Below are 114,359 nucleotides of genomic sequence, written 5' to 3' on the forward strand. Positions count from 1 at the left end.
ATCTTCAGGCGCGGCTTGCGGGCCTCTGCCGGACGGGGATCGCGGTGGGCGAGTTTTTCGCGCAGCATGGTCCTGCCACGGTGGATGCGGGACCTGACGGTTCCCAGCTTGACGCCGAGCGCCTCTGCAACCTCGTCGTAGGAGAGGCCTTCGAGGTCGCACAGCACGACGGCGGCGCGGAAATCAGGCGGCAGTTCTTCCAAGGCGCGCTGGACGTCCAGATCAAGGTTGTTGTGTTCGAAGCTCTGCTCCGGACCGGGTTCACGGCCGGGCAGGCGGGACTCTGCGTCCTCAGCGAGGGCATCGAAACGGATCCTGCTCTTGCGCCGGGCCTGGTCCAGGAACAGGTTGGTGGTGATGCGGTGCAACCAGCCGTCCAATGTTCCCGGTTTGAAGTTCTCCAGCGAACGGAACACCCGGACAAAGACCTCCTGGGTGAGGTCCTCGGCGTCGAACTTGTTGCCCGTCAAGCGATAGGCGAGGCGGTATACCTTGGCGGAGTGGTTGGAAACCACTTCCTCCCAGCTGGGCATGACCCAGTCGGCAACGCCGTCAATACTTTCCGATGTCTGGACTGGCGCAGCATGCAATGCCGGCATCGTCCACTCCCCTCAAACTGTGGTTCACCGAGTCCCTCGGCGCCGGCCACCTCATGGATGATCGGACCATTATCATCCCAAGGTTGTCTGGGAATTTCCTGACTGGCGCGGGTTTTTCCCGCAGGGCTGAACACACCGCTGGACACAGCCGCGGGACGGCTGCCCAACAGCGGGTTTCCGTGTGCTTACACAGTAGTCTTGGTACAAACACCCCTACCCGCGGAAAGCGAAACCCTACATGAGTGCCGACAAGTCAAGCAGCTGGTCCTATGCAGAAGATCTGCCTGCTGAGGATGACGTCTTGTTGCGCGCCAGGGAGCGGTCTTTCGAGCTGGGAGTCACCCCCATCAGCCCCGGTGTGGGCGCGGTGCTCACGGTTCTTGCTGCCGCATCGAAGGCACAGACAGTGGTTGAAGTCGGTTCGGGAGCCGGAGTGTCCGGGGTTTGCCTGCTCCGCGGTTTGAGCCCCCATGCCGTCCTGACCACCATCGACGTTGACGTCGAGCACCTCAAGGCGGCCAGGGAAGCATTTCTGGAATCCGGCAGCCCGGCCAACCGCACCCGCACCATTTCAGGCCGCGCGGCCGACGTCTTGCCGCGCTTGACGGATTCGGCCTATGACCTGGTCTTCATCGACGCCGACAAGCCCAACTTCCCCAAGTACGTGGAACAGGCCATCCGCCTGCTCAAGTCCGGCGGCACGCTGGTGATCAACGATGCCCTGGACAAAGACCGGGTAGCCAACCCGGCAGCACGCGACTCCACCACCGTGGTGCTGCGCCAGATCGGCAAGGCAATCCGCGACGACGATCGGCTCGCTTCGGCGATGCTGCCCACCGGCGATGGACTGCTGGTGGCCGTCAAGAGGTAGGGCGCCGGCCTTCTTAAACCAAAAAGCAGGGCCCCGGCTCAGCGGGCCCTGCTTGGTAGATCTATCCGGTCACGCCTACGAGGCATTCCTTGAGGTTCTCCGCCTCAGCGGCGTTGAGCTCGACCACAAGCCGTCCCCCGCCTTCGAGCGGCACACGCATGATCAGGCTGCGTCCCTCTTTGGTAACTTCCATCGGGCCGTCGCCAGTACGTGGTTTCATCGCCGCCATTAGGAAAATCCCCTCCATTTGTCCCAAGTCACGCCCAACCCGGCCGGGCTGGATCCGCATCGCAATTGCGGCCGGCGGCAACGCTTGGGAGGCCGCCTTGGCCGGGCACTTTTAGGTGCTTTGTCCTTGCTCTTAGACCATTATCCCGTACTTAACCGTCCGTAGCGAATCAGCGCGCCATTTGTCCGGTCTTTGTACATATTGCTGTTCACCGGCAAAGCTGCACGTCAGGGCGGATAGTCGCCTCCCCCGGGCAGTTGGGCCCATGCCCACAGCCATACCACCCAGACAATCTGGAGCAGGATGAACATGGCCACCACGGTTCCCCGGTAGGCCTTGGATTTGGACAGCAGGGCCGCCCCGAGCGCCAGCGGGAACAGCGGGAGGAGCATACGGAAGGTGCTGGTTTGCGGGTGCAGGAAAACCAACAGATAACCCATGTAGCAGGCACACCACAGCCGCAGCTCAGTTCCGATGGCCCGTACCGGCCTGGACACCATCACCAGCACAAAGAGTCCGGCGAAGACGAACGGAGCCAGTACTCCCAGCACCGGCCCGAACAACATCCTGCCGGTATCAAACCAAGGTTTGAAGGGCACAAGGTCATGGCCACGCCACGCCGTTTCAGTGCGGGTGTAAGCCGCCGGATCACCTGTGACGGCCCATGCGATGGTGGGCCATGCCAGAGCCGCAAGACCCGTGGCGAACACGAGGACGGCCAGGGACACCAGGCTGCGCGTCGACGTCGGGTCTGTCGCTTTGCCGGCATTTCCTGCAGTGCCATCCGCCGGCAGCGCCGTTGGTGACTGCCGGAAGCGTTGCCACAACCGCCCCAGGAAAAGCAGCCCCAGCATGGCGGCAAAAGGCACCCCGGTGGGCCTGGACAGGCACATCAGGAGCACCACGGGAATGGCCGCAAAGTAGCGGCGCCTGACCACGAGCAACAGTGACGACGCCAGGAGCAGCAGGTTCAGCGACTCGGCATACGGGACCTGCAGGATGGCAGACACCGGAAATGTGGAAACGAAAATGACGCCCCACATGGCGGTACGACGGCCGGCGAACTCCCGGAAGAGCAAGTAAATGACCAAGGCTGCGCCGAGGCCCGCCAGCATCGCGATGGCCGTCAGCGCGGGCAAAGTCCCCATCCCGGTGATGGCGGACAAGCCCCGGCCCAGGAAGGGAAACAGTGCGTAGAACGCCCAGGCGTTTTCCTTGACTACGCCGTTGGCATCCACTGGAAGATCTGCTGGATAGCCTTTGTCCGCCGCCTCCTGGTACCAGCGCCCGTCCCAGATGGTGATGAAGTTCCAATAGTCCGGTGCCGGCGGAAACCACGGGCTGGTCCCCTGGTGAAGGGCTGCGGCCATGAAAATACACGCGCTGACAAGCCTGGCCCCCACGAAGACCAAGGAAACCTGGAGCCACCATGGCCACGCCGACATCCGTGCGGCCACAGCTGCGGCAGAGCGCGAAATCCGTTCCGTGGGCCCCTGCCCGGCCTTGCTCCGGGTCTCTGGGCTCACGGCTTGATCCGGCCGGGTTCGCCGTCCTCAAGCCGCGGCTGCGCCTGTGCGCTGAGTCGTTCGATCTCGTGGTCTTTGGCCTGCAACTGGTCCCGCAGGTCATCGAGGACCTGGTCAACCTGGTCCATGCGGTATCCCCTCAGCCCCAGGGCGAAACGCAGGGAATCGACGTCGGACGGCTTGGCCTTGGACGGCAGCACCACCGGAGGCAGGTTCGGTACGGGGTCGTCAAGGCCAGCACCCATCGAGCGTCCCCGGACAATCCCGGCTCCGAGGTACAGCACAGCGCCAATGAGGACAATCGCGAGGAACACCAGGAAAAAGCTCACAGGACCATCGTGCCAGAAACGGCCGGCTATTCCGGGCGCTGGTTTCCGTTGGGGGTAGGAGGCAGCGGCGCCCCGTGCAAAACGCGGTGCACGGCGTCCGCCGGGTCATCCACCAGTTGGATCAGGTCAAGGTCCTTTTCAGAGACCATGCCCTCCGCCACCAGGGTTTCCCGGATCCACTCGATCATGGGCCCCCAGAACCTGACCCCCAGGAGCACGATGGGGAACGAGGTCACCTTGCGGGTCTGCACCAGCACCATGGCTTCGAAAAGTTCATCCAGGGTGCCGAGGCCGCCAGGCAGGACCACGAAGCCCTGCGCGTACTTGACGAACATGGTTTTACGGGCGAAGAAATACCGGAAGTTGATGCCCAGGTCCACCCACTGGTTGAGTCCTTGCTCGAACGGCAGTTCGATGCCAAGGCCTACGGAGACTCCGTTGCCTTCCACGGCACCTTTGTTGGCCGCTTCCATGGAACCCGGACCTCCACCGGTGATCACGGCGACGCCGGCTTCGGCGAGCTTTCGTCCGACGTCCACGGCCATGTCGTAGTACTCGGTTCCTGGCTTGGTCCGCGCGGAACCGAACACGCTGACGGCCGGGCCGAGGTCAGCAAGGGCTCCGAAGCCCTCCACGAATTCGCTCTGAATCCTCAGGACACGCCAGGGATCGGTGTGGATGAACTGCCCAGCGCCACTTGTATCCAGCAAATGCTGGTCTGACATCCCCGTATCCGCTTGTTTGCGGCGAAGCTCCAAGGAGCCCTTGTGCTTGGCCGGTGCGATGTCCGAGGGCAGGGGCACTTGGCTGGCCCTGACCTGGCCGTTGGCATCCGGGTGGGGAACTGGGTGCTGGCTGATGCTCATTGCCCAAGGCTAGCGCTTACAGCTGCCTGCTCCGTTGCTGCGACCCGGTTCTTGCATTGCAGTCTGGTATATCGCTGTGGGGCAGGTTTCTGTTCAGTCACGATCTTGAGGAAGTTGCCGTGACCGTGGTCATATTTGCTTCTTTGTTCGCTAGATTCGTCGTATGACTACTCAAGCGTCCGGCGATGCCCTCGTCTCCCTGAATGGCGTCAACAAGCATTACGGTCAACTGCACGTCCTTAAGGACATCAACCTTCAGGTCAAGAAGGGTGAAGTGGTAGTGGTAATCGGACCCTCCGGATCCGGTAAGTCCACACTGTGCCGTGCCATCAACCGTTTGGAAACCATCGACGACGGTGACATCGCCATCGACGGGAAGAAGCTTCCCGAAGAAGGCAAGGACCTCGCGCACCTGCGTGCCGACGTCGGCATGGTTTTTCAGTCGTTCAACCTGTTCGCCCACAAGACGATTCTTGAGAACGTCACGCTGGGCCCGATCAAGGTTAAGAAGGTGGCCAAGGGCACGGCTGATAAGGAGGCCATGGCCCTCCTTGAGCGCGTTGGCGTCGGGCACCAGGCCCCGAAGCTTCCCGCCCAGCTTTCCGGCGGCCAGCAGCAGCGTGTGGCAATTGCCCGTGCTCTTGCCATGAAGCCGAAGGTCATGTTGTTCGATGAGCCAACGTCCGCGTTGGACCCCGAAATGATCAACGAAGTCCTCGACGTCATGATCCAGTTGGCCAAAGAAGGCATGACCATGATCGTGGTCACCCACGAGATGGGCTTTGCCCGCAAGGCTGCAGATCGTGTGGTGTTCATGGCTGACGGCCAGATTGTGGAAGACGCAACCCCCGAGGAATTCTTCACCAACCCGAAGAGCACCCGCGCCAAGGACTTCCTGTCCAAGCTTTTGACCCACTAGCTCTTTACCGCCCGCACCCAGGCCGCAAAGACCGCACCCAGGCCGTACGACGGCCAATCTATGAAAGGAATGTCATGAAGGCTTTCATTACCCGGAGGAAATCACTCCTGGTGGCCGCTTCCGCAGCCCTCGCCCTGTCGCTGAGCGCATGTGGCGGCGGCACCACCACCACTCCCCCGGTTGCTTCGGCGAGCTTCGAGGCCGGCACCACGATGGAGAAGCTGAACAAGGCCCAGAAGATCACCATCGGCACCAAGTTTGACCAGCCGCTGTTCGGCCAGAAGGGCCTGGACGGCAAGCCTGTCGGTTTCGACGTCGAAATGGGCAAGGCAATTGCTGCCAAGCTGGGCATTCCCGCTGACAAGATCGAATGGGTAGAGACTGTCTCCCAGAACCGCGAATCGTTCATCGAGCAGGGCCGCGTTGACTTGGTCATCGCCACCTACACCATCAACGATGCCCGTAAGGAAAAGGTTGCCTTCGCCGGCCCGTACTACGAAGCCGGCCAGGCACTCCTGGTGAACAAGGACGACACCTCCATCACCAAGCCTGAGGATGTCAGCGGTAAGAAGGTCTGCTCCGTGACGGGTTCCACCCCGGCCAAGACCATCGCCGAGAAGTACGGCGCAGAGGTTGTCCCGGCTGCCACCTACACCGCTTGCCTGGAGCCTCTTCGCAACAAGCAGGTAGTTGCAGTGACCACGGACAACGTGATCCTCGCCGGCTACGTGGACAAGGAACCGGACGCTTTCAAGCTCGCTTCGGATGAAACCTTCACCAAGGAGCCCTACGGCATCGGCCTGAAGAAGGACGACACCGTCTTCCGCAACTGGATCAACGACCAGCTCGAGGCATTCCAGAAGGACGGCGACTACAAGAAGGCTTGGGAAGCCACTGCAGGCAAGGTCATCAAGACCACTCCTGAACTTCCGGCGATCAACCGCTACTAGTCGGGATCCGTTGGCTGCCGCCGTCCAAACCGGGCGGCGGCAGTTGACCGACTCCAGGACCCTGTTCCCTGATTAGCTGCAGCCAAAGGAAGCCATGGACGCCGTCATAGCAAGCCTCCCCGAATATTGGGACGGATTTCTCCGAACCCTTTATCTCTCCGTAATTTCAGGAATCATTGCCCTCATTGTCGGCACACTCCTGGCGGCCATGAGGGTTTCCCCCGTGGCTGCACTCCGCGGTTTCAGCATGTTCTATGTTGAGGTCGCACGTAATACCCCGTTGACCATCATTTTCTTCTTCGCAGCCATCGTTCTCCCCCGGCTGGGCGTCAAGTTCGAGCAATTCGAGGTTGCCGCCATCATCGCGCTGAGCAGTTACACGGCCGCCTTCATCGCCGAAGCCGTCCGTTCCGGTGTCAACAGCGTGCCGGTCGGCCAAGCAGAAGCTGCCCGCAGTATCGGCATGACCTTTACCCAGGTCCTGGGCTTCATTGTCCTTCCCCAGGCCGTCCGTACGGTCATACCCCCGTTGATCAACATCCTGATCGCCTTGGTCAAGAACTCTTCGGTGGCCGGTGCGTTCTTCGTCCTCGAGCTTTTCGGCTACGGCCGCCAGCTCTCCAACGACTACGGTGACCAAGTCCTCTGGATCCTGCTCGGGGTGGCCTTCTTCTACCTCCTGATCACGGTGCCCCTTGGCCTTCTGGCGCACTTTGTCGAACGAAAGGTGGCGATTGCCCGATGACCTCGGTCCTGTACGACGTCCCCGGGCCCAAAGCCCGCCTTTACTCGCTCCTGGGATCCGCAGCCGGAATCCTGATCATCCTCGGTGTCCTTGCTATTGCCGTCACCACGCTGGCCCAGCAAGGCATTTTCGACGCCGACCGTTGGGTGATCTTCTATGGCCCCTTGGCTCCGGATGTCTGGAGCCTGATCGGCCAAGGCATCCTCTCCACGCTGGCCGCAGCTGCAGTCGCTGCAGTTATTGCCTTCCCCTTGGGCATTGCGCTCTGCCTGTTGAGGATCTCCCTGATCGCCTGGATCCGCATACCCACCCAGGTGGTTCTCGAGTTCCTCCGCGGCATGCCCGTGGTCCTCATGATGTTGTTCGTCCTGCTGGTCTTCGCAACCGGTCAGTTCCAGGCAGTGGTGGTGGGCTTGACGCTCTACAACGCCGCCATCTTTGCCGAAATCCTCCGTGCAGGCATCCAGTCGCTGCCCAAGGGTCAACGCGAAGCCGGACTGGCCATTGGCTTGCGAAGCTTCCAGTCGCGGATGTCCATCGAGTTCCCGCAGGCTGTCCGCCGGATGCTGCCCTCGCTGGTCGCCCAGCTGGTGGTCCTGCTCAAGGACACGTCGCTTGGCTACATCGTGGGCTATGAGGAACTCCTGCGGAAGATCCAGATCATGGCCGACTTCCTGGGTCCGGACTTCCTGTTCCCGGCTTTCTTCGTCGGTGCCGCGATCTATATCCTGATCAACCTGACCGTGTCACGGATTGCGATCATGATTGAGCGCCGCGGTTCCAAGAAGGCCGCCGGTGGCGTGGCTCCGCCCAGTCTCCGGACCGGGCTCGTGGTGGGCGGTAACGATCCCATCGCCAAGGACTCCATCGAAGGCCCCAACAAGGCTTAGTCCCGCATCAACATAAAGAAGGTCCGCAGCCATCAGGTTGCGGACCTTCTTTTATGCTGCGGGGAAGCTCCCGGACTACGGCGTCAGCCACGTCCTCAGTGCCCGCAGGCACTCACGGATGGCATCGGCGTCGACGTGTTCGTTGTCCTTGTGCGCCAGCAAGGGGTCGCCGGGTCCAAAGTTCACCGCCGGAATTCCCAGCTCGCTGAAACGCGCGACGTCGGTCCAGCCGTATTTGGGCTTGGGCTCGGCACCGACTGCGGCAACGAAGGACGCGGCAGCGGGGTGGTTCAGTCCGGGTCGCGCGCCGGCAGCGGCGTCGGTGCGGACGACGTCGAATCCTTCCAGCAGGTCCCGGACATGGGCCTCGGCCTGGTCCGGTGTTTTGTCCGGAGCGAAGCGGTAGTTAATCTCCACCACGCAGCGGTCCGGGATGACGTTGCCCGCAGTTCCACCGTTGATCTTTACTGCGTTCAGGCTCTCGCGGTAGTCGAGGCCGTCCACGTTGATGGTCTGCGGTTCATAGGCTGCGAGCCTCGCCAGGATGGGGGCAGCGGCATGGATCGCATTGATGCCCATCCAGGCCCGGGCTGAGTGTGCCGTTTCGCCGATGGTAATGGCCTCAAAACGGCTTGTCCCGTTGCAGCCGCCCTCCACTGTGCCGTGAGTGGGCTCAAGCAGGATGGCGAAATCGCCTCTCAGCAAGTCACCGTGGTTCCGGACCAACCTGCCGAGGCCGCTCTTGACCGCTTCCACTTCCTCATGGTCGTAGAAGACGAAGGTGACGTCCTTGTCCGGCTGCCGACCGTCGTCGAACAGTGTTGCCGCAAGCGCCAGCTGCACGGCGACGCCGCCCTTCATGTCCGTGGTTCCACGCCCGTACAGCACGCCTTCGCCCGGAACTCCCGATTCCCACGTGGCTGGAACGGTGCCCAGCGAACCCTCCACGGTGGGCAGGGGCACGGTGTCCAGGTGTCCGGCCAGGATGACCCGCTCGGGTCGGCCAAGCTCGGTCCGGGCAATAATGGCATCGCCGTCGCGGACCACCGTGTAGGCGGGTATGGCCCGCAGGGCGGACTCGACGGCGTCGGCGAGCTCGGTCTCATTGCCGGAGACGCTGTTGAAGTCGATAATCGCGGCGGTCAGCAGGGCAACGTCCTGGCGCAGGTCAAGGAGGGCGGGGGCTGGATTCAGGGTCACCCGTCCAGCTTAATCCCCAGCTACCACCCTCAATGCGACCTCCATGGCATGAGACGGGTTTTAGCCGACCTCCGGGTGCTGGATACACTTGCCCCATGACTGAAACTGCTTCCTCTGCTGTGCCCACAGACGCGCCCGCCAACCTCCGATCAGCCTACGGATTCGGCCTCGCCACTATTGCTACCTCGGCCTCCGGGGAAGCAACCGTGCTGGATGTCTGGTACCCGGCTCCCGCCTTGGGCGTTGCGGCCGAGACCCTGCGCGACGTTGAGAACGCCGATCCTACGCTCACTGCACTGGCCAACGACGGCAAGGACGCCGACCGCGGTACGGAACAAAAAGTGGTTTTCGCCCAGATCGACCTCGACGCCGCCCCGGCAGACACCGCCGACGCATACCTGCGCCTGCACCTCCTCTCGCACCGCCTGGTCAAGCCGAACAGCATCAACCTGGACGGCGTCTTTGGCAAGCTTCCCAACGTGGTGTGGACCAACTTCGGTCCGGCAGCCGTGGACGGCTTCGAACTGACCCGCGCCCGCCTCCGCAAGCGCGGCAACGTCGTGGTTTACGGCGTGGACAAGTTCCCGCGGATGGTTGACTACGTTGTTCCCGCCGGCGTGCGCATTGCCGACGCCGACCGCGTCCGCTTGGGTGCCCACCTGGCCGAAGGCACCACCGTGATGCACGAAGGCTTCGTGAACTTCAACGCCGGCACCCTGGGCACTTCCATGGTGGAAGGCCGCATCTCTGCCGGCGTCGTGGCCGGCGACGGCACTGACGTGGGCGGCGGAGCGTCCATCATGGGAACGCTCTCCGGTGGCGGCAAGGAAAAGATCGCCCTGGGCGAGCGTGTCCTGCTCGGCGCCAACTCCGGTGTGGGCATCAGCATCGGTGATGACTCCGTAGTGGAGGCCGGCCTGTACGTCACCGCCGGTACCCGCGTCCGCGTTCCCGGCCCCAAGGACGAGAACGGCGAGGACACCAGCAAGATCATCAAGGCCGTGGAGCTCTCCGGAGTCCCCAATCTGCTGTTCCGCCGCAACTCCACCACCGGCGGCGTGGAAGTCCTTCCGCGCAAGGGACAGACGGTAGAGCTCAACGAGGCCCTTCACGCCAACTAGCAGGAGGACATCCGTGCGCCGGTTCCGCCGCGCCATCGTTGCGGTGCTGGCTTTGGCCCTCGTAGCAGGTGCCATCTACGCGATCGTTGCGGTGCTGCAGCGCTCCGAGACCCTGGTCACGGAGCGCTGCGTCGCCGTCGTCGGCTCTGAAAGCCACGAGCTCGCCACGGACCAAGCAGCGAACGCTTCCCTCATCACCGCCATTTCCGTCCAGCGCGGACTGCCTCCCCGGGCCGCGAGCATTGCCCTTGCCACCGCCATGCAGGAATCCCGGATGCGGAACATCAACTACGGTGACGACGCCGGTCCCGACTCCCGCGGGCTTTTCCAACAGCGGCCGTCGCAAGGCTGGGGCACCGAAGCCCAAGTCATGGACCCCGTCTACGCCGCCAATGCGTTCTTTGACGGTTTGGTCAAAGTCCCCGGTTACGAGTCCATGGAGATCACCCAGGCCGCCCAAGCGGTCCAAAGATCAGCTTTCCCCCGCGCCTACGCCCAGCACGAAGGCATGGGCAGGGCCTTCGCTTCTGCTCTCACAGGACACTCCGAGGCGGCGCTGGACTGCGAACTGCGCATGCCTGAAGCGGCGGGTGACCCTGCCGCCGTCGTCGATGAACTCACGACGGCGTTCGGCACCCAGGCGGCCACCGTCCAGGGCCGCTCGGTGCAGCTGGACATCACGGGCACGCAGGCATGGGCCGTTGCCCACTGGGCAGTGGCGAACGCCAAGACGCTGTCCATCACCCAGGTGGATGTTGGCGGCCGCGCCTGGAACCGGGAGAAACGTGACGGATGGCAATCGTCGACGGCACCTGCAGAGACCGTCACCATCACCGTCTCAGCCCCCACCACCTGAGATTTTCTGTCAGGCGAGGATCTCCACCACCGGCTGGACGTAGCTCCGGAAAACGTCGGGCTCGGCCAACAGCCTGTGGCTCATGATCATCGTGCTGGGCTCCAGATACCAGGCACGTGGTTCGTTCAAGGGCAGCTCAATGATGGTCAATTCGAAGTCGCGGGAACTGCGCCCGACTTCCAGCAGCCTGTCCTCCACCATCTCGTTGAGGACCTGGGTCACACCGTTGGCTTCACGGGCCGCTTCGAGGTCGGCGTACTCGTCGATCCTGTCCGTGGCCCATCCCAGGGCCGAGCCGAAGTGGGCCTGTAGAACACGTTGGAGTGCCGGTGAGTTGCCGAAGGCCTTGAAACTGGGTGGCGCCAGTTCCGAGGCGGGCTTGGGGTAAGCCTTGACCAGGCTTTCCCACCAGGCTTCCCACTCAGTCTTCAGGGCGTGGATACCCCCGACGTCGGAGGTCAGGTGGCTGTGGTCGGCATGCCGGACTTTGGGGGCTGCGTGGGACAGGCTGGGTCTGCCGGCACCATCCAGTCCGGCGACGTCCCGCAAGTACAGGGCGATGAGCATCGGCCCGGACGTGTCCATGGTGATGCGCCACCCCGGGCCGCCTGATTCGTGCATCCGAATTCCTCCCTTGGCAGGTTCCCGACATCTCCCAGTCTATTCCCGTTGGGTCAGGACGGTAGGGGCGCGGCAGCATTTGCCTTATGGCGGCACTGGTTGCCGGAGAAGAACCCCTAGTGGGCAGCGGACATCCCGGACAAGGAGCGCAGATGGGCGGTGAGGACGTCGCTGCACATCTCAGCCGTCATCCACTCGGGCTGCAACAGCGCGTGCATGCACAAGCCGTCCATGGTCGCCAGAAGCCGCTCCGCCTCCGTGACGAGGGTTTGTTGCGCTTCCGCTCCGCCGGGGCTCAGGTGCATGATCAAACGCCCGACGACGGCCGCTACAGTGCGGTGGCTGCGCTCGGCTTCGGCTGCAAGGACGGGTTTGATACGGGCGGCATGCCTGAACGCGGTCCACACGCACGCATCCACAGCGAGTTCCTCGTCCAAGGGCAGGAACTGGCCCAGGAGGTTCAAGACTGCAGCATGCTGTTCCGTGCTGCCCGGCACCTCTTCTTCAACAGCTGCCATTGCTGATTCAAGTCGTCCCGCAATCCGGTCAATCACAGCGCCAAAGGAAAACACCAGGAGGTCGTCGCTGCTGGCAAAGTAGTGCCGGACAGAGCCCACTGCCAGTCCGGCCTCATCCGCTACTTCTCGGAGGGATGCCCTTTCCAAGCCATCGCTGGCAATGATCCGGAATACGGCTTGGACAACTTCCTGGCGCCGGGCTTCGGCATCAACAATTTTGGGCACCAGTAGTTTTTAGCACGAACGTGCTTCAACACCGCTCAACACAGAGCGGCGTGGCTCCAATTTCCGCTAGCGTAGAGACCATGAAAATTCTTGTCACGGGTGGCACCGGCTATATCGGTTCCCACACCGTTTTGTCCCTTCAGGAAGCCGGCCACGACGTCGTCGTGCTAGATAACCTCGTGAACTCCAGCGAGGAATCCCTCCGCCGGGTCTCGGAGCTCACCGGCAAGACCGCCGCGTTCCACAAGGTTGACCTGGTGGATGAGCCCGCAGTTGAAGCCGTGTTCGACCAGCACCAGATCGACGCCGTGATCCACTTCGCTGGCTTGAAGGCCGTAGGAGAGTCCGTCCAGGAGCCCCTCGCCTACTACTACAACAACATCGTTGGCACCCTGAACTTGCTCCGCGCCATGGACAAGCACAACGTGCGCTCCATCGTCTTCAGCTCTTCAGCCACGGTGTACGGCGAGCACAACCCCATCCCGTACATCGAGAAGATGGAAATCGGCGCCAACAACCCCTACGGCCGCACCAAGGAACAGATCGAGGACATCCTCTCGGATCTGGGCAACGCGGACGACCGCTGGCATATCGCACTGCTGCGCTATTTCAACCCGGTGGGCGCGCACCCGTCCGGCCGCATAGGTGAGGACCCCCAGGGCATCCCCAACAACCTGGTACCGTTCATCGCCCAGGTAGCCGTAGGCCGCCGTGAGAAGCTCATGGTCTTCGGCGGGGACTACGACACCCCTGACGGCACCGCACAGCGCGACTACATCCACGTGGTGGACCTGGCCGACGGCCACGTAGCAGCCCTGAACTACATTGCCGGGCGCGCAGGCGTCCGACGCTGGAACCTCGGCTCCGGCCGTGGCTCCTCGGTTCTGGAGGTGCTGCGCTCCTTCGAGAAGGCCGTCGGCCAGCCGATTCCCTACGAGATCACCGGCCGCCGCGCCGGCGACCTCCCCGCTTTCTGGGCCGACGCTTCGTCCGCCCTGGCCGACCTCGGCTGGTCCACCACCAAGACTGTGGACCAAATGTGTGAAGACCACTGGCGCTGGCAGAAGAACAACCCCTACGGGTACAACGCCGCGCAGCCGGCCGCAGCCGGCGCTTAGGCGACCAGGCGCTGAGGCGACCAACGCCTCAGTAATTAACGACGGCGGCCGCCCACCTCGCGCGAGGTGGGCGTTGGCCGGGTAGTTGCGCTCCGGCTCCCCTGTGTAGAGCTGCCGCGGGCGGCCGATCTTGGTCTGGGGGTCGTTGATCATTTCGCGCCACTGGGCAATCCAGCCCGGGAGGCGTCCGATGGCGAACAGTACGGTGAACATCTTCTCCGGGAAGCCCATGGCCTTGTAGATGAGGCCGGTGTAGAAGTCGACGTTCGGGTACAGCTTGCGCTGGATGAAGTAGTCATCAGCCAGGGCCTTCTCTTCGAGGCGCATGGCGATGTCCAGCAGTTCGTCGTTGCCGCCGAGCTTGCCGAGAACTTCGTGGGCCGTTGCCTTGATGATCTTGGCGCGGGGATCGTAGTTCTTGTAGACACGGTGTCCGAAGCCCATGAGGCGGACGCCGTCTTCCTTGTTCTTGACCTTCTCCATGTAGTCCTCAGGCTTGATGCCGTCGGCCTGGATCTGGCGGAGCATCTTCAGCACGGCCTCGTTGGCGCCACCGTGGGCAGGGCCGAAGAGGGCGTTGATGCCTGCGGACACCGAAGCGAAGAGGTTCGCGTTGGACGAACCCACCAAGCGCACAGTGGACGTGGAACAGTTTTGCTCGTGATCCGCGTGCAGGATGAGGAGGAGGTCAAGGGCCTTGACCACTACCGGGTCCATTTCGTACTGCTCGGCGGGAAGGCCGAAGCTGAGTCGAAGGAAGTTCTCCACCAGGTTCATGGAGTTGTCCGGGTAGAGCATCGGCTGGCCGATGGACTTCTTGTGGGCGTAAGCGGCAATGACAGGCAGCTTGGCCATGAGGCGGATGGTGGAAACTTCCACGTGCTCCGCGTTGAACGGATCCAGCGAGTCCTGGTAGAACGTGGACAGCGCCGAAACAGCCGAGGAGAGCACCGGCATGGGGTGGGCGTCACGCGGGAACCCGCCGAAGAAGCCCTTGAGCTCTTCGTGCAGGAGCGTGTGGCGCCGGATCTTCTGATCAAACTCTTCCAACTCCGTGGGGGTGGGAAGGTTGCCGTAGATCAGCAGGTAGGAAACTTCGAGGAAGCTCGAGTGCTGCGCGAGCTGCTCAATCGGGTAACCGCGGTAGCGCAGGATGCCTGCGTCGCCGTCGATGTAGGTAATGGCCGAGGTGGTGGCCGCTGTGTTCATGAAGCCGGGGTCATAGGCAACGGCGCCCGTCTGCTTCAGCAGCTTGGAAACGTCGTAGCCTTCGTTTCCTTCTACAACCTGGATGCGCGGCAGTTCGAGTTCGCCGCCGGCATGGCGCAGTGTTGCGCTGGTGGTCTCAGTCATGGAGTCCCCTTCATGAGGCCTTTGGGCCTCTATCGAACGCTTGTCCAACCAACTTCTGGTGCCGCCGCCTTCGGCCCTACTGTTGCAGGGCTCCAACGGCCGAAGTGCTTTCTAAGAGAAGGCCACCATTGATAGTCAGTTAAAAAGCTACCGCCAGTAACCCTCCGGAACTAATCCGTGCCGTCGGGTTACTGGCGGAATGACGCTGTTAGTGGTGCAAGTCACAGCATTGTTATGAGGCTGTGGCAAGCCGCTCTACTGCAGCGTCGATGCGTTCGTCGCTGCCGGTGAGGGCAACGCGGATGAAACCATTGCCGGCGTCGCCATAGAACACCCCGGGGCCCACCACAATGCCAAGGTCGGCGAACCGTGCCACCGTGTCCCAGGTGGCTTCGCCTGCCGTGGACCAGAGGTAGAGCCCGGCCTTGGATTGGTGGATCTGCAGTCCGAACTTCTCCAGCGCAGGAACCATCCTCTCGCGCCGGTCGCGGTAGAGGTCCTTCTGGGACAGCACGTGGCCGGCATCGCCCAAAGCAACGCGCATCGCTTCCTGCACGGGGTAGGGCACGATCATGCCCGCATGCTTCCGGCTGTTGACCAGGTTGGCCATGATGGCCGGGTCCCCGGCGACGAATGCTGCACGGTAGCCGGCCAGGTTGGACTGTTTGCTCAACGAGTACACGCACAGCAGGCCGTCGGTGGAACCGCCGGTAACGCGGGGATCCAGGATGCTGGGTACAGCTTCTCCCCCGCGCTGGGCATCCCATTCGCCCCAGCCCAGTTCGGCATAGCATTCGTCAGAGGCCACCACGGCGCCGAGCTCGCGGGCCTGGCCCACGATCCTGCGGAGCGACTCCACATCGCGAACGCTGCCTGTGGGATTACCCGGGGAGTTGATCCAGATCAACCGGACTTTGGCGCGGGTGGCCGGATCAAGTTCATCCAGGTCGTCGGCAGCGATGGCTGTGGCACCCGCCAACGAGGCGCCGATGTCGTACGTCGGGTAGGCGACAGTAGGCCGCACAACCACGTCTCCGGCGCTCAGGCCGAGCAGGAACGGCAGCCAGGCTACGAGTTCTTTGGAGCCCACGGTCGGCATGACGTCCTGCGGGTCCAGGCCGGGCACGCCGCGGCGGCTTGCGAACCAGTCCACCACGGCCTGGCGCAAGGCCACGGTGCCATGAACCGTGGGATAGCCGTGGGCGTCCGCAGCAGCCGCAAGGGCGTCACGGATCAGTCCGGGAGTGGGATCCACAGGTGTCCCGATGGAAAGATTTACTGCGCCACCGGGGTGCTTAGATGCCGTGGCGACATAGGGCGCCATGGCCTCCCAGGGGTAGTCGGGCAGGTTCAGGCCGAAAGCCGGCGCCGCGGAAATCAAAGAAACTACCGCCCTTAGTGGTCTTGGTTCTGCGGGGGCAGTGCGGAGATGAACGGGTGATCCTTACCCGTGTTGCCAATCTTGGCTGCTCCGCCCGGGGAACCGAGGTCGTCGAAGAACTCGACGTTGGCCTTGTAGTAGTCGGCCCATTCTTCCGGGGTGTCATCCTCGTAATAAATGGCCTCAACCGGGCAGACGGGTTCGCAGGCACCACAGTCGACACATTCATCGGGGTGGATATAGAGGGAACGCTCACCTTCGTAAATGCAGTCGACAGGGCACTCTTCAATACATGCCTTGTCCTTGACATCCACACACGGCTGCGCGATTACGTACGTCACGTCCCAGACCTCTCCACGGTTTGTCCCGGCGATGGCCGGGGTAATACGGCCGGCATCATGCCGGGCACTCAACTTCCGAGCCTATTATCCAACAGTCCAATGACGCCAACCTAGCCCGCGTCTTAGTATGAAACGGTGACTCCCCCGCATTTGCCGCCCAGACAATTCCTACTCACCGCAGAGCCAGGCATCCGCGTGGTGGTCCGCTACAGGATCGACGCCGGCCTGACGGATGCCCTTGGCTACTTGCTGGACACCAGCGAAAACAGTTGCACGGTACGGACCCGTACCTCCGACGTCGAAATTCCCTTGGCGATGGTCATCGCGGCGAAAGAGGTTCCACCGCCACCGCCGCGGCGGCAGTCCGTCCGGCATGCAGGCGGCTCGCTGCCACCAGCATGACCAAGGTCACCACTGCGATGCCGAAGACCCACACGTTACCGGCAGCGTCGCCCAGCACCAACTGCTTGGCGGCTCCGGCTGACGAGAAGACGCCGACGGCGGTATAGGTCACCACTCCGGCTACCGCCGTTGGGAAGACCGAGCGCGACCACGCTGCAAGCCACAGCTGCACGGACGCCAGCAGCAACAGTGCCGCTGCCACGCCCCACGGAACCTCGACGCCGGCCACCGGCCCTGCTTGGCGATGCAGGGCCGTACCTGCTGCAGCAACGAAAAGAGCCGCCAGTACGGCCGCAGCAATGCCACGAACCGTACCGGCGGCTCCTCTCTTCATTCAGCTGTTCCTGACTGTTTCAGCCAGCGCAGGCTAGGACTTGGCGCGGGCGCGGTTGGCCTTGGCGCGCTCGTTGGAGTCCAGGATGAGCTTGCGGATACGGATATCTTCCGGCGTCACCTCAACGCACTCGTCTTCACGAGCGAATTCAAGGGACTCTTCGAGGGTGAGATCGCGCGGCGGCGTCAGGTTCTCGAAGGAGTCGGAGGAAGCTGCACGCATGTTGGTGAGCTTCTTTTCCTTGGTGATGTTGACGTCCATATCGTCTGCACGGGAGTTCTCGCCCACGATCATGCCTTCGTAAACCTCGGAGGTGGGCTTCACGAAGAAGGAACCGCGCTCCTGGAGGTTGATCATGGCAAACGGGGTCACAACACCGGCGCGGTCGGCGATCATCGAACCGTTGGTGCGGTATTCGATGGGGCCGGCCCAGGGCTCGTAGCCTTCGGAGATGGAGGCAGCGATACCGGCACCGCGGGTGTCCGTGAGGAACTTGGTGCGGAAGCCGATCAGGCCACGGGCGGGAACGATGAATTCCATGCGGCACCAGCCGGTGCCGTGGTTGGCCATGTTGGTCATGCGGCCCTTGCGGGCAGCCATGAGCTGGGTGACGGAGCCAAGGTACTCTTCCGGCACGTCGATGGTCATGTGTTCCATCGGCTCGTGGATCTTGCCGTCGACGGTCTTGGTGACAACCTGCGGCTTGCCCACGGTCAGCTCGAAGCCTTCGCGTCGCATCTGCTCAACCAGGATGGCCAGCGCGAGCTCGCCACGGCCCTGGACTTCCCAAGCGTCGGGACGCTCGGTGGGGAGGACCTTGATGGAGACGTTACCGATCAATTCCTTGTCCAGGCGGTCCTTCACCTGGCGGGCCGTGACCTTGGCGCCCTTGACCTTGCCGGCCAGCGGCGAGGTGTTGATACCGATCGTCATGGAGATCGCGGGATCATCCACGGTGATCAGCGGCAGCGGCTGCGGGTTTTCGGCGTCGGTGAGGGTTTCACCAATGGTGATTTCCTCGATGCCGGCCACAGCGACGATTTCGCCCGGGCCTGCGGATTCGGCAGGAACACGGGTCAGCGCCTTGGTGGCGAGGAGTTCAGTGATCTTGACGTTCTTGAGCTCACCATTGGCGCGGGCCCAGGCAACAGTCTGGCCCTTGCGGAGGGTTCCGTTGTAGATGCGGAGCAGGGCGAGGCGGCCAAGGAACGGCGAAGCGTCCAGGTTGGTCACGTGTGCCTGCAGCACGCCGTCCGGGTTGTAGGTAGGAGCCGGGATGTGCTCAATGATGGTCTTGAAGAGGGGCTCGAGGTCCTCGTTCTCCGGAGCCGAGCCGTTGGCCGGCTGGTCCAGGGACGCGCGGCCAACCTTGGCGGCGGCGTAGACGACGGGAACTTCGAGGACCTTGTCCAGGTCCAGGTCCGGAACTTCGTCGGCGAGGTCCGAGGCGAGGCCCAGGAGCAGGTCCATGGACTCGTGGACAACTTCGTCGATGCGGGCGTCGGGACGGTCGGTCTTGTTGACCAGGAGGATGACCGGCAAGTGCGCAGCAAGGGCCTTGCGGAGCACGAAGCGGGTCTGGGGCAGCGGGCCCTCGGAGGAGTCGACCAGCAGGACCACACCGTCAACCATGGACAGACCGCGCTCTACCTCGCCACCGAAGTCGGCGTGGCCAGGGGTGTCGATGACGTTGATAGTGATGGTCTCGCCGTTGGACGACGGGCCGTTGTAGGCAACCGTGGTGTTCTTCGCGAGGATGGTGATGCCCTTTTCGCGCTCCAGGTCACCGGAGTCCATGACACGGTCCTCAACCTCACCATGGGAAGCGAAGGAGTTGGTCTGCTTGAGCATGGCGTCGACCAGGGTGGTCTTACCGTGGTCAACGTGTGCGACGATCGCGACGTTGCGCAGATCGCTCCGCGACGCAGTGTTGGTGGTGGTTTCAGACATGCGTTAATGACTCGTTTCAGTGGTGAAGTCAGCTGTTTGTATCCGCGCGCATACCTGATCGACTTGATCGGAACACACAGCGAAAAGACCCCGGGACACAGGGCACCTGCATCCAGTCTAAACGCAGTTGCATTTCCCAGCCTAAAAAGCAAGCCATTCGACCTCCGAATGTGGCGCTGCTCACATGACGTCGCGCTTTAACAACCGCTACTCCAGATGCTGGATTTTCTTGGCGTCGTGCCCCATGATTGCTGCAGAACCAGTGCAACACGGAGAACAATCGATGCGACAATCTTCGGCCGCGTTCCGCCTGCTCGCTCCATTGATCGCCGTCGGCGTTCTGGCAGTAGGCTGCGGACCCAGCCCAGCTACCCCCGTTTCCACCGCCACGCGCTCCGCCGCGCCCGGGCCGGCACAGACGGCCGCCGCGCCGCCACTGAGGACTGCCCCGGCTCCCAGCGCCCTGGACCTGCCGGTTGGCTCCCTCTTCAAGAACCCGGCAAACAACCGTAATGAACTGGTACTGGCCGACGTACGCCACACGGCCGTTCTCATCGGTGATTCCCAGGCCATGCCCAAAGACTCCTGGCCCCAGCAGGGCATCGCTGCCCTGGGCTACAAGTTGCACGTGGTGGGCATGGGTGGCACCGGCTTCGTTGCGGCCAATGGCAAGACAGGCAATTACATCGACGCCTTGCAGCGTGGAGACTGGATTCTCCCGTACGGAGATCCGCCCCTGATCGTGGTGCAGGGCGGCGGCAACGATGCCTCGCAAAAGGCAACGGATGCGCAGATTGCCAGTAATGCCGAGCGTCTGCTCGCGGCCCTGAAGAAGCGCTACCCCGGGGCTGCCTTGGCCATGATCGGAACCTTGGCACGCGGCGCTGACAACGGAGGCGGCCGCCGGACCGAAGTCGACGCCCTGCTGGGACGCATTGCTGCGAAGCACGGAATTCCCTTCGTCAGCACTGGCGACTGGCTCACCCGCTTCAACGCTGTGGGCGATCTCCAGGACGGCGTGCACCTTAAGCCGTCCGGGCACGTCAAGCTTGGTGCCGTCCTGGCCCGCGAACTCGCAGCACTGGGCCTCACCGCCCGCCCGGACAGCAGCGCCCCGGCGAAGTAGCCGCCGCCGTCGTCCTATCGGTCGTTGTGGGGCCCGCCCTGCGTGCTTCGTGGGCGGTATGGCACGCAGAGCAGGGCCCCGCAACAGGTAGTTTAAACGGCGAGAGCCGGTGGTTTCCTTTCGGGAACCACCGGCTCTTCTGCTATCCAGCGATCAAACGTTCGACGCCGGTCAGGCCACCGCGGGCGGCAGCAGGAGCGATCCACCCGGGATGGCGTCCAGGAGCGCCTGGGTGTATGCCTCACGGGGGTTGTCGAAGACGTCGTCAGTGCTGCCCGTTTCCACAAGCTGGCCCTTTTCCATGACGCAGACGTGGTCCGCAATCTGGCGGACCACGGCGAGGTCGTGGGTGATGAACAGGTAGGTCAGGCCAAGGTTGTCCTGGAGGTCTGCCAACAGGTTCAGCACCTGAGCCTGGACGAGGACGTCCAAGGCTGAGACTGCTTCATCGCAAATGATGACTTCGGGATCCAACGCCAGCGCACGGGCAATGGCGATACGCTGCCGCTGCCCGCCCGAGAGCTCATTGGGATACCTCTGCATCATGGACTGGGGCAAAGCCACCTGGTCCAACAACTCGCGGACCTTCTTCTCGCGGCTGGCCGCATTCCCGATCTTGTGAACACGCAGCGGCTCTTCGATGGTCCTGAAGATGTTGTACATCGGGTCCAAAGAACCGTACGGATCCTGGAAGATGGGCTGCACGCGGCGACGGAACTTGAAGAGCTCCTTGCCCTTCAACCCCGCGGTATCCACGCCGTCGAAGATGATCTGGCCCTCAGTGGGCTTCTCGAGCTGGAGAACCATCTTGGCAACAGTGGACTTGCCCGAGCCGGACTCGCCCACGATCGCCGTCGTGGTCCCGCGTTTAACGCTGAAGCTGACATCGTCAACAGCAGCGAAATCGGACGTCTGCCCCAGTCCCTGACGCAATTTGTAGATCTTGCGCAGGTTCTTGATCTGGAGGACCTCGTCCTGGACCCGGCTTTCTGCGGCAGCCACGGGCGCCAAAAGATCGCCGGCCTCCACACCCTGTTCCTTGGCCACCTGGATACGGCGCGATGCCAGGGAAGGCGCCGACTCAACCAGGCGACGGGTGTAGGGGTGCTGAGGGTTGCGGAGGAGTTCCAGTGAGGGACCGGCCTCCACCACGTTGCCCTGGTACATAACGATCACTTTGTCGGCGCGTTCGGCGGCAAGGCCGAGGTCGTGCGTGATCAGCAACACCGAGGTGCCGAGTTCAGTGGTCATGGTGTCCAAGTGGTCCAGGATCCTGCGCTGAACCGTGACATCCAAGGCCGACGTCGGTTCATCGGCAATGAGGAGCTTGGGCTGGCAGCTCAGGCCGATGGCGATCAGCGCGCGCTGGCGCATGCCGCCGGAGAACTCATGCGGGTACTGTTTGGCACGCCGTGCAGCGTCAGGGAGTCCGGCTTCCGCGAGGACGCGGGCAACGTCCTCCGGACCGTCCGGACGACCGTTGGCCTTCAGGGTTTCCCGCACCTGGTAACCGATCTTCCAGACCGGGTTCAGGTTGGACATGGGGTCCTGGGGAACCATGCCGATGTGGCTGCCGCGGAGCTCGATCATGCGCTTTTCCGACGCATGGGCGATGTCTTCGCCGTCAAGCAGGATCTGGCCAGCTGAGACGCGGCCGTTGTTGGGCAAGAGGCCGATGGCGGCCAGCGCCGTCGTCGACTTTCCAGAGCCCGACTCCCCCACAATGGCGACCGTTTCGCCCGGCATGATGGTCAAATGGGCGTTCTTGACCGCCTTGACCTCGCCGGAACCGGTCTTGAAGGTGATGGCCAAGTCCTTGATCTCCAGGATGGGCCGTACTGGTGCCGTGGCTTCATCAATTCTGATGTTCGCAGAAGTCATGGTCGCCTCCTTAGCGCTGACGGCTCTTGGGATCAAGAGCATCGCGGACGGCGTCGCCAAGCATGATGAAGCTCAGGACGGTGATGGACAGGGCGGCTGCCGGGTAGAGCAGGATCCCGGGGTTGGTGCGGATGGATGCGTTGGCCGCGGAAATGTCGTTACCCCACGACATCACGCTGCCGGGCAGCCCGACACCCAGGAAGGACAACGTGGCTTCCAGGACGATGAAAACGCCCAGTTCCAGCGTGGCAAGGACAATCACGGGTGCCAAGGCGTTCGGCAGCGCATGTTTGACCAGGGCACCGAACTTGGAAACACCCAATGACCGGGCCGCCGTGACGAAGTCCGCGTTACGCACTTCTATGACGGCACCTCTGGTAATACGTGCCATTTGGGGCCAGGCAAGCAGGGATATGGTCAGGACCACTGTCCAGACGCTCCTGTTCTCACGGAACAACGGCAGCTGCGTAATGACCAGGGCGCCCAGGATGATCGGCAACGCGAAGAAGATATCGCCAAGACGTGCAAGGACGGAGTCCAGCCAGCCACCGTAGTAACCGGCCAGCGCACCGAGGGTGACGCCGATAATGACAACGGCAAGCACGGACAGGACACCAACGGACAGGGACGCTTGCGTACCGTGGATCACGCGGGAATAGACGTCGCAACCCTGCAGGGTGAAGCCCAGAGGGTGGCCGGCAGTGGGTGCGCCCTCGGAGTTGGCCAACTGGCAGTCATTGTTGGGTTCGACGCTGGTGAACAGCCCCGGGAACACGGCAACGATCACAAGGAGCAGGATCAACAGCGAGGAGACGATGAACATGGGGCGCCGACGAAGCTTGCGCCAGGCATCAGCCCAAAGACTTAGGGGCGCCTGATCTGTCTTGACAGCGTCAGTGGCCAGAAGCGGTGTCTCCTCGACGGGAGCCACAAAGTGTTCATTATTACTGGTCATAGCGGATCCTCGGGTCAAGCCAGGCGTACAGGAGGTCAACCAAGAGGTTGGTGATAACAAAAACCAGGACCAGGACACTCACAATGGCAACGATGGTGGGACCCTCGCTGCGCTGGATGGCCTGGAAGAGTTTGTTACCCACTCCGGGGACGTTGAAGATACCTTCGGTAACGATGGCGCCGCCCATGAGCCCGCCAAGGTTGGCGCCCAGGTAGGTCACCACCGGGATCAATGAGTTCCTGAGGATGTGGGCCATCACGACGCGGGGGCGGGAAAGTCCCTTGGCCGTCGCAGTACGTACGTAGTCAGCGTTCATGTTCTCGCTGACCGAGGCCCGGGTCAGGCGGAGGACATAGGCGAAGGACACCAGGCCCAGGACGACGGCGGGAAGGATCAGGTTGCCCCAGTCGGCGTTGGCACCCACCGTAGGTTTGGCCCAGCCCAGCTGGACACCGAACACCAACTGGAAGACGAAGCCCAAAACGAAGGTGGGAACTGCGATCACCAGGAGCGAAACGACCAGAACAGTGGAGTCGAAGAGCTTGCCCTTCTTCAGGCCAGCGAAGACACCGAAGGCGATGCCGAACACGGCCTGGATGATGAGGGCCTCAATGGCGAGCATTGCCGTGACAGGGAAGGCCCTTGCCAGGGAGTCCGCAATGGGCTGCTGGGTGAAGTCAACGCCGAGGTTGAAAGTAAACAAGTTCTTGATGAAGAGCCCGTATTGAACCCAGAACGGCTGGTCCAGGTTGTACTGGGCCCGCAGGGCGTCGATGACGCTCTGCGGCGGCTGGCGATCCCCGAAGAGGGCAGCAATCGGGTCGCCGGGTAGTGCGAAGACCATGTAGTAGACGAGGAGCGTGGTCCCCAGGAATACCGGGATGACCTGGAGGAGTCTACGGAAAATGAAGCGAACCACGGGTCACCCCTCTCCGGTGGTGGGGCATTGGTGTGTCATGTGTGCCTTCCTGCCAAGCAAGCAAGGGGGGCCCGGCACGTTGGCCGGACCCCCTTTGCCCTAAGGCAAGTTCAGATCCTGGAGACTACTTGGCCTCGATGTCGAAGTAGCGGACGCCGCCGTTCCAGCCGGTTTCAGCTGACACAACGTTGTTGCTCCATACGATCGGGGTCGCCCGGTACCACAGGGGCAAGCCCGGGAGTTCCTTGAACAGGATCTCCTGTGCCTCGTTGAACTTCTTGTTGGCGTCTTCCGGAGTCTTGGCTGCAAGGCCTTCCTTGAGGAGCTTGTCGAACTCGGCGTTCGAGTACTTCTCGTAGTTGGACGAGGCGTTGGTTGCCCATACCGGTCCGAGGAAGTTGTAGAGCGACGGGTAGTCACCCTGCCAGCCGGCGCGGGTCAAGCCCGGGAGGGACTGCGACTTGCGCAGGTCCAGAACTTCAGCGAACTTTGCGAACGGCTGGATTTCAGCCTCGATGCCGAGGTTGTTCTTGAAACCGTTTGCTACGGCGTCGATCCATTCCTTGTTGCCACCGTCAGTGTTGGAGGCGATCAGAAGCGGCTTGGAACCGTCGTACGGCTTGATCTTCTCGGCGTCGGCCCAGAGATCCTTGGCCTTCTGGGCGTCGAACTTCAGGACGTCGCTGCCGGGGATGGCGTCGTTGTAGCCGTCGAGCACGGGAGCCGTGAACTCGGTGGCCGGGGTACGCGTGCCGTTGAAGATGACCTTGGTGATCTCTTCGCGGTTGATGGCGTGGGACAGTGCCTGGCGACGAAGGATACCGGCTTCACCCTGGAAGTTCGGGTTGTAGCCCGGGATGTTCAGGGTGGCGTTGTTGGCGTTCGGGCGCGTGGAGTTACGGTCCGGGAAGTCCGTGGTGTAGGTCTTCAACGCGTTCGACGGAACAACGTCCGTGATGTCGAGGTTGTCGGCCTGGAGATCCGTGTATGCGGGGCCCGGATCGGTGTAGAACTTGAAGGTCACGCCGCCGTTCTTGGCAGCACGCGGGCCGGTGTAGTCGGCGTTCTTGACCAGGGAGATGGACTGGTCGTGTACCCAGGCACCTTCCTTCTCGAACTTGTACGGGCCGTTGCCGATCGGGTTCTCGCCGAACTTCTTCGGGTCCTTCAGAGCCTCGGTAGGCAGCGGGTAGAAGGCGGAGTAACCGAGGCGCAGCGACCAGTCAGCCTCGGGCTGGCCGAGCTTGACCGTGATGGTCTGGTCGTCAGTCGCGGCCAGGCCGGACATGGTCTGCGCCGTCGGTGCCGGAGTGGAGGTCTTCTTGCCGTCGGCGCCGGTGGTCTCGGTGACTGCACTGACGTCGGCGTAGCCCTCGATGGACTCGAAGAAGAAGCCGTTGTTCTGGAGGTTGGTGCTCAGCGCGGCGAAGTTCCAGGAATCAACGAACGTCTTGGCCGTGATGGCCTCACCGTTGGTGAACTTGGCGCCGGACTTGACCTTGATGGTCCAGTTCTGCGAGTCGGTTGTCTCAATCGACTCCGCCAGAGCGTTGACGGGCTTGCCGTCCGAGTCGTAGGCGCGAAGGCCTTCGAACAGCAGCTCGACGACGCGGCCACCGTACACCTCGTTGGTGTTGGCCGGAAGCAGCGGGTTCTGCGGTTCGTTGCTGTATGCGGAAATGACCTTGTTCGGGTCAGCTGCGGCAGAGCTGTTTGTGCTGGTGCCGCCACCGCCGCCGCAACCGGTCACTGCGAGGGCGATGATCGCCGCTACGCCTAGAGCTTTGGAAGTGCGCGAGAAACGCATTCCGCCTCCTATGAGTCGTGGAGTTGAGCAGGAGAAATTCGTGATTTCCCCCAGGCACAGGCACAGTTTCCTACTGTGACGTTGCCTACATGTGTGTGTAAGCCTACCCACATTGTGTCCGGATGTTGGGACATGGTGGCCAAACTGTAACCGTTCCGCAACCTACACATGCCTAAATTGGCGGGAATTTCAAGTCAAACCCTACTCGGTGGTAGCATTCGCTGTCTGACAGCAGGACAGGACGATTTTTGGGCAAAAAAGGACCCCGGTTCTGTCGAACCAGGGCCCTTCCGAAATTCTGCAGCGTGCGCAGCGACCTACACGTTGAAGCGGAACTCCACCACGTCGCCGTCGGCCATCACGTACTCTTTGCCTTCGATCCGGACCTTGCCGCGGGACTTTGCCTCCGCCATGGAACCGGCGTCGATCAGGTCATCGAAGGAGACAACCTCGGCCTTGATAAAGCCACGCTGGAAGTCGGAGTGGATCACGCCGGCTGCCTGGGGCGCGGTGTCACCCTGGCGAATGGTCCAGGCCCGGGTTTCCTTGGGACCGGCCGTCAGGTAGGTCTGCAGGCCAAGAGTGTGGAAGCCGACCCGGGCCAACTGGTCCAGGCCGGATTCGCTCTGGCCATTCATTTCCAACATCTCGCGGGCTTCTTCCTCGTCCAGTTCCACGAGGTCTGATTCCAGCTTGGCGTCAAGGAAAATTGCATCAGCAGGGGCAACCAGGGCACGAAGCTCATCCTGCTTGGCCGGATCGCCAAGGATGCCTTCATCCGCGTTGAAGACGTAGATGAAGGGCTTGGCGGTAAGAAGGCCCAGCTCCTTGAGGTGCCCCATCTCCAGCTTGTCGCTCTTGATCGAGGAGAAGATGGTGTCGCCGCGTTCCAGCACAGCCTGGGCCGCCTTGATGGCTGCGAGCTCGGCAGCTTCGCGCTTCTTGATCTTGACTTCTTTTTCGATGCGCGGAATGGCGTTCTCGATGGTCTGGAGATCTGCCAGAATCAGCTCGGTGTTGATGGTCTCCATGTCGGAGCCCGGATCAACTTTGCCGTCGACGTGGATGACGTCGGGATCATCAAATACGCGGACAACCTGCGCGATGGCCTCTGCCTCGCGGATGTTCGCAAGGAACTTGTTGCCCAAACCTTCGCCCTCGGATGCACCCTTCACGATGCCGGCGATGTCCACGAAGGACACCGGAGCGGGCAGCAGCTTCTGGGAACCGAAGATTTCCGCCAGCTTCGCCAGCCGGGGATCCGGAAGGTTCACGACTCCGACGTTGGGTTCGATCGTTGCGAACGGATAGTTCGCTGCGAGCACCTGGTTGCGGGTCAGTGCGTTGAAAAGAGTTGATTTGCCGACGTTGGGCAGTCCGACGATGCCAATAGTAAGAGCCACGAGCATTGATTCTACCCGTTGGAACGTTGTCCCTGCGTGTTGCTGCCCACGAAGTGCGCCCACCGCGGTGGCCTCACTAAAACTGTCGTACCCCTGTGACAGGGTTGCCTCATGGATGGATTTGGATTGGTTTTGGCCCTGCTCATGCTGTTGATCGGCGCCGCCGTGGGCCTGGCGGCGGGCTATGTTGTCTTTCGGCGCCGGGGCGCGGGCTTGGAAGAAGACTTCGACGCCGTATCGGCGCGCCTCTCGGAGGTGACGGCGCAGCTGGCAGCAGCCGACGCCGAGCGGCGACTTTTGTTCACACAGAACCGCGAGTTGACCGCGTCCAGGAACTCGGACGGCAGTGTTCTTCGTGCCCTCGCTCCGGTCGCTGAGAAGCTGACGGCCGTTCAGCAGCAAGTGTCGCTGTTGGAACGGGACCGGGTGGAGCAATACGGCCAACTTGCCCAGCAGCTGCAGGATGCCCGGTTGTCCGACGAGCAGCTCCTGAGATCAACGCACGCCTTGGCGTCGGCCCTGCGCTCCAACAGTGCGCGTGGCCAGTGGGGCGAGGTGCAGCTCCGCAGGGTGGTGGAGGCCTCCGGGATGCTGAGGCACGTGGACTTCCATGAGCAGGTGCATTCGGGCCGGACCGAGACCACGCTTCGCCCGGACCTCGTAGTCCAATTGCCGGGTGGCAAGCAACTGGTGGTGGATGCCAAGGTCCCGCTCGCCTCCTACCTCGCCGCGCAGGAACAACTGCACGGAGACGGCGCTTTTGGGGAGTCCGTAGCACCCGCCAACAACCATGATTCCAAGACGTTGCTGGCCCAACACGCGAAAGCGTTGAAGGCCCACATCGATGCTTTGGCGGGCAAAAAGTACTGGGACATTCCCGGAAACTCCCCCGAGCTGGTGATCTGTTTCCTTCCTGCTGAGTCCATCCTGGCGTCAGCCCTCGAGGCAGATCCCGCGCTGTTGGAATATGCCCTGTCCCGGAACGTGGTGTTGGCGTCTCCCGGAACCTTGCTGGCGGTCCTCAAATCGGTGGCCTTCACGTGGCGCCAGGATGTCCTCACGGACAGCGCCCATGAACTGTTCGAGCTCGCCAAGCAGCTCTACGAGCGTATGGGCACACTCGGGGAGAATGTTGGCAAGCTGGGTAGCTCCCTGAAGACGTCCGTGGACCGGTACAACGCGATGGTGGGCACTCTGGAAGCCCGGGTCCTGCCGACCGCACGCAAGCTCAACACCATGGACGATGCCGGCCTTGCCGCGCCGATGTCCGTTGAGGCAGTCCCCCGTGCTTTGGCAGCCCCTGAGCTTCTGGTTGAAGAGTCCGAAGAGTCTGCGGCATAACGAACAGGCCCGCAGCATCGCCTTCCCTATGGGGAGGCGATGGCTGCGGGCCAGTTTTTTGAGTTCCTGTTGTGGAGCGAAGCGCGTTAGGACGTGGTCCGGTTTCCGCGGCCGCCGAGCGCACGCGTGACGTCGCCGGCTTTCTTCAATGTGGCCCGCAACTCCTTGGGAAGTGAGAAGAGTAGGTCTTCCTCTGCCGTCACGATTTCCTGCACTTCGCCGTAGCCATAATCAGCCAGCAGCCGCAGGACGTCCTTGACGAGTACCTCCGGTACAGAGGCACCCGAGGTCACACCGACCGTTGCGACGCCCTCGAACCAGGATTCGTCCACTTCGTTGGCGAAGTCCACGCGGTATGAGCTCTTGGCGCCGTACTCCAGGGCAACCTCAACCAGGCGCACGGAGTTCGACGAATTGGCTGAGCCCACCACGATGACGAGGTCAGCCTGGGGAGCAATCTTCTTGATGGCCACTTGGCGGTTGGTGGTGGCGTAGCAAATGTCGTCGCTGGGCGGATCTTGGAGGGTCGGGAACCGGTCCTTGAGGAGACGGACCGTCTCCATGGTTTCGTCCACGCTTAGTGTCGTTTGGGAGAGCCAGATCGTCTTCTCGGGGTCGCGCACGGTGACCTTGTCTACCTCGTGCGGGCCGTTGATGATCTGGATGTGATCCGGTGCTTCACCGGCGGTTCCTTCGACTTCCTCGTGGCCTTCGTGGCCGATCAGGAGGATGTCGTAGTCATCCTTGGCGAAGCGCACAGCTTCCTTGTGAACTTTGGTGACCAGCGGGCAGGTGGCGTCGATGGTACGGAGGCCGCGGTCTTCAGCGGACTGGACCACAGCCGGAGATACACCGTGGGCGGAGAAAATAACCAAGGCACCCTCAGGGACCTCGTCTGTTTCCTCGACGAAGATGGCTCCTTGTTCCTCCAGGGAGCTAACCACATGGACGTTGTGGACGATCTGTTTACGGACGTAGACCGGAGGCCCATAGTGCTCAAGGGCTTTTTCTACCGCAATGACGGCCCTGTCCACTCCGGCGCAATAGCCGCGCGGCGCCGCCAGCAGAACCTTCTTGGGACCCGTGACGGGTGCCGCTGCCTGTACCTCTTCCGGAGATCGCCGTCTGCGGGGCACCGTGGGCATAGGAATGGAAACTGCTGTGCTGGTCATGCCTCCATGCTACCGGCCCTGCCTTTAGCTTCGGGCCGAACGTGACCCTCGTCGCCCTGAGACCACTGCCGCTATGACGCCCACCACCAGGACCGCCCCGGACACCACGGCTGCGATCCAGACCCACTGGCCAAAACCGTTGCGGGCCGTGGTGAGGAACTCGTCCTTGAACAGTTCTGCCACGCCGTTGGCGCTGGCAAGACTTCCGACCATTCCACCAGCGAGGTCTGCCCCCGCCGTCCAGAGGGCTGCGAGAGCCAACCCCCCAAGGCCGAGGAAAACCACAGCCAATGACCGGCGTCGTGCGGCCGCCAGTGCCAGCAGTGCAGACACGAGCGCACCGGCAGCGGCGATCCACCACAACGGCGCAAAGGCTGCCACGCGTTCCACCAGTTGCCGGTGGGACGGCTCTCCCAGGGAGACAAGGCTCTCCGAGGGGACATCGAGCCTGATCCGCGTAGCCTCGGCAAAATGATCGCGGATCAGCCGCACAAGGGGCCCAATATCCAGGACCAGTGCTGTGGACGCCGCGGATTCTTCAGCCTGCGTGACCGTCCCGAAGTTCAGCCTGTGGCTGTTCCGTACGGTTTCCTCCCAGGCTTGCGGGTAGTCACTCCAGGACTGCATTCCCGTGGCCGCGTTCCGGAGCGCGTCGGCCGCCAGGGATTGGATGGGGCCCGGCAGATCCACGGAGGACTCAAAGGTGCCCACTGCGGCCGCAGCCAAGCGGCTCTGGAATTCGGGATCGCTTCCCAATGACCCCGCGATCCGGACGAAGCCCTCTTCCTTGACGATGTTCTGGTCCACCCAGGCCGCGGGGACAGCGACGCCTGCCAGCAGGACGGCGAGGATCACTCCCAGTGCTGAAACGAAAGTACGCAAGGTCATCCTCAGGGTCGTCGGCTGTGCCACCATCCTAGGTCTGTCCACATGATAGGAAAAATGTCCGGGCCGGCTGGGAAGCTATGGATAGAGTTGGAAGCGGCCGGCAACCAAAGCCGCATCCCGGAGCGAGGACACATCATGCAGCAACAGACACGGAGACCGGAACAGGTACGGACCGCCCATGTCCGCTGAAGCGACGCCGGAATCAACTTTGCCCGGGACAGCGGCCGAAACAAGCCCGGATAACCCCTGGCCGCTGCAACTTTTGTCCCGCAAGCTCAAAGCCCACATCGAGCGGGCGCCCGCGGCGTGGATTGAGGGGCAGGTCATTGAGATGAACCGCAGGGGTGGCAATGCATTCCTGACCCTGCGTGATGTTGACGCGGAAATTTCCCTGCCCGCATCGGTGTGGTCCACAGTGCTTGACCGCCAGAAGATCCCGCTCGAACGCGGATCCCGCGTGGTTGCCTTGGTCAAACCGGATTTCTGGGTCAAAACAGGGCGGCTGAACATGTCCGTCAAGGACATCCGGCCTGTGGGCTTGGGCGACTTGCTGGCCAGGATCGAGAGGCTTCGGCAGGCGTTGGCGGCCGAAGGCCTGTTCGCTGACTCCCGGAAACGCAAGTTGCCTCTGCTCCCCCACCGCATCGGCCTCATCACCGGCCGGGACTCGGATGCTAAAAAGGACGTCCTGCGCAATGCGGCGCTGCGCTGGCCGGCGGTTGAGTTCGACGTCCGCGAAGTTGCTGTCCAAGGCAACACCGCCGTCTCGCAGATCATCGCAGCGTTAAAGAAGCTCGACGCCGATCCTCAAGTAGACGTCATTGTCATGGCACGCGGCGGTGGCGCGTTAGAAGACCTCCTCCCGTTCAGCAACGAGGACCTCATCCGGGCAGTTTCTGCCGCCACCACTCCGGTTGTCAGTGCGATCGGGCACGAAGCCGACCGACCCATCCTTGACGACGTGGCGGACCTTCGCGCGTCAACGCCCACCGATGCCGCCAAACGGATAGTTCCGGACGTTGCCGAGGAACTGGCCATGGTCCGCCAGGCCAGAGACCAGCTCCGCCGAAGCATCGGAAGGACGGTGGACCGGGAGACGGACCGCCTCCATGCGTTGAGGTCACGGCCGGTCCTGGCAGCGCCGGCTTCCATGGTGGACGCCCGGGCGGATGACATCCACCGCCTGCAACGGCGCTCCCATTCGGCAGTCAACACGGCCGTGGTCCGGGCCTTGGACCAGGTCCATCACTTACGCGCACAGGTCAGGGCCCTGTCTCCACAAAAGACACTGGACCGTGGCTATGCCGTAGTCCAGATTGTTGGCGAGGACCAGGCCGGGCACACAGTGGTGAGCAGTCCCGAGGAAGCCCCCGACGGAACCGCACTGGCCATTCGGGTAGCCGAAGGTCGCTTCAGGGCAATGTCCACAGGCCAAGGACACATCGTGGCCCGTTGATGAATCGGTCACCATCGTCATTACCGAACACAAAGGACATCATGACCGAGAACAACTCATCCGCATCTTCACCGGAATCCCTGGACTCCTTGAGTTACGAGGAAGCCCGCGAGCAACTCATGGGCGTCGTTAGCCGCTTGGAGGCTGGGGGTGCCAGCCTGGAAGAATCCCTGGCCCTCTGGGAACGGGGCGAAGCCCTGGCGAAACGCTGCGAGGACTGGCTGGAGGGCGCCCGCAAACGCCTGGCCACAGCCCGGGATGCAAGCAACGACGCCGGTGCTGCCACCCAGTAACGCCAAAGCAGCACCGCAGACGGAGCAGCGCCGCATGGGTTCCTAGGAAGCCACCACCAGAGCGCGCTCCGCGGCGACGTCGAATTCGGCCTTGGGCCAGTCCAACTGGAGGCGTTCAAGTGCATCCAACAGAAGCTGCTGCACGGCGATGCGCGCGTACCACTTCTTGTTGGCCGGAACGACGTGCCATGGCGCAATGTCCGTTGATGTCTTCTCGAACGCAACACCGTAAGCGTCCATGTAGTCGTCCCAGAACGCACGTTCGGCAAGGTCCCCGCTGCTGTACTTCCAGTGCTTGCGGGGATCGTCCAAGCGGGCGATCAGCCGTTCCTTCTGCTCGTCCTTGCTGATATTGAGCATGACTTTGACGATGGTGGTGCCTTGGTCTGCGAGGCTGGCTTCAAAGTCGTTGATGGCCTCGTAACGGCGTTCCAGCTCCGAAGCGTCCGCCCAACCATGCACGCGATGGATCAGGACGTCCTCGTAGTGTGAGCGGTCAAAAACCCCCACCATGCCGGCACCGGGAGCTTCTTTCTCGATCCGCCAGAGGAAGTCGTGCGACTTTTCCTCATCCGTGGGGGCCTTGAAGGCATGCAGTTGAACACCCTGGGGGTCCATGGCGCCCACCACATGGCTGACAATGCCGCCCTTGCCGGCAGTATCCATTGCCTGCAGGATCAACAGGAGCCTCTTGGGACTGCCAAACCGGCCTTGGGCGAAGAGCTTCTCCTGCAGTTCTGCCAGCCGTGCGTCCTGGGCTTCCAGCAACGCCTTGCCGTCAGCTTTCGCGCCGGAATACCCGGGGGTGGAGTCCGGGTCCACGCTGGCCAGCGTGAACCCGGATCCGACCCTCAATACCTCAGCAGGACTCTTGGCGAATTCAACTGCAACAGCCATCGGGTGTGCCTTTCCGCAGGGCCGTGCCCTCGTGGAACGGCCATGGACCTCAGGCTAGTTGCCCGGGTACCTCGACAGGAAGTCCGCCATGCGGCCAATGGCCTCTTCAATGTCTTTGACGTTGGGCAGGGTGACCATGCGGAAGTGATCCGGGCGCACCCAGTTGAAGGCCCGGCCATGGGAAACCAGGATTTTCTGTTCCTTCAACAAATCGAGGACAAACTTTTCGTCGTCCCGGATGTGATAAACCTCAGGGTCCAGCTTGGGGAACAGATACAGCGCTCCCCTGGCCTGTTGGGTGCTGACTCCGGGAATGGCATTCAAGAGGTCGTAGGCTTTGTTGCGCTGCTCCAAAAGCCTGCCGCCGGGCAGAATGAGATCGTTGATGCTTTGGTAGCCACCGAGTGCCGTTTGGATGGCATGCTGCGCGGGAACGTTGGCGCACAAACGCATGTTGGCCAGGAGGTTGATGCCCTCAAGGTAGTCGGCGGCGTCCTTCTTGGGCCCCGAGATAGCCATCCAACCAGCCCGGTAACCACAGACGCGGTAAGCCTTGGACAGGCCGCTGAACGTCAGGCACAGGACGTCGTCACCGGTGAGCCCGGCGAGGTTGATGTGGACAGCGTCCTCGTAAAGGATTTTCTCGTAAATTTCATCGGCAAAGAGCACCAGTCCGTGTTTCTCGGCGAGAGCGACAATCTTCTTGAGCGTCTCTTCCGGGTACACCGCGCCGGTGGGATTGTTGGGGTTGATCACCACAATGCCCTTGGTCCGGGGCGTGATCTTCGCTTCCATGTCCTCAAGGTCAGGCTGCCAGCCGGAGTCCTCATCACAGAGGTAATGCACGGGACGGCCACCTGCCAGAGCAACTGAAGCAGTCCACAACGGGTAGTCGGGCGTGGGAATCAGGACCTCGTCGCCGTCTTCAAGAAGGGCCATGAGTGACATGGTGATGAGTTCGCTGACACCGTTGCCAAGGTAGATGTCATCGACGTGGATGTTCTGGATGCCGCGGGTCTGGTAGTACTGCGATACAGCGGTCCTGGCCGAGAAGATCCCGCGCGAATCGCTGTAACCCTGGGCGTTGGGAAGGTGGCGGATCATGTCCACCAAAATGGCGTCGGGCGCTTCAAAACCGAAGGGAGCCGGGTTTCCGATGTTCAGTTTGAGGATCCTGTGACCCTCTGCCTCCATCTGCTGGGCGGCCTGAAGAATCGGTCCACGGATGTCGTAAAGGACATTATGAAGCTTGGTGGACTGCTTGAATTTCGCCATCCCTCAAATATGCCACACAGGTCATGGACTTCAGCTGAGACTTAACTCACAGAAACGACGACGGCGGTGACGGTCCCGCGCGGGTCCGTCACCGCCGTCGTACGCGGCTTTGATCAGGCGTTACTTGACGATGCCCTTGTCCTTCAGCCAGGCGGCTGCTGCGTCCTTGGGCGCCTGCTTCTGGTCGCCGCTGACCGCGCGGTTCAGGTTGATGAGGTCATCCGTGGTCAGGATCTTGGAGACGTTGTTAAGCGCTTCCTTGGCCTTGTCCGTCATCTTGGCCTCCTTGACCAGCGGGAGCACCTGCTGGGCCTTGAAGTTGTTCTTCGGGTCTTCCAGGACCACGAGGTCGTTATCTGCGATGGACGGCGTGGTGGTGTAGATGTCGGCTACCTGCACCTTGTCCTCCAGCAGGGCCTGGAGGGTCAGGTTGCCGCCGCCGTCGCTGAAGGGCTGGAGGCCCTTGAGCTCGCAGTTGTAGTTGGCTTTCAGGCCCGGGAAGCCGTAGGCACGCGTCTCGAACGTGGCCGGAGCTGCCATGGTGAAGTCCTTGCAGACCTTGGCCAGGTCCTCGATGGATTTGAGCTGGTACTTTTCCGCCGTGGCTTTGGTGACCACCATTGCGTCCTTGGACTCGGCCTTTGCCGGTTCCAGGACTGCGAGGCCATCCGGAAGCTTGCCCGGGAGCGCTTTGAAGACGTCCTCCGCTGAAACTTCCTTGGCCTCGGTGTCCACGTAGGACAGGAGGTTGCCGGAGTAGTCCGGGACGAGGTCGATGGAGCCGTCCTGGACTGCCTTGAAGTAGATTTCACGCGAACCGATGTTCGGCTTGGAGGTTGCGGTCAGACCCGCGGCGTTGAGGGCGCCAACGTAGATCTCGGCAATGACCTGGCTCTCGGGGAAGTCGGCCGAACCAACCACCAGCGAGCCGCCGGCAGAGGATCCGCTGGGTGCCGAGGTGGATGGCGTGGCCAAGGGGCTTCCGCCACACGCGCTCAACGCGAGGGCCACACCCAGTCCGGCTGCGAGGCCGCCGAGACCACGGCGTGTAAGGGTCATGGGGACGGGGTTCTTCATGGTGTACCTCCTTGAACGGCAGCCCCGGCGGGAGCTGTGGCTGTGAGATCGTCGGACGCCTTCTGGCGGCCGCTTGAGTCGAGGGTCAGGCCTGGTGAGATAACGAGCCGCTGTACCCCGGCCAGGATCAGGTCGACGGCGATGGCGAGCCCGGCAATGAGCAGGGAACCACCCAGCATCCGGGGGAAGTCCTGCAGGACGAGGCCGTCAAACAGGTAGCGTCCCAGCCCGCCCAGAGGCAGGTAAGCCACCACCGACACGGTGGCGATGACCTGCAGGACCGCGGTGCGGATGCCACCAAACATCACCTGCAATCCGTTGGGCACTTCCACCCGGAAGAGGATCTGAAGTTCGGTCATGCCCATGGCACGGGCAGCATCTACCACGGTGGAATCAACGCTGGAGATCCCGGCGTACGTGCCGGCCAGCAATGGCGGAACCGTAAGAATGACCAGAGCCCAGACGGGCGGCATCAAACCGCTGCCCGCGAGCAAAGCGAACAGGACCAGCAAACCGAGCGTGGGGAGGGCACGCAATGCGCCGGCCACGGCGACTGCAACCACCCGGCCACGGCCGGTGTGCCCGATGTAAAGACCAATGGGGACGGCGATGGCCGCAGCGATCAGGAGAACGAGTCCACTGTATTGGAGGTGTTCCAGCAAGCGGGTGGGGATTCCACCGCTTCCGGTCCAGTTTTTGGGGCTCGTCAGCCAGGCGATGGTCTCTGCAAAGATATTCATGCGGAGGCCCCCGGATCAGGCCGAAGAGCAGCGTGTGGAGCGGCTGGCCCGGACTTGGGTTCGGTGAGGAGCGCAGTTCCGTCCTGCCGCGAGGTCTTGCCGCCTGCAGCACGCGTCCATGGAGTCAGAAGCCGCTCAAGAACCACCAGGACAGCATCCATCAGCAAAGCCAGAATCAGAATGGCGATGATGCCCACCACCACAACAGTGATGAACGTACGCTGCAGGCCGTCAGTAAACAGGACTCCGAGGTTTCCCACCCCAAGAAGAGCGGCGACGCTGACCAAAGAGATGTTGCTGACCGACACCACGCGCAGGCCTGCGAACAACACCGGCAAGGACAAGGGCAGGTCAACCTGGAAGAAACGGGCCAGGGGCTTGAACCCCATGGCAACCGCCGCATTGCGGAGGTCGTCGTCCACGGAATCGAACGCATCAATGGCTGCGCGGACCAGCAGCGCCACCGCATAGATGGTCAACGCCACCACGACGTTCAGCGGATCCAGGATCCTGGTGCCCAGGATGGTGGGGAGAATAATGAAAAGTGCCAGCGACGGAATGGTGTACAGCAACGAGGTAGCGGTGGTCACTATCGACCTGAGCGTGCTGTTGCGCCTGGCCAACTGGGCCAGCGGGATGGAAATCAGCAGGCCCAGGATCATGGGAATGATGGCGAGCACCATATGCTGGCCCGCCAATCCCAGGACCATGCCACTGTTGTTGAGGAACCACTCCATCAGGTGGCGTCCTCCCTGTGGTGGCGGACTTCTTCGATGAGTGCCAGGACTTCCGGCGCCTTCAAGACTCCGGCCACGCGGCCGTCGTCGTCTACTGCCACGCCAAGACCCGACGGCGACGACAACGCCGCGTCCAGGGCGCGGCGCAGGGTGTCTCCCTTACGGAACAGCGACCCGCCCGGGATCAAACCTGCACCATCGCGCGGCGAGGACCATCCCAACGGGCGGGAGTCGGCGTCGACCACCAAGGCCCACTCCCCCGATGCCCGGCCCGCGTGATGACCGTCGGAAGGACTGACCATGGTGACTGGGTGCACGGTCACGGCGTCCGCTGCGTTGAAGGCCAGGTGCCTGAACCCGCGGTCGCGTCCTACGAAGGAGGCCACGAAGTCGTTGGCCGGTGCCCTCAGGATTTCTTCCGGCGCGGCATACTGGGCAAGTTTGCCTCCAACGGCGAAGACCGCAACTTTGTCGCCAAGAACCGTTGCTTCGTCGATGTCGTGAGTGACGAAAACAATGGTCTTGGCCAGTTCCCGCTGGAGGCGCAGGAGTTCTTGCTGCAGTTCGTCACGGACCACCGGATCCACCGCGCTGAAGGGTTCGTCCATCAGCAGGACGGGCGGATCAGCAGCGAGCGCCCGGGCCACCCCGACGCGCTGCTGCTGACCACCTGAGAGTTGCGACGGGTACCGCTTGCCGAGGACCGAAGCCAATCCCACGACGTCCAGGAGTTCCACCGCGCGTTTCCGCGCATCCGCCTTGGAAACACCATTGAGGCGCGGAACGGTGGCGATGTTGTCCAGGACGGAGCGGTGCGGCAGGAGGCCCGATGACTGCATGACATAACCCATGGATCGGCGGAGCTCGGGCGCAGGAACTTGCGAAACGTCCTTGCCCGCCACCGTGATGGTCCCGCTGGTGGGTTCCACCATCCGGTTGATCATGCGCAGGGATGTGGTCTTGCCGCAGCCCGAAGGCCCAACGAACACCGTGATGGAGCCTTTGTCGATGGACATGCTGAGGGCGTCCACCGCCGGCTGCCCACCCTGGTATTGCTTGGTCACACTCTGGAACTCAATCATGGCTTCGGCCATACCCGGGCTTACCTATCTGTGGTCGAGAACATCGGTAGAGCCACACGATCATATGCACTCTTATTACTTGGCTGCAAAGCAATCTTCACCCAGACTAGCCAGCACCGCGGGCGATGTCAGCGCCGCCACGTTTTCCGTAATGAATCGGCAATGTTCAGCGCTTCCGTCGTTTGCTGCCTTTCCCGGCCCGCTCCTCGGCTTGGTCGTGTCTGTACCGTTCAGCCGCGCGTTGGCCCCTTTCGGCCGACACCACCTTCTGGTGCCACTCACGCTGGTAGGCGCGGCGGGCTGCGGCATCATGTTTCCTGGCCAGGGCAGCCAGCTCACGTTGCAATTTCAGGTAGCTCGCCCACCGCCGGGGATCGAGTGTTTCTTCTGCGAGCGCCTCCTGGACCGCACATCCCGGCTCGGCCTGGTGTGCGCAGTCGGCGAAGCGGCATCGGGTGAAAAGTTCTTCCAGATCGCCGAACATTTCCTCCATGCCGTCATCGGCGTCAAACAGGCCGAACCCGCGGACTCCCGGGGTGTCCATCAGTACAGCGCCGCCGGCCAGGGGCACCAGTTCCCGCGACGTAGTGGTGTGCTTGCCCTTGCCGTCACCGGCCCGGACCTCGCCCGTCTGCTGCACCTGACGTCCCGCGAGCGCGTTGATGAGCGTTGATTTCCCCGCACCGGAGGGTCCCAAGAGGACAAGTGTGGAGCCGGACGGGATGTGCTGCATGAGTTCGTCGAGTCCGTCTCCGTGTTCCGCTGAGGTGGTAACCACCTCCACGCCCGATGCCTGAAGGATGACCTCCCCCACTACGTCGTCGGCCAGGTCGGCCAGATCCGCTTTGGTGATGACCACCAGCGGCGTGGCACCGGAGTCCCAGGCGGCAACCAAGGTCCGCTCAAGACGGTTGTGGGTCAGCGGCCGGTCCACGGGCACCACCACGGCGACGATATCGATGTTGCTGCCCAGGATCTGCTCCTCGGAGGAGGCCTCAAAGGCGCGCTTGCGGCTGAGCGCGGAACGACGAGGCAAAACCTCGACGACGGCGGGCTCGCCCGCGTTGTTGTGCCCAAGCCATACCCAGTCTCCGGTAGCCGGCACCATCCCGTGTGAAGAATGGGAGGGGTAGGGCAGATGGAGCAGCCCGTCGGCCGAAGCCACCAGTACACGGTTCCGGTCAAGGCGGACCACCCTGCCCGGGCGGGCAGTTTCCTGGGCGTGGGGCAAGGAGTTGGCGTGGAAGAGTTCAGCAGTTGCCTCGGTGAAGCCGTACTCCACGGGGCCACGGAGTTGCAGGGTGGAACTATTGGAAGGGTTGCTTGAAGAAGCGAAGGAATTCAAGGGAAGCCTCTGGTGAGGCCCGGCCGCCTAGCTCTGGCAGGCTGATGCCGGGACAGGAATGATGGGCTGATGACGGCGCGCCGCAACTGAGAGCGGGGCGCGCAAGGTCGCTGCAATCATCAAATCCACCTCCTCGGCATCAAGGCCGGCAACTGTAAAGCCGGCAACGTTGTTTAGAGTAACCAAGGAGCGGAGCTTTGGCTAGCCCTTGGCGGTCCGTTCTTAGCTGGGTTTCCCGTCTGCCGGGCGCTCCCGGTGCAGGCGCAGCGCTGTATCAACCACTGACACCCGGTTGAGTTTCGAGCCGGTTTCCTCGAAAACTTCCCGCCTGCAGCCGTCCACGGGGTGTTCGGCAAGGTCCAGGCCTCCCCCTGGCAGCGTCCACCCTTCCTTGCCGTCCTGCTTCCAGTAGGCCAGCAGGATCTTCCCGTCCCGGACAATGACGGCGTATGCGGCTGGGCGGGTATCGAACTGCAGGGTCATGGAGCCAGCATAATTCCTTGGACCAGCTCCCTTACGGAAGTTCGGCCGCCGCGATGGGCCCCGCTTCGACAGGTCCCAGATCGGGCGACTCGCGAAGTTCGACGACGGTCCCCGGCTTCCCGAGTTCCAGCACCTTGATGCTGTTCTTGCCGGACTTAAGCAACGGAGCGGGCACGTAGAGGGTCACTTGCGGCCCCTTCTCCCAGTACCTGCCCAGCAGGAAGCCGTTGAGCCAGACGAAGCCCTTCCCGGAATCCGGCAGCGCGATGTAGGTGTCGGCCGGCTCGCCAATCTCGAAGTCAGCTCCGGCCAGGCCTTCGAGTTGTTCCTGCTTCCAGTCGGTCAGCGCCACTGGCGTCTGCGTCCAGTGGAACGTATAGCGCTGGTTGATGAGGACGCCGCCCAGAATGCCCTTGCCCTGGCCCGTCAGCGGCCCGTAGTTGATGCGTCCCAGGTTCTCCACCAGAATTTCAATCCTGACGGAAACTCCTGTGCCGGTAACAACCAGTCCTTCCGCAGCCGTGACATCATCCAGTACACCGGCGAAGTCGCCCTCCACCCATACATAGGCGCGGTCGTGAAGGCCGGTGATCTTCAGCCGGCTTTCGGTGGGCAGCCCTGGTTGTCCCGGCAGGATGGCTTCCGCGCTGTACAGGACCAAGCCGGCGTCGAGGCCCAGTTGTTCAAAAGTGAGTGGCTTGACGCTGCTGACGGCCACTCCTGAATTTCGAACAAGCCCCGGCAATTCGGGGCCGCCGGACAGCGGCAGTGATTGGGCCGGTAACACGGGAGCGTCAGCCAGCAACTCCACGGGGACTTCGGGCAGATCTTCAATGCCCTGGGCACGGAAGAACTCTTTGCGGAAGGCGTGGAACTTGGACGTCAGTGCGCCGTTCTCCGCGATGGGTGCGTCGGAGTCGTAACTGGTGACCGTGGGCTGGAGCATGGTGCCATCGTGGTTGCTGCCGGAAGTGAGGCCGAAGTTGGTCCCGCCGTGAGCCATGTAGGCGCAGAGTGAACCGCCAAGGTCAAGCATCTTGCGTGCTTCCATGGCGGCATCATCGGCGTCACGGCGGTGGTGGAGTTCACCCCAGTGGTCGAACCAGCCGCCCCAAAACTCAACGTTGAAGAACGGCTCTCCGGGCCGTCGTCGTTGCCAGGTGGCTATGGCTTCGTCGCCCCGGCTTCCCAGCGTTGCGGTGGCCCATGTCCCTTCGATCGACCCGCCGTCGAGGAAGTAGTCGTTGCCGCCGTCGGCCGTGAAAAGCAGTTCAGTGATGCCACGCTCCTCCAGGACCCGCCGGTTCCACCGGATGTACTCGTGATCGTCGCCGTAGCTGCCGTATTCATTCTCGATCTGCACGGCCACCACCGGCCCGCCGGCCGAGGCCTGGCGCGATGCGATGATCGGCAGGAGGTGGTCAAACCAATCCTCGATCGCCGCAGTGAACACCGGATCCATGCATCGCAGGCCAATGCCGGGAATTCCGGTCAGCCACGCGGGAAAGCCGCCGTTGTCCCATTCGGCACAGATATAGGGCCCCGGCCGGACAATGACATCGAGGCCTTCTTCCGCTGCGAGGTCAATGAACCGTCCCAAGTCCCGCCAGCCGCTGAAGTCCGGTTCTTGATCCCGCTGAGGCTGGTGGAAGTTCCAGGCGACATAAGTGTCAACAGTATTGGCCCCCATTGCCTTGAGACGACGCAGGCGGTCCTGCCACAGGTCCGGGTGGACCCGGAAGTAGTGGATGGCTCCGGCGAGTATACGATACGGTTCACCCGAACGGTAAAGGACGGCGTCGTGGTAGCTCAAGAGGGCGTTGTTCACACGGAACAGATTAGCTCAATTTCCAACATTTATGCACAGGTGGTGAACACATGACCAATCTTGATACTTCCCCGGCGCAAGAGGTCTGCCCGGCAGCCCACGAAGGTCAAGGGCCTTGCGTTCAGCTATGGCCCGAACGTGAGGTGCCCTTGGGTGGCGTCCGCGCCATGAACGTCTTCCGGACGCTGCCCCAACGCGGGCTGCCCACCGTGGGCGCCTGGTGCTTCCTGGATAGTTTCGGCCCCGACAGGGTGGCCATGAGCGTCCTCCCCCACCCGCACAGTGGGCTGCAAACGGTCACGTGGCCCCTCGAAGGCGCCGTCCGGCACCGCGACAGCGTTGGCAGCGATGTGGTGGTCCGGCCCGGTGAGTTGAACATCATGACAGCGGGCCACGGAATCTCGCACTCCGAGTTCTCCGTCCTGCCCGCCACCACGGCGACCGGCTCGAGCCCGCTGGTGGAGGAAATCCCCATCTCCCGCGGTTTGCAGCTTTGGGTTGCGCTGCCCGAAGAGCATCGCCACCGCGCGCCGTCGTTCGAACAGGTCCGGGACCTGCCGGTTGCTGTTGGCCACGGCTTTACCGCCACCGTCATGGTGGGCGAATTTGCCGGTCAACGCTCCCCCGCCACCATGTTCAGCCCGATTGTCGGAGTTGACATCACGGGCACGGGGTCCCTGGATCTCCCCTTGCGACCGGACTTCGAGCACGCCGTGTTGGTCCTGGACGGTCACGTGGTGATTGACGGTCAGGACATTGAGGCCGGACCACTGGCCTATCTCGGTGCCGGCCGGACCAGCCTGGCTGTAGAAGCAGAGCCGGACACCCGTTTCATGCTCCTGGGCGGCGAGCCGTTCGGCGAAGACCTGCTCATGTGGTGGAACTTCGTGGGGCGGACCCACGAAGAAGTAGAACAGGCCCGCGAGGAATGGGAGGCGGAGGGATTACTCGACGACGCTGCTGCCGCCGCCTCACGCTTCGGCTTCGTCCAAGGCCACGGGCCCGACGCAGGGCCGGAAGCAGGCCGCATACCCGCTCCCCCGCTCCCTGGAGTCAAGCTGCGCCCGAGAACCCGGGGCTAAGGTTTTGTATAGCTGATGCCCTCGTACCCGCTCTTTAGGGGCATCAGCTGTACAAACTCCCACTATCGGCGCTGCTCGGCCACCAACCGCGGCACGCCGAACACAGGGTCCTGCTGAAGTATGCGGACGTCCACAATCCCGTCCTCAGCCAGCTTGGCCTTGAACGCTTCCTGCAGCAACGGGACGTTCATGCCAAGACCGCTTCCGAGAATTACCGGACCATCCATTCCCAGCTGGCGAACGGCTTGCCGGGCCAGGTCAGCGAGGTCCTTGCCAGCCTGTTCCACCATGGCTTTGCTGATGTCGTCTCCGGCGTCGGCGGCTTCAACAACCAGCCTCGCCTGCTGTGCCCAATAGCGGCGGCCTGTGTCCGGCGAGTGGAACATGGCAATCAGCTTGCCGGGTTCATCAACTCCGCACGAGTCCAGCAGGGCACGGCTGAGCGCATCCGGCTCCAGACCTTGGTTCATTCGCCTCAGACTGTGTCGAACGGCTTCACGCCCCAGCCAATAGCCACTTCCTTCGTCGCCCAGGAGGTAGCCCCATCCACCCGCCCGGGCCTCTTCCCCGGCGTCGTTCTTTCCCCACGCAGCTGAGCCGGTACCGGCAATGACCGCAACGCCCGCACTCGCGCCGCCGGCTGCCAACAACAGGCGGGAATCATGAACCACGGTGATGCGGGCCCCGGGCGCATGAGGAGCGATCAGGTCGGCGAGCGCCTGCGCATCTTCTGCAGTATCGATCCCGCCGGCTCCTGCGTAGACTTCGTCAATTTCGCCGCCGCCGATTTTGCCGAACAGTTCGGCGAGGTTGGCTGCTGCCTGTTCCCTGCTGACGTTCTGCACGTTGGAACTTCCGGCGCTTTCATCACGGACGGGCGCGCCATTCTGGAACCGCACGCCACGGGTCTTGGTGCCGCCGATATCGAGCCCAATGACCGTTCCACTCAAGGCCTCAGAAGGGGCAGGGGAATGCTGGGCAGAGTCAAGGTTGTTCACCGTGAAAGACTAGCTTGGAGCGTCCGGAGGAGAAACTGTCCATGCCACATCCCCTGTTCAACACACCGTTTATTGCTGCTCCCATGGCGGGCGGAACGTCAACGCCGGCGTTGGTTCGGGCCGTTCATGAGGGTGGTGGCCTGGGTTTCCTCGCTGCCGGCTACAAGAGCCCTGAGTCCATGAGCGCCGAGATCGCAGCGGCCAGGTCCCTCGGCATTCCATTCGGCATGAACGTTTTTGTACCCGACCCACGCCAGCTCCCTCCCGGTCCGGAGGCAGTGGCACGGCTTGAGGCCTACCGGACAGAGTTGGAGCCTGAGGCCGCCCGGTACGGCGTGACCCTGCCTCCCTTGCGCCTTGATGACGACGACGCCTGGCAGGAAAAGATCGACGCCCTCCTCGCGGACCCGGTAGAGTTCGTCAGCTTCGCTTTCGGCCTTCCGGGCAAACAGGTGGTGACCGCGCTGCAGAAGGCTGGAACGACCGTTATTTCCAGCGTGACCAGCGTCGCTGAGGCCTTGGCTGCCGCTGAAGAGGGTCCGGACGCCCTCGCCGTCCAGCACACTTCTGCAGGTGGGCACACGGCGGCCTTCCTGCCGGGCTCCCCGGCAGCAGCGGAAACCCCGAGAGCCGGAACCCCGGCCCGGACGACGGCGGAACTGGTCGCCCAGGTGCGTGCCGCCGTCGGACTTCCTCTGATCGCGGCAGGGGCCGTCATGGACAGCCGGGGACTACGTGAGGTGCTGGCGTCCGGGGCCTCAGCGGCCCAAATCGGGACCGCCCTGGTTCGGACCAACGAAAGCGGCGCCCGGCAGGCGCACAAGGATGCTTTTGGTGACCCTGCGTTCACGCAAACCGCAATGACGCGGGCCTTTACCGGGCGTTCGGCACGCTCGTTGGTCAACGACTTCGTCCGTGACCATCAGGATGCGCCCGAGGGCTACCCTGCCATCCACCACCTCACGGCACCGGTCAGGGCGGCCTCGTCCGCGGCCGGCGATCCGCAGCGACTGAACCTCTGGGCGGGGACCGGCTGGCAGCGTGCGCGGCAAGGATCTGCCACCGACGTGGTCAGGGCGTACCTGAACGGGCTCTGACAAGTTCGGCCAGCAGTTCCCCGCCCTCGGCGACCACCAGTTCACGGAAGAGCCGCACAGCATCCGGTTCGAAGCTTCTCTCCCGCCAGGCGAGGCCGATCTGCCGGAACGCCAGGTCTGATTCGATGGCCACCTCAACCAGTCCAAGTTCGGCTTTGGGAAGGAACTGGCCTGTTCCTGACCCGGGACCCGCGGGCGGAAGGATGCTGAAGCCCAGGCCTGCCGACACCAGCCCGCGGGCCGAGGTGGATTCCTGGACTTCAAAAGCGATCCGCGGGCGGAAGCCGGCCTCACGCAGGAGTGCTTCGCCCAGTGCCCGCAGGCCAACCCCGGCTGGAAGCGTGATGTAGGGGTCATGGCGCAATTCTGAAAGGTGCACACTGGCCCGCACGGCCAGGGGGTGCCGGTAGTGCAGGACCACCCTGAGTGGCTCCCGGTAGAGGGGAAGGGACCGGATGCCTTTGCCTTCGGGCGCAATGGGTGCGGTCAGCGCAAAGTCCATCTCTCCGCTGGCCAACTGCTGCAGGCAATCATCGCGGGGACCTTGCCAGAGTTCGAAGACCGCATGGGGGTGGAGCCCGCGAAACGCGCTGATGAGCAGCGGAAGCGTCGCCTCTCCGAACGTGTGTTGGAAAGACACGCCGATGCGGCCCCTCACCACGTCCGACTCATGCCTGACCCTGTCAAGCCCTGCCTGGAAATTCTCCAGCGCTGCTTCGATGTAGGGCAGCAGTGTTCTGGCCTCCGGGGTGAGCCGGATGCCTCGGCCGTCGCGGATCAGCAGGTCCGCCCCTACGATCGCACTGGCCCTCGCCACCGCACGGCTCACCGTCGACTGTGGGACGCCAAGGATCTCCGCGGTTTCGGTCATGTGTTCCGTGCGGCCAAGTTCAGCAAGGACAGGCAGGAGCGGAAGTAACTGAATGAGCTGGTGGTGGTCCGGCTCCATGGTGGTCTCCCTTCGGCAGCAGCCCACCGTCAAGGCGCCGCTTGCAGATTCATGCTCTGATGCATCAATTGTAGGCAACCCATGCATTGGAAAGCTGAGTCAATGGCGCCCTACTCTTGCCGGGTGACCAACACCATCGCCACCGGCAGCGCAGAAACGTGGGACGGCCATGCCAAGGGTTCCCGCGGTTACAGCCGGATTCTCGCAGCACTGGCTCTTGCAGGGGTAGCCACCTTTGCCCAGCTGTACTCGACGCAGGCTGTCCTGCCCCTCATGGCCAACGACCTCAAGATCACTGCTGCCGAGGCCGCACTCAGCATTTCCCTCGCCACCGTAGGCCTCGCCATGACCGTCCTGCCGTGGTCGTTCGTGGCGGACAGGATCGGCCGCGTGCGTGCCATGGCCATCGGCATCGCCGTGGCAACACTGCTGGGGTTGCTGGTTCCTTTGGCACCCACTGTGCCCATGTTGCTGGCACTGCGCACGTTGGAGGGCATGGCTTTGGGCGGAATCCCCGCCATAGCCATCGCGTACCTTAACGAGGAAGTGACCAAGGTCCATACGGCCTTGGCGGCCGGGACGTATGTAGCAGGGACCACGTTGGGCGGCTTGGCCGGACGCCTGGTAGCCGGCCCCGTGGGCGAGCTCTGGGGCTGGCGCGCGGCGGCCCTGGCTGTCTCCTTGCTGGCCACCGTGTCCGCTGTCTTGTTCCTGGTACTCGTGCCCAAGCAGCGGCGTTTCAGTCCAGCCCCGGCACTGGGATTCCGGGGCGCGCTCAAGACGTTGAAAGGACACTCGAGCAACCCCAAACTGGTGTCGCTGTACCTGCAGGCCTTCCTGCTCATGGGCGGCTTCGTAGCGGTCTACAACTACCTGGGCTTTCGACTGCACGCCGAGCCGTTCGGGCTCCCAGCCACTGTGGTTAGCCTGATCTTCCTCGCGTATTTGTCCGGCACTGTCAGCTCTCGGTGGGCCGCAGGGCTGACTACGAGGTTTGGCAGGCGCAACGTCCTGGTGGCCGGAATTGCCATCATGTCCGCGGGGCTGGCGCTGACCTTGGTGGAGAACCTGGCAGCCACCCTCGCCGGGCTCGTGATTTTCACAGGCGGTTTCTTCGCCGCCCACAGCGTTGGTTCAGGCTGGACGGGGGCCATCGCCACCACGGGCAGGGCACAGGCGGCATCCCTGTACAACCTGTCCTACTACCTGGGGTCCAGCGTGATCGGCTGGGCCGGCGGTTTGGCCTTCCAGGCGTTTGGCTGGCCGGCTTTGGCGTTGAGCGTCATCGTCCTTTCATGCACGACGGCGGCAGTCACCTTGATGGTGCACCGCACGCCACGCCAACCCCGCTGATTTCCGGCCGCCTGCCCCTAGAATCGGAGGCATGACACAGGTCACGAAAAGCCGGGAACTGTCGTCACCGGAGCGTTTGCAGGCGTTTACGGATGCCGTGGTGGCGATTGCTTTGACGTTGTTGATCCTTCCGCTGATGGAGAGCGTGGGTGAGCTGGCAGACCACAACGGCACCACGGCCGAATGGTTGGCCGAAGAACAGTACGCTTTGCTCGGCTTCGTGCTGAGCTTTGTCCTCATTGCCGTGTTCTGGGTGCACCATCACAAGCTCTTCCGCAGCGTCAAGCACGTTGACCCGGGCCTGTTGTGGCTGACGGTGGCCTGGATGTTCACCATCGTGGTGATGCCGGTGGCCACATCGCTCTCCACCCAGATGCCCTCTGACTGGGCCCAGCCGCTGATCTACATCGGCACCCTGTTTGCCACCAGCCTCATGCTCCTCCTGGCACGCGCCTACCTGCGGTCCCACCCCGACCTCCACACCATGGATGATGCGGAATCGGTGTCAGGAATTCGAGCAAGTGGCATCGTTTCCGGGCTCTTCCTGGCGGCCTTGCTTCTGGCCGTTGCCATTCCGGGTGCAGGCAACTGGCCCCTGCTCCTGATGCTGCTCAGTGAGCCACTCCAACGACTGGATCGTCGACTGGTCCGCCGTGTACGGGCAAAACGATAGTCACCTGAAGAATTCACGGATTAGGATGGATGGAAGGCAATTTCAGGAGGATCCGTGAGCAACCCCACGAAGAATGTTCGGTCAGGCGCGGGCAGCGCTGAGCCGCTGGACGCGATCGATGAACGAATCCTCGCAGCGTTGGTGGATGATGCCAGGATCTCCAACAAGCAATTGGCGGAGCTTGTGGGGATCGCCCCCTCCACGGCCCTCATGCGGACCAGGGCACTTTCCGAACGCGGAATCATCGAAGGCTTTGAGGCAGTGTTGAGCCTGCCGGCCATCGGCCGCTCCGTCCAGGCCCTCATCGCCGTCCGTCTCCGCGCCCACGACCGCGATCAGATCGACCGTTTTACGGCACGCGTTCCGAAGCTTCCGGCCGTGATCTCCACGTTCCACACCACCGGTTCAGTTGACTACTTGCTGCACATCGCCGTCGCCAATACCGACGACCTCCGCAATTGGCTCCTGGACAACCTCGCCACGGATCCGGTGGTAGGCCACACGGAAACCACCATGGTCTTCCAGCACATACCGGGCAACCGCGGGCCGCTGCCGGAATAAAACGAAGGAGCGGCTCAGGTCAGGAACGCACTGCGCTCCGCAGTGAGATGGCCGCGAGCGTCAGCGCCGCAACGCCGCACAGGGCCGTGAAACCCACGACGGCGGCCTGCAGCCCGAGTGCCGAGACAGCCAGTCCCAGCCCGATCACCGGTACGGCGCTTCCCAGGTACGTGATGACGTAGACGGTACTGATGACCTGGGCGTGGCGGGAAGCCTCAACCTTTCCGGCAACTTCATTGAAGACCTGCCGGAACGCTATGCCTTGACCCATGCCTGCCGTGATGCTCGCGGCCACCAGCAACCACGGGCTTGACCATGCGGCCGCAGCGCCCACCAAAACAACCGAGACGCCCAGGACCGCCAAGGCCACGGGGACGACAAAGCGGCCACGGGTACCCAAAAGCTGGCTCAGTGCCGAGGCGCCCAAGGTGACTCCTGCCAGCAAGCCGATCAGCGGCCGCGAGTCTGCGTGGACCACACTGGCGAAGTACCCTGGGGCCAGTGACAGGCAGAAGCCGAAGACTGCGAAGCTCAGGAACCCGGTGGCCGCGGCCATCCAGAATGCTCCGCGGGCGTCCCGGGAGATGGACGGCTTCCTGGGAGCAAGGACCTTCAACGGCTTCGGGCCTTCTGCCGGGGCAATCGCCGGCCTGGCTTTCAAAAGCCACAAGGGAACCAGCGCGGCGAGCAACACCGCCGAGTGGAGGTAGTACGGGGTCCGCGTGGGGTCAGGCAACAGCGACAAGAGCCCACCAATTGCGGGACCCGCTGCAACACCACCTGCCGAGGAGAGCAAAGTGAATCGGGAGGCCCACTCGGGGCGCTGGGGCAACAGTTCACGCAAAGCCGCTGAACTTGCTCCAGTCGCCAGCCCCACTGCCACCCCCTGGAGTGCCCTCCCCAAGGACAAGGCAACCAGCGTGTCCGCGTTCGCGAAGATCACACCACCCACCAAACCGACCAGGACAGCCAACACCAGCGCCGCCCGACGCCCAATGTGGTCCGACCAGTGGCCTGCCACCATGAGGACACCCACCAGTGCAAGGACATAGCTGGAGAAAGCCACTGTCACGTCCACCGATGTCATACCGAGTTTGGCCTGCAGCAAGGGATACAACGGAGTGGCCAGGTTGGCACCCACCAGCAGCGTAAAGATGACGACGCCGGTCAAGACCAGCCTGGCGGTGGTGGAGGCATCCCATCCCCAGCGGTCGGCGGTAACCGGACGCATGCGGAGTTCGCTCAAGACAGTCATATCCATGCCTTCGGGCTCGGTGGCCGGCCTGGTTGGTTCCTTGTGGGAAGCGCAGTCCGGCTAAGTATTGGTGGCAACAGAATGCAGCAGAGTTGATCTGAACATGCTGCAATAGTTTGAGAATTGAGCAAAAGACTCAAACTCGAACGAGCCAAGTGAGCTGGAGTGACCATTTGAACACCCTCGACCCCATGGACCTGAAGATCCTCCTGGAACTCATCAAAGATCCCCGCATCCAGATCGCCGAGTTGAGCGACACCTTGGGCATTGCGCGCAACACTGCCCAGAGCCGGGTCAAGCGCCTTCTGCGGTCCGGGGTGCTGCACGCCGCCGGACGGGAGGTAGATCTCGAAAAGGTGGGGTACGACGTCGTCGCTTTCGTGACGATTGAAGTCACCCACCGCGAACTCGACGGCGTCATAGGCGCGCTGCGCCTGATCCCCCAAGTCCTGGAGGTCCACGAAATCTCTGGCCGCGGCGATCTGTGGTGCCGGGTAGTGGCAACCGACACCCACAACCTGCAGTCGGCGCTGCGATCTGTCCTGCGCACCAAAGGCGTGATCCGGACGGAAACTGTGCTGGCCCTGCATACGCACATCCCGTACCGGACTGAACCACTCATCGAAAGGATGTCTGCAACACCAACACGGCCAAGGCAGGAGAGCCAGAGCCCCGGGTCACAGGCCCGAACAGACTAGGATTTCAGGAATGGATTGGCTCTCACACATCTCCCAGATCAACTGGTTCGCTGTACTTCTGGCCTTCGTTTCAAGCATGGTCATCGGTTTCGTCTGGTACATGCCCGCCGTCTTTGGACGCCGGTGGATGCAAGCGATCAACAAGACCGAAGACGACCTCAAAAACATTGAGGGCGGCGCCGGTATCTGGGTTCCCATGATGGTGGCAGCAGCCCTGACCAGCATCCTCCTCGCTGTCCTCATCAGCGCGCTGGAACTCAACACTTTCTGGGCCGGCGGATTCTTCGCTTTGATCCTGGCCTTGGTGATCCGTGCCGGCGGCCACGTCATCCACAATGGCTTCGCGGGCCGACCCACCGCTGTAACTGTTATTGATTCGGGCCACGACCTCGTTGCCATGACCATTGCGGGCGCCATCATCGGAGCAATACAGTAGCGTTCTCCCAGTGACCATCATTGACAACGCCGTATACGTAGACGGTGTCCGCACAGCCACACCGCACAGCCTTGAGCAAACGTTTGAGACCCTGGCCGAACACGGCGGCATGGCCTGGATCGGCCTGTACCGGCCGACGAAGGACGAGATGGCCGCCGTCGCCCAGGAATTCGGTCTCCACGAACTCGCCGTGGAGGACGCCGTTTCGGCACATCAGCGGCCCAAGCTTGAGCGGTACGACCACAACCTGTTCACTGTCCTCCGCCCCGCCAGATACCTTGATGAAACCGAGACGGTGGAGTTCGGCGAACTGCACATCTTCACCGGACCGAACTTTGTGGTGACCATCCGGCACGCTGAAACCGGTGGGGTGGCCCGGGTCCGCCACCGGCTGGAGACACGTCCGGACCTCCTCTGCCACGGACCTGAAGCGGTGCTCTACGCGCTCCTGGACCAGGTGGTGGATGACTACGCGCCGGTAGTGGCGGGTCTTGAGAACGACATCGACGAAATCGAAGACCAACTCTTCAGCGGCGACAGCGCCGTGTCGCGCCGCATCTACGAGCTTGCCCGTGAAGTGATCCAGTTCCAGCGGGCCATCCAGCCCCTCCCGAACATGATGGCGCTGTTGGAAAAGGGTTTCGAAAAATATGGCGTGGACATTGAGTTGCAGCGCTCCCTCCGCGACGTCGAGGACCACGTTCAGCGCGTCATCTCCAGGGTGAACTCCTTCAGGGACCTCCTGCAGAACGCGCTCACCCTGGATGGCACTCTGACTGCAAACCGCCAGAACGAGGCCAGCGCCGCGCAGAACGAGCAAGTCAAGAAGATCTCCTCCTGGGCTGCCATCCTCTTTGCACCCTCATTCGTGGCAGGCGTGTACGGGATGAACTTCGACCATATGCCTGAGCTGCATTGGGACTTCGGTTATCCCCTGGCGGTGGGGCTGATGTTCGGTGCAGCCCTGCTCATGTACCTCATTTTCAAGCGCAAAGGCTGGCTGTGACGCCTCTCCCGAGGCCTGTTCCCCGCTCTGCGCGGGACGCTGTCCGCGGTTTGCTGGCGGGTATGGAGCACGACGCCGGACGGGCGGGTTTTGCTCTTGAGCCCAGTCAGCGGCAAGCAGCCGAGAGGTTGGCGGCCTTCGGCGCCCAACTGACGGGCCGTCGTCGTGCACTTTCCCGCAAGACGCCGCGCAGCCTCTACTTCCACGGGCCGGTGGGCCGCGGCAAGACGTGGCTGATGGACAGCTTCTGCGCGCGGCTTGACGCGCGGAAACGTCGTGTCCACTTCCACGACTTCTTCCGCAGGCTCCATGCGGGAACCCACGGCGTCGAGGCCGGCAGCGGAACTGCCATCCAGCAGTCTGTGGATGCGTTGCTGGATGGCATCGAGGTGCTGTTTTTCGACGAGTTCCATGTCCATGATGTTGGCGATGGCATGTTCATTGCCCGGTTGTTGCGATCTGCTGCGCAGCGCCGCATCCCCCTGGTAGTGACATCGAACTACGCCCCGGACGACCTCCTGCCCAATCCCCTCTGGCACGAGCATTTCCTGCCCACCATCGAGGCGATCAAAGAGATGATGGACATCGTGGAGATCGAGGGCACTACGGATTTCCGCCGTTTTCCGGCCGCTGGAACTGCTCCTGCCGAGGGGTTCGCTGCGTTCCGCTCAGGTCGAATCGTCTCCCCCGGCACGCCCGCACAGCTGGGGCGCCTCGGCCTCTTCCGGCCGGCACCATCCCAGGGCCGCGTTTTGCAGCCGACAACCCAGCCGATGGTGGTCAGGAATTCCGACCCCGAGGTGCTCTGGGTCGGTTTCGAGGAGCTCTGCGGCGGGCTCACCTCAACAGCGGACTTCCTGGTGTTGGCGGAGACCTATGGAACGTGGGTGATCGACGACGTTCCCTCTCCTGCAGTAAGGGACTCGGCATCCGCGCCCTCATGGCAGCGGTTCAGCAATGTGGTGGACGTCCTGCACGACCAGGACATCACGCTGTTCCTGATCGGCGAGGGCCCATTGGAATGGGACATCGACGCATCCGGCAGCGTTTCACCGGTTCCACCGGTTTTGCCCGTGGACTTGGCGCGGATAGCGAGTCGTTTGTCCCTCTTGGGGCGGGTGGAGCACCACGATGGCGTGGACAGTGCTCTGCACAGTAAAGAGGCCGCCGGAAGCTAAGCTTCCGACGGCCACAGGAATGATGTGGATCCGGCCCTAGATGACGCCGCCAGCTGCGGACGGTGCGCTGGCATCGTTTCCGCCGTCGCCGACCGTTTCGCGGGCGACGTAGTTCTCGATGTCGAAGAGGTTCTCGGCCCGTTCCGTGATGTTGAGCAGCGTGGTCATGGAAGCAACTTCCTCAACCTGCTCCTTCAGGAACCACAGCATGAACTGCTCGCCCAAGGCATCTCCCTCGGCGCGGGCAACACGGAACATCTCTTCGATGTTGCGGGTGACTTCCTTTTCCTGCTCCAGGGCCAACGCGATGGGTTCCTTGGCGTTGGAAAAGTTGTTGCGAACAGGGGCGATGCCCGGGATCTCCACGTGCACATTGCGGTCCAGCATGTACTGGACCATCATCATGGCGTGGTTGCGCTCCTCGAGGGATTGGCGGTAGAAGTGCCGGGCGAGCTGCGGCAAGTCTTCGCCATCAAAGTACACAGCTACTGCGATGTATTGCTGGGAGGCCGCAAACTCATTCGCAACCTGGGCGGACAACAGCTCATTGAAAGTCTTCTTAGCCATGGCTCGATCCTACAGGCGGAGAATGCCAGTTCCGGTGGTGAGATTCGCCACTGCTCAGGGCAGCAGGAGACTGATCCACACACCCGCAGCAGCCGCCATGACGCTCACGGCCATGGTCCCCAACCCATTGATGACTGCCAATGCTGTACGCCCGCTTTGAACGAGCCGGATGGTCTCAAGGCTTGCGGTGCTGAAGGTGGTGTAGCCGCCCAGGAATCCGGTACCGAGGATGAGCATCAAGGACTCCGGTGCCTGGCCGCGCATGATCAGGCCTGCCAGGAAACCCAGTAACAGTGAGCCGGAGACGTTGATGGTGACGGTCCCCCATGGGAAGGCAGTCCTGAGCCGCGCCCGGACGAACCCGTCCACCACAAACCGCACTGCCGCACCCACCCCACCGGCCAGAGCAAGAAGGATGACTGTCACGAGCGTCGTCCGGTTGCGCGCCGGTGATGCCAGGCACCCAGCCAGATTCCCGCGGTGGTAGCGGCGGCCCCACCCAGTAAGCTCGCAGCGAGGTACCCCGCAGCGGCTGTGGCCGCTCCAGCGGTAAACAGATGCACCGCGTCCAAGGCCAGTGTGCTGTAGGTGGTGTAGGCGCCCAGGAACCCCGTGCCCAAGGCGAGCCGCAGGACCCGGCGATTGCCGACGTCGGGCCCCCCGCGTGAAAGTCCCTCCAACAGCGCGCCCAACGCCAAGGCACCCGAAAGGTTGATGACCAGGGTGGGAAGCGGCCACGCTCCGGGCGCAGGGATGACCAGCCCCAGACCGTACCGTGCGAGTGCCCCGAACACCCCGCCGGCTGCCACGATCGCAATGAAACCCCAATGGAGGTGAACGGGGTTTTTGGCCTCAGTCGTCGTCATCGTCAATGGGGACCCTGGGATTGACGGGAACAACGAGCACCGGCCGGACCTGGCGGTGGAACAGGTGGCGCGCCACCGAGCCTGCCGTCAGTTCCTTCAAGGCGGCAGCCAGTTTGTGCTCCCGGGTACCCACCACGATCATGGACGCTCCAATGTCCTCAGCCTCACGGGCCAAAGCGCGGGCGGGTTCCCCGGCCAGATGGACCAGAGACCATTCAACGCCGTTGCCGTCCAAGTGGTCATGAAGGGTTTGCGCCAGCGATTCGGGGATCGTGTGAAGATCCGCATCAATGCCGTCCGGATCGATCGGCGCTGCCGGCCCTGCCGTGCTGCCGTCCACCGGATACACCGTGACGTCTGCGTAGGCGCACACCAGAGGCAGCCCGGCACTGGCCGCCACAGTCGCTGCTTGTTCGAGGACTACTGGGTGCTGCCCCGGCATGACGCCAACCAGAATGGGGCCGGCCGCACTGGTGGAGGCCTCGGAACGCGGAGCGGGAGTCTCTGTCACAAGGAAAGTCTACGGCGGTAGCCGGAGCCGGCGGTTGTTCTCAGGACTGACGCCGCCCCGACCACAGGCCATAGAGCAACGGGACCGCTGAGCCGATCATCAGTACATTGCCAAGTCCGGGATCATCCGTCCGCAAAACGGCTCCGGCGATCAGCAGTGCGGCGAAAATCAGCGCCGCCACTGCCCGTCGCGCTGTGAGGATGAGACTCGCCATCTGCCGCTCCAGGCGCCGGTTGCCCACTTGGAGGGATCCTTCTTCCAGTTTCGAGACCAGCCCGTCCAGCCTCTTGGGCAGGCGAAGGGCGATGGCGGCGGCTTCGACAGTCTGGGACGCGACATCGTTGATCAGGTTGTCGCGCTCGTCACGCAGAAGTTGCGCCGCATATGGTTCCACCGAGTCCCACAGGTTGAAGCGGGCATCCAGAGAACTGCACACACCCGACGTCAGGGACATGGCCCTGATAATGAGCAGGAAATTCTCGGGCAGTTGGAAGGGCAGAGAGCGGATCACGCTGCCGAATTCAGTGCCGAATTCACGGAACTCCCGTGGGTCGACATCGCGAAGCTCGGCGAAGCCCATGCCACCGAAACGCGCAAAGAGCTGCGTCATTGCCCGCTCAAGCTCCGCGGTATCGGCCGACTGCATCAGCACCCCTACATCGCTGATTGCGGTCACCAGTCCCTTGCCGTCACGAGAGGCAGCGGCAATCAGGAGCTTCCGGAGGCCGCTGCGCGTCTTCACCGGAACCTCGCCCATCATGCCGAAGTCAATGAACGTCAGTTTCCACGGATGTTCACTGGAGGGATCATTGACCGGTGTAACGAAGATATTGCCGGGGTGGGGATCGGCGTGGAAGAAACCGTTGGTGAACAACTGGTCAAACATCACCGAGGCGAAGACCGGTGCCACCTCGGCCGGGTCTATGCCGGCCAGGCGAAGCGAATCCGCGTCCGTAATCTTGATGGCCGTGACATCTTCGAGGGTGAGCACACGGCGGGTGGTCCGCTCCCAAACCACCGCTGGAACGGTCACCCGGGCGTCAGCGGCGAAGTCAGCAGCAAACCGCTCTGAATTGGCCGCTTCATTCAAGTAGTCGATTTCCTCGAGGCTGGTCTGCGCGAATTCCTTGATCAGCGCAGGGACGTCCGCACGATTCGAAACCAGGCGGATGCGGCTGAGCCAGCCTCCCACTTTCCGCAAGGCAGCGACGTCGACGTCTACTATTTCGGCGATGCCGGGCCGCTGCACCTTGAACACCACGCTGCTGAGCCCTGTGTCCTCGGCGTTACCGGAGAGGAGTTTTGCCCGATGCGCTTGTCCCAGTGAAGCCGCCGCGATGGGAGTCTCCTCGACCGAAGCAAACACTGCCTCCAAGGGAGCACCAAGTTCGGCCTCGGCAAGCGCCCGGATGGCGGGAAAAGGGACAGGCGGAACTTCGTCCTGCAACCCCTCCAGCTCCGAGGTAATTTCCGGCGGGAGCACATCAAGCCTGGACGACATGAACTGGCCCACCTTGATCATGAGCCCGCCGAGCTCCACCGCGAGGCCATGAAACCGCCGGGCGAAGCGCCGCATTCTGTTGGCGCGGTTCCGTTCTGTCAGCCTGCGCAGGCCCACTCTGGGCAGGAACAGCTCAAACCACCAGGTCACCGCCAAGTGCCATGCGGCGAATCGCAGGATTCGACGATAACGGGCACGGGGGTCCCCGGCTCCCCTCAGGGAATCAGCCCGCTCACGTCGAATCGACGTCACCCCTTCAGTCCTGGGCGAGGATCGAGTAGAGGCGACGGCGGGCGTCCTCAAGCACTGTCACAGCCTCCTGCACTTGCTTGGGTGTTCCGGTGCGGCCGACCTGCGCCGCAGCCTGAGCCAGGTCCACACCTGCCTTGGGCAGTGCAGCGAACCCCGGGCTCGACGACGTTCCCAGGGAGTCCCATGGCGCGGACGTTTCAGAACCAGCCACATCCTCACGGCCTGCTTCGGTCAGGGAGTAGATCTTGCGCCCGTTGGATTCTTCCGCGCTGACGAAACCTTCGTCTGCCAACAGCTGCAGGGTGGGATAGACGGAGCCGGCGCTCGGCTTCCAGCTTCCTCCGCTGCGCTGTTCGATTTCATGGATGATCTGGTAGCCGTGCATGGGACGCTCGGCCAGCAGGGCAAGAATCGCCGATCGCAGCTCACCGCGGCCCGCTCGGGTTCCGGAACGTTTTTCGAACCGGGAACGGAACTCCTCAACGGCTTGCCACATGCCGTCCAGGTTGTTGCCCATGAATCCGTTTGCAGGGAATGAATTGTGCATCAAGCTCACCTCAATCAATCGCGAACGATACTAAACGATAGTTAACGATATACCCCCACGCGGTTCCGGAACAACGACGGGCTCGAGGCGGGGCTGCTCCGGAAGAAGACGGAAAGGAGATGAGGTGTTTGCTCATCGAGACAGTTCCTTCGTCGCGGGACGGGCGATGATCACCATCCTCGCCGATGCCACGGCGCCGCGGAAAGGACCTTTAGCGCAGGGCCGGACAGCACTTCTGGGTGATGCCGTCCGGCCCCAGCCGCGGAACCTTGGGGCAGCTCCGGCGAACGAGGGGGATCATTGGCCGTTGCGTGGGATCCGCTGGGTTCAGTAAAGATGATCCCTGGTTCAGGCACACGAGTAGTTGGTACTCGTCTTTTGCTTGTGCTTGAAGGATCCACTACTTGCCGGGCCCGATAGCCAGGGGCCAAATGTGGAGCTAAGGAGATTCGAACTCCTGACCTCTTCCCGAGGAGAACACATCTCAGCGATTGCTCACGGGGTTTACCCCGGACTACGGCGACGAATCACCTGTGACTCCCTGCTATGCGCTTCGGCGCGATGCTTCATATTTCAGGAGCCGAGGGGGCGCCATGATAGGGCAGATCCCGCTGGCGTATATGGTTCGAGGTGACTTGATACGGCGACCTCTTTAGCCGTTCCCCATCGCTGAATTCCGTGGGCGTTTCGACGTCGCACGAAACTGGAGACTGAATCGACATGTATTTCTTCAAGGCAATCAAGAACTTTTTCAAAGCAAGAGTTCTGCTTTGGCCTGTCCTACTGCTCGCCGCGATTATTGTCTCGGCAACAGGCGCCTCTTTCGCATTCGGTGGGCTCAACGCTCTCGCTCTCAATTCACTGTTTTCCAGCAGCTCGAACGAACGCGATTCGCAGGTGGTTCAGGCCGTCACGCGTGTGCAAGAGATCGCATTGCTCACCCTTCACATCGAGGGTGTCGCGAGGCACGAAAGCAATGGAGAGATTTTTGGAGTGGCCGTACCCGCGAGCGAGAAAACAACTTTGCTCCAGTACAAGTTCGACGCAAAATTAGGCATTGATGGGTCACAGGTGAAGATCGAACCCACCGGCCCAGAGTCGTACCGGGTGACTGTCCCCGAATTCATTGGCATAGGCTTCCAAGATCCCGTATTTGAGGATCCCTTAGAGAGCAGCAACGCGCTCAGCTGGCTGACACCGCCAGCCGTTCAGACTCGCATGATCAACAACATCCTAAGTGACGAGAACAAGCAGAAGTACATCGCCCAGAACGTTCCAGCACTTCAGGAACAGACCAGGGAGTTCTACTCCGGAATCATCGCAAGCATCGATCCCAAAATCACCATCGACTTTGAGTTCGCAGGTTAGATGCCATCAGCGCCTTCTGGCCGCGAGAGCCCCTGAGTGACAACGGTCGGTATGCCTTGACCACATACTTTCATCAACTGGTGGCAGCGCAGGGCAGATAGTCCGCGCTTGGCCCTTGCGTCAAATAACAATGGCCGGGCTTTTCTGACCATAGTTATTTGACAGTACTGGGTCGGCTTCGTCGTCGACGGTCATCCGGCAGTTCAGAGTTCGCTGCAGCGCCTGCGTGCCGCCAGATACCTGGAATGGTTTCCTACCGCCGAGCGTCGGGATCTTCGCCGGGGCCAAGTGGTCAGCCACCATCACGTCGATCTGCTGCTCGCCGCGGAGGAAACCGTGGGCTGGGGCGTTATGAGAGATGGATTTCTCCAAGGTGTACCCGAGCCCGCTCAGTACCGCACTGACTGTAGCCGTCGTCGCCGCGCCGGTCTCGATCTGCAGCACGATGGCGACATCCGCTGTTGGCCGGGAGACGGCAAGACCAGCGGCCGCAGCGTGTAACTGCACCATAAGCCCACCGACCAACGTCCATTGGCTGGACGGCAGCGCCCGGGCCAGTTCCACGCATTGTGGCCATGGAGTTCCCCAGCCTCCCGGAGGTACGGGCACGTCCCACGTCCCGCGGTCATGGGCCGTTTCGGCGGCGGCGTCCAGTTCAGCTTCAGGCATGGAGCAGTTCGTTGATGACGCGTTTTCCGGCGCTGCGTTCGCGGGTTGCCAGTGAGTCCATGAGGTCCACCGCGATCGCTGCCAGCGGCGCCCGGCCGTCGACGAAGGGTTTCATCCAAAGCGACTTCATGAATGATGGCGTTGCCGTCGGGATCTTCAACCAGGCCGAACGCGTCCGCGAGGGCAGATACGTCGCCGCTCATGACATAGCCTTCGGCAGTCCCGCTCCCGCCGGCCATCCCGAACGTGCCTGCAATGGATTCCTCACGCATTGCCGAGGCACCACTTGGGATCAGGTGGTCCTTGAGTGCGGCCAGCCCGTCCGGAGTCGCCCTGTAGCGGTGGGTATTGTCCTTGTTCCGGGCGAGAACACGAACGGCGTCGGCGTCCAGCTCCCGCAGTCGACTCTTCAACCGGGACTTCTCCGACGCGCTGATCCAAGTGGGGTTCTGACCAGAGAGCAGCGCCATTGCAGCCCAGGCCGTCTTGGCCGTCCACGCGCGGCCACGTCTGGTGCCGGCCATGGCCAGGCGCTCGACCGACGATCGATCGATGAGTAACAAGCGGCCAGCGCGGCCAATGGCCATCAACTGGCCAGAGCCGAGCAGGTCATGAACTGAGGCGCGAGTAATGCCGAGCCTGTCCCCGACCTCCGCGACAGTCATTTCCTTCTTGTACTGCTGACACTAAACCCTACAGTTGTAGGGTTTAGTGTCAGCAGGGAATGCCCGAGCCCTAACAAACAAAGTGCTGCGAAAGCGCTTATTCGTCACAGCGGCCAGGACAAGAAACACCACCAAATGTGGAGCTAAGGAGATTCGAACTCCTGACCTCTTCGATGCGAACGAAGCGCTCTACCAACTGAGCTATAGCCCCTGGACCAATCCGTAACCGTCCGGCCAGTGTCCCTAGGCTACAAACTTTCCCGGCGCTTTTCCAACCACGACACGAACGTCTCCACCCCATCCTTTTGCCCCGGGATCAGGTTGTTGCCGGATCGCAGGAAGGCACCCATCGCGCCGGGCAACGGCACCTCCACTATCTTGCCCCGCGCGCCGGTAACGGCCTGCCACGACTCCGCCATCTGCCGCATGGTGAGCACTTCCGGACCGCCCACCGTGCGCAGGCGATGACGTTCAGGGCCGGTGCTTTCCAGGGCAGCCTCCAGCAGTGCCCCTGCAACGTCAACCGGCGAAATGGTCTGGAATTTTGCGCGCTTGAAGACGGGAATGAGGCGCACCTTGGCCCCGGCAGCGAAGATCATTGCTACCAGGCCGTGAAACTGTGTTGCGCGAACCACCACGGTCTCCAGAGGAGAAGCAGAGTACTTCCGCTCTTTCCCGGCCTTCGAGACGTAATACGAGTACGTGCTCAGATCGCAGTTGATGATGGACAATGCCACCGCCCTGCCCACCCCCGCACTGTGAGCAGAGGCAAGAAGCCGGGCACCGCCGTCGGCGAATTTTCGTTGGGCTTTGCCGAACTGACCTTCAAGGCAGTCAATCACGACGTCGGCGCCCTCCAGTGAGGCCGCCAGCCCTTCTCCCGTGGTGACGTCGCCCGCTACGTAGGTGGCGCCGTCGTGGTGCTTCTCCGAGCCGGGAGGCGGCGCGTGGCGTGACAAAGAGGTCACCGTATGACCCGCATCCAGAGCAAGCCGGACAACCTCGCGACCTACCTGGCCGGTACCGCCCGCGACGCAGATACTGGCCATGCGTGTCTAGGCGCGGCGGCGCTGCAGTACGTCGTCCAGGTTGCTGAGCGCGCTCTGCCCCTTAGCGGAGACCGCAGCAGTGGCCTCGGCCTGCTCAGCACCTTGCTTCAGGACGGGCTTGCCCACCGGTTTGGGAGCCTCAGGGAGGTCCAGCGGTTCAGGGGCCGGCCTTGAAGCTTTAGCGGCTTCAACATATGTGGGCTTGGGAACTGCGACAGGCTCCCAGCTTGAACCTTTGGAGTCTTGGGATGCTTGCGCCGATGTATCCCCTGCGGCAACGGCAACCGCCAAAGCAGCCTGGCGAAGCTCAACAGCGGATAGGCGCGCAGCTTCACGGCTGGTGGCTTCGGCGTCGAAAACCGTGGTTTCCTTCGCTTCCACTGCCGGTTCCTTCGGCAAGTAACGTGCTGGCGTCGGGATGGGGGCTGCCTGTGCCGCACGGCGTGCCCGGCGTTCGCGAAGATCCCTGAGAGCGAGCTTCCGCAACGTTACGACGGCGAACACCGCACCGATGAAGGACACCAGCGGCATCCAGATTGACCCGGAACCAAAGATGAGAAAGATGCCCGAAATGGCCGCTGTCACCAGCAAGGCAAGGCCTGCCAGGGCCAAAGTGAGCCGGGCATAGCGGATGGTGAACGGAGTGGTGGGCGCTTTCCGCTGGGACGGCTCAGCCACGTGGGATTCCTGGGGCGACGCCGGTGCTTTGCTGTGCATGGTCTCCATCGGTTTCTCCTGCTGAGGTGCCAAAGTCAGTACCACCCCTGCCTGCGGTTCGTCTGGTTCGTCGTCGATTGCCGCTGCTGGAACAGCGGCCGTTTGGACTTGTTGACGCCTGTTCCGGAGAACGTAGGGCGCCACCCAGACCATCCACAGCGCAACAGTGACTACGAGTATCACTGAGCTGCTGAGAGGGAAGTCCACATTCAAAACCGTAGAAGCAAATCACCGGGGGCGGCGGCATTGCGGCCGGTGTGTCGTCGTCGAGTCCGCAAATGACTGGATATACGGACAAAATGCCCCATGACCTGCCCGTTTATCCCCTGAGCCACCGACGCAGCAGGCCCTCTGGGACCTCATCCGATGTCAGGGCAAAGGACCGGTGGTCAGCCCATTCGCCGTTGATGTGCAGGTACCGTTCCCGATACCCCTCATCACGGAATCCAAGCTTCTCCACGACCCTCAGACTGGGGGTGTTTTCGGGCCTGATGTTGATCTCCATGCGATGAAGGCCCAACACCTTGAAGCAGTGGTCCGTTGCCATGGCAACCGCCGTCGGAGCAATACCGTGCCCTGCCCGGTCCTTATCGACCCAGTATCCCAGTGTGGCCATCATGGCCGATCCCCAAATGATGGAAGAAACAGTCAATTGGCCCACGATGAGCGGGTCTCTGAATCCAGGGGTGCGCTCGACAATGAGGAATGGCAATGCCGTGGACTGTCGGGCTTGGTTGTTCAGCGAGCCCACCATCTGCCGATAACTGGGCAGGCGACCACCCGGGGCCGGGTTGGACGCCTCCCAGGGAGCAAGCCAATCACTGTTCCGCGAACGGACGTCAGACCACTCCCGCTTGTCGCGGTATCGGATAGGGCGAAGAAACAGGTCTCCGCTCTCCAGCGTCACCGGCCAGATCGCAGAGCCGTACATCCTGAGGTTACTTGGGAAGCGAGGCAGTGAAAGTCGGCAGCCACTCACGCAGTTCAGGACCGAGGTCCTCGCGTTCGCAGGCCAACTCGATGCAGGCCTTGAGGTAACTGAGTTTGTCACCGGTGTCGTAGCGACGGCCCCGGAAAACAACGCCATACACGCCGTAGCCTTCACCTTCGCCGGCTGCCAGCACCTCAAGGGCGTCGGTCAACTGGATCTCGCCGCCACGGCCCGGCTCAGTCTTCTCGAGAACATCGAACACTGCCGGGTGCAGCACGTAGCGGCCGATCACGGCAAGGTTGGACGGTGCCTCTTCGGGAGAAGGCTTTTCCACGAGCTGCTTGATGCGGACGTAGCCGTCCTCGCCGATCTCCTCGACGTCGGCGCAACCATAGGCGCTGATCTTGGAGGGCTCCACCTCGATCAGGGCAACCACGGAACCGCCGGTCTTCTGCTGAACGGCGATCATGTCGCTCAGGAGGTTATCGCGGGCGTCGATCAGGTCATCGCCGAGGAGTACGGCAAAAGGTTCGTGCCCAACGTGCTGCTTTGCACGAAGGACCGCGTGGCCCAGGCCGTTGGGGTCGCCCTGGCGGACGTAGTGGATGTCACCGAGGTTGGTGGCGGATTGGATGGCCTCAAGCTTGGCGGTATCGCCCTTTTCGGCCAACGTCGCTTCCAGCGCCGGCACACGGTCGAAATGATCCTCCAGGGCGCGCTTGCTGCGCCCCGTAATCATCAGGACGTCGTGCAGGCCAACCTTGACCGCTTCTTCGACGACATACTGGATGGCTGGCTTGTCAACCACGGGCAGCATTTCCTTCGGCATCGCCTTTGTTGCAGGCAGGAAACGGGTACCAAGACCCGCTGCGGGGATGACGGCCTTACGGACAGCATTGTTATCGAGAGTCACCGGACTAATGTAACGGAAGGAATACATCATCGGCTAAACCCTCGCCGCGCCGGGACAACATTTCTGTGGACCGGACGGCAGCTTCTGTCGCCGCACCGGCATCAGACGAACCTCACGATCGGACACCCATGGCATCGAAGGAAGACATCCGCAGCAGCCGGCGCCTCCAAAGGCGCGCTCTCTCCCCCGAGCAGATCGCCGCTGCCGGCGCGTCGATCGCGCAGCATGGAACGTCATGGGCGGCTGCCGCTTCCTCCGACCCCCCGGCCGCTTTTGCCGTCTATGTAGGTGTCGCCTTTGAGCCACCCACCATGCCGCTCATCCATTCCCTGCACGAGGCCGGGCACAGGATCCTCCTTCCCGTGTGCGAGCCCGGCCGGCAGCTGAGTTGGGTCTATTGGACCCCCTCGACAGTTTTTGTCCGCTCCTCATATGCCCCTATCGACGAACCCGAGGGCGAACGGCTTGAAAGCCAGGTGGTGGCCGGCGCCGCGGGGATCTTCATGCCCGCCACAGCGGTGGACATGGATGGCAACCGGATCGGGCAGGGCGGCGGCTACTACGACCGGCTCCTCCATGGGCTCGACGATGCCGGCCAGCGGCCGCCCACCATTGCGGTGGTGTACGACGACGACCTGTTGCCTTCAGGTTCGATTCCCGCCGAAGCCTTCGACCGCCCCGTGCGGGAAGTGCTGACTCCCTCCGGCGTGGTCCGCCTGGGCGGGACGGAAGATCCCGACGGGACTCCAGTCACCAGCGGCCCTACGCATACCGCCTGAGGGCATCGGACGGGCTGGTGAGGTCGGGCACATCCACTGGCGCATGCACTGTGGACGGATGATAGAATTGGCACTCAGGCCCTGCGACTGCTAATGCGAAGCGAAATCTCCGCCGTTGCTGCACAGGACCTGACCTTTGTCCTGAAGGAGGAACTCAGTGCCCACATACGCATACGCCTGCAAAGACTGTGACCATGCCTTTGACATCGTCCAGTCCTTCTCCGACAGCTCCCTGACGGAGTGCCCCGAATGCAAGGGCTCCCTTCGCAAGAAGTTCAACAGCGTCGGCGTCGTCTTCAAGGGCTCGGGTTTCTACCGGACTGATTCCCGTGATGCCAAGGGCAGCACTGTTTCAGCCGCGCCTGCTTCACCTGCCGCCGCGTCGTCTGCTCCAGCAGCCACCCCGGCGCCGGCCGCTGCAGCCAGCTAACTTCCCCCCTTTTTCCACATAGCGCCTCTGGCCGCTATTGGACTGCCCGGCTGGCTGGCTAACGTGGCCGCATGCCACAACAGTCTCGAAGCGCCCTTCTTGCCCGCGCCCGGCGTTCAGCGTCGTCTGGCGGTCCTTGGCCCCCGGTTCCATCTGGTGCCAGAGGGCGGTCGTCTCAACGGCGCAACAATGCCGCAAGCTTTCCCCGGCCGCTGGACCATTCTTCCCCTCAGGGCAGAAGGCGAAAGATCGGCTCCTGGATCGCCCGGAACCGCCGCCTCACAGTTGCCCTCCTGCTGTGCCTGGCCGCCGGCATCGCCGTCCAACAGCTGACCCCGGCCTCGGAACTGCGAATCAGCGTCATGGCGGCCGCCCGTGACCTGCCAACGGGAACCACTCTCACAGAAGCCGATTTCACCCGTGTGGGAGTGCCCCAGGACCTCGCCATGACCGGGGCGCTCTCTGATGGCGGGGCCCTCGCCGGCCGCCAGCTGGCCGCACCCTTGAGCCGGGGGCAGATCCCCACGGAGTCCAGCCTCCTGGGTCCCGGGCTTCTTACAGGATCACCCATGGGTACCGCAGCTGTTCCCCTGCGAATGGCCGACCCGTCGTCCATCCAGCTCCTCTCCCCCGGGCAGTTGGTCACAGTGGTCCTCACGGCCGCCGGTTCCTATGACGAATCCAGGCAAAGCCAGGTACTCGCCGGTCCTGTCCCCGTGCTCTGGACCTCAGCCCACGGGGGCAAGACAGGCGAATGGCTGGGCACCAGCGACACCGAAGGATTAGTGGTGGTTGCTGCGGATCCACAACAAGCAGAAAAGCTTGCCGGCGCGTCAACGCAAGGCAAGCTTTTCTTTGTTCTGGTCAACCCGTGATGGGCCGTTCAGGTGGTGGTGGCCGGTCAGCCCCAGTGCGGCGGCTTTTGCTCCTTGAGCCACTGCTCATGGTCGTAACCGGACTCATCGCCCCAGCGCCGGGGATCGTCTTCCGCGGCTTTGGTGGGAAGAATGCCACTCACGCCTGGTTTGGCTCCGGCGTCCTTGGCATCCAGGGGCTCTTCAGCGGTGTCGGCGCCGGGCACGGCGGATTCCGTCTCAGGCCCTTCTTCCGGACCGGTTGCTTGTTCCATCAGTGGTACTTCTTTCCCGTTCTCTGCTTCGCTGCCTGCATCACCGGCAGCTTCGTCATGCTGTCCTGGTGCCTGCCGTGCCGGACTCGGAGCGAATGTTGGCTGCCCTTTGTCCACACTCAATTGTTCAACGTCCATGTCCAGGAAGCCATGCTGAGGCGACGTCGACCGCGGAATGTGATTTTCCAGCCCAAGGTAGGAGCCGATGCGATCTGCGCAGGACGAAGGATCAGTGAACACCTCAATGGTCCACAGGGACATGTAGCGCCATCCCATGCGCTCCAGCAGCTGCGGACGCAACCGGCTGCGTTCCCGGACGCTCATCCGACGGTAGCGTTCTGTGCCATCGGATTCGATCGCGACCGGCGTGGGAATTTCCGCGCCCTCCCGGCCAATAGTGTGGACGGGGTCTGCCGCAGCAGCGATATCCAGAACGCCATCGTAGAGATGCCAGACCCGGGCGCCCCGGGCCCGCAGGCGTTCTCCGAGGTCAGCGACCAAGGGATCCTCACCGAGCGCCTGCTCACTGGCAACAGCGCGGGACGCGGGCGTACCGAGGTTGCTGTTTCCCGAAAGTTCACGGTCAAGCAGTTCGTAGAAGTCAACTGCACCATGGGCCAACCGATCGAGGTCAAGGTCCTCGGGACGGAAGCAGCTCAGGACATGCATGGAACGCCGTGCGCGGGTCATGGCCAAGGCGAACCTGTTCCGGCCACCCTCAGCGGACAGCGGACCGAACGAATGAAGTGCCCGGCCGTGTGGCGTGCGGCCGTAGCCAAGCGAGAAGATCACGTGGTCACGAACCAGCCCTTGGGCTCGCTCAAGATCCACCACGCGGAAGGATTCGGGGCCGGCGCCGAAGAACGTGGACAGCAAGGGATGGTTGGGCAGTTGGAGCCTGATGGCCTCGCCGATACGGGCAGCATGGCGCAAGCTGGCAGTCACCACCGCCAAGGACGTGCGGGGCCGCAGCCTGGCGTGTTCGAACACGAGGTCCACCACGCGATTGACCTCGGCGGTGACGGACTCCACACCTTCATGGTCTGCCCCCGGAAGTCCGGTGCCATCGGGGATGTACTCCACCAGGATGGAACGGTCCAGACCCGTGACAGAGTTGCCGTCAGGCAGGCGGCGCAGGCCGCCGTCGTAGTAATTCTTGCTCAACTGGAGGATCAAATCCTCGTCCACGGCGCGGTAGACCCAATTCAGTTGCCACGTGGGCAGGACCCTTGCCAGCGCTTTGAAGGCGCTGTCGACGGTCTCGTGGCTGGCAACACCGGCTACCGGTGGTTCCACAGCTACGCTGAACGTACGTGCATGGGCAATCTTCGCATCACCGAAGGCCACCACTTGCTTCGCCCGGGCGATGGCAGGAAGTACGGCCTGCAGCGAGGTGGATTCGGCGTCTATGACCACCACGGCGTCAAACTTTTGCTCGGCCGGAAGAACACCGGTCAGGAGGTAGGGACTGACCGACCAAACGGGCACCAGCAGTGGCACAAGCTCCGGCGCTTGGGCGCTCAGCGCCGGCAACGTGACCCTGCCATCCTTCAGCAGGGCCCGCAGCAGTTCCGCCTGCCTGGGGTGCTCAAGCAGCCCCTTATGCCATTTCTGTGCCAACTGCCACCGGAGACGCGCGGCACCACTGGCGATGTGGGCCTGGTCCGCGAGCCGGTATTCGGCTTCGAGGCGACGCAGGGAGTCGCCATCGGACATCGCCAGGTAGTCATCGCCGCTGATCATGGCTTCCAAAGCGGATTGCCACCATGCCAGATCCAATTCGGCGGCCACGGAGCCAGCAGGAACTTCGCGGGCAGCCAGATCGGACAGCAGTTCACCGAGGCCGTGCTCGCGCATTTCCTCGATCAGGAGGGTGCGCTCGGGAAGTGTCTCCAGTGTGGCCGTGTCAGCAACCAGCCGTTCCAGCCGCTCCATCAGCTCCAAGTACGGCGCCCCGTGCAGGGAGCCACCAGCGCTGGTGTGCTTGAGGGCAGCACCAAGGCGGTGCAGTTCGCCGTCCAGCTCCCTGTACAGCGCGCCAAGATCTGCCAGCCCGGAAGGCACGGCGGGGTGGCGCTGGGTGGTGGCGTATCCGGCCCACAGGGCCCGCTGCTCCTGAACCAGGACCAGGGAGCTGTGGAGGTCGGCGATGTGGACTCCGGGCCGCACATATTCCTTGGCTACCCGGCGCAGGCGGGAGCGCTGCATGGAGGGCATCTCCAAGTTGCGCTCACGGCGCCAAGCGGAGCTGGCTGTGGCTGAAATGAGGTCGTGCACCGGCCGGTCAAAGATGTCGGGAGTGAACTTATCCAGGCTCTCCCGGACGGCAATGAGCAGTTCGAGCTGCGCGCCCCATTCAGTGAAGGTATCCCCCAGCCGGATTTCAGCGTGATCGGACACCTGCTTCATCCGGTCCCGCAGGACGGGAAGCTTTTCCTCTGCCAGGCGGGCGAGTTGTTGGGCTTCCTCGGTCTCCTTGCGCGTCACCAGTCGCGCTCCATACCAAGGGCTGGAGGTGGACGACCGGCTGAAGCTGCCAAGCTCAGCGGCCCGGCGCAGGCGGCCTGCCAACTCTTCCCGGTCCTTGATGTTGTCCAGGACGCTTCGCTTCAAGCGGACCGTGGTGGAAGGCGCGGGGTGGATGGACGTCAGCTCTGCCAGCGACTGCATGGCCTGGTACGGCGAGCAACCCCACCGTTCACGGACGTTGTGCAGCGAGGCAACATGGTCCATCAGTGCGTGGCGGTGTCCTGTCAGCGTCTGATGCAAGTTGCCCAGTTGTGGCTCAAGCGCTTTTTCATTGCGCATGATGGCGCGGACCAACTGGCCTTTGAGCTGCTGCGGCGTGGTCCCGTTACCCGGACGGAACAGCATGGAGTCGAGGCCGAGCGATTCGAGGTGTGCGGAAAGGCCCCCCAGGCTGGACTGCCTGTCGCCTACCACCAGCACGGATTTTCCTTCGCTGACCAGCGCACCGATCGCATTGATGGCCGTTTGGGTCTGTCCGCTTCCCGGCGGGGTGCTGACAACCAGGGAATCTCCGGCACGGACGGCATCCACCACGTACTGCTGGTCGGTGTCAGCGTCCAGCAGGAGGAGTTCATCTGCCGGATCACGAAGGTCAAGGCTTGGGAATCGGCCAGCCTTGATGGGCTCAGGCTCAACGTCACCACCGTTTGCCGCCTCAGCAAGCGCCGCTACGGTGGGGTTGTTCGTGTTGATCCAGGGATCATCGAGGTTTCCCGAAAGGTCAGCCAGGGTGGTGACCAACAAGTTGAATTCCACCTCGGCGCCGTGGATCGGCTGGACGAGCGTAGCCAAGCGGTCCAGCACCGGCTGGGGATCGAACCGTGCCGTGTTGTAGGCCATGCGCGCTACTGCGTTGACGTCAAAGACGATGCCGTGGACTGACTTGAGGTGGCGCACCAGGGCAGGGTTCATGCGTGCCTGCTCGGTGAGCTGAAGTTCAAAGTCGTCTTCGCCCGGCCTGATGGTCAGGATGATGGAAGCGAGCATCACCGGCGCCGAAACACGCTGCGGCTTTCCACCCACAGCAGAGGTCCACACCACTGTGCCTGCGGACAAATATCCGGCCTCGATGCCGCGATCGTTGCTCAGCTCAAAGATCTTGGACCTGATGTTGCGGGCAGCACGGGCCGCCACCAAGTATTGTTGCCTGTCGCGGATCAACGTAGACAAGCGTGTTCTGCGACCTGCCAGCAACTGCGCGAGCCCCGAGGGGTGCGCGTTGCTCAGATCGATGGCGCCTTCGGGCGTCTTGACGAAACGCAGCATCGTGTCCGCCCCGGTGACGGGTTTAAGACCAGACAGCCATTTGCGGAGCTCTTCGGAGCCCTCTTCCTGGCCTTGACCTAATGACACAACTTCTGCCTTCTTTTCTGTACTAGCTTTAGACGCCTTGGACCATACCGGCATACCTTCGAGGGTAGCGGGAATACCTTGGCAGTCCGCTCCGCAACGCTGTTCCGACGCGAAATTCGCCGTCATTTCACAGGTGCCTGCCGATTTCGCAGGCAACGGCACCCCGAGGGTTCAAGCACAGTGGCCGGCCTCCCTCAGGAAGCCGGCCACTCAAAATGCTATTCCCACTCGATGGTTCCCGGTGGCTTGCTGGTGACATCCAGCACCACACGGTTTACGCCGTCGACCTCGTTGGTAATGCGGTTGGAGATCCGCGCAAGGAGGTCGTAGGGCAGCCTCGACCAGTCCGCCGTCATGGCGTCTTCAGAAGATACCGGACGCAGCACGATCGGGTGGCCATAAGTACGGCCATCACCCTGGACACCAACGCTGCGGACATCGGCCAAGAGGACTACCGGCATCTGCCAGACGTCGTTGTCCAACCCGGCGGCCGTGAGCTCCGCACGGGCAATGGCGTCGGCCTTGCGCAGCAGGTCCAGGCGTTCCTTGGTCACTTCGCCCACGATCCGGATTCCCAGGCCGGGGCCCGGGAACGGCTGGCGGCCGACGATTTCCTGCGGCAGCCCCAGCTGGGCACCGACAGCACGGACCTCGTCCTTGAACAGGGCCCGCAGCGGCTCAACCAGCTCAAACTGCAGGTCCTCGGGAAGCCCACCCACGTTGTGGTGGCTCTTGATGTTGGCAGCACCTTCACCGCCGCCTGATTCGACGACGTCCGGGTACAAGGTGCCCTGAACCAGGAATTTGATCTTCTCGCCTTCGGCAGCAGCCTGGGCGATGATGGCCCGCTCCGCTTCTTCGAAGGCACGAATGAATTCGCGGCCAATGATCTTGCGCTTGGTTTCGGGATCGCTGACGCCGGCCAGTGCCGACTGGAAGCGTTCCTGCTCATTGGCGACGTAGAGGTTGACGCCGGTGGCTGCCACGAAGTCGCGCTCAACCTGTTCGGCTTCGCCTTCACGCAGGAGGCCGTGGTCAACGAAGACACAGGTCAACTGGTCGCCAACGGCGCGCTGGACCAAAGCCGCAGCTACAGCTGAGTCAACGCCGCCGGAAAGGCCACAGATGACTTTGGAGTCCCCGATCTGCTGGCGGATCCGGTCCACCTGCTCTTCGAGGATGTTGCCCGTAGTCCAGTTGGGGCTCAGGCCCGCACCCTTGAACAAGAAGTTCTCAAGGACGTGCTGGCCGTGGACGGAATGCTTGACCTCGGGGTGCCACTGGACGCCGTAGAGGCGCTTGTCTTCGTTGGCAAAAGCAGCCACCGGCGCACCGGCCGTTGAGGCGAGGACGTCAAAACCCTCGGGGGCCTCTTGAACGGAGTCGCCGTGGCTCATCCAGGTGTTCTGGGAGGAGGGGACGCCGTCCAGGATGGACCGGGCATCGCCGACAACGAGCGCTTCAGTGGCGCCGTACTCCCGGAGACCCGTCTGGGCCACCTTTCCACCCAACGCATTGGCCATCGCCTGGAAGCCATAGCAAATGCCAAAAACAGGCACCCCGGCTTCAAAGAGATCAGCACCGACGCTCGGGGCTCCCTCTGCGTACACGCTGGAGGGTCCTCCGGAGAGGATGATGGCTGCGGGGTCCTTGGCCAGAAGCTGCTCGGTGGTGAAGGTATGCGGAACAATTTCCGAATACACATTCGCTTCGCGGACGCGGCGGGCAATCAGCTGCGCGTACTGGGCACCGTAGTCAACAACCAGCACCGGCTTCTGGGAAGTTTGGGGTGCGGTGGGAGTAGTCACCAGACAAGACTACTTTGCCGGGCCGCCCCGGCGCACGTTGACGAGGGCGGCCGGAGGCCAAAACGGGCCCCGTCGTTAGGCATCTCACAGTGCTTCCCGTCGCGCAGCCCGCAACGGGAAGCAGTGGGCAGTGCTAGTAGCGCTTGGAAGCCTGCGGGTTGGCTGCCAGTTCGGCCTCCACCTGCGCGTGGAATTTCTTCTCCACGATGAAGGACAGCAACGGAACGACGCCACCCAGTGCCAGGAGGACCATCTTGGAGAACGGCCAGCGCATGAGCGACCACAGGCGGAAGTTGGATACCAGGTACACCACGTACATCCAACCGTGCACGATCAGCACCGACGTGGAGATGTTGAACCCGCCGATCACGCCTTTGGGTTCGGATTCCGCGAAGCCGAAGCCGAAGGGCTGGCCAGTGACAGCGTTCGTGCCGCCGGCAAACAGCGAAACTCCAAACCCATAGCGGGCGATCAGTTCCGCGCACAGCAGGAGCAGCATGGCGCCGGTCAGGTACGCCATGACTTTGTAAAAATTCAACGCCGAACGGATCTGGGCTTCCGTTCCGCCGAACCGACGCTTCTTGGGCTTGGGTCCGGATTGCTCGGGCTGGATGGCCGGTTTTGGCTCAATCATTGCTGCACCTTTTGTTCTGGCTCTGGGCTTGTAGTTTCTGTAGCATCCACGGGTTTGGCAGGCTCCGCGTCATCGTCGTCGCCGTCTTCATACTCGTCCTCGTCCTCCTCGAGGTCGCGTCGGTAGTCATCCTTGACCAGACGCCACCAGATGAAGATCGAGAACCCGGCGAAGACAACCCATTCAACTGCGTAGAAGAGGTTCAGCCAGTTGACCTGCTCTGCAGGCGGCTGGGGCGGGATGTTGAGGGCCTTGACGCTATCGCCCAGGGGAATGGTCACGCCGCCGGAGACTTCCGATGTCGCAGCGATAAATCCGGGGTAGCTGGACACTTCCCACGTGTTGATGAGCTCCGCGGCAGACACAGCGGACGCACGGCCCGGACCGGCGTCGACGTTTGGTACGGGCGCTTCAGAAGGAATAAGGCGACCAGTCAAAGTGATGGTGCCCGACGGCGGCGGGCCGGCTTGGGCGGCATCTGCCACCCAGCCGCGCGCCACGGGGATCCACGTTTGGGGCGAGGCTGCAACGCCGCTCAGCGTGGGAGCGTTGTTGACCGCAAAGGCCGAGACGATCCAGAAGCCCTTTTGGTTGTTGTAGAGGCGACCCTCTACAAGAACCTGCTTGGCGGGATCGTAGGATCCGGTGGCCGTGACCATCTGGTCCGAGACGGAACCGGGGAAGAACTGGCCGGGTTTGAGGACGTCCACCAGCGGTTTGACTTCTTCGATGCTCGACGGCGCCGGAGGTTCGTGCTGGGCGGACCGGCTGAGCTGCCACTGGCTGAGCAGCACAAACACCCCGGATAACAGAAGCGCAAAGACCAGTCCTGCGATCCAGCGGGGTTTCAACGCGGTTTTCAACACCCCTTAACCGTACTTCGTCCGGCTGTAGAACAACGAAACGGCCCGGAGTGGGGCAGCCGGGTCCCTACGTGGCGACGAAGTCGACACGAAAGGGCCTGCCCCAATCTTTAGTGGTCGAAGAACACCAGGCTGGAGTTGATGAGTTCGGAGATGACCTCGGGATCGTGCGCCCGCCGGAGGGACTCGCGGAAGGACTCCTTGGACAACGAACGCGCCAAGGTGGCCAGAACCTCGAGGTGGTCGGAAAAGGAACTGGCAGGCGTGGCGATGAGGAGGATCAACGTCGCGGGGCCGTCGGTTGCTCCGAAATCCAAGGCGTGGCCGAACTTGGTCACACCTACCGCGATGGAAATCCTGTCCACGAACTCGCTGCGCGCATGCGGAAGGCCGATGCCGCCGGGAAGTCCTGTGGCCAGCTGGTGCTCCCGTGAGTGCACCTGCTCCAGGAAGCCTTCAAGGTTGCTGATCCTGCCGGCAGCGTGGAGCTTATGGGCCAGTTGGGCAGCGGCGTCGATCTTGTCCTCTGCGACGAGTTCAAGGATGACGGTGTCCGGGGTGGTCAGTTCCGCGTCATACCGGTCAAGTGGTTCAGCCAAGTCGTGTTCCCTCCAGTGTGGCCTTCCGGCCGCATTTTCCTGAGCCGGTCAGCGAAGGGGAACGATGTCATCCACTCCCATGCGCGCGGCATCTGCCGATTCGTCGTCAGGCTGCTGCTGACTGAGCCGTTCAGCTTCCACGCGTGCCAGGTAGTGCTTGATCTCGCTCTCGCGCTGATTCTCGCTCCAGCCAAGGATTTCTCCCATCAGCTTAGCTACTACCGGGAGGGCTGCCACACCCCGGTCCCACGATTCGATCGAGATCCGGGTTCGACGCGTCAAAACGTCATGGACATGGCGGGCACCCTCGTGGGTTGTCGCGTAGACGACTTCCGCGGCAAGGTAATCATCGGCACCCGGCAGTGGCTCCCCCAGTTCCGGTCGTTGGGAGATCAGCTCCAGCACTTCGGGAGTCATGGACCCGAAACGGTTCAGCAGGTGCTCAACCCGGGCGACGTGGACGCCGGCTTCTTCAGCAGAACGCCCGCGCCGGTTCCAGGCGGCCTTGAAACCTTCCGCTCCCAGCAGTGGAATGGTCTCGGTGCAGCTTGAGGGAACTCGCTCGTCCATGGCCCTGGTGGCCTCGTCCACGGCGTCCTTGGCCATGACCCGGTAAGTGGTGTATTTTCCACCGGCGACCACCACAAGCCCGGGAACGGGATGTGCCACCACGTGCTCGCGCGAGAGCTTGGCCGTGGAGTCGTTCTCGCCGGCCAACAAAGGCCGGAGGCCGGCGTAGACGCCTTCCACGTCCTCACGGGTCAGGGGACGCTTGAGGACCTTATTGACGTGCTCCAGGACGTAATCGATGTCCTTGCTGGAGGCAGCCGGATGCGCCTTGTCCAGCGTCCAGTCGGTATCCGTGGTGCCGATGATCCAATGACGGCCCCAGGGGATGACAAAAAGCACCGATTTTTCCGTACGGAGGATCAGGCCCACTGTTGATTGGAAGCGGTCGCGCGGCACCACCAAGTGGATGCCTTTGGACGCGCGGACTTTGAGTTGGCCGCGATCCGTAACCATGGCCTGCGTTTCGTCCGTCCAGACTCCCGTTGCATTGACCACTTGCTTGGCCCGAACGTCAAAAACGCTGCCATCTTCCTGGTTTTCAAGCTTTGCCCCCACCACGCGTTCACCCTCGCGAAGGAAGTCCACCACCCGAAGCCGGTTGGCCGCATGAGCGCCGTAATGGGCAGCGGTCCTGACCACGTTGACCACCAGGCGGGCATCGTCCACCTGTGCGTCGTAGTAGCGGATGGACCCCACGAACGCGTCATCCTTCAGGCTGGGAGCCGCGCGCAGGGTGCCACGCTTGAAGAGGTGCTTGTGCATGGGAACGCCGCGGCTGTGCCCGGAGGTCAGGCCCAACGTGTCGTAAAGCATGATTCCCGCACCGACGTAGGGACGTTCCCAGAACCTGCGCGTCAGTGGATACAGGAAGGGCACGGGGCGAACCAAGTGGGGGGCGATCTGCTGGATCAGCAGTCCCCGTTCTTGGAGAGCCTCTTGGACAAGGCCGAAATCGAGCATCTCCAGGTATCGGAGACCTCCGTGGATGAGCTTGGAGGACCTCGATGAGGTTCCCGACGCCCAGTCCCGGGCCTCGACAATCGCCACTGTGAGGCCGCGCGTCACGGCGTCCAGCGCGGCTCCGGCCCCCACCACGCCGCCACCAACGATCAGGATGTCGAGCTCCTTGCCGGGTTCGGCGGTGGCTTTCAGGACTTCGATCGATGCGGCACGGGATTCCGGGCTCAAAGCTCCCGGAGAACTCGCCTGTGGACCGCCTGCGACATTGCTCATCGGACCCCTCCTCAAACGCAACAGCTGGTAGTCCCCTACCCTACTTGCTGCCCGCCGCATTGGGCAGGGCAAAGGCGGGCAGCCATGAAGCGGGAATTGCCCCCGAACAGAGAAAGCCCCCGTTGGCGCCGAGAGGAATCGGCAGCCAACAGGGGGCTTTGAGCGCGCAGTTGTCAGTTGCCTGCGTAAGGCGAGACAACGACGTCGACCCGCTGGAATTCCTTGAGGTCCGAGTAGCCGGTTGTTGCCATTGAACGGCGCAGTGCACCGATCAGGTTGGACGTGCCATCGGTATGGTGGCCGGGTCCGAAGAGGACCTCTTCCAGCGGACCGACAGTGCCGACGTTGACGCGGTCGCCCCGGGGTGATTCAAGGTGGTGTGCTTCCGGACCCCAGTGCCAGCCGCGGCCTGGTGCCTCTTCAGCACGGGCCAATGCGCTGCCAAGCATGACGGCGTCGGCGCCCATGGCGATGGCCTTGACGATGTCGCCCGAGCTGCCCATGCCGCCGTCGGCAATGACGTGGACGTACCGGCCGCCCGACTCGTCCATGTAGTCGCGGCGCGCCGCAGCGACATCGGAAATCGCCGAGGCCATGGGCGAGTGGATGCCCAGGGCGCGGCGGGTGGTGGTGGTAGCGCCGCCGCCGAAGCCCACCAGGACGCCGGCCGCACCGGTACGCATGAGGTGCAGGGCAGGCGTGTAGCCGGCTGCTCCGCCCACAATCACGGGGACATCGAGTTCGTAGATGAACTGCTTGAGGTTCAGTGGCTCGTGGTTCTTGGAGACGTGCTCAGCCGAAACCGTAGTGCCACGGATAACAAAGATGTCGACGCCGGCAGCCACCACAGTCTTGTAGTGCTCCTGGGTGCGCTGCGGGGTCAGGGACCCTGCCACCGTGACGCCTGCGGCACGGATTTCGGCGAGGCGGGAGCTGATGAGTTCCGGCTGGATGGGTGCCTGGTAGAGGTCCTGCATGCGCCGGGTTACGGCCGGGCTGCTGGTCTCGTCCGCCAGGTCGGCGATCTCGTCGAGCACCTTCTGCGGGTCTTCGTAGCGGGTCCAGAGACCTTCGAGGTCCAGGACGCCCAGGCCACCGAGGCGGCCGAATGCGATGGCTGTGTCCGGGGACATCACGGAGTCCATGGGGGCAGCGATCACCGGGGTGTCAAACTTGTAGGCGTCGATCTGCCAGGAGACAGAGACGTCCTTCGGGTCACGCGTCCGGCGGTTCGGGACGATCGCGATGTCATCCAGGGAGTAGGCACGACGCCCACGCTTGCCACGGCCAATCTCAATCTCATAAGTCACGGCTCTTACTTTACTGGACCCCTCCCGGAACCCCGATTCGACACCAATAAAGTGAACACGTCACACAGTGTGGGAAATGACCCCAAGGATGGCTCACAGGATCGCGGCACTTCGTAAACTGGACGCAGAACCGCTAAAAGAAGGCAGAAATGACCGCGCAGAAAGAAATCCAAGCGTTACCTGTCAACGAACATGAGCTCATTGCCCTCGGCACCCCTGTACGCTCAGACCTGGAGCCGTACCCCGGGTGAGCTACCAGACAGGCCCCGCGCCTCTTCCCCAACCTGCCCGCCCGTTGGACTATTGGCTTTCGGCGGAACTCGCCGCCGTTTCTCCGAGCGGCGCACGCTCGCGCCTGCGGGAAATCGCCTCCGCACGCGGTTCCTACATGGGCGCCTGGGCCGCCGGAATCGGGATGGGCGCAGTCCTGATCCTCTTGGGCCCGCTCCTGGCCATCCGGCTTGGCACGTTCGCCCCGGTTCCCGCCTTCAGCCTTCCCGGGGCAGCAATCGCCGTACTCTGCTGCATTTTCTATGCAAAGGTGCGGGACCGGCTGCCTCGAACAGACCGGTCACCCGTCAATCGTGGGCCCGGCAGCTTGCGGGGCGCGCTTGGCTTCGTGGGGTTCATCCTGACCGCTTTCATCGGGGTGTTCGCATTTACCGCCAAGCCATCGACCTGGCAGGATCCCGCCCTTCTGCTGACGTTGGTCGCGGTCCTGGCGTTTGTCGTCTGTCTTCTGGTGGCCGCGATCATCGTCCCGGCCACCATCTTGGGCCGTTCCCGGGAATCACTTCGGAGCAAGGCTGTGAATGATCCTCGCTTCAGGGCGCTTCTGGAACAGGACCTCGCCACCTGGCGTGACCCGTATGGCGATGCCGGATACGGGCCGCTTTAGGTATCAGGGCGTGTTCTGGCTGGTCTCGTCCACGGAGAGCTGGGATTCGAACATCCGGAAGTAGCGACCCCTTAATGCCACTAATTCCTTGTGGGTCCCCTGCTCCGCGATTCGGCCGTCTTCCAGCATGTACACGATGTCTGCCTTCTCGATGGTGGCAAGGCGGTGGCTGATGGCGATGATGGTGCTGCTCCGGTCAGCGAAGAGCCGTGTGAAGATGCGGTGCTCTGCCAAAGCGTCGATAGCCGACGTCGGCTCGTCCATGACCATGAATGAGGCGTCGCGGTAGAAGTTGCGTGCCATGGCCAGTCGCTGCCATTGGCCCCCGGACAGGCCGCTGCCCTTGCGCCCGCGGGGGTCCTCCATCCAGTTGCTCACATGGTTTTCCAACCCATTGGGCAGTTTGTTGATGAATTCCATGGCTTCTGCGTCCGAGGCTGCCCGCCGGATGCGGTCGTCATTGCGTGGTTGGTCCACATCGCCCAAGTAGATGTTCTCTGCGGCCGTTGCGAACTCGTACTTCAGGAACTCCTGGCTCAGCACGGCCAAGTGCCGGTGCCAGCTGGTGACATCAATCCCGGCAAGGTCCACCCCGTCCAGGAGTACCTGGCCCGAATCAGGACGGTACAGGCCCGCCAGGATGCGGATCAGCGTGGACTTTCCTGCACCATTCTCGCCAACAATGGCAATGTGCTGGCCTGCCCGGATGGTCATGGAAATACCTTTGATGACCTCAATGTCGCTTCCGGTATAACTGAACCGGATATCCCGCAGTTCCACGGTGCCGGGCGACGAAACCAGCGGCTGTTCGTTGCCACTGGGAACCGGCAAGGCCATGAACAACTCATAGTCCTTGAGGTTGGCGAGGTCCTCGTCAATGGAGCTCAGGGAAGATACGAGGTTGTTGGCTGTGGACAGGGCCCGGCTGACGATCTGCTGCACATAGAGGAACTGCCCGACCGGCTGTGCCCTGGCGATGATCTGCCCAACGACCCAAATCAAGGACACCACCTCGGCGCCATATTGGAGTGAGTCCGCAACCAGCTGTTTGGGAATGTAGCGTTTTTGAAAGTCCAGGCGCCGCCGTTCGTCAGCATCCCGGAGCCGTGACCGGAGGTCCATGAGGTAGCCCACGATTCCGTAGAGCCGCATCTCAGCAATATGTTGGGGCCTCAGCAGGTTCTGTTCAATCATTCGGCGTTGACGCCGCGAATCCACCTGGGTGTTCCAATGCGCGATTTGCTCGCGTGACAGTTTGAACTGCAGGTACACGCTGGGCACAATCGCCACCAGGACAATGACGGCGATCCACCAACTGACCAGGACCAACGCACCGATGGCGAGGATCACGGAGACCAGCTGGGTGAAGATTGCGGCAATCCTGTCCAGTACGCGGGCGTACGAATCCGAGAACCGCTTGGCGCGGTCGTAAAGGTCCACCGTTTCTTTGTCGTCATAACGCCAGAACTCCAGTGCCAGGAATCGCTGGTACATCATGTCGCCCACGATCGCGCCCACCTTGAAGCTCATGAGCTGTTGGATGTAGCGGTCAACACTGCTGAAGGCACCCCAGAACAACCCCAGTGCCGCAGTGATGATGACGTACAGGATGGCTTGGGGACCGGCGTTGGGATCCCCCGCATACCCTGCGGCCAGGGCCGTCGTGGTCAGGGCCGCAAAATACGTGGTGACCAACGGAAGCGTGGCGGAGATCAACGAGCCAAGCACCTTCATGATCACCGCAACGGGTGATGCTTTGAAGCTCACCTTCAGGACCTGCCCGACGGCACGTGCGTACGGCCGCAGCGCCAACTTCCGGGGCGGCGTCGTCCCCGGCTGGGTTGGGTTCAACCGGATGGACTCCGGATGCCGCGGTTGCGCGGGCTTTTCAGACATGACCCCAGCCTATTCTCATGCGCCGACATTTCTGCACGGCGGTTAAACAGTTGTTCCCCGCGGAGATGCCTCCGCGGGGAACAACTGTTGTTACAGGTGATGGATCAGCGTGAACCGTAGTTGGGTGCTTCCACCGTCATCTGGATGTCGTGGGGGTGCGATTCCTTCAAGCCTGCCGGTGTGATACGGACGAACTTGCCGCGCGCCTTCAACTCGGGGATGGTCGGTGCGCCCGTGTAGAACATGGTCTGGCGGAGGCCGCCCACCAGCTGGTAGGCCACCGAAGCCAGCGGTCCGCGGAAGGCCACCCGGCCTTCGATGCCTTCAGGGATGAGCTTGTCATCGCCTGAGACGTCAGCCTGGAAGTAGCGGTCCTTGGAGTAGGAGGTGTTCTTGCCACGGGACTGCATGGCGCCCAAGGAGCCCATGCCACGGTAGCTCTTGAACTGTTTGCCGTTGACGAAAATGAGATCGCCCGGGGATTCCTCGCAGCCTGCCAGGAGGGATCCGAGCATCACGGTGTCGGCACCGGCAACCAGCGCCTTGCCGATGTCGCCCGAGTACTGAAGGCCGCCGTCGGCAATCAGCGGAACACCTGCCGGGATGGCAGCCTTGGCTGATTCGTAGATGGCCGTGATCTGCGGAACACCAACACCGGCAACCACGCGGGTGGTGCAGATGGAGCCCGGACCCACGCCTACCTTGATGCCATCGGCACCGGCGTCGATCAGCGCCTGGGCACCTTCGCGGGTGGCGGCCTGGCCGCCGATGATGTCCACGTGGGCGGCAATCGGGTCCGACTTGAGGCGCCGGATCATGTCCAGCACGCCTTGCGAGTGGCCGTTGGCGGTGTCCACGAACAGCGCATCCACGCCGGCGTCGATCAGCTTCATTGCGCGCTCCCAGCCATCGCCGAAGAAGCCGATGGCGGCACCCACGCGCAGGCGGCCTTCGTCGTCCTTGGTGGCCAGCGGGTATTGCTCTGCCTTGGTGAAGTCCTTGGTGGTGATGAGGCCCTTAAGGCGGCCCTGTTCGTCCACCAGGGGAAGCTTCTCGATTTTGTTGGTGGCGAGCTTGTGCGAGGCTTCCTCGCGGCTGATGCCCACGTGCCCGGTGATGAGGGGCATCTTGGTCATGGCGTCGCTGACGCTGCGGAGCGGGAATTCCGATTCCGGAATGAAGCGGGTGTCGCGGTTCGTGACAATGCCCAGCAGGCGTCCGTCGGTGTCCACCACGGGGAGGCCGGACACACGGTAGCGGGAACACAGCTCATCCAGCTCCTGCAGGGTGGCCTGCGGCCCAATGGTCAGCGGGTTGGTGATCATGCCCGATTCGCTGCGCTTGACGCGGTCCACATGCTCGGCCTGGTCGTCGATGGACAGGTTGCGGTGGACAACGCCCAGACCGCCCTGGCGCGCCATGGCGATGGCCATGCGGGACTCTGTAACAGTGTCCATTGCCGCGGACAGCAACGGCGTCTGCACGGAGATGCGCTTGGAGATGCGGGAGGACGTGTCGGCGTCGGACGGGATGACGTCGGTGTGGCCCGGGAGCAACAGGACGTCGTCGTACGTCAGGCCAACAAAGCCAAAGGGATCGTGTTCGGGCTGGGTCATGAGTGTGCGCCTCTTACCTGGGTTCCGGGGGCTTAACTGGTAGGGGTTGCAACTGATGACCAGCCCGTCATTACGGGACTGGCCTGTGCATAAAGTACCTGTACAGAAATTACCTGTGCAGAAGGTATTGGATAAATACTAGAACCTTCGCGCCGATCACCATATTCCGCGAGGCCCGAGTGTGAGCAACGGCACTGGACTTAGCCGCCGGACCAACCGGTGGCGGCAAGGAGCCGCTCCTCGAACATGGGGATCATGCTCTGCACGTAAGTCTTGGTGAGGTGGTTGTCGTCCTTGTAGACGTAGACGTTGCCCACTACTGCCGGACAGGTGCCCTGTTCGCAGATGAAGTCGCTCATATCCATCAAGTAGAGCCGGTCCACTTTGCCCACGTAGTCGTCCAGCGGCGACGACGCGGCCAGGGACTCCTCCAGCGGGGCGTTGCAGTCCGGCGAATCAGGGCCCTTTTTCTGCACGCACTCCGGCATATTGATGCTGAAGCGGGGGTTGTCGCGGACGCCAACAACGTCCATTCCTGCATCCGTGAACGGCTGGATGCCTTCAAGGTAGCCGGGCACTTCGGTCTCAAAGGGCGCTGTGGCGTGGGTCAGCGACGCTACCGTGAAGACGGCATCCGGCTGGTGCTCCATGACGTAGGCAGCACTTGCCTTGTTGAACTCGTTGCATTCATCGGTCCGTTCAGGGGACTCGGCGCCGAACCGGCAACTGCCCTTCAAGAGCGTCACCACTTCCCACCCGTGCTGCTTGGCGATGGGGCCCAGCGCAGCCATGTACTGCTGGGCATGCGAATCACCGAGCACCACGATCTCCTTGGTGACTTCCTCGGGTTCATCGTTTTGAAGGCAGCCCTCCAGCAAAGGGTCCGAGGGCACGTTGTCGCCAGTGCACAGGCCGTCAATGTCGGCCCATTCGTCCTTCATCGCGGCAGGCGCAGGGATGATCATTGCTTCCTGGGTAGGTTCACCAACGAACTCCGGGGACAACGCCGCGGCTCCAGGGGTCAGTTCCTTGGGCTGGCCGGCGATCGCCGCGCTTTCAGATGCGATGGCCCCCTGCCAAACAGTAACGGGGAGCGCCAGCAACGCGCCGCAAGCGGCAACCACGACGGCGGCACGCCAGGACCGCACATCCGGCCACTTCCAGCGGCGCATGGGAACTTCCACGTATTTGGTGGTGGCAACGGCCAGCAGCATGGAGAAGGCCATGATCCCCAACCCTTGAAGGAGGTTGGGCGTGGTGGTCCCGGAGACCAACAGGAAGAACACCAGGACCGGCCAGTGCCACAAGTAAAGGGCGTAGGAGTTATCCCCCACCACCACCAGCGGCCGCGAGCTCAGGATACGGTCCACACCGAAACGGCTGGTGCTCTGCCCGGCGATGATGACCGCCGCGGCGGCGAGCGTCGGCCAGAGCGCGATAAAGCCGGGGAAGGATCGGTCCACGGTGAGGACCAGTCCGCAGGCGAGCATGGCGGTAATACCGGCCCACCCCAGGAATACGCGGAGCCGGCGTCCGGGCTTCAGGTACGGAAGAGCGAGGGCGAGCAAAGAGCCCAACGCGAACTCCCAGAGGCGGGCACGGGTATCAAAGTACGCCACGGCCTGGTTGTTGGTGGTCTGATCGATGGAGTACACCAGAGATGCCACGAAGACGGCCCCGAAGGCCACGAAGAGGAGCGTCCGGTGGGTTACTGCCTTCCGGTCCGGGAAGAGCTTGGCCACCTGCGGCTGCAGCAAGGCAACAGCGGCGAAGACCAAGGGCCACAGGATGAACACCTGGCCCTGGACGGACAGGGACCAGAAATGCTGGAGCGGGCTCGCTCCCGAATGATCCTGGGCGTAATAATCCACAGCGGTGTCTGCCAGCTGCCAGTTCTGCCGGTAGAGCAGCGATGCCCACGCCTCCGCAAGGACATCCGGCCACCGGCTCTGCGGGATGAAGGCCCAAGTAGCAGTCAGGACCCCCAACAAGACCACGACGACGGCGGGCAGCAGCCGCTTGAAGACATGCAGCCAGTGCCGCAGGAGCCTCAGAGGCTTCCCGTTCTCGAGTTTGCGTGTGAAGGACAAGGTCAGCAGGAATGCCGAAATGAGCAGGAAGACGTCAACCCCGCCGGAGACCCGGCCAAGCCAAATATGGTAGGCGGCCACCATCAGCACAGCCAGGGCGCGCAGGCCTTGGACCTCCGGGCGGAAGCCGGGCTTCGCCGTCGTGCGTTTCTCCCGGGCAGGTGCCGTCACTGCTGTAGGTGCGTCCATCATCGCTGCCACCCGGTCGCGGCAAACCACCTTTCTTCAAACATCTCGGCCATGCTGGTCACATACGTCCTGGACAGGTGGTTGTCGTCCAAATACACGAACACGTTTCCTACCACGCTGGGGCAGGTGATGCCGTCGCAGAGGAGGTCGGTCATGTCCAGGAAGGCTGCGTTGCCGAACGTTCCCTGCACGGCTGCGAAGGGGCTTTCCGCGGCAAGGACCTCGGGCTGGTCGGACTTGCAATCAGCGCTGTCAACGCCTTTGGACAACGCACATTCGGTGACGTTGTAGTCATATCGGGGGTTATCGCGGATGGCCACCACCTCGATGCCGAGGTCGTTGAGGTTGGTCACCGTCTGTTCAAAGCCGTACACCAACTGCTCATCCGGTGACGACGGGGACGCCATGGTTCCCACCATGAAGACAGTGTCCGGCGCCTTCTCGGCTGCGTAGCGGAAAGCGGCCGCGTTGAAGTCGTTGCAGCCGGAATCGGCGTCCGGGTTCTCCGGCATGAAATGGCATCCGCCCAGCAAAAGGGCAGTCACCTTCCAATGTTCCGCTTCGGCCAGCGGGCCCAGCGCGGCCAGCCACTGCTGGGAGTGGGAGTCGCCCAACACCAGGATTTCCCTGTCGGCGTCTTCCCCCACGTTGTTCTGCTGGCACTTGTCCTGCAGCTGCTTGTCCTCCGGTTTGGCATCGCCCTCGCACGGACCCGACAACGTTGCCCAGTCTTCCGGAAGTTGCTCAGCGGTGGGCAGCGTCTTGGCGCCATCGCTGACGAGGTCCACGTACCCAGGGACCAGCGCGTGGGCACCGGGGTTGTCGTTGAACGCTTGGGCCTGAGCTGCTTTGAGGTCCAGGTCCTGCTTGTACTGGAAACCCAAGAGCGGCGCGCACGCCACGGCAAGGCAGGCTGCGATGGCGATGGCCGAACGGCGGCGCTTGACCTCGGGCCACGTCCATTCCCGGAACGGCTTCTCCACATACTTGGTGGTCAGGAACGCCAGCACCAGCGACAGTGCGATGATGACCGTTCCAGACAGCCAACCTGCATGGTCCTTGCCGCTCCACGCCAGGGCGATCACCAGGATGGGCCAGTGCCACAAGTAAAGGGCATAGGAGTTGTCACCCAGCCGGACCAGGAATTTTGAACTCAGGATCCTGTCCACGCCCAAACGGCTCCCGGTCTGGCCCGCGGCAATCACGGCAACAGCGGCCAGCGTGGGCCACAAGGCAACAAACCCGGGGAATGCTGTCTGCACCTGCAGCAGGACGCCGCAGCTGAGCATGGCGGCCACGCCGATCCATCCCATGATGACGCGGATGGGTTTGGCGAAGTTCAACCCCGGGAGAATCAGCGCCAGCAACGTGCCCAAGGCGAACTCCCACAGGCGCGCAAACGTATCGAAGTACGCTACCGCCTGGTTGGTGGCCGTGAAGATGACGGAGTAGGTGAGGGAGAGGACAAAAATAATCGCAAAAACGTACGCGAGAGTGGCCCGGTACCTCAGGCTGAACCGGCGGCAAAGAACTGCGACGGTGGCGAAAATGACGGGCCAAAGGATGAACACCTGGCCCTGGATGGAGAGGGACCAGAAGTGCTGGAGCGGACTGGCGAGGCTGTGGTCGGTTGCGTAGTAATTCACCGCCAGGCCCTGCAGGAGCCAGTTTTCGAAGTAAAACAGTGAAGCCCACGCCTGGTGGACCACCTCTACCCACCTCGTGGGCGGAAGGAAGGCAAACGTCGCCGCGAGCGTGGCCAACAGAACCACCACGACGGCGGGAAGCAGCCGCCGGAACAGGTGCAGCCAGTGCCGCAAAAGGTCCATGGGCCGGCCCTGTTTATACCGGCCGGTGAACTGCAGCGTCATGAGGAAGGCAGAGATCAGGAGGAACACATCGACGCCGCCGGAAACCCGTCCGATCCAGATGTGGTAACTGACCACCATCAAGACGGCGAGGGACCTAAGACCTTGGATCTCGGGACGGAATTTCGACTTTGCAACGGGTCCGGAAGACCGCCTGCCGGCGCGGGCAGGGGCTGGGATCGTTGGCATAGTCACGTTAGGCAGTTCCTCAAAAGCTGTGGCACAAAGCATCAATCATACGCGGTTTGGTGGCCCCCACCCAGCCGGGACCGTCTGATGGACCGACTTCCGAGGGTCAATTAGTTCAGGCCCAGCTATGCATTTTCCCAGTCCCGCCGGTGCGTGGCCTGTGCTTGAATCACGGCCAAGCGCACGTGACGGAACTATCCTGGAGCCGGGCCGGAGGAAAGGAAACCCATGATCGTGCAGCTGCGCCTCTGCGTACCGGCAGAGATGTCCGACGCCGTCGTGAGGTGTTGCTCCGACCAGACCGGAGCCGCCGAGGTAGCCGTCCACGAAGGTGCTTCGGTGGTGCCACCCGGCGATGTCATCATCGTTCAAATCGCCCGGGAATCCGCGGAAGAACTGATCGAGCGGCTTCATGCCCTCAAGGTCCCGGACCTGGGCTCCATCTCCATATCGTCACCCGACCTGGTCTTGTCCAAGCGCGCTGACGACGCCGAGGCATCCGCTCCCGGTGAGTCGGCCGATTCCGTCATTTGGGACGAGGTGTCCAGACAAACCGGCGAGGACTCGAAACTGACATGGAGCTTCCTGGCATTTTTGGTGATTGCAACGCAGTTGGCGGCGATCGGCATTGTGACCGATTCCACGATCGCGATTGTGGGCGCAATGGTGGTGGGACCAGAGTTCGGACCGCTCGCCGCGTTGGCAGTGGGGCTGGTGGAACGGAAGTGGCGGTTGGTACGTGCCTCGTTGCTCGCGCTGGGCGTCGGTTTCCCGCTCGCCATGCTGGTCACGGCAGTTGCAGCGTGGCTCTCAGTGCCGCTCGGATTGTTTCCGGGCGACACGCTGGAGCGGGGATCAGCCGTAGAGTTCATCTACCACCCGGGTCCGTACTCACTGATAGTGGCCGCACTCGCTGGTGCGGCTGGAATGCTGTCCATGATCAGCCACCGTTCCTCGGCGCTGGTGGGTGTGTTCATTTCCGTCACGACTGTTCCGGCTGCAGGCTACGTTGCCGTTGCGTTGGTTCTGGGTGAATACAGCAAAGCGGCCGGATCAGCAATGCAGCTGGCACTCAACCTGGTGGGCATCGTGTCAGCTGCGGCTGGGGTTTTACTGTTCTACCGGCTCATCGGCAAGCGGGTTTCCTTGGCCCGGCGACCCTCCGGCTCCGGACGTCGCTCCGTTGCCAACCGGCGGGCCAGGTAGCGGGCATCCCGGCAGACCCCGGGAAGCGTTGCCGAGGCTGCCGCGAAGAGGAACTCCTGACCGATGAAGAACACTCCGGGAACATCGTTTGCCACTCCCCTGGTCTGCCTCGGTTCACCCTGTTCGTCGAAGACCGGCAGTTTCACCCACGAGTACTCCTCGTGATACCCCGTGCACCAAATAACGTTCGCGGCCTCCACCTTTGTCCCATCGTCCAGGACCGGTAAGCCTCCCGAAACGCCCGCCAGCCTTGGAACCAACCGCACCCCCGCGGCGGCCAGGTCCTTGGTCTTGGTCCGGATCAGTGGCGCCGCCATGGATTTGAACCCCGGGGCGGCCTTGCGTCCGATCGGCGTGTTGAGCGTTAGAACACGGACCCCCAGGAACTTCACTACTGGCAAGGCGAAACGAGCCGCTGCCCTGCCGTGCTTCATAGGCATTTCGCCGCTTGGCTTCCCTGCAAGAACGGTGGAATGCGACCCTCCAACGTCAAGGGCGATCTCCGCCCCCGAGTTTCCAAGCCCTACCACCAGCACTGTTCCCTCCCTCAACTGCCCCGGGTTCTTGTAGTCCTGGGAATGCAGCTGGACTATGTCCGGATCCAGCTCTCCTGCGAACGGGGGCCGTTTCGGAAGATGGTGCCCGCCGGTAGCAATCACCACGTTGCGCGTGCGCCAGAGCCGGTCCCCTGCCGCGACAACAAATCCCTCCCCCTCGGATCTGATGTCCTCAACATGGACACTGGACACGAACGGGAGGTCGAAACGACGCACATAGTCCTCCAGATAGTTGGCCAGTTGATCTTTCGTGGGGAAGGCAAGGCGGTCTCCGGGGAAAGGCCAGCCGGGAAGTCCGTCATATTTGGCCGGTGTGAACAGTTTGAGGGAGTCCCAGCGTTGACGCCAGGCATCCCCTGGCCTTCCATGCTGATCCAGAATGAGGAACTCCCGGCCTTCCTTGGCCAGCCAGTATGCGAGCGCGAGCCCGGCCTGGCCACCTCCCACGATGATGGTGTCCAGGTCAGTGTGCTGCTGGTCTGGGTGCTGCTTGTCTATGTACTTCCGGTCTGTGTCCGTGCGGGCTGGGTGCTGCTGCGACTCCATGGCTGGTTGTCCTTCCGTTCTTGGTTCTGCGGGGTCCTGATACAGCCAAGCTATGAGTCCAACCCCTCCCGTCGCGTCGGCAGAAAGACGCATCCAGTTCCACACGGCATGGGTATTTATGCGCAGTAGGTGAGAGTGGGATCGGCCGAACCACACGGGATCTGAGAGAGGGACCGGCCGAACCACACGGGACGTGAGATAGGGACCGGCCGAACCACACGGGACGTGAGAGAGGGTTCAGTGGATCAGGCCGTGCTCGAAGGCGTAGCTGGTTGCGGCTGACCTGGACGGTACCGCGAGCTTGGACAAAATGTTGCTTATGTGGCGTGCCACGGTCTTTTCGCTGAGGTACAGCTCCCGGGCGATGATCCGATTTGAATGTCCAGCGGCCACCAGCCGCAGGACTTCCATTTCCCTGCCCGTCAGCGACGACTGGCCGTGGGGCTTTTCGCCGGCGAGTTCCAGCACGTCCGCAACCGCTGGTGTTGCCCCGAGATCCGCGAAGTCGGCCTTGGCCGCGGCAAACTCCATGGCGGCCGAATCCGGGTCTCCCAGCAGTGCGCAAGCACGGCCGGCAAGCACCCTGCACCGGGCTGCCTGGTAGGGCGCCTCCAGGCTGTACCAGATCCGCCAGGCTCCCCGAGATTCGCGGAGGGCAGCCGTGGGGTCACCCTCGGCCAGCAAGACCTGCGCCGCCGCGTGCGAAGCGAGCGCCAACTCCAGGGGACGGCTGGCCGCCTGCAGGGCTCCGGATACGGCGTGCAGTGGCCCGGATAATTCGTCCAAAGCTGCCCTCGCCGCAGCCACGTCTCCCAAGGCGAGCTCAATCTCGACGACGGCGGGGAGCAATCGTCGACGATTGGCCGTGTCTGCTTCTGCCAAGGCACGCCGCATAGTGGCTTGCGCCTGGGACGCCCTGTGCTGCGCCAACTGAAGCAAGGCAATGCCGGGAACTGGCTCAAAACCTGTCCCGGCCGCAGTAGCGTAGGCTTTCGCAGCTTCGTCAAGGAATCCTTGCAGCCGCAGTACATCGCCTTGCTGGTACCAGGATCCGAACGTCGCGTCGGGGTCGCCCTTCCTGACCCGGCCTTCGGCGGCGCGCGCCACAGAGAGTGCCTCGTCCCATGCCCCATGCAGGATGAGCAGCTCGGCCCGGTACGCCTGGCATTGTCCGCTGAACATCACCATGTCCGGGCGTTCACCACACCAGCGTTCCAATGCTGAGGTCCACTCGTGGGCACGCCTTACATCATGCGAGAGGCGGCAACTGCCCAAGACTGCACAGTAGATGATGCCCGCTGGTATGGGCGAAACCTCCCCCGAGGTGACCGACACCATGACTTCGTCCAGGAGTTGGAGCCCGTCCTCCACGTTTCCCAGGGAGACACGTGAGGTACCTACACCGAGCTGCCCCAGCGCCTGAAGGTCTTTGTCATGGAAGGACTGGCCCAGTTCCAAGGCCCGGCTGAACATTTCATGGCCCGTCCCCGGGTTGCCGGATCGAAGCGCGCCCAGGGCAGCGGGAATGAGCAGGTACCCTTCGGCGGCGCATGGTCCGGCCATGCCGTCCAGCAGGTGCCTGGCGCGGGACAACCAGCCATTGCCCTGGGCATGCTCGCCCATGTCCATCAGGAACATAACCAGCCACGCGGCACAGCGGGCCGCACTGTCTGTATCCCCCATGGTCAGGAATTCGTCGTGGGCTCGCGCGAGGTACTCCACGCTCTGCGCGTTCAAGCCAAGCAGCATCGCCACGGAGGCGGCCAGCTCGATGTCCTGGGGAGGCAGGCCGCCCTCGGAATCGGCGCGGACGAGGCAATTCAGGGCATCGTTCCAGCGGCGCTCGTGAAATGCTGAGCGTCCCAGGTCCAAGTCTGTGTCCGGAGCTGTCATGGCTCACCTGCGGGTGGGTGGCGGCCCGGGTGATGCCCGTGCCGCAGCTTTTAGCGTCAGGTTACTGCCGTCGTCGAACGCTCACAATAGCTTGGGCAGGCATGCCTGCCGGCAGTCTCCATGACGCACGAAGCCCCGGCCACGCGAACGTGACCGGGGCTCCAATGAAACAGCCTGCTAGTGGCTGTGACCTGCGTGTGCGTCTTCGTCCTCAGCCGGCTTCTCGACAACCAGGGTCTCGGTGGTGAGAACCAGGGCAGCGATGGAAGCGGCGTTGCGGAGAGCCGAACGGGTGACCTTGACGGGGTCGATCACGCCAGCGGCGATCAGGTCCTCGTACTCGCCGGACTTGGCGTTGAAGCCGTGGTTGGCTTCCAGCTCGGACACCTTGGCAACGACAACGAAACCGTCGAAGCCGGCGTTCTGTGCGATCCAGCGCAGCGGCTGAACCAGGGCGCGGCGGACGATGCCCACAGCAGCTGCTGCGTCACCTTCCAGCGCCTTGACGGCCGGGGACTCGTCCAGTGCCTTGAGAGCGTGGATAAGAGCCGAACCGCCACCGGAAACGATTCCTTCTTCGAGGGCTGCACGCGTGGAGGAAACAGCGTCCTCGATGCGGTGCTTCTTTTCCTTCAGCTCAACCTCGGTGGCTGCGCCAACCTTGATCACGCCGATGCCGCCGGCCAGCTTGGCCAGGCGTTCCTGCAGCTTTTCCTTGTCCCAGTCGGAGTCCGTCCGGGTGAGCTCAGCACGCAGCTGTGCAACGCGGTCAGCCACGTCCTCAGCCGTGCCGGCGCCGTCAACGATGGTGGTGTTGTCCTTGGTCACCGTGATGCGGCGCGCGGTACCGAGTACCTCGAGGCCAACGGTGTCCAGGCTCAGGCCAAGGTCCGGGGAAACAACCTGGGCGCCCGTGAGCGTGGCGATGTCCTGGAGCATGGCCTTGCGGCGGTCGCCGAAGCCCGGAGCCTTGACGGCAACAACGTTGAGGGTGCCGCGGATGCGGTTGACGATCAGCGTCGAGAGGGCTTCGCCTTCGATGTCTTCAGCAATGATGAAGAGCGGCTTGTTGGCCTGCAGGGCCTTCTCCAACAGCGGCAGGAAGTCCTGCAGCGAGGAGATCTTGCCCTGGTTGATCAGGATGAGGGCGTCCTCGAGGACGGCTTCCTGGCGCTCTGCGTCGGTGACGAAGTACGGGGACAGGTAGCCCTTGTCGAACTGCATGCCTTCGGTAAGGACCAGTTCGGTCTGCGTGGTGGAGGACTCTTCAATGGTGATGACACCGTCCTTGCCAACCTTGCCGAACGCTTCGGCGAGGAGCTCGCCGACTTCGTCGCTCTGCGCGGAGATGGCTGCGACGCTGGCAACCTGGGTGCCTTCAACTTCGCGGGCGTTCTCCAGGAGGCGGGCTGCGACGGCTTCAACGGAAACCTCGATGCCGCGCTTGATCTCGCCCGGAGCGGCGCCGGCGGCAACGTTGCGCAGGCCTTCCTTGACCAGGGCCTGTGCAAGCACGGTGGCCGTGGTGGTTCCGTCGCCTGCGACGTCGTTGGTCTTGGTGGCTACTTCCTTGGCCAGCTGTGCGCCAAGGTTCTCGTAGGGGTCGTCAAGCTCAACTTCACGCGCGATGGTGACGCCATCGTTGGTGATCGTGGGAGCGCCCCACTTCTTGTCCAGCACGACGTTGCGGCCGCGCGGGCCAAGCGTCACCTTGACAGTGTTGGCGAGCTTGTCGATACCGGCCTCAAGAGACCGGCGGGCAGCATCGTTAAAAGCAAGCTGCTTTGCCATGGTTGTGTCCTTTCAAGACAGAAAACCCGCACCGCTGACGGTCGGAAATGATTTCCAACGCGACGGCGGTGCGGGGCTCCGGGAAGTTACTTTACGACGATCGCAAGGACGTCGCGGGCGGACAGAACGAGGTACTCGTTGCCGCCGGTCTTGACTTCGGTTCCACCGTACTTGGAGTAGATGACGACGTCGCCAACAGCTACGTCAACCGGTACGCGGTTGCCGTTGTCATCGAAGCGGCCGGGGCCGATTGCAACAACTTCGCCTTCCTGCGGCTTTTCCTGTGCGGAGTCCGGAATGACCAGGCCGGAAGCCGTGGTCTGCTCTGCTTCGAGCGGGCGAACAACAATACGATCCTCAAGAGGCTTAATCGAGACCGACACTCGGACTCTCCTTTTCATGAGCTGATTCATGGACTAAGAACTAGGGTGCCGGAGCGTACATCCGCCGTCGCGGTGCCGGAAGACGCTTGGCATTTATTAGCACCCTCCAGGGGAGAGTGCTAACTAGACTCTATGTAAATCGTTAGCACTCGGTCAAGGTGAGTGCCAGCATTTCGTCATGGGTGAACGCCGGTCACCGGCCCGTAAGGTCATCGAGGTCGTAGTCCTGGCCGTCGTCATCCTCGTCCAGCGGGGCATTGCCGCGGTTCCGGTACAGGAGTACGGCGGCCGCAACAGCAACGACGCCGGAAATCACCAGGGTGATAATCCCACCGGTGCGGGCGCCGCTGTAGAGCTCGCGGATGTCCCGCGCTTCGTCGGTGGCATCGTTGACGCTCTTGCCTGCGACGGAATAGGTGGCCGCGTTGAAGGAATCCAACGCGAAGATGATGATCAGCAAGCCGACGCAGACCACAGCGATCACGGCCCCCGCTATGAGGGCGGGTCGCGCGAACTTCAGCATGGTGGAGGGTTGCGGGGCTGCGGTGTCTTCCATGAAAACAACCCTATCGGGCTGATTCGCCCGTCACGTTGTCAAGTGCCGCGCCGTTAGGCTTGATTCCATGCCTCACGCACCGCAGGAACAGATCGCACCCTTGCTGACCACTGAAGGATGGGAACTCCTGGCCTCCTTGGGGCCCTACCGCGAGGCCGACGCTTTCAGCACCAACGCTGATCTCCGCAAAGCCGGCCACTCCGCCGAATTGGTGGCAGCAGTCCTGACGCAATCACGGCTGCGCACCCGCGCCGAGGCGAAGTTCGGCGAGTTCGCCCGGCAGATGCTGTTCACCCAGGCAGGCTTGGAGCAGGCCACACGGTTGAACGTTGCAGCCCGGCACGCAGAACGCTTCGCCAAGGCAGGCATTTCCCATGTGGCCGACCTCGGATGTGGCCTCGGCGCCGATTCCATGGCGATGGCGTCCATGGACATCTCAGTGACCGCCGTTGAGATGGATGAAACCACGGCTGCCTGCGCCACCATCAACCTCATCCCGTTCCCGCACGCCACCGTGGTGCACTCCGATGCCACATCCGTGGATCTGGACGGGATCGACGGCGTGTGGCTGGATCCTGCACGCCGGACGACGTCCACGTCGGGGACCAAGCGGATTTGGGACCCTGAGGCCTTCTCTCCTCCTTTGTCCTTCGTGGAGAAGCTGGCAGCTACCGGGCGCGCCGTCGGCGTCAAAATGGGGCCCGGCATCCCCCATGACTCCGTTCCCTCCGGCTGTGAGGCCCAATGGGTCTCGGTGGGCGGGGACGTCACCGAAGTGACCCTGTGGTTCAACGCCGTGGCCCGCCCCGGCGTGCGCCGGGCGGCCCTGGTCATTGGCAGCCAGGGCGCCGCTGAAATCACCAGCGGCGAGGACTTCGACGCCGGTCCGGCAGCCGCCGTCGGGCCTGTTGAAGGTTTCTTGTACGAACCGGACGGCGCGGTCATCCGCGCAGGCCTGGTGGCCGACATCGCCGAAAGGCTGGGCGGGCATCTGGTGGACGAGCACATCGCGTACATCTGCGCGCCGGAACTGCACGACACTCCTTTTGCCCGTGCCTACAAGGTCCTTGAGGTGATGCCCTACAACGTCAAGGCCCTCAAAGCCTGGGTGAAAAGCAAGGGGATCACCGTGCTGGACATCAAGAAGCGCGGCACGGCAGTGACTCCCGAAGAGCTGCGCAAGCAATTGCTTCCCGCCAAACCCTCAAAGGGGAAGGATGCAAAAACAGCCACCCTGGTCCTCACCAGGATCGGCGAGGAAAGAGTGGCTGTTGTGGTGGAGCCGGTCACGGCCTAGCACCTCAGCGGCGGGAGAACTCCGAGGCTTCGCGGACCTGCCCGGCACTGGGGCGCACGCCCGTATACAGCACGAATTGTTCTTCGGCCTGGATGGCGATGACCTCGGCCCCAGTGATGACCTTCTTGCCGGAGTTCCTGGCAGCGGTGATGAGCGGCGTCTCCGAAGGCAGCGCAACGACGTCGAACACCACCTGCGCAGCAGAGATTGTCTCGTCATCGAAGGATTGGGCCATTTCGTCCGCACCAGCCATCCCCAGCGGGGTGACGTTGATGATCAGGTCCGCTGTTGAGCCGTTGACATCGTCCTGCCAGCCGAATCCGTAGAGATCCGCAAGCGCCCGTCCTGTGGTCTCATTGCGGGCCACGATAGTGACGGCGGCGAACCCTGCGTCCCGGAGTGCTGCGGCTACGGCCTTGGCCATCCCGCCGGCACCCCTGAGAAGTACAGTGTGGCTGCTGGGAACCTGATGGTCCTTCAGGAGCCGGGCAATGGCGATGTAGTCCGTGTTGTAGGCGGTCAGGACGCCGTCGTTGTTGACGATGGTGTTCACCGAATCAATGGCCTGTGCCGACGGGTCCATCACATCAACCAGCGGGATGACCGCTTCTTTGTAAGGCATGGACACCGCGGCACCCCGGATGGGGAGGCCGCGGATGCCCGCTACCGCGAGGGTGATGTCAGCGGGGGCGAATGCCTTGTAAACAAAGTTCAGGCCGAGCAGATCGTAAAGATAATTGTGGAACCTGGTCCCGATATTGCTGGGCCGGGCCGCAAGCGAAATGCACAGGGACATGTCTTTGTTCAGGATTGGCATTCCCCCATTAAACGCCCTCTTGGTAGAGCCGTGTATTCACCGCACTTCTGAGACGTCCGTGGGTTAGCCCTGGCGAGCCTTCATCCGCGGGTTGTTCTTGTTGATGACGAAGGTGCGTCCCCGCCTGCGCACGATCTGCGCACCGGGGATCTTCTTGAGGGCACGCAGGGAATTCCTGACCTTCATGGTGTTTTCTCCTTTGATGTGGGTGCTGGCGTTTCGGATTAGAGGGCGTCGCTGAGTTCCAGGGGGTCGTCCCAGACGCCGGAGTCCAGTGTCATTTCGGCCTCCGTCAGTTGGCAGCCGTCCAGGAGCTCGCGGATTTCCGTGGGGTCGATGTCCTCGGAACGTCCGGTGATGGCAAGGACGGTGCCGCGGTCGCCGTGGTGTGGATGCCAGTCCAGGAACGCGTCGACGTCGGAGCCGGCCTTTCCGGTGGCCCCCTCGCCAGGGGCGGATCCTGCTGAGTCGGCGAGCCAGTTCCCGGTACTTTCGAGCCAGACCCTGGGTCCTATGCCTTGGACGGCGATCCGCCGTGTTGGCGCGGAGGCGATCCACAGCCGGCCGCGCAGCCAGTGCGTACCGATGGCCAGCTGTGGCAGCGCATCCCGGAAGCGTCCGGGATGAAGGGGACGGCCAGCCTTGTGGAGCACGGTCCGGAAGGGACCTGGCGTTTCGCTCAGGGGCACACGCACGACGCCGGGCCGGTTACGTGCCGCTGCTTCAGCATCGTCGAAGCAACCTGGCCGGAATTCCCCGGCCGACCCGACGGCGTTGGCATGGGGCGCCAACTGGCCCAGCAGTTCCAGGCCAACCAGCCAAGCCTCCGATCCTTCACGCGGATCCCCGGTCAATACCGCTCCCAGACCCGGGGAAACCATCACGGTGTCCACTTGGCCGAACTCACCGATCAGGAATTCGCCACTGGTGCGCTCATCCTGGGGCATGGAGGTGAACCCGGATTCGAACAGGGTGTGCCGGTCCCAAATGTGGTCGTCCAAATCCGCCGGGTCCATGGCCAGCACTGCATTGTCCATGACGGCCGGCTGGCTGAGTCCACGGCGAAGTTCTGCGACGGCCATTCCTGCCGCGACTCCCGGTGGGAGGCCCAGGACCACGTGGTCGAAGCCGCAGGCTGCGAGGCGTTCCGCCGTGGGGACTACGTCAAGGCGGACGGTGCAGCTGAGGCAACCATGCTCCAGGACCGTGGTTTCGCGCTCGAACAGCTGGCCGCCCCGGTAAACGCGTCGGAGGACCAGGGAACCGTCCAGGAGATCGTGGAGGACCACCACGGAGTTCTCGTGGGTTCGGCCGAGCCTTGCGGTGGCTGCCTCGCGGCATTGGCTGTCCAGGGAACTGACTACTGTGAGGTGCATGGCTAGAGTCTAATGCGAACAGTTCTCATTAGCAAATGATGGCAGGCTTCGCCTCCAGTTCCTGCCGATATCACCGGCGTTCCCGCTGCATTAGACTTGATCCGACCGCTGGCGGCCCCGCAGCGGGGAACCGTGCCCGGCTGACACGACACAATGAGGGGACTACGTGCAGATTGATTTTGCGCCATCCAGGCAATCGACACTGGGTGTGGAATGGGAGTTGGCGCTCGTCAATGCACGTACCGGGGAACTGGTATCAGTAGCGAACGATGTCCTGAAAGGCGTCGCTGCCAACCACCCGGACCTCAATGAAGACGACGAACACCCCCATATCAAACGCGAACTGCTCCTCAACACCGTTGAACTCGTCACCGGCATCTGCGAGACCGTCAAGGACGCCAAAGAGGACCTTGGCCGTTCCCTCGCCGCGGTCCGCGAAGTCACCGATCCCATGGGTGTTGAAGTGTTCTGCGCAGGCAGCCACCCCTTCAGCCCTCCCCTGCTCCAGCCAGTCACGGACAAGGAGCGCTACGCCAAGCTGATTGAGCGGACCCAGTGGTGGGGACGCCAAATGGTCATCTACGGCGTCCACGTCCACGTGGGCATCGACCGCCGGGACAAAGTGCTCCCCGTCCTCGACGGCCTGGTCAACTACTTCCCGCACTTCCAGGCACTGTCCGCCTCCAGCCCTTACTGGGCCGGGGAAGAAACCGGGTACGCCTCCCAGCGTGCCCTCATGTTCCAGCAACTCCCTACCGCCGGATTGCCCTTCCAGTTCGAAACCTGGGAGGCGTACGAGTCCTACGTCCAGGACATGTTCACCACCGGAGTCATCGACTCGACATCCGAGATCCGCTGGGACATCCGCCCCGTCTCAAACCTGGGCACCATCGAAATGCGCATCTGCGATGGCCTGGCCACGCTTGAAGAAGTTGGCGCCATTGCTGCGCTGACCCAGTGCCTGGTGGACGAGTTCTCCTCCATCCTGGACGCCGGCGGCAGCATCCCCACCATGCCGCCATGGCATGTGCAGGAGAATAAATGGCGTGCCGCGCGGTACGGCATGGAAGCCATCATCATCCTCGACGCCGAGGGCAACGAACAGCTGGTCACCGAACACCTCGCGGAAACCGTTGCGCGGCTTGAACCTGTGGCGGAAAAGCTGGGTTGCTCCGAGGAACTGGCAGACGTCCTGAAAATCATCGAACGTGGAGCCAGCTACCAGCGCCAACGGCGTGTTGCCGCCGAGCACAACGGGGACCTGCAGGCCGTGGTCATGGACCTCGTGCAGCAAATGCGCAAAGGGCCGGACGCCTAGGAGTTGGGGACTGTGCCTGCCTGGGCGCGAACCTAGGCAGGCACTGAGACCGTAGTCACCGGCATGGAGGAATCCGGAGCGAACCCAATTCCGCTCGGGCCAATGCCGGCCATGATCAGTTGGGCGCCAAGGGCCGCCACCATGGCACCGTTGTCCGTGCAGAGGTCCAGCGGCGGAACGTGAAGTGTGATCCCGGCCGACGCACAGCGTTGCCCGGTCAGTTCCCGCAGGCGCGAGTTCGCTGCAACACCCCCACCCAGCAGCACGTCAGTGATCCCGTGCTCCTTGCAGGCCAGGACCGCCTTGGAACTGATCACGTCCACCACGGCTTCCTGGAACGCCGCGGCGATGTCTGCCACGGGGACTTCCTCGCCACGGGCCTCGAACTGTTCAACGCACCGGGCCACAGCTGTCTTCAGGCCGCTGAAAGACCAGTCATAGCGGTGCGGGCCCTTCTCCTCCGCCGTACCCATGTATTTGGGCTGCGAGAGGCCGCGCGGGAAACGGATGGATTTGGGATTGCCCTGGCGTGCCAGTTTGTCGATGGCAGGTCCACCCGGGTAGCCGAGGCCAAGGATGCGGGCTACTTTGTCATAGGCTTCACCCGCGGCGTCGTCGATGGTTGAGCCCAGCAGCTCAACGTCATCGGTGATGCTCCGGATCCGCAGGATTTCCGTGTGCCCACCCGATACCAGCAGCGCACCGAGGTTCCCGGGTAACTTTCCGGCACCCAGGCCGGCGGCAGCCCCGGCGTCGTGCTTGCCATAGGCAGGCTTTCCATTGGAGGCGGGCCGCCTGTCCAGAAGCCCGACGCCAACGTGCGCCACCAAGTGGTTAATGGCGTACAGCGGCTTGCCAGTGGCGACAGCCAACGCTTTCGCGGCACAGACCCCCACCATCAGCGCGCCGGCGAGGCCGGGTCCCGACGTGACGGCAATGGCATCAATGTCCTCCAACGTGACACCAGCCTCATGCAGGGACTCCTGCAAGGTGGGGACAAACGCGTCCAGGTGCGCACGCGAAGCGATCTCCGGGATAACGCCCCCAAAACGTACGTGCTCTTCCATGGACGAGGACACCGTGTTGGTGAGCAGCGTGGTGCCCCGCACGATCCCTACGCCGGTCTCGTCGCACGAGGACTCGATGCCGAGGACCAATGGTTGCTTGGGCTGTTCCGGATGAGCGCCGCTCACGCTGTGTCTCCTTCGTGGGGTTTATTCAGTTCAAGCCGCATGATCAGGGCATCCGTGCCGTCACGGTAGTAGCGGGGTCGGACGTGGATCTGCTCGAAGCCGAACCGCACGTACAGTTGCTGGGCACGGGGGTTGTCTGCCCGGACCTCCAGCAGGACGTCCGCCGCCCGGCGCCGCCGTGCTTCGTCGATGAGTTCGGTCAAGACAGCGGAGCCGATGCCCTTGCCTTCAAACTCAGGCACGACGGCGATCGTCTGGACGTCTGCGATCGGCTCGATGCACATCAACCCTGCATAAGCCACGATCTCCCCGGCGACCTCAGCCACCAGGTAACGACGGGTTTCGGGCTGCGCCAATTCATCGAAGAACATTTGCAACGGCCAGGCGTCCACGGGGAACAATCGGCGCTCCAGGGTCTCCACTGCCGGAATATCGGATTCGGTCATGTCGCGCAGGGAAACCCCCGCGAGCTCAAGCTTGGGTGACAATTTCACAGTTCGCGTCCCTTCACAGCGCACGCTTCCGTGGCCCGGGAACCTGGGCATCGGATTCCCGCAGATACAGCGGAGTGGAGTCCAGCAGCGCCTGCCCGGCGGTGAGCTTGGCCAAGGCAAACTGGCCCAGCGATGCTGCGTCAGGCTGGGTCTGGGCAAAGTCCTCGTTGGCCTTCAGGACCTCGGCGTACAAACCTGCACCGGCGCCGAACACCGGCAAGTCAGGAAGCCCGGCAGCGAAGCCCACATGCGGACCGTCGACAAGCTCCGGCAGTTGGCCGTCCGCCAGGGTGTAACGCGCCCAGTAAACCTCCTTGCGCCTGGCGTCGGTGGCCACCAGGAACTCAGGAGCAGCGGATGTGGACTCGGCCACCTCAAGGGCGATCGCGTCCAAGCTCATCAGACCATACAGGGGCTTGTTCCAGACGAAAGCCAAGGTTCGGGCGGTCGCAATGCCGGAGCGCAGGCCCGTGAACGGGCCCGGTCCCACTCCGGTGACGATTGCATCGATATCGGCGCCCGTAACGCCCGCGCCGGCCAGGAGCTTTTCGATGCCGGGAGCCAGGACTTCGGCATGGCTGCGGGTGTCCTCAGTAGCGAAGGAATCCACCACGCTTTCCATGGCGTCATCGGAAATCAGTGCGGCACTGGCCACCGCGGAAGTGTCTATGGCCAGGATCAGCATCAGTTGTCTTCCTCTGGTGACGTGGTTTCGAGAAGTCGCGGAGCTTCGGTCCAGCGGGGACCGTATCCACGGAAAACAAGGGTGCGGGGTTCGTCGTCGTCATCGGTATCGAAGTCCATGACGTCACCGGTTGCCGGGCGCTCCCCACCTACGGATCTGTGCAGGTCAACCTCCAGGCGGCTGTCCGAGAGGTGCTCCACCCGGTCCCGGCCCCACTCCACCACGGTGACCGCGGTGTCCATGGTGTTCTCCAGGTCGATGTCGTCGATCTCCGCAGCCGACTCCAGCCGGTAGGCATCCACATGAACCAGGTCGGGGCCGCCGGGCCTGGGGCCATCGGTCAGATTGGGGTGGATTCTGACCAACACAAACGTCGGGGAAATGATGCCGGCGCGGACGCCAAGGCCTTCGCCCAGCCCTTGGGTGAACGTCGTCTTTCCAGCACCCAGTTCACCCGTCAGGACCAGGAGATCCCCGGCCTCAAGCACCCCTCCCAAAGTTGCTGCGAGCGCGTGCGTCTGCTCCGCCGTCTTGACCGTCAGGGTGCGCTCCCATTGGGGTCCAGTCACAGTGCTGCCGTCTCTGTCGCGTGGCCGGCAGCCTTGTGGGCCTCTGCCTGCGCAGGCACCTCGTTGATGTAAGTGCGTGGCACCCGCGGGCTGATGCGGGTAACGATTTCATAGTTGTTGGTCCCCGCGGCCGCGGCCCAATCGTCAGCCGTGGGACCGCCGTCGGCACCGTCGCCGAGCATGACGGCTTCTGCGCCCTTGAATGCGGCTGCCTCGTCGGTCGTCAGCGTTCCGAGGTCGATGACCATCTGGTCCATCGCGATCCTGCCCACTACGGGGTAGTTGATGCCGTTGACGCGGACCGGGCCGCCAGTGGCAATCCGCGGCACACCGTCGGCGTAGCCCAGCGGCACCAGGCCCAGCGTGCTTTCCCCGCTCGTCCGGTAGTTGAGCCCGTAGGAGACGCCCTGGCCGGCAGGGACCTTCTTGCAATTGGACAGGAGCGTGCGGACTGTCATGGCCGGGTGAAGGCCAAGCTCAGCGGATGTAGCACCTTCGAAGGGCGAGAGTCCGTAGATGCCGAGGCCCACGCGCACGAGATCGAAGTGTGAGTCCGGGCGGGAAAGCGTGGCGGGGGTGTTGGCGATATGCCGGACTTCCATGTCCACTCCGGCGTCCTCGGCCATGGCGATTGCCTCCCGGAAGACGGCCAACTGCTCATCCGTTTCCGGGCGGTGCGGCTCGTCCGCGACAGCGAGGTGCGAGAAGATACCCACCACGCGCAACAGGCCTTGATCCTGGTACTCCATGGCCTGGCCAACCAATTGGTCCCAATCGGCAATGGGGCAGCCGTTACGTCCCAGTCCGGTGTCCACCTTGAGGTGGACTCGTGCGGGCCGTTCCTGTTCGCGGGCTGCCGCGACCACGGAGTCCAACTCCCAGCCGGAAATTCCGACGTCGATGCCGGCGGCGACTGCCGCTTGGAAGTTGCTCTCACGGGTGTGCAGCCAGGCGAGCAGCGGCGCATCCACACCGGCGGCGCGCAAGGCGAGCGCCTCGGAAATGTGCGCTGCACCGAGCCAGGCCGCCCCGGCGTCGAGCGCTGCACGTGCCACCTGGACGGCTCCGTGACCGTAAGCGTCCGCCTTCACGACGGCCATGACCGTAGCAGGGGACGCGATGGCGACGAACTGACGCACGTTGTGCCGCACGGCTTCGAGGTCAATCACGGCGGAGCGTTCCAGCACCGCCGACTTTGTTATGGAGGCTTTCGACCCGATACCGATATCTGCAGCTGCTTCGTAAGTCACCCTAGAGATTCTAGTGGTGCCGGTGAATTCGGGTTAACTGCCTGCCGTCCGATGCCCGCTGCGCGTCGGGATGGCGCGTCGCTACTGCGCGTCCGACAAATGGGCGATCGTCGCCCGCGCGCGTCGCTGCGCTTCCGCCGGGATGTCCTTGACTATGGGTTCCAAGAACGCGAAGCGCCGAAGCCACTGGCTGGACTGGCGTTCCTTCCGCGCGTTGGCCCGCTGCCACCAGTCGGCGATGTCGCCCCACCCGGGGGCTGCCAGCGAACCGCCCACTTCCTGGACGGCCAGGGAGGCACAGAGGTTCGCGAACCGGAGCCGGTCCCCCAACCTCCACCCCGCCAGGCACCCCACAATGAAGGCAGCCCCAAAACAGTCGCCCGCACCGGTGGGATCGTAGGCGGACACCGGCAGGGAAGGCACCCATTCTTCCTCGCCAGTCTCGGAGTCCACCGCCACGGCACCCTGCGGGCCGAGCGTCACCACGGCCACGGGCACCCGGTCTGCCAAGGAGTACAGGGCCGCCCAAGGGTCCGCCTTGCCGGTAAAGGCCATGGCTTCGGGCGCATTGGGCAGGAAGGCATGGAAGTTCTCCAAAAGATCCAGGCGCCGTTCGGACCACTCCCCCGTGGGATCCCAGCCCACCACGCCAAAAAGCTTGGTGCCCGCTTCCTTGGCCGCCAGCATCCACGGTTCCATTTCCTCACCCAGATCGGCGACGGCGGCGAGCGCCTTGGGCGGTTGCCCTATCAGCTCGGAGGAACTGATCGGGGCGGGGTGCCCGTGGGTGACCATGGACCGGTCCTGGTTGACGCACAGGGAAACTGTGACGGGTGAGTGCCAGCCCGGCACTTTTCTCGACAGCGAGAGGTCCACGTGTTCCTGGCTTTCAAGGATCTGCCAGTTGTAGTCCCCGTACCCGTCGTCCCCGAAGGTCGCGGCAAGGTTGGTGCGCAGGCCCAGGCGCGCAGCGGCGATGGCTTGGTTGGCTACCCCGCCCGGGCAGCTTCCCATGCCCTCGCTCCAGATCTCCGTGCCGGGTTCAGGGGAGTGCGGAAGACCCGTGAAGATGATGTCCTGAAAGACCGTCCCTGTCAGGAGGAGGTCGCACTGCTGGTCCGCAGTGGGCCGGAGGGAAGCAAGGGGATCAAAACGTCGCTGGGGCATAGCGTCCATGCACCGCAGACTACGCTGCACCGTACTTGGCTGCATAGATGTGGAGGCCTGCATAGACTCGGGTCATGCGGCTCATGATTGCCGGCGGCGGCGGCTTCCGGGTACCCCTTGTTTACCGTGCTTTATGCGCGGGCCCGTTCGCCGGGCTGGTGGACGAGCTGGTGCTGTACGACGTCGACGCCGCACGGCTGGCAGCCATCGAGGCCGTTATTGGAGACATGCCCCCAGCGGCCGGTTCCGCGCCCGTCGTCGTGGTCTCCACGGATCTGCCGGAGGCCCTCACTGGGGCGGACATGGTCTTTGCCGCCATCCGCCCGGGTGGCACTGCCGGAAGGATCGCCGACGAACGCGTGGCCTTGGACCTGGGTTTGCTCGGGCAGGAAACCACAGGCGCCGGCGGCATCTCCTACGCCCTCCGTTCCATCCCCCGCATGCTGGAGCTCGCCGAAGCGATGCGTCGCCATTGCCCCGAGGCGTGGCTTATCAATTTCACCAACCCTGCCGGCATGGTCACCGAAGCGCTGGAGCCAGTGCTGGGGCGCAAAGTGATCGGTATCTGCGATTCCGCCGGTGGCCTGGTCCAGCGGGCGGCGCGGGCCGTTGGCGCGCCGCTGGCAGAAGGAACGCTCGACGGCGTGGGCTACTTCGGCCTGAACCACCTCGGCTGGCTTTATCGGCTGGCACCCGGCGGGCAGGATCTGTTGCCGGGCCTGCTTTCCGACCACGCCGCCCTTGAGGCCATGGAAGAGGGCAGGCTGTTTGGGCAGCACACCCTGCTGCAGCTTGGCTGCCTGCCCAACGAATACCTTTATTACTACTACCAAACGACGCAGGCTACCGACGCCATCCGCCGGCAGCAGGAAACGCGTGGGGCATCCATCCATCACCAGCAGAGTGCCCTGTATCCGGCCCTGGCCCGGGCCCCGCAAGCCTTTGAGCTGTGGGACAGCGCACGCCGGTCCCGTGAAGAAGGCTACCTGGCCGAAGCCCGCACGCACGGGGAGCAACGGGACGAGTCGGATCTCGCAGGCGGTGGCTATGAGCGGGTGGCGTTGTCCGTGATGCGTGCACTGTCAGGCGGGGGTTCTGCCCAGCTGATTCTGAACGTGCCCAACTCACCGGTGTCGCGAGCAGGCAGCCTGGCCACAGCGGGCGTGGCCGTACCCGGGCTGCCGGCGGGCGCCGTCGTCGAGGTTCCCTGCGACGTAACGCCCGACGGCGCGTTGCCGCTTGCGCAGGAACGGCCGGGCGGGCAGTTCCTCACACTGATGCAGCATGTCAAGGAGGTGGAGCGGTTGACCATCCGCGCCGTGGTGCATGGAGAGCGCAGCGCTGCCGTTGGTGCTTTCGCGGCGCATCCCTTGATCGGATCGGCGGAGTTGGGCGAACAACTCCTCACCGGATACGAGGCAGCCTTTCCCGAACTGGCGCAGTTGTGGGGCCCTACAGCTTCCGATACATGACGTGCAGGCCGACGTATCCGATCTCCGGATGGTCAAAGGCATCAGGGACCGTAGCGAGGATCCGGAAGCCCATGGACTGCCAGAGCCACACTGCCCGGACGTTGCTCTCCACCACGGCGTTGTACTGCATGGCGTAGAAGCCTGCAGCCTTGGCCTCACTCAGCGAATAGGCGCAGAGGGCGCGGGCGATGCCCTGGCCTGAGTTGTTCGCCCCCACCATGTACCCGGCGTTGGCAATATGGCTGCCGCCGCCGGCTTGGTTGGCGTGGAACTCCCCTGTTCCCAGAATCTGGCCCGAGTCCTTGCCCACCGCCACAAAAGTCTGGCCGGGAGCGTCCTTGGTCCACTTGTTCCTGGCCGCTTCCTCGGAGGTGTCGCGATCCCAGGTGAAGGTCTCGCCGTCGCGGATCACCGGCTCCAGGATGGCCCAGATACCGGGCCAGTCCCCAGGGGTGGCTGTGCGGATGTCGAAAGTCTGTTCTTGGCTCACAGCGGCCACGCTAGCAGCCTTGTCCACATAACCGGGTTGCCTTGGGATGGCTTTGATCAGCAGGAGTAGTGTTTTCTGCAGGGCAAAGGCGTGTTTGCTGTTTGCTGTGAGTGTCAGGAGGAATGCGGTGCCGTTGATCCGTCGTGTGGCGTTCCTGTCCCTGCACACCTCCCCCATGGAGCAGCCAGGTGCCGGCGATGCCGGTGGGATGAACGTCTACGTCCGGGCGTTGGCCATGGCACTCGCGGAGTCCGGTGTGGAGGTGGAAATCTTTACCCGTTCCACCAAAGCCGGCCAAGCCGCCGTCGAACATCCAGGGCCCGGCGTCTGCGTCCACAACGTTATGGCAGGGCCACGCCGGAAACTGCCCAAAGAAGAATTGCCTGCCCTTCTGCACCAGATGGTGGAAGAAATCGACAGGATCCGGGGAAGCCAACTTCACGGCCGTTACGACGCCATCCATTCCCACTACTGGGTATCCGGGGTGGCAGGGCTTGAGTTGTCCCAACTTTGGGGCGTTCCGCTGGTCCACACCATGCACACCATGGCCAAGGTCAAGAACCTGGTCCTCGAATCCGGTGAACGCCCCGAGCCCCGTCGCCGCGAGGAGGGTGAGCAGCGGATCGTGGATGGCGCAGCCCGTCTGGTAGCCAACACTCCTGCCGAGGCCGAAGAACTGGTGTCCCACTACGGGGCCGATCTTGACCGGATCGACGTCGCCCCGCCGGGCGTGGACCTCAAAGTGTTCACACCGTCCTTCCGGCGGAAGTCACGTTCGCTGCGGGATGTCAGGCCGGACAGTTTCCATATCCTCTTCGCCGGCCGAATCCAACGGCTCAAAGGCCCCCAGGTGTTCGTCAAAGCCGCGGGAATCCTGCGCAAGCGCCGGCCGGACATTGACCTTGAGATGACCATCCTGGGATCGCTCAGCGGGGCCAAGGATTTCAACCTTCAGCACATCATCGAAGACGCCGGACTGGCCGACGTCGTCACTCACCGGCCGCCTGTAGTGGCGCCGGAGCTGGCCAGTTGGTTCCGTTCAGCAGACGTCGTGGTCATGCCGTCGTTCAGCGAATCCTTCGGTTTGGTGGCCTTGGAAGCACAGGCGTGCGGTACACCCGTGGTGGCCACCAACGTGGGCGGCCTGTCCCGCGCCATTTCTGACGGGCGCACCGGCATGCTGGTGGACGGGCACGACCCCTCCGACTGGGCAGACGCCTTGGAAGATCTTTACGACGACGTCCAGACCCGGGAAGGCATGGGCCGGTTGGCGGCCACCCATGCCGAATCCTTCGGATGGCAGCGAACGGCAGCCATCACCCTGGAAAGCTACCGCGAAGCAGTGGGTGGACTGCTGGTTCCCCGGCGCTGAGTCTTCGCTGATTCCCCTGCCGGGACTGATAGATTGTCGCGCACAGCGAACCAACGCCTGCAGCACCAACCCCGCTGCCGGACCACCCAGCCGAAGGACAACGATGTCTGAAAACAAGGTCATGTCTGATCTTGATATTGCCCGCAACGCCACCATCCTGCCCATTGTGGACATCGCCCAACGCGCAGGCATCACAGTGGACGCCCTTGAGTTGTATGGGCCCTACAAGGCCAAGATCAATCCGGCCAAGTTGGTACTCCCGGCGCGCACGGCACCTGGCAAGGTGGTGCTGGTGTCCGCCATGTCCCCCACACCTGCCGGTGAAGGGAAGTCCACCACCACCGTGGGGCTCGCAGACTCACTGGCACGCGCCGGACACAAAGTGATGATCGCCCTGCGCGAGCCTTCCTTGGGTCCCATCCTGGGCATGAAGGGCGGAGCCACCGGCGGTGGTTACTCGCAGGTGTTGCCCATGGACGACATCAACCTGCACTTCACCGGCGACTTCCATGCGATCACGTCCGCCAACAACGCGCTCATGGCATTGGTAGACAACCATATTTTCCAAGGCAATGAGCTCGGTATCGATCCCCGCCGCATGACCTTCAAACGCGTGCTGGACATGAACGACCGCTCCCTGCGGGAAGTGATCATCGGTCTCGGCGGCCCTGTGCAGGGCGTGCCCCGGCAGGACGGCTTCGACATCACTGTCGCGTCCGAAATCATGGCGGTCTTCTGCCTGGCGACGGACTTGGACGACCTCCGCTCGCGGCTGGGCCGGATCACCTTTGGCTACACCTACGATCGCGCGCCGGTCACCGTTGCCGACCTCGGCGTTGAGGGTGCCCTGACCATGCTGTTGAAGGACGCCATCAAACCCAACCTCGTCCAGACCATCGCCGGGACACCTGCTTTGGTCCATGGCGGCCCTTTCGCCAACATCGCCCACGGCTGCAACTCGTTGATCGCCACCAGCACGGCCATGCAACTCGCCGACATCGTGGTCACCGAAGCCGGATTCGGGGCAGACCTCGGCGCCGAAAAGTACATGGACATCAAGGCGAGAATCGCCGCGGTGGCGCCATCCGCCGTCGTGGTGGTCGCGACCATCAGGGCCCTCAAGATGCAGGGCGGGGTTCCCAAGGACCAACTCAGCCAACCCAACGTCGAGGCCGTAGCCGCCGGGGTGGAGAACCTCCGGAGGCACGTCCGCAACGTCGCTAAGTTCGGCATCTCCCCCATCGTGTCCATCAACAAGTTCGCCACGGACACCCCCGAGGAACTGGAGTGGCTGCTCGCCTGGTGCGCCACGGAAGGCGTAGAAGCCGCCGTCGCCGATGTCTGGGGTCGGGGCGGAGGAGGCGACGGCGGTGACGACCTCGCTGCGAAGGTGGCAGCTGCGCTGGACGCGCCCTCCGATTTCCACCACCTCTACCCACTGGAAATTCCTGTGGAGGACAAGATCCGCACCATCGTGCAGGAGATCTACGGGGCCGACGGCGTCGAATTCTCGGTTCCTGCCCTGAAGCGCCTGGTGGAGATCGAAAAGAACGGCTGGTCCGGCTTCCCCGTCTGCATGGCCAAAACACAGTACTCCTTCACCGACGACGCCTCCCGGTTGGGAGCACCCAAGGGTTTCACGGTGCACGTCCGCGAGCTGATCCCCAAGACCGGCGCCGGGTTCATCGTCGCGTTGACCGGCGCTGTCATGACCATGCCCGGACTGCCCAAGGAACCGGCCGCGATGCGCATGGATGTGGACGCTGAAGGACAACCCACGGGCCTCTTCTAGCCCTCTCTCACATCCCCCGCCCTCCAGACCCACGCTCTCTCACACCCCCCGTCCTTCAGACCCACGCTCTCTCACACCCCACACCCTCCAGACCCACGCTCTCTCACTCTCTTGAGGAAAGCGAGCGAGCGTCCGCCCCAAACCCGAGGGACATGAGCGAGCGTCCGCCCCAAACCCGAGGGACATGAGCGAGCGTCCGCACCAAACCCGAGGGATGTGAGAGAAGGTTCGGGAAACGACAAACGCCCCCGCATCGGATACGGGGGCGTTTGGCGCGAAGAGAGTGTTTAGCGCTCGATGTCGCCGCGGATGAAGGCTTCAACCTTGTCGCGCGCGAGGTCGTCGTTGAATTGCTCAGGCGGCGACTTCATGAAGTAGCTGGAAGCGGAGAGCAGGGGGCCGCCGATGCCGCGGTCCAGTCCGATCTTCGCGGCGCGGATGGCGTCGATGATCACGCCGGCGGAGTTCGGGGAGTCCCACACCTCAAGCTTGTATTCGAGGGACACCGGCGCGTCACCAAAGTTACGGCCCTCAAGCCGGACGAAGGCCCACTTGCGGTCATCGAGCCAGGCAACGTAGTCGGACGGCCCGATGTGGACGTCGTCGGCGTGCAGCTCGGCCTCAACGTTGGAGGTCACAGCCTGGGTCTTGGAGATCTTCTTGGACTCGAGGCGGTCGCGCTCCAACATGTTCTTGAAGTCCATGTTGCCGCCCACGTTGAGCTGGTAAGTGCGGTCCAGCGTGACGCCGCGGTCTTCGAAGAGCTTGGCCATGACGCGGTGTGTGATGGTGGCACCGATCTGGCTTTTGATGTCATCGCCAACAATCGGGACACCGGCCTCGGTGAACTTGTCAGCCCACTCCTTGGTTCCGGCGATGAAGACGGGCAGCGCGTTGACGAACGCAACACCGGCGTCGATGGCGCACTGGGCGTAGAACTTTGCTGCCTGGTCCGAACCGACGGGCAGGTAGCAAACCATGACGTCGGCCTTGGTCTCGCGCAGCGCTGCGACGATGTCCACGGCCTCGTCCGGGGCCTCAACAATGGTCTCGCGGTAGTACTTGCCCAAGCCATCCAGGGTGTGGCCGCGCTGGACGGTGACACCGGTGGCGGGGACGTCGGCGATCTTGATGGTGTTGTTTTCGCTGGCGCCGATGGCGTCGGCCAGGTCCAGTCCAACCTTCTTGCTGTCGACATCGAAAGCAGCAACGAACTGGACGTCGTTGACGTGGTACTGGCCGAACTCGACGTGCATCAGACCCGGGATCGTGGCCTTGGGGTCAGCGTCGCGATAGTACTGAACACCTTGGACCAGCGATGCGGCGCAGTTACCTACGCCGACAATGGCAACACGAATCGGATGTGAAGACACGGAACTCCTTTTGAGAACTAAACCTCATGTGCCAGGCGCAGCCCTGACTGGGTCCAGGGCACGACTGATTGGCACGGCGCCATTCGGCGCACTCTTGCATTGTAACCAACACAGCAGGGGCCGGCTTTGTTCCCGGCCGGCCCCTGCTGTTTTATGGCGAAACTTGGTGGGCTACTTCTGGGCCCACCGGTTGATGTCCGACTCGACCGCGAATTCGTCGATCGCCGTCAGTTCGTCCGAGGTGAACTTCAGGTTGTTGATGGCGCTGAGCGTGTCCTCCAACTGGGCCACGCTTGAGGCGCCAACCAGTGCAGAGGTCACCGGTGAGCCCTTTGGTTGGTCACGCAGGATCCAGGCGATGGCCATCTGGGCCAGGGTCTGCCCGCGGCCTTCGGCGATGGCGTTCAATCCCCGGACCCGGTCCAGCTTCTCCTCGGTCAGTTGTGATTCGGACAGGAACCGCTCCTTGGCAGCCCGCGAATCGGCCGGGACGCCCTTGAGGTAGCGGTTGGTGAGCATGCCCTGGGCGAGCGGCGAGAACGCGATGGAACCGGCGCCCACCTGATCCAGGGCCTCGTAGAGGTTGGGCGAGCCGTTCTCTGTCCACCGGTTCAGCATGGAGTAGCTGGGCTGGTGGATGAGCAGCGGAGTCCCGAGCTCCTTGAGGATCCGGGCAGCTTCGAGGGTCTGCTCCGGGGTGTAAGAGGAGATGCCGGCGTAGAGCGCTTTGCCGGAGCGGACAGCGTAGTCCAACGCGCCCATGGTTTCTTCCAGCGGCGTCTCGGGGTCGGGACGGTGGCTGTAGAAGATGTCGACATAGTCAAGGCCCATGCGTTCCAGCGACTGGTCCAGGCTGGAGATCAGGTTCTTGCGGGATCCCCATTCGCCGTACGGGCCGGGCCACATGTAGTAACCGGCTTTGGTGGAGATGACCAGTTCGTCACGGTAGGGCTTGAAGTCGTCCTTCAGGTGGCGCCCGAAGTTGGTCTCGGCTGAGCCGTCCGGCGGTCCGTAGTTGTTGGCGAGGTCGAAGTGGGTAACGCCGAGGTCGAACGCACGACGCAGGATGGCACGCTGTTCGTCAAACCGTTTGTCGTCGCCGAAGTTGTGCCATAGGCCCAGCGAGATGGCGGGGAGCTTGAGTCCACTGCGTCCGACGCGGCGGTAGGGCATGGTTTCGTAGCGGTTTTCCGCAGCCGAATAAGTCATACGTACCATCCTGCCACTGCACAATCCGGGGTGACGGCGCTGTCCGCCATGTGGGCGCCGTCACCCCGGATCGGCGACGGCTTAGTTGACGCGTACGACGACGGCGCTCCCGCCCGGAAGCGTCAGTGTCCCTTCATCGAGGACTGCTTCATGGTCGGTGGCCAGCAAGATGGAGCCGCTCAGGGGTGTCCCGAGTGCCTCGTCCCCGAAGTTGCATACCACCCGGACGGTGCCGCGGGAGAACTGCAGCCAGTGTTCGTCGTCGTCGTATTCCACCACTGTGCTGCCGAAGCCGCCGTCCACCAACTCGGGGGTGTTTCGGCGCAGCTGTGCTAAATCCTTGTAGAGCTGGAGCAGGCGTGCATGGTTTCCCTCGCCGGCTTCTTCCCACTTGAGCTTGGATCGGAGGAATGTTTCTGGATCCTGCGGGTCCGGCACCACCGCAGGATCCCACCCCATGCGTTCGAATTCCTTGATGCGGCCCTCGGCTGTAGCCTTCCCGAGCTCGGGCTCCGGATGGGAGGTAAAGAACTGCCACGGCGTGGACGCGCCGAATTCCTCGCCCATGAAGAGCATGGGAGTGAACGGAGATGTCATGGTCAGCACAGCACCGATGGCCAGCTTCCCATAGGACAGCGACGCGGTGAGTCGGTCACCGATGGCGCGGTTGCCGATTTGGTCGTGGTTCTGGAGGCATACAACCAAGGCTGAGGGGTGTGCCAGATCCCTGCGGATCGGCCGGCCGTGGTGCCGCCCCCGAAAGCTGGAGTAGCTGCCATCGTGAAGGAAGCCGTGCTCCAGGACCTTCGCCAGGACGGCCAGCGAATCGAAGTCCGCGTAGTAGCCGGTAGTCTCGCCGCTGAGGTTGACGTGGACGGCGTGGTGGAAGTCGTCGCTCCACTGGCCTTCAAGTCCGTATCCGTTGTCCTTGCGGGGATAGATGAGGCGCGGGTTGTTCAAGTCCGACTCCGCGATCAACGTCCGGGGGATTCCCGTCTCGGCCTCGATCTGATCGCCCAATGCCCCGAAGTCCTCCAGGATGTGCACGGCCCGTTCGTCACGCAAGGCGTGGACGGCGTCGAGGCGGAGTCCGTCCACGTGGTAGTCCCGGAGCCACATCGCCGCGTTCTCCAAGATATAGCGCCGAACATCGTCCGAGCCTGGTCCATCGAGGTTGACGGAGTCACCCCAGGTATTTCCCTCCCCTGATTTCAGGTAGGGGCCGAACTTGGGCAGGTAGTTTCCGCTGGGTCCAAGGTGGTTGTAGACGACGTCCTGGATAACGCCCAATCCAGCAGCATGAGCGGCGTCGACAAATCGCTGGTACGCCGCCGGGCCGCCGTAGGGCTCATGGACGGCGTACCACAAGACGCCGTCGTAGCCCCAGTTGTGGACACCGTTGAAACCGTTGACCGGAAGCAACTCGATGAATTCCACTCCGAGGTCCACCAGGTAGTCCAGCTTGGCGGTGGCAGCATCCAGCGTTCCTTCCGGGGTGAAGGTACCAAGGTGAAGCTCATAGATGAGGGCTCCCTTGAGTTGCCTGCCCTTCCAGGCTGTGTCTTTCCACTCGTGGGCAGAAGGATCGAACGTGGCGGATAATGCGTGGACGCCGTCCGGTTGCCTCCGCGAGCGTGGATCAGGGAACGGGCCCTCTCCATCAACGATGTACCCGTAGGGGACCCCGTCACCTTCCTGGCCGGCCACGTCAGCCGGCGCCCGCCACCACCCCGGGGCGGCGGCGTCGTGGTGTTCCATGGCGTACTCTCGTCCATCGGCAACAAGCCGGACCGAATCAGCGTTCGGCGCCCAGACGTCGTAGCGGTTTTTTCCAGCAGCGTGCTCCAGCATCATGCTCCCTTAGGCGTGTTCAAGCGTGCGTTGCAGTGATGGTCTGCGGTGGTGAGGGTCAGTCCGTAGGCACCAGCAGGGCCACGGGGTACTGCTCCAACAACGTAGCCAACGGGACAGTGCCGGCACCGTACGTGGCTCCAGTGAGTTCGTCCCGGGCGTTGACGGACAATTCGATGGCTGTGTCACGCCAGCCGCCTTCCCGCTCAAGTCGCTTGGGCAGTCGGGTGGCAACTGTAAGGGCACCACCTCGATCAGCTCCGCGGTCGAAGGCCACCACATGATCTGCGGCCGCACCTTGTGCTGCCACCGGCAGGTATCCGCCGAAAAGCTCAGGCCGATCGCGCCGCAACCGCAGTGCACGTGACACCACCAGCAGCTTGGCTGCTTCTTCCGTGAACAGTGGAACAGCGCCGTTGTCCAGATCTGCCAAGGCAGATGTGCGGGCCTGGAAGTCAACAGGGCGCCTGTTGTCCGGATCGGTCAGGGAGCCGTCCCGGAACTCTGTGCCCTGGTAGACGTCCGGAACCCCGGGCATGGTCAGCTGGACCAGCTTCGCCGACAACGAGTTCGATGTCCCGTACGGTTCGAGCTCAGCGACAAGATTGGCCAATGCCGCTGCAACCTCCGGCACATCAAAGACAGAGTCGACGGCGGCGGCCAAGTGGCGCTCGAAGTCCTGGTTGGGGTCGGTCCAATTTGTTGAGTTACCGGCCTCGCGCGCCGCCTTCAGGGCATAGGACTGAAGACGCCCTCGGTCTGCCGGCCACGCACCAACTATTGACTGCCACACAAGGGCAGCCAACGGGCCGTCCGGAATCGGAGCCAACTCCTGGACTGTCCCCAGGAAGAGTTCCCACTCCGGGACGGCCTCGGAAATGACCGATATACGCGCCCGGGCATCCTCGCTTCGCTTGGTGTCATGGGTGCTCAGCGTGGTCATGGACAGCGGCAGGACCTGCTGGCGGCGGGCCATGCGCTCGTGGAAGACCTCGTTGGACACGGCGAATTCGGTGGGATCGGCCCCCACCTCGGTGAGGGTCCCCAGACGGGTGTAGCGGAAGAACGCAGTGTCCTCCACGCCCTTGGCCATCACCATTCCAGAGGTCTGTTGGAAACGCCGGGCCAAGGCGCCGGAGGAGTCGAGCAACAGCGGCGTGAGGTCTTCCAATACCGCCTTGAGGTCTGCCCGGTTTTCCGCAGCCCGGCGGATGGATTCCACCAAGACGTCCTGGCCGTACGGGAGGTAGGTGCGGTAGATCGGGAAGCAGCAAATGACTTCTGCGATGGCATCAGCCACCTTGTCAGCCGGCAAATCCATGGACGGAGGCACCAGGCGTGCGAGCCGCAGAATCTCCGACCGCAGGATGCCGTCCGCGATACGGCGCTTGGTTCCATGGATCATGTCCTCGTAGTCCGCCGGGGCGTCCGCGTCCCGCAACCTGGCATCGAGTGAGTCGAGGTATTCCTCCGCTGCGGGGTCCACGAAGAGCCGGTCCACGTCAGCGAGGGCGTCGTAACCGGTGGTTCCTTCGCAGTCGAAGGTGTCCGGCAATTGCTCCCCCGGTTCCAGGATTTTTTCGACAAGCAGATAAGCGCCGCCCGTCGCTTCCCGCAACCTGGCCAGATAGCCTTCGGGATCTGCCAGCCCGTCCGGGTGGTCGATCCTGAGTCCATCCACCAACCCTTCGCGGAACCATCGCACGATTTCCTGGTGGGATTCGTCGAAGACCCACGGGATCTCCACCCGAACTCCGGCCAAGGTGTTGACTGCGAAGAAGCGGCGGTAGTTCAGCTCGGCGTCGGCCCTGCGCCAGCCGATGAGCTG

107 protein-coding genes, 1 tRNA gene and 1 pseudogene (2 of these 109 only partly in view) are annotated in these 114,359 nt (G+C 63.0%); 34 read left to right on the plus strand and 75 right to left on the minus strand.

The window, feature by feature from the left end; translation table 11 throughout:
• A protein-coding gene (gene sigE, locus AB4Y77_RS02250) for an RNA polymerase sigma factor SigE (RefSeq protein WP_311212813.1) crosses the window boundary here: on the minus strand, positions 1–599 show its 5' portion. It extends 25 nt beyond the left edge of the window; 599 of the gene's 624 nt are visible here — the first part of the coding sequence; the start codon lies at positions 597–599; the stop codon falls past the left edge of the window.
• 238 nt (positions 600–837) lie between these two features.
• Between sigE and AB4Y77_RS02255 the strand changes: the two genes are divergently transcribed.
• On the plus strand, positions 838–1,470 hold the full coding sequence (locus tag AB4Y77_RS02255) for an O-methyltransferase (RefSeq protein ID WP_311212814.1): 633 nt from the start codon (positions 838–840) through the stop codon (positions 1,468–1,470).
• A gap of 61 nt (positions 1,471–1,531) precedes the next feature.
• On the opposite strand, the gene AB4Y77_RS02260 is transcribed toward AB4Y77_RS02255, so the two are convergent.
• From AB4Y77_RS02260 to AB4Y77_RS02275, 4 genes are all read right to left on the minus strand, one after another.
• A complete protein-coding gene (locus tag AB4Y77_RS02260) occupies positions 1,532–1,699 on the minus strand; it encodes a DUF3117 domain-containing protein (protein WP_089595685.1) in 168 nt (55 codons plus the stop codon).
• A 227-nt stretch (positions 1,700–1,926) separates the two neighbouring features.
• A complete protein-coding gene (locus AB4Y77_RS02265) occupies positions 1,927–3,144 on the minus strand; it encodes a hypothetical protein (protein ID WP_311212873.1) in 1,218 nt (405 codons plus the stop codon).
• Positions 3,145–3,221: 77 nt separating this feature from the next.
• The gene (locus AB4Y77_RS02270) at positions 3,222–3,554 is read right to left on the minus strand and encodes a DivIVA domain-containing protein (protein WP_311212815.1); all 333 of its coding nucleotides are present in this window, start codon (positions 3,552–3,554) and stop codon (positions 3,222–3,224) included.
• Between the two features lie 26 nt (positions 3,555–3,580).
• Positions 3,581–4,420, minus strand: a complete 840-nt coding sequence (locus AB4Y77_RS02275; RefSeq protein WP_311212816.1) for a TIGR00730 family Rossman fold protein — start codon at positions 4,418–4,420, stop codon at positions 3,581–3,583.
• Between the two features lie 163 nt (positions 4,421–4,583).
• Between AB4Y77_RS02275 and AB4Y77_RS02280 the strand changes: the two genes are divergently transcribed.
• The 4 genes from AB4Y77_RS02280 to AB4Y77_RS02295 all read left to right on the plus strand — a co-directional run bounded on the left by AB4Y77_RS02280 (position 4,584) and on the right by AB4Y77_RS02295 (position 7,924).
• Complete coding sequence (locus AB4Y77_RS02280; RefSeq protein ID WP_062072913.1) at positions 4,584–5,339, plus strand: amino acid ABC transporter ATP-binding protein; 756 nt, start codon at positions 4,584–4,586, stop codon at positions 5,337–5,339.
• Between the two features lie 74 nt (positions 5,340–5,413).
• The gene (locus tag AB4Y77_RS02285) at positions 5,414–6,289 is read left to right on the plus strand and encodes a glutamate ABC transporter substrate-binding protein (RefSeq protein ID WP_311212817.1); all 876 of its coding nucleotides are present in this window, start codon (positions 5,414–5,416) and stop codon (positions 6,287–6,289) included.
• Positions 6,290–6,383: 94 nt separating this feature from the next.
• Positions 6,384–7,034 carry an amino acid ABC transporter permease gene (locus tag AB4Y77_RS02290; RefSeq protein ID WP_172322943.1) on the plus strand — a complete coding sequence of 217 codons (651 nt, stop codon included), beginning with the start codon at positions 6,384–6,386 and terminating at the stop codon, positions 7,032–7,034.
• Positions 7,031–7,924, plus strand: a complete 894-nt coding sequence (locus tag AB4Y77_RS02295; RefSeq protein ID WP_311212818.1) for an amino acid ABC transporter permease — start codon at positions 7,031–7,033, stop codon at positions 7,922–7,924. The genes AB4Y77_RS02290 and AB4Y77_RS02295 overlap by 4 nt, the downstream gene beginning before the upstream one ends.
• Before the next feature lie 75 nt (positions 7,925–7,999).
• Here the strand turns inward: AB4Y77_RS02295 and dapE are convergent, their stop codons facing one another.
• Positions 8,000–9,124: a succinyl-diaminopimelate desuccinylase gene (gene dapE, locus AB4Y77_RS02300; RefSeq protein ID WP_442012864.1), complete on the minus strand. Its 1,125-nt coding sequence runs from the start codon at positions 9,122–9,124 to the stop codon at positions 8,000–8,002.
• A 95-nt stretch (positions 9,125–9,219) separates the two neighbouring features.
• Here dapE and dapD point away from each other — a divergent pair, with 95 nt between their 5' ends.
• Both dapD and AB4Y77_RS02310 read left to right on the plus strand, forming a co-directional pair.
• Positions 9,220–10,245, plus strand: coding sequence for a 2,3,4,5-tetrahydropyridine-2,6-dicarboxylate N-succinyltransferase (dapD, locus tag AB4Y77_RS02305; protein WP_442012865.1), 1,026 nt, complete (start codon positions 9,220–9,222; stop codon positions 10,243–10,245).
• 13 nt (positions 10,246–10,258) lie between these two features.
• Positions 10,259–11,101 carry a hypothetical protein gene (locus AB4Y77_RS02310; protein WP_442012866.1) on the plus strand — a complete coding sequence of 281 codons (843 nt, stop codon included), beginning with the start codon at positions 10,259–10,261 and terminating at the stop codon, positions 11,099–11,101.
• Between the two features lie 9 nt (positions 11,102–11,110).
• Here the strand turns inward: AB4Y77_RS02310 and AB4Y77_RS02315 are convergent, their stop codons facing one another.
• Together AB4Y77_RS02315 and AB4Y77_RS02320 are read right to left on the minus strand one after the other, a co-directional pair.
• Positions 11,111–11,722 (minus strand): hypothetical protein, encoded by a 612-nt coding sequence (locus AB4Y77_RS02315; protein WP_311212822.1) that lies wholly within the window; start codon positions 11,720–11,722, stop codon positions 11,111–11,113.
• 116 nt (positions 11,723–11,838) lie between these two features.
• A complete protein-coding gene (locus AB4Y77_RS02320; RefSeq protein ID WP_311212823.1) occupies positions 11,839–12,465 on the minus strand; it encodes a TetR/AcrR family transcriptional regulator in 627 nt (208 codons plus the stop codon).
• A gap of 80 nt (positions 12,466–12,545) precedes the next feature.
• On the opposite strand from AB4Y77_RS02320, the gene galE reads away from it, so the two are divergent.
• A complete protein-coding gene (gene galE, locus AB4Y77_RS02325) occupies positions 12,546–13,583 on the plus strand; it encodes a UDP-glucose 4-epimerase GalE (protein ID WP_442013048.1) in 1,038 nt (345 codons plus the stop codon).
• 75 nt (positions 13,584–13,658) lie between these two features.
• On the opposite strand, the pseudogene AB4Y77_RS02330 reads toward galE, so the two are convergent.
• The 3 genes and pseudogenes from AB4Y77_RS02330 to fdxA form a co-directional block, all read right to left on the minus strand.
• Positions 13,659–14,936, minus strand: a pseudogene (locus AB4Y77_RS02330) (citrate synthase); the annotation flags it as partial.
• 232 nt (positions 14,937–15,168) lie between these two features.
• Complete coding sequence (dapC, locus tag AB4Y77_RS02335; RefSeq protein WP_442012867.1) at positions 15,169–16,317, minus strand: succinyldiaminopimelate transaminase; 1,149 nt, start codon at positions 16,315–16,317, stop codon at positions 15,169–15,171.
• Between the two features lie 14 nt (positions 16,318–16,331).
• The gene (fdxA, locus tag AB4Y77_RS02340; RefSeq protein ID WP_024817464.1) at positions 16,332–16,658 is read right to left on the minus strand and encodes a ferredoxin; all 327 of its coding nucleotides are present in this window, start codon (positions 16,656–16,658) and stop codon (positions 16,332–16,334) included.
• A 198-nt stretch (positions 16,659–16,856) separates the two neighbouring features.
• Here fdxA and AB4Y77_RS02345 point away from each other — a divergent pair, with 198 nt between their 5' ends.
• Positions 16,857–17,060 (plus strand): putative acetyltransferase, encoded by a 204-nt coding sequence (locus AB4Y77_RS02345; RefSeq protein ID WP_442013049.1) that lies wholly within the window; start codon positions 16,857–16,859, stop codon positions 17,058–17,060.
• Here the strand turns inward: AB4Y77_RS02345 and AB4Y77_RS02350 are convergent.
• Together AB4Y77_RS02350 and typA are read right to left on the minus strand one after the other, a co-directional pair.
• Positions 16,978–17,394: a hypothetical protein gene (locus AB4Y77_RS02350; RefSeq protein ID WP_442012868.1), complete on the minus strand. Its 417-nt coding sequence runs from the start codon at positions 17,392–17,394 to the stop codon at positions 16,978–16,980. The two genes, AB4Y77_RS02345 and AB4Y77_RS02350, sit on opposite strands and share 83 nt — an antisense overlap.
• 33 nt (positions 17,395–17,427) lie before the next feature.
• Positions 17,428–19,344: a translational GTPase TypA gene (gene typA, locus AB4Y77_RS02355; protein WP_442012869.1), complete on the minus strand. Its 1,917-nt coding sequence runs from the start codon at positions 19,342–19,344 to the stop codon at positions 17,428–17,430.
• A gap of 283 nt (positions 19,345–19,627) precedes the next feature.
• Here typA and AB4Y77_RS02360 point away from each other — a divergent pair, with 283 nt between their 5' ends.
• Positions 19,628–20,470, plus strand: a complete 843-nt coding sequence (locus AB4Y77_RS02360) for an SGNH/GDSL hydrolase family protein (protein ID WP_311212828.1) — start codon at positions 19,628–19,630, stop codon at positions 20,468–20,470.
• A 171-nt stretch (positions 20,471–20,641) separates the two neighbouring features.
• Here AB4Y77_RS02360 and AB4Y77_RS02365 read toward each other — a convergent pair whose 3' ends face one another.
• From AB4Y77_RS02365 to ychF, 5 genes are all read right to left on the minus strand, one after another.
• Positions 20,642–22,351 (minus strand): dipeptide ABC transporter ATP-binding protein, encoded by a 1,710-nt coding sequence (locus AB4Y77_RS02365; protein WP_442012870.1) that lies wholly within the window; start codon positions 22,349–22,351, stop codon positions 20,642–20,644.
• A 10-nt stretch (positions 22,352–22,361) separates the two neighbouring features.
• Positions 22,362–23,306, minus strand: coding sequence for an ABC transporter permease (locus tag AB4Y77_RS02370; protein ID WP_089595704.1), 945 nt, complete (start codon positions 23,304–23,306; stop codon positions 22,362–22,364).
• Positions 23,296–24,225, minus strand: coding sequence for an ABC transporter permease (locus tag AB4Y77_RS02375; protein ID WP_026539948.1), 930 nt, complete (start codon positions 24,223–24,225; stop codon positions 23,296–23,298). Before AB4Y77_RS02375 ends, AB4Y77_RS02370 begins: the two co-directional genes overlap by 11 nt.
• Before the next feature lie 124 nt (positions 24,226–24,349).
• Positions 24,350–26,032: a peptide ABC transporter substrate-binding protein gene (locus AB4Y77_RS02380; protein WP_311212830.1), complete on the minus strand. Its 1,683-nt coding sequence runs from the start codon at positions 26,030–26,032 to the stop codon at positions 24,350–24,352.
• A gap of 317 nt (positions 26,033–26,349) precedes the next feature.
• Complete coding sequence (gene ychF / locus AB4Y77_RS02385) at positions 26,350–27,435, minus strand: redox-regulated ATPase YchF (RefSeq protein WP_089597521.1); 1,086 nt, start codon at positions 27,433–27,435, stop codon at positions 26,350–26,352.
• Positions 27,436–27,546: 111 nt separating this feature from the next.
• Between ychF and AB4Y77_RS02390 the strand changes: the two genes are divergently transcribed.
• Positions 27,547–28,776, plus strand: coding sequence for a DNA recombination protein RmuC (locus tag AB4Y77_RS02390; protein ID WP_311212831.1), 1,230 nt, complete (start codon positions 27,547–27,549; stop codon positions 28,774–28,776).
• Positions 28,777–28,862: 86 nt separating this feature from the next.
• Here AB4Y77_RS02390 and AB4Y77_RS02395 read toward each other — a convergent pair whose 3' ends face one another.
• Together AB4Y77_RS02395 and AB4Y77_RS02400 are read right to left on the minus strand one after the other, a co-directional pair.
• Positions 28,863–29,948 carry a 4-hydroxy-3-methylbut-2-enyl diphosphate reductase gene (locus AB4Y77_RS02395; RefSeq protein WP_311212832.1) on the minus strand — a complete coding sequence of 362 codons (1,086 nt, stop codon included), beginning with the start codon at positions 29,946–29,948 and terminating at the stop codon, positions 28,863–28,865.
• Positions 29,949–29,972: 24 nt separating this feature from the next.
• The gene (locus AB4Y77_RS02400) at positions 29,973–30,836 is read right to left on the minus strand and encodes a hypothetical protein (protein WP_442013050.1); all 864 of its coding nucleotides are present in this window, start codon (positions 30,834–30,836) and stop codon (positions 29,973–29,975) included.
• 178 nt (positions 30,837–31,014) lie between these two features.
• Here AB4Y77_RS02400 and xseA point away from each other — a divergent pair, with 178 nt between their 5' ends.
• Both xseA and AB4Y77_RS02410 read left to right on the plus strand, forming a co-directional pair.
• Positions 31,015–32,292, plus strand: coding sequence for an exodeoxyribonuclease VII large subunit (gene xseA / locus AB4Y77_RS02405; protein ID WP_442012871.1), 1,278 nt, complete (start codon positions 31,015–31,017; stop codon positions 32,290–32,292).
• A 41-nt stretch (positions 32,293–32,333) separates the two neighbouring features.
• Positions 32,334–32,585: an exodeoxyribonuclease VII small subunit gene (locus tag AB4Y77_RS02410; RefSeq protein WP_311212835.1), complete on the plus strand. Its 252-nt coding sequence runs from the start codon at positions 32,334–32,336 to the stop codon at positions 32,583–32,585.
• 42 nt (positions 32,586–32,627) lie between these two features.
• Here the strand turns inward: AB4Y77_RS02410 and AB4Y77_RS02415 are convergent, their stop codons facing one another.
• The 9 genes from AB4Y77_RS02415 to AB4Y77_RS02455 all read right to left on the minus strand — a co-directional run bounded on the left by AB4Y77_RS02415 (position 32,628) and on the right by AB4Y77_RS02455 (position 42,049).
• Entirely contained in the window at positions 32,628–33,482 is an 855-nt protein-coding gene (locus AB4Y77_RS02415) for a polyphosphate kinase 2 family protein (protein WP_311212836.1), read from the minus strand.
• Positions 33,483–33,536: 54 nt separating this feature from the next.
• Positions 33,537–34,757: a pyridoxal phosphate-dependent aminotransferase gene (locus tag AB4Y77_RS02420; RefSeq protein WP_026546228.1), complete on the minus strand. Its 1,221-nt coding sequence runs from the start codon at positions 34,755–34,757 to the stop codon at positions 33,537–33,539.
• A gap of 120 nt (positions 34,758–34,877) precedes the next feature.
• A complete protein-coding gene (locus AB4Y77_RS02425; protein WP_311212838.1) occupies positions 34,878–35,834 on the minus strand; it encodes an ABC transporter substrate-binding protein in 957 nt (318 codons plus the stop codon).
• Positions 35,831–36,574 (minus strand): ABC transporter permease, encoded by a 744-nt coding sequence (locus tag AB4Y77_RS02430; RefSeq protein ID WP_311212839.1) that lies wholly within the window; start codon positions 36,572–36,574, stop codon positions 35,831–35,833. Before AB4Y77_RS02430 ends, AB4Y77_RS02425 begins: the two co-directional genes overlap by 4 nt.
• The gene (locus AB4Y77_RS02435; protein WP_311212840.1) at positions 36,571–37,311 is read right to left on the minus strand and encodes an ABC transporter permease; all 741 of its coding nucleotides are present in this window, start codon (positions 37,309–37,311) and stop codon (positions 36,571–36,573) included. The genes AB4Y77_RS02430 and AB4Y77_RS02435 overlap by 4 nt, the downstream gene beginning before the upstream one ends.
• Positions 37,311–38,405 carry an ABC transporter ATP-binding protein gene (locus AB4Y77_RS02440; protein WP_442012872.1) on the minus strand — a complete coding sequence of 365 codons (1,095 nt, stop codon included), beginning with the start codon at positions 38,403–38,405 and terminating at the stop codon, positions 37,311–37,313. Before AB4Y77_RS02440 ends, AB4Y77_RS02435 begins: the two co-directional genes overlap by 1 nt.
• A gap of 154 nt (positions 38,406–38,559) precedes the next feature.
• On the minus strand, positions 38,560–39,738 hold the full coding sequence (gene rsgA / locus AB4Y77_RS02445; RefSeq protein WP_442012873.1) for a ribosome small subunit-dependent GTPase A: 1,179 nt from the start codon (positions 39,736–39,738) through the stop codon (positions 38,560–38,562).
• 222 nt (positions 39,739–39,960) lie between these two features.
• On the minus strand, positions 39,961–40,221 hold the full coding sequence (locus tag AB4Y77_RS02450) for an NUDIX hydrolase (protein ID WP_442012874.1): 261 nt from the start codon (positions 40,219–40,221) through the stop codon (positions 39,961–39,963).
• A 31-nt stretch (positions 40,222–40,252) separates the two neighbouring features.
• The gene (locus AB4Y77_RS02455; RefSeq protein ID WP_442012875.1) at positions 40,253–42,049 is read right to left on the minus strand and encodes a glycoside hydrolase family 35 protein; all 1,797 of its coding nucleotides are present in this window, start codon (positions 42,047–42,049) and stop codon (positions 40,253–40,255) included.
• Between the two features lie 50 nt (positions 42,050–42,099).
• Here AB4Y77_RS02455 and AB4Y77_RS02460 point away from each other — a divergent pair, with 50 nt between their 5' ends.
• Positions 42,100–43,131: a pirin family protein gene (locus tag AB4Y77_RS02460; RefSeq protein ID WP_442012876.1), complete on the plus strand. Its 1,032-nt coding sequence runs from the start codon at positions 42,100–42,102 to the stop codon at positions 43,129–43,131.
• Positions 43,132–43,193: 62 nt separating this feature from the next.
• On the opposite strand, the gene AB4Y77_RS02465 is transcribed toward AB4Y77_RS02460, so the two are convergent.
• A complete protein-coding gene (locus tag AB4Y77_RS02465; RefSeq protein WP_311212845.1) occupies positions 43,194–44,129 on the minus strand; it encodes an N-acetylglucosamine kinase in 936 nt (311 codons plus the stop codon).
• Between the two features lie 41 nt (positions 44,130–44,170).
• On the opposite strand from AB4Y77_RS02465, the gene AB4Y77_RS02470 reads away from it, so the two are divergent.
• A complete protein-coding gene (locus tag AB4Y77_RS02470; RefSeq protein WP_442012877.1) occupies positions 44,171–45,226 on the plus strand; it encodes a nitronate monooxygenase in 1,056 nt (351 codons plus the stop codon).
• Here the strand turns inward: AB4Y77_RS02470 and AB4Y77_RS02475 are convergent.
• Entirely contained in the window at positions 45,201–46,175 is a 975-nt protein-coding gene (locus AB4Y77_RS02475; protein WP_442012878.1) for a LysR substrate-binding domain-containing protein, read from the minus strand. The genes AB4Y77_RS02470 and AB4Y77_RS02475 overlap by 26 nt on opposite strands.
• Before the next feature lie 102 nt (positions 46,176–46,277).
• Here AB4Y77_RS02475 and AB4Y77_RS02480 point away from each other — a divergent pair, with 102 nt between their 5' ends.
• Genes AB4Y77_RS02480 through AB4Y77_RS02490 form a run of 3 tightly spaced genes read left to right on the plus strand, consistent with a single transcriptional unit; the run spans position 46,278 to position 48,762 of the window.
• Entirely contained in the window at positions 46,278–47,528 is a 1,251-nt protein-coding gene (locus tag AB4Y77_RS02480) for an MFS transporter (RefSeq protein WP_396136298.1), read from the plus strand.
• Between the two features lie 31 nt (positions 47,529–47,559).
• Positions 47,560–48,201, plus strand: a complete 642-nt coding sequence (locus AB4Y77_RS02485; RefSeq protein WP_311212849.1) for a TMEM175 family protein — start codon at positions 47,560–47,562, stop codon at positions 48,199–48,201.
• A 54-nt stretch (positions 48,202–48,255) separates the two neighbouring features.
• On the plus strand, positions 48,256–48,762 hold the full coding sequence (locus AB4Y77_RS02490; protein WP_311212850.1) for an Lrp/AsnC family transcriptional regulator: 507 nt from the start codon (positions 48,256–48,258) through the stop codon (positions 48,760–48,762).
• A 19-nt stretch (positions 48,763–48,781) separates the two neighbouring features.
• On the opposite strand, the gene AB4Y77_RS02495 is transcribed toward AB4Y77_RS02490, so the two are convergent.
• Positions 48,782–50,017: an MFS transporter gene (locus tag AB4Y77_RS02495; RefSeq protein ID WP_311212851.1), complete on the minus strand. Its 1,236-nt coding sequence runs from the start codon at positions 50,015–50,017 to the stop codon at positions 48,782–48,784.
• A 173-nt stretch (positions 50,018–50,190) separates the two neighbouring features.
• Between AB4Y77_RS02495 and AB4Y77_RS02500 the strand changes: the two genes are divergently transcribed.
• The 4 genes from AB4Y77_RS02500 to zapE are packed head-to-tail and all read left to right on the plus strand — an operon-like array spanning position 50,191 to position 53,335.
• Complete coding sequence (locus AB4Y77_RS02500; RefSeq protein ID WP_311212852.1) at positions 50,191–50,715, plus strand: Lrp/AsnC family transcriptional regulator; 525 nt, start codon at positions 50,191–50,193, stop codon at positions 50,713–50,715.
• Between the two features lie 10 nt (positions 50,716–50,725).
• Positions 50,726–51,151, plus strand: coding sequence for a DUF1761 domain-containing protein (locus AB4Y77_RS02505; RefSeq protein ID WP_442012879.1), 426 nt, complete (start codon positions 50,726–50,728; stop codon positions 51,149–51,151).
• A 10-nt stretch (positions 51,152–51,161) separates the two neighbouring features.
• Positions 51,162–52,157, plus strand: coding sequence for a magnesium/cobalt transporter CorA (corA, locus tag AB4Y77_RS02510; protein WP_311212854.1), 996 nt, complete (start codon positions 51,162–51,164; stop codon positions 52,155–52,157).
• Positions 52,154–53,335, plus strand: coding sequence for a cell division protein ZapE (gene zapE, locus AB4Y77_RS02515; protein WP_442012880.1), 1,182 nt, complete (start codon positions 52,154–52,156; stop codon positions 53,333–53,335). The genes corA and zapE overlap by 4 nt, the downstream gene beginning before the upstream one ends.
• A gap of 36 nt (positions 53,336–53,371) precedes the next feature.
• On the opposite strand, the gene AB4Y77_RS02520 is transcribed toward zapE, so the two are convergent.
• Genes AB4Y77_RS02520 through AB4Y77_RS02545 form a run of 6 tightly spaced genes read right to left on the minus strand, consistent with a single transcriptional unit; the run spans position 53,372 to position 57,579 of the window.
• The gene (locus AB4Y77_RS02520) at positions 53,372–53,902 is read right to left on the minus strand and encodes a ferritin (protein ID WP_311212856.1); all 531 of its coding nucleotides are present in this window, start codon (positions 53,900–53,902) and stop codon (positions 53,372–53,374) included.
• Between the two features lie 54 nt (positions 53,903–53,956).
• Positions 53,957–54,328, minus strand: a complete 372-nt coding sequence (gene crcB, locus AB4Y77_RS02525) for a fluoride efflux transporter CrcB (RefSeq protein ID WP_311212857.1) — start codon at positions 54,326–54,328, stop codon at positions 53,957–53,959.
• Positions 54,325–54,768, minus strand: coding sequence for a fluoride efflux transporter FluC (locus AB4Y77_RS02530; RefSeq protein WP_311212858.1), 444 nt, complete (start codon positions 54,766–54,768; stop codon positions 54,325–54,327). The genes crcB and AB4Y77_RS02530 overlap by 4 nt, the downstream gene beginning before the upstream one ends.
• The gene (locus AB4Y77_RS02535; RefSeq protein WP_311212859.1) at positions 54,755–55,279 is read right to left on the minus strand and encodes a universal stress protein; all 525 of its coding nucleotides are present in this window, start codon (positions 55,277–55,279) and stop codon (positions 54,755–54,757) included. The genes AB4Y77_RS02530 and AB4Y77_RS02535 overlap by 14 nt, the downstream gene beginning before the upstream one ends.
• A 40-nt stretch (positions 55,280–55,319) precedes the next feature.
• Positions 55,320–57,032, minus strand: coding sequence for an ABC1 kinase family protein (locus AB4Y77_RS02540; protein WP_442012881.1), 1,713 nt, complete (start codon positions 57,030–57,032; stop codon positions 55,320–55,322).
• A 4-nt stretch (positions 57,033–57,036) separates the two neighbouring features.
• A complete protein-coding gene (locus tag AB4Y77_RS02545; protein WP_442012882.1) occupies positions 57,037–57,579 on the minus strand; it encodes a PadR family transcriptional regulator in 543 nt (180 codons plus the stop codon).
• A gap of 720 nt (positions 57,580–58,299) precedes the next feature.
• On the opposite strand from AB4Y77_RS02545, the gene AB4Y77_RS02550 reads away from it, so the two are divergent.
• The gene (locus AB4Y77_RS02550) at positions 58,300–58,947 is read left to right on the plus strand and encodes a hypothetical protein (RefSeq protein WP_442012883.1); all 648 of its coding nucleotides are present in this window, start codon (positions 58,300–58,302) and stop codon (positions 58,945–58,947) included.
• Between the two features lie 120 nt (positions 58,948–59,067).
• On the opposite strand, the gene AB4Y77_RS02555 is transcribed toward AB4Y77_RS02550, so the two are convergent.
• Entirely contained in the window at positions 59,068–59,616 is a 549-nt protein-coding gene (locus tag AB4Y77_RS02555) for a hypothetical protein (protein WP_442012884.1), read from the minus strand.
• Positions 59,609–59,731, minus strand: a complete 123-nt coding sequence (locus tag AB4Y77_RS02560) for a hypothetical protein (RefSeq protein WP_442012885.1) — start codon at positions 59,729–59,731, stop codon at positions 59,609–59,611. The genes AB4Y77_RS02555 and AB4Y77_RS02560 overlap by 8 nt, the downstream gene beginning before the upstream one ends.
• A 13-nt stretch (positions 59,732–59,744) precedes the next feature.
• On the opposite strand from AB4Y77_RS02560, the gene AB4Y77_RS02565 reads away from it, so the two are divergent.
• Positions 59,745–60,176, plus strand: coding sequence for a hypothetical protein (locus AB4Y77_RS02565; protein ID WP_442012886.1), 432 nt, complete (start codon positions 59,745–59,747; stop codon positions 60,174–60,176).
• A gap of 243 nt (positions 60,177–60,419) precedes the next feature.
• On the opposite strand, the gene AB4Y77_RS02570 is transcribed toward AB4Y77_RS02565, so the two are convergent.
• From AB4Y77_RS02570 to galU, 5 genes are all read right to left on the minus strand, one after another.
• Positions 60,420–60,492 (minus strand) — tRNA-Ala (locus AB4Y77_RS02570).
• A gap of 37 nt (positions 60,493–60,529) precedes the next feature.
• Positions 60,530–61,330, minus strand: coding sequence for an SDR family oxidoreductase (locus AB4Y77_RS02575; RefSeq protein ID WP_442012887.1), 801 nt, complete (start codon positions 61,328–61,330; stop codon positions 60,530–60,532).
• 6 nt (positions 61,331–61,336) lie between these two features.
• Entirely contained in the window at positions 61,337–62,200 is an 864-nt protein-coding gene (locus tag AB4Y77_RS02580) for a hypothetical protein (RefSeq protein WP_442013051.1), read from the minus strand.
• A gap of 166 nt (positions 62,201–62,366) precedes the next feature.
• Positions 62,367–62,978 (minus strand): GNAT family N-acetyltransferase, encoded by a 612-nt coding sequence (locus tag AB4Y77_RS02585; RefSeq protein ID WP_442012888.1) that lies wholly within the window; start codon positions 62,976–62,978, stop codon positions 62,367–62,369.
• 7 nt (positions 62,979–62,985) lie between these two features.
• The gene (gene galU / locus AB4Y77_RS02590; RefSeq protein WP_198318245.1) at positions 62,986–63,921 is read right to left on the minus strand and encodes a UTP--glucose-1-phosphate uridylyltransferase GalU; all 936 of its coding nucleotides are present in this window, start codon (positions 63,919–63,921) and stop codon (positions 62,986–62,988) included.
• A gap of 98 nt (positions 63,922–64,019) precedes the next feature.
• Between galU and AB4Y77_RS02595 the strand changes: the two genes are divergently transcribed.
• The 3 genes from AB4Y77_RS02595 to cpaB all read left to right on the plus strand — a co-directional run bounded on the left by AB4Y77_RS02595 (position 64,020) and on the right by cpaB (position 65,975).
• On the plus strand, positions 64,020–64,670 hold the full coding sequence (locus AB4Y77_RS02595) for a 5-formyltetrahydrofolate cyclo-ligase (RefSeq protein WP_311212864.1): 651 nt from the start codon (positions 64,020–64,022) through the stop codon (positions 64,668–64,670).
• A 157-nt stretch (positions 64,671–64,827) separates the two neighbouring features.
• On the plus strand, positions 64,828–65,100 hold the full coding sequence (locus AB4Y77_RS02600) for an FmdB family zinc ribbon protein (RefSeq protein WP_311212865.1): 273 nt from the start codon (positions 64,828–64,830) through the stop codon (positions 65,098–65,100).
• 71 nt (positions 65,101–65,171) lie between these two features.
• Positions 65,172–65,975 carry a Flp pilus assembly protein CpaB gene (cpaB, locus tag AB4Y77_RS02605; RefSeq protein WP_311212866.1) on the plus strand — a complete coding sequence of 268 codons (804 nt, stop codon included), beginning with the start codon at positions 65,172–65,174 and terminating at the stop codon, positions 65,973–65,975.
• A gap of 26 nt (positions 65,976–66,001) precedes the next feature.
• Here cpaB and AB4Y77_RS02610 read toward each other — a convergent pair whose 3' ends face one another.
• From AB4Y77_RS02610 to AB4Y77_RS02640, 7 genes are all read right to left on the minus strand, one after another.
• Positions 66,002–70,165, minus strand: a complete 4,164-nt coding sequence (locus AB4Y77_RS02610) for an AAA family ATPase (protein WP_442013052.1) — start codon at positions 70,163–70,165, stop codon at positions 66,002–66,004.
• Positions 70,166–70,329: 164 nt separating this feature from the next.
• A complete protein-coding gene (gene guaA, locus AB4Y77_RS02615) occupies positions 70,330–71,919 on the minus strand; it encodes a glutamine-hydrolyzing GMP synthase (protein ID WP_311212867.1) in 1,590 nt (529 codons plus the stop codon).
• Positions 71,920–72,052: 133 nt separating this feature from the next.
• A complete protein-coding gene (locus AB4Y77_RS02620) occupies positions 72,053–72,553 on the minus strand; it encodes a DUF3817 domain-containing protein (RefSeq protein WP_442012889.1) in 501 nt (166 codons plus the stop codon).
• Positions 72,550–73,419, minus strand: coding sequence for an SURF1 family protein (locus tag AB4Y77_RS02625; protein WP_311212868.1), 870 nt, complete (start codon positions 73,417–73,419; stop codon positions 72,550–72,552). The genes AB4Y77_RS02620 and AB4Y77_RS02625 overlap by 4 nt, the downstream gene beginning before the upstream one ends.
• A gap of 107 nt (positions 73,420–73,526) precedes the next feature.
• Positions 73,527–74,015 carry a PTS sugar transporter subunit IIA gene (locus tag AB4Y77_RS02630; protein ID WP_311215254.1) on the minus strand — a complete coding sequence of 163 codons (489 nt, stop codon included), beginning with the start codon at positions 74,013–74,015 and terminating at the stop codon, positions 73,527–73,529.
• Between the two features lie 48 nt (positions 74,016–74,063).
• The gene (locus AB4Y77_RS02635) at positions 74,064–75,818 is read right to left on the minus strand and encodes a glycerol-3-phosphate dehydrogenase/oxidase (RefSeq protein WP_442012890.1); all 1,755 of its coding nucleotides are present in this window, start codon (positions 75,816–75,818) and stop codon (positions 74,064–74,066) included.
• A 173-nt stretch (positions 75,819–75,991) separates the two neighbouring features.
• On the minus strand, positions 75,992–77,128 hold the full coding sequence (locus AB4Y77_RS02640) for a GuaB3 family IMP dehydrogenase-related protein (RefSeq protein ID WP_442012891.1): 1,137 nt from the start codon (positions 77,126–77,128) through the stop codon (positions 75,992–75,994).
• 247 nt (positions 77,129–77,375) lie between these two features.
• Between AB4Y77_RS02640 and AB4Y77_RS02645 the strand changes: the two genes are divergently transcribed.
• The gene (locus tag AB4Y77_RS02645) at positions 77,376–78,026 is read left to right on the plus strand and encodes a hypothetical protein (RefSeq protein ID WP_442012892.1); all 651 of its coding nucleotides are present in this window, start codon (positions 77,376–77,378) and stop codon (positions 78,024–78,026) included.
• A gap of 3 nt (positions 78,027–78,029) precedes the next feature.
• On the opposite strand, the gene AB4Y77_RS02650 is transcribed toward AB4Y77_RS02645, so the two are convergent.
• From AB4Y77_RS02650 to AB4Y77_RS02665, 4 genes are all read right to left on the minus strand, one after another.
• Entirely contained in the window at positions 78,030–79,922 is a 1,893-nt protein-coding gene (locus tag AB4Y77_RS02650) for an ABC transporter ATP-binding protein (RefSeq protein WP_442012893.1), read from the minus strand.
• A 104-nt stretch (positions 79,923–80,026) separates the two neighbouring features.
• Positions 80,027–81,538 carry an IMP dehydrogenase gene (guaB, locus tag AB4Y77_RS02655; protein WP_311215259.1) on the minus strand — a complete coding sequence of 504 codons (1,512 nt, stop codon included), beginning with the start codon at positions 81,536–81,538 and terminating at the stop codon, positions 80,027–80,029.
• Positions 81,539–81,738: 200 nt separating this feature from the next.
• A complete protein-coding gene (locus tag AB4Y77_RS02660; protein WP_442013053.1) occupies positions 81,739–83,817 on the minus strand; it encodes an acyltransferase family protein in 2,079 nt (692 codons plus the stop codon).
• Positions 83,817–85,874, minus strand: coding sequence for an acyltransferase family protein (locus AB4Y77_RS02665; protein ID WP_442013054.1), 2,058 nt, complete (start codon positions 85,872–85,874; stop codon positions 83,817–83,819). Before AB4Y77_RS02665 ends, AB4Y77_RS02660 begins: the two co-directional genes overlap by 1 nt.
• A gap of 228 nt (positions 85,875–86,102) precedes the next feature.
• Here AB4Y77_RS02665 and AB4Y77_RS02670 point away from each other — a divergent pair, with 228 nt between their 5' ends.
• Positions 86,103–87,080 carry a DUF389 domain-containing protein gene (locus tag AB4Y77_RS02670; RefSeq protein WP_442012894.1) on the plus strand — a complete coding sequence of 326 codons (978 nt, stop codon included), beginning with the start codon at positions 86,103–86,105 and terminating at the stop codon, positions 87,078–87,080.
• On the opposite strand, the gene AB4Y77_RS02675 is transcribed toward AB4Y77_RS02670, so the two are convergent.
• The 5 genes from AB4Y77_RS02675 to AB4Y77_RS02695 all read right to left on the minus strand — a co-directional run bounded on the left by AB4Y77_RS02675 (position 86,993) and on the right by AB4Y77_RS02695 (position 92,806).
• Positions 86,993–88,183: a flavin-containing monooxygenase gene (locus tag AB4Y77_RS02675; RefSeq protein WP_442012895.1), complete on the minus strand. Its 1,191-nt coding sequence runs from the start codon at positions 88,181–88,183 to the stop codon at positions 86,993–86,995. The two genes, AB4Y77_RS02670 and AB4Y77_RS02675, sit on opposite strands and share 88 nt — an antisense overlap.
• Positions 88,184–88,420: 237 nt before the next feature.
• Complete coding sequence (locus tag AB4Y77_RS02680) at positions 88,421–90,076, minus strand: response regulator transcription factor (RefSeq protein ID WP_311215263.1); 1,656 nt, start codon at positions 90,074–90,076, stop codon at positions 88,421–88,423.
• Positions 90,077–90,253: 177 nt separating this feature from the next.
• Complete coding sequence (gene groL, locus AB4Y77_RS02685) at positions 90,254–91,867, minus strand: chaperonin GroEL (protein ID WP_311215264.1); 1,614 nt, start codon at positions 91,865–91,867, stop codon at positions 90,254–90,256.
• A gap of 86 nt (positions 91,868–91,953) precedes the next feature.
• Entirely contained in the window at positions 91,954–92,250 is a 297-nt protein-coding gene (groES, locus tag AB4Y77_RS02690) for a co-chaperone GroES (RefSeq protein ID WP_011775524.1), read from the minus strand.
• Between the two features lie 193 nt (positions 92,251–92,443).
• Entirely contained in the window at positions 92,444–92,806 is a 363-nt protein-coding gene (locus tag AB4Y77_RS02695; protein WP_442012896.1) for a hypothetical protein, read from the minus strand.
• A 67-nt stretch (positions 92,807–92,873) separates the two neighbouring features.
• Here AB4Y77_RS02695 and AB4Y77_RS02700 point away from each other — a divergent pair, with 67 nt between their 5' ends.
• Positions 92,874–94,103, plus strand: coding sequence for a class I SAM-dependent methyltransferase (locus tag AB4Y77_RS02700; protein WP_311215266.1), 1,230 nt, complete (start codon positions 92,874–92,876; stop codon positions 94,101–94,103).
• A gap of 4 nt (positions 94,104–94,107) precedes the next feature.
• Here the strand turns inward: AB4Y77_RS02700 and AB4Y77_RS02705 are convergent, their stop codons facing one another.
• From AB4Y77_RS02705 to AB4Y77_RS02715, 3 genes are all read right to left on the minus strand, one after another.
• Entirely contained in the window at positions 94,108–94,920 is an 813-nt protein-coding gene (locus AB4Y77_RS02705) for a shikimate 5-dehydrogenase (RefSeq protein WP_311215267.1), read from the minus strand.
• A gap of 63 nt (positions 94,921–94,983) precedes the next feature.
• Complete coding sequence (gene ykgO, locus AB4Y77_RS02710) at positions 94,984–95,106, minus strand: type B 50S ribosomal protein L36 (RefSeq protein WP_011775528.1); 123 nt, start codon at positions 95,104–95,106, stop codon at positions 94,984–94,986.
• Positions 95,107–95,144: 38 nt separating this feature from the next.
• On the minus strand, positions 95,145–96,296 hold the full coding sequence (locus AB4Y77_RS02715; RefSeq protein ID WP_442012897.1) for a GTP-binding protein: 1,152 nt from the start codon (positions 96,294–96,296) through the stop codon (positions 95,145–95,147).
• 166 nt (positions 96,297–96,462) lie between these two features.
• On the opposite strand from AB4Y77_RS02715, the gene AB4Y77_RS02720 reads away from it, so the two are divergent.
• Entirely contained in the window at positions 96,463–97,614 is a 1,152-nt protein-coding gene (locus tag AB4Y77_RS02720; RefSeq protein ID WP_311215269.1) for a glutamate--cysteine ligase, read from the plus strand.
• 32 nt (positions 97,615–97,646) lie between these two features.
• Here the strand turns inward: AB4Y77_RS02720 and tsaD are convergent, their stop codons facing one another.
• From tsaD to AB4Y77_RS02750, 6 genes are all read right to left on the minus strand, one after another.
• Positions 97,647–98,807, minus strand: a complete 1,161-nt coding sequence (gene tsaD, locus AB4Y77_RS02725; RefSeq protein WP_442012898.1) for a tRNA (adenosine(37)-N6)-threonylcarbamoyltransferase complex transferase subunit TsaD — start codon at positions 98,805–98,807, stop codon at positions 97,647–97,649.
• Complete coding sequence (rimI, locus tag AB4Y77_RS02730) at positions 98,804–99,301, minus strand: ribosomal protein S18-alanine N-acetyltransferase (RefSeq protein WP_442012899.1); 498 nt, start codon at positions 99,299–99,301, stop codon at positions 98,804–98,806. The genes tsaD and rimI overlap by 4 nt, the downstream gene beginning before the upstream one ends.
• A gap of 13 nt (positions 99,302–99,314) precedes the next feature.
• Positions 99,315–99,986 (minus strand): tRNA (adenosine(37)-N6)-threonylcarbamoyltransferase complex dimerization subunit type 1 TsaB, encoded by a 672-nt coding sequence (tsaB, locus tag AB4Y77_RS02735; protein WP_442012900.1) that lies wholly within the window; start codon positions 99,984–99,986, stop codon positions 99,315–99,317.
• A complete protein-coding gene (tsaE, locus tag AB4Y77_RS02740; RefSeq protein ID WP_442012901.1) occupies positions 99,986–100,555 on the minus strand; it encodes a tRNA (adenosine(37)-N6)-threonylcarbamoyltransferase complex ATPase subunit type 1 TsaE in 570 nt (189 codons plus the stop codon). The genes tsaB and tsaE overlap by 1 nt, the downstream gene beginning before the upstream one ends.
• Entirely contained in the window at positions 100,552–101,805 is a 1,254-nt protein-coding gene (alr, locus tag AB4Y77_RS02745; RefSeq protein WP_442012902.1) for an alanine racemase, read from the minus strand. Before alr ends, tsaE begins: the two co-directional genes overlap by 4 nt.
• 81 nt (positions 101,806–101,886) lie before the next feature.
• Positions 101,887–102,981: a carbohydrate kinase family protein gene (locus tag AB4Y77_RS02750; protein ID WP_311215275.1), complete on the minus strand. Its 1,095-nt coding sequence runs from the start codon at positions 102,979–102,981 to the stop codon at positions 101,887–101,889.
• Between the two features lie 65 nt (positions 102,982–103,046).
• On the opposite strand from AB4Y77_RS02750, the gene AB4Y77_RS02755 reads away from it, so the two are divergent.
• Positions 103,047–104,444: a family 4 glycosyl hydrolase gene (locus AB4Y77_RS02755; protein ID WP_442012903.1), complete on the plus strand. Its 1,398-nt coding sequence runs from the start codon at positions 103,047–103,049 to the stop codon at positions 104,442–104,444.
• Here the strand turns inward: AB4Y77_RS02755 and AB4Y77_RS02760 are convergent.
• Entirely contained in the window at positions 104,425–104,943 is a 519-nt protein-coding gene (locus tag AB4Y77_RS02760; protein ID WP_442012904.1) for a GNAT family N-acetyltransferase, read from the minus strand. The genes AB4Y77_RS02755 and AB4Y77_RS02760 overlap by 20 nt on opposite strands.
• A 118-nt stretch (positions 104,944–105,061) precedes the next feature.
• Between AB4Y77_RS02760 and mshA the strand changes: the two genes are divergently transcribed.
• Both mshA and AB4Y77_RS02770 read left to right on the plus strand, forming a co-directional pair.
• Positions 105,062–106,306, plus strand: a complete 1,245-nt coding sequence (mshA, locus tag AB4Y77_RS02765; RefSeq protein ID WP_442012905.1) for a D-inositol-3-phosphate glycosyltransferase — start codon at positions 105,062–105,064, stop codon at positions 106,304–106,306.
• Between the two features lie 103 nt (positions 106,307–106,409).
• Positions 106,410–108,098 carry a formate--tetrahydrofolate ligase gene (locus AB4Y77_RS02770; RefSeq protein ID WP_442012906.1) on the plus strand — a complete coding sequence of 563 codons (1,689 nt, stop codon included), beginning with the start codon at positions 106,410–106,412 and terminating at the stop codon, positions 108,096–108,098.
• A gap of 287 nt (positions 108,099–108,385) precedes the next feature.
• On the opposite strand, the gene AB4Y77_RS02775 is transcribed toward AB4Y77_RS02770, so the two are convergent.
• From AB4Y77_RS02775 to treY, 4 genes are all read right to left on the minus strand, one after another.
• Complete coding sequence (locus AB4Y77_RS02775) at positions 108,386–109,471, minus strand: inositol-3-phosphate synthase (RefSeq protein WP_311213654.1); 1,086 nt, start codon at positions 109,469–109,471, stop codon at positions 108,386–108,388.
• A 171-nt stretch (positions 109,472–109,642) separates the two neighbouring features.
• The gene (gene mgrA, locus AB4Y77_RS02780) at positions 109,643–110,680 is read right to left on the minus strand and encodes an L-glyceraldehyde 3-phosphate reductase (RefSeq protein ID WP_311213655.1); all 1,038 of its coding nucleotides are present in this window, start codon (positions 110,678–110,680) and stop codon (positions 109,643–109,645) included.
• 81 nt (positions 110,681–110,761) lie between these two features.
• The gene (gene treZ, locus AB4Y77_RS02785; protein ID WP_442013055.1) at positions 110,762–112,531 is read right to left on the minus strand and encodes a malto-oligosyltrehalose trehalohydrolase; all 1,770 of its coding nucleotides are present in this window, start codon (positions 112,529–112,531) and stop codon (positions 110,762–110,764) included.
• Positions 112,532–112,589: 58 nt separating this feature from the next.
• On the minus strand, positions 112,590–114,359 hold the 3' portion of the coding sequence (treY, locus tag AB4Y77_RS02790) for a malto-oligosyltrehalose synthase (protein ID WP_442012907.1). 543 nt of this gene lie beyond the right edge of the window; 1,770 of the gene's 2,313 nt are visible here — the last part of the coding sequence; its start codon lies beyond the right edge, outside the window; the stop codon is at positions 112,590–112,592.

This window comes from Paenarthrobacter sp. YAF11_1, from assembly GCF_052113445.1.
Taxonomy (GTDB): domain Bacteria; phylum Actinomycetota; class Actinomycetes; order Actinomycetales; family Micrococcaceae; genus Arthrobacter.

Coding starts and splice junctions, on each gene's coding strand:
- AB4Y77_RS02255 (WP_311212814.1), top strand. CDS start 838: ATGAGTGCCGACAAGTCAAGCAGCTGGTCCTATGCAGAAGATCTGCCT.
- AB4Y77_RS02260 (WP_089595685.1), bottom strand. CDS start 1,699: ATGGCGGCGATGAAACCACGTACTGGCGACGGCCCGATGGAAGTTACC.
- AB4Y77_RS02265 (WP_311212873.1), bottom strand. CDS start 3,144: ATGTCGGCGTGGCCATGGTGGCTCCAGGTTTCCTTGGTCTTCGTGGGG.
- AB4Y77_RS02275 (WP_311212816.1), bottom strand. CDS start 4,420: ATGAGCATCAGCCAGCACCCAGTTCCCCACCCGGATGCCAACGGCCAG.
- AB4Y77_RS02280 (WP_062072913.1), top strand. CDS start 4,584: ATGACTACTCAAGCGTCCGGCGATGCCCTCGTCTCCCTGAATGGCGTC.
- AB4Y77_RS02285 (WP_311212817.1), top strand. CDS start 5,414: ATGAAGGCTTTCATTACCCGGAGGAAATCACTCCTGGTGGCCGCTTCC.
- AB4Y77_RS02290 (WP_172322943.1), top strand. CDS start 6,384: ATGGACGCCGTCATAGCAAGCCTCCCCGAATATTGGGACGGATTTCTC.
- AB4Y77_RS02295 (WP_311212818.1), top strand. CDS start 7,031: ATGACCTCGGTCCTGTACGACGTCCCCGGGCCCAAAGCCCGCCTTTAC.
- dapD (WP_442012865.1), top strand. CDS start 9,220: ATGACTGAAACTGCTTCCTCTGCTGTGCCCACAGACGCGCCCGCCAAC.
- AB4Y77_RS02315 (WP_311212822.1), bottom strand. CDS start 11,722: ATGCACGAATCAGGCGGCCCGGGGTGGCGCATCACCATGGACACGTCC.
- galE (WP_442013048.1), top strand. CDS start 12,546: ATGAAAATTCTTGTCACGGGTGGCACCGGCTATATCGGTTCCCACACC.
- AB4Y77_RS02350 (WP_442012868.1), bottom strand. CDS start 17,394: ATGAAGAGAGGAGCCGCCGGTACGGTTCGTGGCATTGCTGCGGCCGTA.
- typA (WP_442012869.1), bottom strand. CDS start 19,344: ATGTCTGAAACCACCACCAACACTGCGTCGCGGAGCGATCTGCGCAAC.
- AB4Y77_RS02360 (WP_311212828.1), top strand. CDS start 19,628: ATGCGACAATCTTCGGCCGCGTTCCGCCTGCTCGCTCCATTGATCGCC.
- AB4Y77_RS02365 (WP_442012870.1), bottom strand. CDS start 22,351: ATGACTTCTGCGAACATCAGAATTGATGAAGCCACGGCACCAGTACGG.
- AB4Y77_RS02370 (WP_089595704.1), bottom strand. CDS start 23,306: ATGACCAGTAATAATGAACACTTTGTGGCTCCCGTCGAGGAGACACCG.
- AB4Y77_RS02380 (WP_311212830.1), bottom strand. CDS start 26,032: ATGCGTTTCTCGCGCACTTCCAAAGCTCTAGGCGTAGCGGCGATCATC.
- AB4Y77_RS02390 (WP_311212831.1), top strand. CDS start 27,547: ATGGATGGATTTGGATTGGTTTTGGCCCTGCTCATGCTGTTGATCGGC.
- AB4Y77_RS02395 (WP_311212832.1), bottom strand. CDS start 29,948: ATGACCAGCACAGCAGTTTCCATTCCTATGCCCACGGTGCCCCGCAGA.
- AB4Y77_RS02400 (WP_442013050.1), bottom strand. CDS start 30,836: ATGACCTTGCGTACTTTCGTTTCAGCACTGGGAGTGATCCTCGCCGTC.
- xseA (WP_442012871.1), top strand. CDS start 31,015: ATGTCCGCTGAAGCGACGCCGGAATCAACTTTGCCCGGGACAGCGGCC.
- AB4Y77_RS02410 (WP_311212835.1), top strand. CDS start 32,334: ATGACCGAGAACAACTCATCCGCATCTTCACCGGAATCCCTGGACTCC.
- AB4Y77_RS02415 (WP_311212836.1), bottom strand. CDS start 33,482: ATGGCTGTTGCAGTTGAATTCGCCAAGAGTCCTGCTGAGGTATTGAGG.
- AB4Y77_RS02420 (WP_026546228.1), bottom strand. CDS start 34,757: ATGGCGAAATTCAAGCAGTCCACCAAGCTTCATAATGTCCTTTACGAC.
- AB4Y77_RS02425 (WP_311212838.1), bottom strand. CDS start 35,834: ATGAAGAACCCCGTCCCCATGACCCTTACACGCCGTGGTCTCGGCGGC.
- AB4Y77_RS02430 (WP_311212839.1), bottom strand. CDS start 36,574: ATGAATATCTTTGCAGAGACCATCGCCTGGCTGACGAGCCCCAAAAAC.
- AB4Y77_RS02435 (WP_311212840.1), bottom strand. CDS start 37,311: ATGGAGTGGTTCCTCAACAACAGTGGCATGGTCCTGGGATTGGCGGGC.
- AB4Y77_RS02440 (WP_442012872.1), bottom strand. CDS start 38,405: ATGGCCGAAGCCATGATTGAGTTCCAGAGTGTGACCAAGCAATACCAG.
- AB4Y77_RS02450 (WP_442012874.1), bottom strand. CDS start 40,221: ATGACCCTGCAGTTCGATACCCGCCCAGCCGCATACGCCGTCATTGTC.
- AB4Y77_RS02460 (WP_442012876.1), top strand. CDS start 42,100: ATGACCAATCTTGATACTTCCCCGGCGCAAGAGGTCTGCCCGGCAGCC.
- AB4Y77_RS02470 (WP_442012877.1), top strand. CDS start 44,171: ATGCCACATCCCCTGTTCAACACACCGTTTATTGCTGCTCCCATGGCG.
- AB4Y77_RS02475 (WP_442012878.1), bottom strand. CDS start 46,175: ATGGAGCCGGACCACCACCAGCTCATTCAGTTACTTCCGCTCCTGCCT.
- AB4Y77_RS02480 (WP_396136298.1), top strand. CDS start 46,278: ATGGCGCCCTACTCTTGCCGGGTGACCAACACCATCGCCACCGGCAGC.
- AB4Y77_RS02485 (WP_311212849.1), top strand. CDS start 47,560: ATGACACAGGTCACGAAAAGCCGGGAACTGTCGTCACCGGAGCGTTTG.
- AB4Y77_RS02495 (WP_311212851.1), bottom strand. CDS start 50,017: ATGACTGTCTTGAGCGAACTCCGCATGCGTCCGGTTACCGCCGACCGC.
- AB4Y77_RS02505 (WP_442012879.1), top strand. CDS start 50,726: ATGGATTGGCTCTCACACATCTCCCAGATCAACTGGTTCGCTGTACTT.
- AB4Y77_RS02520 (WP_311212856.1), bottom strand. CDS start 53,902: ATGGCTAAGAAGACTTTCAATGAGCTGTTGTCCGCCCAGGTTGCGAAT.
- AB4Y77_RS02530 (WP_311212858.1), bottom strand. CDS start 54,768: ATGACGACGACTGAGGCCAAAAACCCCGTTCACCTCCATTGGGGTTTC.
- AB4Y77_RS02545 (WP_442012882.1), bottom strand. CDS start 57,579: ATGCACAATTCATTCCCTGCAAACGGATTCATGGGCAACAACCTGGAC.
- AB4Y77_RS02550 (WP_442012883.1), top strand. CDS start 58,300: ATGTATTTCTTCAAGGCAATCAAGAACTTTTTCAAAGCAAGAGTTCTG.
- AB4Y77_RS02555 (WP_442012884.1), bottom strand. CDS start 59,616: ATGCCTGAAGCTGAACTGGACGCCGCCGCCGAAACGGCCCATGACCGC.
- AB4Y77_RS02560 (WP_442012885.1), bottom strand. CDS start 59,731: ATGAAACCCTTCGTCGACGGCCGGGCGCCGCTGGCAGCGATCGCGGTG.
- AB4Y77_RS02565 (WP_442012886.1), top strand. CDS start 59,745: ATGAATGATGGCGTTGCCGTCGGGATCTTCAACCAGGCCGAACGCGTC.
- AB4Y77_RS02575 (WP_442012887.1), bottom strand. CDS start 61,330: ATGGCCAGTATCTGCGTCGCGGGCGGTACCGGCCAGGTAGGTCGCGAG.
- AB4Y77_RS02580 (WP_442013051.1), bottom strand. CDS start 62,200: ATGGTCTGGGTGGCGCCCTACGTTCTCCGGAACAGGCGTCAACAAGTC.
- AB4Y77_RS02585 (WP_442012888.1), bottom strand. CDS start 62,978: ATGTACGGCTCTGCGATCTGGCCGGTGACGCTGGAGAGCGGAGACCTG.
- galU (WP_198318245.1), bottom strand. CDS start 63,921: ATGATGTATTCCTTCCGTTACATTAGTCCGGTGACTCTCGATAACAAT.
- AB4Y77_RS02595 (WP_311212864.1), top strand. CDS start 64,020: ATGGCATCGAAGGAAGACATCCGCAGCAGCCGGCGCCTCCAAAGGCGC.
- cpaB (WP_311212866.1), top strand. CDS start 65,172: ATGCCACAACAGTCTCGAAGCGCCCTTCTTGCCCGCGCCCGGCGTTCA.
- AB4Y77_RS02610 (WP_442013052.1), bottom strand. CDS start 70,165: ATGCCGGTATGGTCCAAGGCGTCTAAAGCTAGTACAGAAAAGAAGGCA.
- AB4Y77_RS02620 (WP_442012889.1), bottom strand. CDS start 72,553: ATGATTGAGCCAAAACCGGCCATCCAGCCCGAGCAATCCGGACCCAAG.
- AB4Y77_RS02635 (WP_442012890.1), bottom strand. CDS start 75,818: ATGAGCAATGTCGCAGGCGGTCCACAGGCGAGTTCTCCGGGAGCTTTG.
- AB4Y77_RS02650 (WP_442012893.1), bottom strand. CDS start 79,922: ATGTCTGAAAAGCCCGCGCAACCGCGGCATCCGGAGTCCATCCGGTTG.
- guaB (WP_311215259.1), bottom strand. CDS start 81,538: ATGACCCAGCCCGAACACGATCCCTTTGGCTTTGTTGGCCTGACGTAC.
- AB4Y77_RS02660 (WP_442013053.1), bottom strand. CDS start 83,817: ATGGACGCACCTACAGCAGTGACGGCACCTGCCCGGGAGAAACGCACG.
- AB4Y77_RS02665 (WP_442013054.1), bottom strand. CDS start 85,874: ATGCCAACGATCCCAGCCCCTGCCCGCGCCGGCAGGCGGTCTTCCGGA.
- AB4Y77_RS02670 (WP_442012894.1), top strand. CDS start 86,103: ATGATCGTGCAGCTGCGCCTCTGCGTACCGGCAGAGATGTCCGACGCC.
- AB4Y77_RS02675 (WP_442012895.1), bottom strand. CDS start 88,183: ATGGAGTCGCAGCAGCACCCAGCCCGCACGGACACAGACCGGAAGTAC.
- AB4Y77_RS02680 (WP_311215263.1), bottom strand. CDS start 90,076: ATGACAGCTCCGGACACAGACTTGGACCTGGGACGCTCAGCATTTCAC.
- groL (WP_311215264.1), bottom strand. CDS start 91,867: ATGGCAAAGCAGCTTGCTTTTAACGATGCTGCCCGCCGGTCTCTTGAG.
- AB4Y77_RS02695 (WP_442012896.1), bottom strand. CDS start 92,806: ATGGAAGACACCGCAGCCCCGCAACCCTCCACCATGCTGAAGTTCGCG.
- AB4Y77_RS02700 (WP_311215266.1), top strand. CDS start 92,874: ATGCCTCACGCACCGCAGGAACAGATCGCACCCTTGCTGACCACTGAA.
- AB4Y77_RS02705 (WP_311215267.1), bottom strand. CDS start 94,920: ATGCCAATCCTGAACAAAGACATGTCCCTGTGCATTTCGCTTGCGGCC.
- ykgO (WP_011775528.1), bottom strand. CDS start 95,106: ATGAAGGTCAGGAATTCCCTGCGTGCCCTCAAGAAGATCCCCGGTGCG.
- AB4Y77_RS02715 (WP_442012897.1), bottom strand. CDS start 96,296: ATGCACCTCACAGTAGTCAGTTCCCTGGACAGCCAATGCCGCGAGGCA.
- tsaB (WP_442012900.1), bottom strand. CDS start 99,986: ATGCTGATCCTGGCCATAGACACTTCCGCGGTGGCCAGTGCCGCACTG.
- AB4Y77_RS02750 (WP_311215275.1), bottom strand. CDS start 102,981: ATGGACGCTATGCCCCAGCGACGTTTTGATCCCCTTGCTTCCCTCCGG.
- AB4Y77_RS02755 (WP_442012903.1), top strand. CDS start 103,047: ATGCGGCTCATGATTGCCGGCGGCGGCGGCTTCCGGGTACCCCTTGTT.
- AB4Y77_RS02770 (WP_442012906.1), top strand. CDS start 106,410: ATGTCTGAAAACAAGGTCATGTCTGATCTTGATATTGCCCGCAACGCC.
- mgrA (WP_311213655.1), bottom strand. CDS start 110,680: ATGACTTATTCGGCTGCGGAAAACCGCTACGAAACCATGCCCTACCGC.
- treZ (WP_442013055.1), bottom strand. CDS start 112,531: ATGCTGGAGCACGCTGCTGGAAAAAACCGCTACGACGTCTGGGCGCCG.